The organism is Streptomyces sp. CB00455 (assembly GCF_001905445.1).
GTDB lineage: Bacteria > Actinomycetota > Actinomycetes > Streptomycetales > Streptomycetaceae > Streptomyces.
Window position 1 is genome coordinate 448014 of the sequence record NZ_LIVQ01000001.1, and the last position, 111535, is coordinate 559548.

A 111535-nucleotide genomic window follows, 5' to 3' on the forward strand; every position below is an offset into this window, starting at 1 on the left:
CGGCACGCGGACGGCACGCGGACGGCACGCGGACGGCACGCGGCGAGGGCCGGCACCCCGTGGGTGCCGGCCCTCGCGCGTCGGACGGCGTATCAGGCGGGACGGCCGCCGAAGGGCGCGCCCGTGCCGTAGTACGTACCGACCTCGGCGTGGTAATCGGCATTGCCGAGGTGCTTGTCCCGGTCGAATTCGGGAGCGTCCTTGATCTGGTCCTTGGTGCGGTTGACGTAGATCTTCTTTTCCTCGGCGTCCACCTTCGTGACGGCGCCGGCGGGCAGGAGGACTTCCTTGCCGAAGATCCATACGCCGGTGTCGACGACCAGATAGGCGGAGCCCGCCTCGTCGGAGTGCTTGTCGACCTTGCCGATGGAGCCGTCGATCGCCTCGACCTTGTACCCGGTCAGGTCCGCACCCGCCAGGTGGCCCGCGGTGTCCTGGTAGCCCCACACATTGTCAGTCACGGAAGAACAGCTCCTTCACATAGCGATCAGTCGGCGGAATTCAGCGCCTTCTCATTGAAGCGAGACGTCATTGCCGTCAGGGGCCGTGTGCCCCGGCCCGACTTCTTCATGCATGCGTTCCGAACACGGCCGGTACCTGTCGCATCAGCGCCCGATACCGCCCCTCGGGCGGGCTACGGGGCGGGTCCGCCGCCGGACCGGCCTCCCCGTTCTGCACGTACGGATTATCCGATCGGGAATTTCCGGCGCCTACTGAAGAATTTCTGTTTACCGGGCGGCAGACGGGCCAGAAGGAGTTTCGTAAGGCGTTCCGTTCCAACAGCGCAGGGAGTGATCAGCTGTGTCGGGTGAGCAGAAGACCGAAGCCAAGACCGAGCAGGCCAAGGGCAAGCTCAAGGAAGCCGCGGGCAGCGTCGTCGGCAATGAGCGGCTGACCGCCGAGGGCCGCGCCGAGCAGGCCAAGGGCGACGCCCGCGAGGCCAAGGAAAAGGTCAAGGACACCTTCAAGCACTGACCTGCCAGGGCTCCGGGGGCGGCACCAGCCAACAGGGGTGCCGCCCCCGCCTGTGTCCACCCACAGCCCTCGCACACCACAGGACCACCAAGGACATCACCGGACGGGGTGAGCACGATGCAGCAGACCCAAACACCCGAACACCACGAAAGCCGGCCCGCGGAGGTCACGTACCGGCCGCAGCGGGTCGCGCAGGCGCGCCAGGCGGCCTCCCAGTTCCTGGCGCGCCTGCACCCCTCGCTGTCCGCATCCGCCGCTCAGGACGTGGTGTTGCTGGTTTCCGAGCTGGTGACCAATGCCATCCGCCACGCGGGCGGGGTCACGGCGATGGTCCTGCGGGCACGGCCGGACTCCATCGAGGTCGTCGTCGAGGACCCCAGCCCCGTGGCTCCGCAGGACCGCTCCCCCGACCTCACCGGCCGGACGGGCGGCTTCGGCTGGCCCATGGTGCGCCGGCTGGCCCGGGCGGTGGCCGTGCAGCGGGGGCCCGGGGGCGGCAAGGTCATCGTGGCCTGCGTGGCCCGGTGAACATCCCGGGCGGGGTAATGGCCGGGGACACAGTGGGCAGCCGCGTTCCGAGGGGCACTCAGGAACGCGCCCCCCGCGCCGGCGGTTCGGCGGCGCGGTCACAAGACGGCAAGAGGAAGAGGTTGGTTTCATGTCGCAGGTCGAAGAATCCGTAGAGGTCGACGTTCCCGTCCGCACCGCCTATGACCAGTGGACGCAGTTCGAGACCTTCCCGCACTTCATGGACGGGGTCGAGCGGATCACGCAGATCAACGACACCCTGACCCACTGGAAGACCAAGGTCTCCGGGGTCGAGCGGGAGTTCGACGCCGAGATCACCGAGCAGATCCCCGACGAGCGCGTCGCGTGGAGCACCGTCGGCGGCGAGGCCAAGCAGGCCGGGGTGGTCACCTTCCACCGTTTGGCGGACACCCGGACGAAGGTCATGCTGCAGATGGACTTCGACCCGGACGGCTTCGCGGAGAACCTCGGCGACAAGCTCGGTTTCGTGAAGCGCCAGGTCAGCGGCGACCTGAAGCGCTTCAAGGAGTACATCGAATCCCGCGGCAGCGAGACCGGCGCATGGCGCGGTCAGCTCTGACGCGCGGCATACGGGTCCCTCCGGCTGGCGCCGGAGCACCGCGGACGCCAAGATGACACCGTGGGACGGAGACCTCCCGGCGCTGCCGGGACCGGTCCCCTCCCTTCCGGGACCAGGGCCCGGCCGGATACCCCCCCCATCCGGCCGGGCCCTGCCCGTGCCCGCCCTGTAGCGAACGTGAGCGGCGGCCCTCCCGTGGTTCCTGCGGGAGGGCCGCCGCTGCCGCGCGTGGTGCCGGTTCAGCCGACGTGGCGCCAGTGACTGACGTCAACGGCTCCGTCCTCGGCTCCGATGTGGGCGTACATGGCGAGGTGCTCGGGTGAGAGGAAGACGTCCTTCTTCTCCTCGAAGAACGTCTCGTCGTACCAGGAGACGTTGAACAGGACGCTGCCGCCGCCCTGGCTGCTGCGCTCCACCCAGGTGCGCTGCCAGTCGTAGGGGCCGGAGGTCTCGGCGGCGAGGCGTTCGTCCGATGCGCGCAGCGCCGCGACGCAGCGCTCCAGTGCCTCGTCGGAGCTGAGCTTGATCTCGCAGTGGGATTCCGCGATCACCACGCGGTCCCCGCGCCGGCCGGGGGTGGAGTCCCCGAGGAGGACGAGCTCCCTGACTACGGGCTGTTCGGGCAGGACCGAGATGGCCATACCGTTCCTTCCGTGTCGAGACGTTCCGCACACACCATCAAGATCGAAAATGCGTTCGCGGATATTCCAAACGCTAGAGCCGGCCATCCCGCACGGCAATGCGCTCCGGGCTACTTGGCCGGAAGTCGGATTCCGTTGTCCGGGTCCTCTTCTTCGCAAGTCCCGGCAGGCCCCGCCTCGTCGACCGCTCTGCGGAACAGCATCGGGCCCGCGGCCAGGGACGCCAACAGAGTTCCCGCTCCCGCGAGTTGCAGGGCGCCGGCGCCGCCCAGCGCCACGGCCGCCGGACCTCCCAGTGCCGTTCCGGCCATGTTCGCCCCGTTGAGGACCGCGCCCGAAGAGGCGAAGGCCCGCCCGCGCACCCCGGCCGGGACCCTGGCATGGATCAGGTTCCGGATCGACAGGCTCTGCAGTGAGTTGGCCACACCGGCCAGGGCGAACGCCACGACGACCACCGGGAGGACCGGTACCGCCGCGGACAGGAGGAGCGACGCCCCCATCAACAGGCCCGCGCACACCAGGACTCTGGGCTGCCAGGCCAGGGGTACCCGGGGCGCGAGGAAGGCGGATGTCAGCAGCATCCCCACCGTGTGAGCGGTGACCAGTACGCCGTAGCCCGCGTCCGAGGCGCCGAGGTCGTCCCGGATGAAGAAGACCCGCGCGACCACCAGGATCGCGGTGAAGACGATCGCACAGGCCAGCGCGCCGATCGCGGTCCGCAGCAGCCGGTCGGCGCCGAGAACCCTTACGCCCTCGCGCACTTGGCCGAGCCAGCCGGGCCGCGTGGTCACCGCCACCGGCCTGCGCCGCACGCCGACCGCGGCGAGAGCCGTCCCCAGCAGGGCGAAGGAGGCGGCATTGACGGCCAGGGCGATCCGGGCGTCCCACACGGCCACCAGCAGTCCCGCGAGCGCCGGTCCCGCGATGTTGCCCACCGCCCGGAAGGTCTCCAGCCGGGCGTACCCGCGGGCGGTGGCCTCCTCCCCGGTGATCTGCGGCACCAGCAGTTGCAGGGCGGGGAGCGCCAGGGCCGCTCCGCAGCCCAGCAGCGCGAGCAGCAGGACGGCCACCACCGTGTCGGTGGTGAGCGCCAGTCCGAGGGCCACCACGGCCTGGAGCGCCGTGACCGTCATGATGAGCCGGCTGCTCTCGATGCGGTCGACCAGCGGCCCGGCCAGCGGGCCGACCACCACCAGCGGCAGCACGCTCGCCACGACCAGGAGCGAGAGCACGTACCCCGACCGTCCCTCGTCATGGAGACGGAGCGTCAGCGCCACGATCGCCATCTGATCGCCCATCGCGGACAGCCCGTACGCGGCCGCCACCACCGACAGCACCACACCACTGTTTCGAAGCATCCGCAGATCCTGCCAGCCGGGCGGGCAGCCGGGCCGCAAACCAGCCATCCGGTCCCGGGGCCGTGGCCGGGAGCGGCGGGCGGGTCCGGAAAGGGGCGGGCGGGGGATAGGGCGGACCCCGGGCCCTCGCGGAGGGCCGGGGCCCTTCGGCAAGTCCGGCCCGGGACGCACGTTCGCCCCCCGGGGCGTGAACCACTGGCCGGGAGGGCGCCTTTCGGACGCGCGGCCCCCAACGCGGCCGCCGGCCCCCGGTGTTCCGCTTACGGCGGTGTGCGCGTGCGCGTAGCGTGGTCGCATGACCACCACGCCGGAGGGGAAGGGTCCGCACATGCCGCCCTCGTACCCGCCGCACACCCCCGAGCCGCCGGGGGGACCCGTCGCAGCTCCGCGTCCGCAGCCGGCCGGGAGGTCCGCGCCGGGAGCGGCGCTCAGGCGGCCGCGCATGGAGATCCGCAACCGGCGGACCGCCGGACTCGTCTTCCGCGCCGATGCATGGGCCGCGAGGAAGGCCGCCGCCCAGACGGCCGTCCAGGTCCGCGCGTGGGGGTACGCGGCGGTCGGAGAGCGGGATCTGGAAGCCGCCGTGGGGCTCCTGGTCGAGACCGCCGTGGCAGACGGCGGCAAGCGCGTCAGCCTGCACCTCGCGGACCAGGACGACCGGATCCTCGTCGTCGCGCTGAGCCACCGGCCGGCCCCCGCGGCCGCGCCCGGGACGGTGGACCGGGTGGACGGGCTGCTGGCCGCGCTCGCCGCGCTGGGCACCGTCGTCGGCTGCGGCACCGATCGCGCGGAAGACGGCCGGCGCCTGTGGGCGCTCCTCGACGCCACGCCGCCGCGGCCGCGCGCCGGGTGACGCCGGCCGGGCGGCCCGCGCGGCCGGGGGCCCTGTTCGGGCGAGTTCGCTGCGCCGCACGGCGTAGTGGCGCGCACGGCGCCGCCACGGCGGGGCAGGTGGGGCACATGAGCAGCGAGAACGAGGCGATGGACGGGGCGCACCAGCCGCCGGAGGGTGTCGGCGAGCCGACGGTTCGGGCCCTGGGGGCGCTTTCGAAAGCCCTGGAGACGACGGAGCGGGCGCGGGGTCACCTGTACGGCTTCCACCAGCTCACCGGTACGGCCGACTTCGAGCTGGACGACGCGGTCCGCCTGTTGCGCGAGGCCGGCCACGGGGAGTACGCCGACAGGGTGGAGCGGGAGATCCTGGGCCGCAACGTGATCCCGGGCCACTGGACCTTCCAGATCATCGAGTCGTACAACGACTCCTACTACCGTCCGTTCGTCGCTCTGGAGGACGGGATCCGACGGGACCTGGGCGCCGGACGCGACCACCTCTTCGAGGCGCGGCTGAAGGAGCGCAGGCGCACGCACCACCACCCCGACCACACCGCGACGCCGCCCGGCCCGGAGTAGGGACGGACGGCGTCGGGGACGGGACGGCGCGACGACGGGGCGTCAGCCGATGCTCCAGGAGAAGGTGTTGTCCGCGGTGACCAGCAGGCCGAGGACGGCGAGGTCGGCCACGCCGAGGGCGAGGCCGAGCCACGCCCGGCCCGGACGGGTCGTGCGCCGGTAGAGGGCCAGAGCGCCGAGGACGACGGCGATCGGGCCCAGGAAGAGGTTCATGACGAGCAGTCCCACGAGCCCGAGTACGAACGCGCAGACGGCCATGGCGTCCGCGTTGCGGGTGCTCGTCGGCTTGGGGGCCGGGGCGGGCGGCGCGGGCACGGTGCGCCTCGCGGACGCGGGCCCGGCGGAGGCAGCGGGCCCGGCCGTTGCCGCAGGCTTGGCGGAAGCGGCGGAAGCGGCGGCCGTCCCGGTCGCCTCCGGCCTCGTCTGGGAAGCGGTCCTGGTACTCATCGCAGACCTCCGTGGCTTCGGTCGGACCGGCCCAGGCGGCCGGCCAGCCGCTCGCGGACGGCGAAGAGGGCGAGCCAGAGGCCGATCGCGATTCCCCCGACCGCGCTGACCGCCACCGGTACGTGGGTCACGGCGCCGAGGACGACGCCCAGCACGAGCAGTGCACCTACGAGGAAGAGCATGGAACTTCCTCCCACTAATCAGTAACAGTTGTTCACTGACTACCCAGTCTAATCCGTCTTATGCTGGTTCGGGGCGCCCGCTCGGGGTTAACTGCCCGTCATGAGCCAGATCACCGGGTCCCGCGAGGCCCAACGCCGCAGGACGCGCCGCGCCCTGCTGGACGCGGCGCTGTCGCTGCTGGAGGAGCGGAGCCTGAGCGGCCTCGGCCTGCGGGAGGTGGCCCGGGCGGCCGGCGTCGCCCCCACTGCCTTCTACCGGCACTTTGGCGACATGGAGGAGCTGGGCACGGAACTCGTGCACGAAGCCCTGGCCAGCCTGCACGAGACCGTGCGCCTGGTCCTCGCCTCGACCGGCGACGCCGCGGAGCGCGGTGACGCGGCGGTACGCCTGGTGGCCGACCTGGTGCGCAACCGCCCCGCCCACGTCCGCTTCCTGGTCCGGGAGCGGCACGGCGGCGTACGGCCGGTCCGCGAGGCAATCGCCGCACAACTGGACGCCTTCGGTCGCGAGGTCGCCGAGGTGCTTGCGGCGGACCCGGTCAGCGCGGGCTGGAGCGCCGAGGACGTGCTGGTACTGGCCCGGCTCCTGGTCGACCACATGTTCATGACCGCGTCCGCCTACCTCGCCGTCATTCTGGACGGCGACGACTGGGCCGCCGTCACCAGCACCGCCCGCCGCCAGCTCCGCCTCATCCACCTGGGTCGCATGCACTGGACGCACTGAGCAGACGCGCGGCGGGGGCCGGACGGGGTGGACCCGCCGACCCCCGCCGGCCCCGCCGGTCTGCGGCCGGTGTACGGCCGCTGTCAGACTCAGTCCTCCCGGCTGGGCAGGATCTCCTTCACCTTGGCGATGGCGAAGCCCCATCCCTGCCCCACGGTCGGCTTCCCGGGTACGGCCACCTCCTCCGGGTTGGTGAGCACGTCGAGCAGGACCGGCCCCGGGGTCTCGAAAGCCCGGCGCACACTGTCGTGCAGCTCGGCCGGATCGGTCACGCGGATACCCGTCAGCCCGAGAGCGGTGGCCACCGCGGCGAAGTCCGGGTTGTCGAGTTCCGTGCCGAACTCCGGAAGTCCGGCCTGCTCCTGTTCCAGCTTCACCATGCCCAGGCGGCGGTTGTCGAAGACCACGAGCTTGACCGGCAGCTGGTACGTCTTGATGGTCATGAGGTCGCCCAGGAGCATGCTCAGCCCGCCGTCCCCGCAGAAGGCGACGATCTGCCGGTCGGGCGCCCAGAGCTGGGCCCCGAGGGCCTGCGGCATGGCACTCGCCATGGAACCGAGATTGTAGGAGCCGATCAGGCGCCTGTCGCCGCGCATGGTGACGAAGCGGGAGAGCCAGACGGTGGCCATGCCGGTGTCGGAGGTGAAGACGGCGTCGTCGTCGGCATACCGGTCCACGGCGGCGGCCAGCGCCTCGGGGCGGATCTGGTGGTCGCGGTTGTCCAGCACGGCCCGCAGCTTCCCGGTCCACCGGTGTTCGTGCCGGGGGTCGGCGAGCCGCTGCTGACCCTCCTGCCACTGGGCGAACCGCTCCCGCGCGTCCTCCAGGTGCGCACGGTCCGAGTTCGCCTCCAGCAACGGGAGCAGGGCCCGCAGCGTCGCCCCCACGTCACCGGTCAGTCCCACGTCCACCGGCACCCGGCGGCCCAGGTGCTCCTCCCGGGCGTCGATCTGGACGACCTTGCAGTCCTCGGGGTACCAGTCCCGGTAGGGGAAGTCGGTGCCCAGCATGAGGAGCGCGTCGCCCTTGTCGAGGGCGTGGGCGGCGGCGGGATTGCCGATGAGGCCGGTCTGGCCCACCTGGAAGACGTTGTCGGCGTCCTCGAAGCCCTCCTTCGCCTTGAGGGTCAGCACCATGGGCGCGGCGAGCAGCTCGGCGAGGCGCAGCACCTCGGCGCGGGCGGCGCGGGCCCCTTGTCCGACGAGCAGCGTGACGCGGGAGGCGGCGTTCAGCAGCTCGGCGGCCTCGGCGAGGGCCGGGTCGTCCGGGCGGGTGACGGCACGGCGGTCGAGGGCGAAGCGGGCCGGCCGGTCATCGGGCAGCTCCTGGTCGCCGAGGTCACCGGGGACGGTCAGTACGGCCACTCCGCCCTGGCTGATCGCCGCCCGTACGGCCGATTCCAGCATGCGCGGCATCTGCTCGGGCGAGGTGATGGTGGCGCGGTAGACGGCCACGTCGCGGAAGAGGAGGTCGTTGTCGACTTCCTGGAAGTAGTCGCTGCCGACCTCGGCGAGCGGCACCTGGCCGCAGATGGCCAGGATCGGGGTGTGGCTCTTGGCGGCGTCGTAGAGCCCGTTGAGCAGGTGCACCGAACCGGGTCCGACCGTGCCCATGCACACGCCGAGGTCCCCCGAGAGCTGGGACTGCGCCCCCGCGGCGAAGGCGGCCACCTCCTCGTGCCGGCAGCCGATCCAGTCCAGCCCGTCGGTGGTGCGGATGGCCTCGGTCAGCGGGTTCAGTGCGTCTCCGACGACTCCGAAGACCTGCTGGACGCCCAGGTCCTTGAGTGCCTCGACGATCACTTGGGCGACGGTTCGTGCCACGGGTGTGTCCTCCGGTCCGGTTCGGCTGGTCGGTTCCGGCGTCGGCGCCTGCGCCTGTGCCGGCTCAGCGGGAGAAGCGGTCGGGGTCGGCCGCCTCCCAGTCGAATGCCCAGTCCTCGGGGACCGATGCGAGCAGTTGTCCGGGTGTGAGCCATTCGTGCAGTTCGGCGTAGGAGCGGACCGTGTGCGGGTCCACCCGCTGGAGCAGCATGTGCGGCCGCAGCGCGCTCGGGTCGTCGACACCCATGGAGGCCATGATCTGCAGGGCGCTCTTCACGGTGGCTTCCTGGAACCGCTCGACGCGCTGTGATTTGTCGGCGACGTCCACGGCCCGGGCCCGCCGGTCGTCCTGGGTGGCGACCCCGACCGGGCAGGTGTTGGTGTGGCAGCGCTGAGCCTGGATGCAGCCGACCGCGAACATCATGGCGCGGGCGGCGTTGGTGTAGTCGGCGCCCTGGAGGAGCCGCTTGACGAGATCGCTGCCGGTGGCGACCTTGCCGCTCGCCCCGACGCGGATCCGGTCGCGCAGCCCCACGCCCACCAGGGCGTTGTGCACGGTCATCAGCCCGTCACTCAGGGGCAGTCCGACGTTGTCCGCGAATTCCAGGGGAGCCGCGCCGGTGCCGCCCTCCGCGCCGTCGACGATGATGAAGTCGGGGGTGGTGCCCTCCTCCAGCATCGCCTTGCAGACGGCGAGGAACTCGCGGCGAGAGCCGACGCACAGCTTGAAGCCCACGGGCTTGCCGTCGGCCAGCTCGCGCATGCGGGCGAGGAAGCGGACGAGCTCGCGGGGCGTGGAGTAGACGCGGTGGTAGGGGGGTGAGATGACGCTCTTGCCTTGGGGGACACCGCGTACCTGCGCGATCTCCGCGTTGACCTTGGCCCCGGGCAGGACGCCGCCGATGCCGGGCTTGGCTCCCTGGCTGATCTTCAGCGACACGCATTTGACCTGCTCGTAGGTGGCCTTCTCGGCGAACTGGCGCTCGTCGAAGCCGCCGTCCTGGGTACGGCACCCGAAGTATCCGGTGCCTATCTCCCAGACGAGGTCCCCGCCGGGGCGCAGGTGGTACTCCGAGAGGCCGCCCTCGCCGGTGTCGTGCGCGAAGCCGCCGCGCCGGGCGCCCGTGTTGAGGGCGAGGACGGCGTTGCCGGACAGCGAGCCGAAGCTCATCGCCGAGACGTTGAGCAGGGCCATGTCGTAGGGCCGCGTGCAGTCGGGGCCGCCGATCCGGACCCGGGGCGGGTCGGTGCGCACCGGCCGGGGGGCCATGGAGGGGGTGAGGTATTCGCTGCCGGGTCGGTAGAGATCGAGTTCGCTGCCGAAGGGCTCCTCGGCGTCGGTCCCCTTGGCGCGCTCGTAGACGAGGCTGCGGGTGTCGCGGTCGAAGGGGCGCCCGTCGTAGTTCCGCTCGATGAAGTACTGCTGCAGCTCGGGCCGCAGCGCCTCCATCGCGAACCGCAGGTGGCCCAGCAGGGGGTAGTTCCGCAGGATGGAATGGCGGCGCTGCACGAGGTCGTACGAGGCCACGAGGACGAGCAGGATCAGCGGGCCGGCCGCGAGCCACCACCAGGGCGACGTCAGGACGGCGGCGGCCGCGGCGCCGGCCGCCAGCGCTGCGAGCAGGGCAACCAGAAGTATCTTCAGCACACAGCCCTTGTGTCCCGATGGCCTGTCCCTAATCCGGGCTCACGGAGCGTTGTGGCCGGTCACGGGCGTGGCAGCGGGTTCGGCCCGGCTCCGGGGCCGACCGGCCCGTCACCCGGCTGCGGCCGGTCCGCCGGCCCTCAGGGGCGGGGAGGCAGGGGCACGGTACGGGCCTCGGCCAGGGTGCCGGCGACCGTGAAGACACGGTCCGTGCAGGTCACCTCCAGCACGTGCGCGAGCCTGTCCGGCAGGGGCCCGGCCAGGACCAGCGGCAGCGCCCGGTGCGCACCCAGAAGCAGGTTGAGAACGCTGGAGTCGGCGAAGGTGACCCGGGTGACATCGACGACCACGCGCTCCGCTCCGGCGTTCTCCCCGGCGTCGAGGGCGGCCTGGAGGGAGCCCAGGGTGTCGAGGTCGAATTCGCCGGCCATCACCACGGTCCGCACTCCCCCGTCCTCATGGACATCCACCCGGTAGCGCTTCACCGCGTCTCCCTCGTCGAGGCCCGTCCGTCCTGTCCGTCCCGTCCGTCCTTTCCTCCTCCCTCCACCCTGCACCGGTCCGGGCGGAACGCGCCAGGCGCGGCCCACCGGCCCCGTCCGGCCGCCGGTCAGCCGGACGTCCAGCCGCCGCGGCTGTGCGGCTGAACGGGACCGGCGGTCGCGGCCGCGGCGGCACCCGGTCTGGGGGAAAGCAGCGGCCCGGGATCCCTCGACCGGAAGCCGCCGGACCGATCACGTGGGCGTTATGTCCCATTATCTGGTGATTAGTCAACCCCTCAGCACTCAAGGGCAACTGAAATCGCGAAATACTTTTCGTGTATTCCTTGACGTGTGTCGTTTGAGCGGCCATGCTCATCCTGCGTCGCCACCCCGGTGACGCACCGGCCGCCCAGGTCGACAGACACGAGTGCCGGTCATCCGGTCAGGAACCTGCCAAGGAGCGAATAGTGGACGTCCTCGCCGCACAGGCTTCCCCCGAGACGGCCACGGGCCTGCGCCCGGCCGCGAACATCACCCCCGCCGCCACCCCGGCGGACCTGCCGCGCATCGACAATGCGCGCGAGGTGGCCCCGGCCGACGCCCGCGGACTCTCGAAGGCGTTCTTCGAGCGGCTGGCGACGCTGGAGGAGGGGACGCGTGAGCGGCAGTACGTACGCAACACCCTGATCGAGATGAACCTCTCCCTCGTCCAGTTCGCGGCGCGGCGCTTCCGTAACCGCACGGACGGCACGGAGATGGAGGACCTCATCCAGGTCGGAACGGTCGGCCTCATCAAGGCGATCGACCGCTTCGACCCCTCGATGGGGAACGAGTTCGCGACCTTGGCCCTCCCCTACATCACCGGTGAGATCAAGCGTCACTTCCGTGACACCAGCTGGGCGGTCCGTGTCCCGCGCCGCCTGCAGGAGCTGCGCATCGAGCTGGCGCGCGGCAAGGAGGAGCTCAGCTCGGTCCTCGACCGCGCCCCGACGGTCAAGGAACTGGCAGCCCACCTGGAGCTGGACGAGGAAGCGGTCATCGAGGGTCTGGTCGCCGCCAACGGGCACTCCAGCCAGCCCCTGGAGACCGAGCAGAACGAATCCTCCGACACCCCGAGCCGAGCCCTGGCGGACACCCTCGGCGAGGACGACCCGGCCATGGAGCTCTTCGAGGACCTGCACACCCTGGCTCCTCTGCTCGAACAGCTCGACGGGCGCGACAAGCTGATCCTCCAGATGCGCTTCGGCCAGGAGATGACCCAGGCACAGATCGGGGAGCGTCTCGGCATCTCCCAGATGCAGGTCTCGCGTCTCCTGACCCGCACCCTGAACCGCCTGCGCGAGGGCATGCTCGCCTCCTGACGAACGCCCCGGCCGTGATGTGACCGGCCGGTCCCTCCGGGGAGAAGAGGAGCCCGGCCCGCCGATCTTCGGCGGGCCGGACGTGCGGGGCCACCGGTCGACACCTCGGGCCGGGAGCGGGAGGATGGACGTGACGGACACGGCCGCCTCCAGGCCGCCCGGCCCGCGGGCGTGCGACGTGCGGCCCGGCCCGGGCCCCCGCAGTTCCCTCGCTCCCGCACGGGAGGAATCATGAATCGGCGCATACGCCTTTCCCTGCTCGCCCCGCTCGCGGCCGCCGCGCTCCTCACCGCGCCGGCCGCTTTCGCATGGGCGCCCTCGGCCGCCGCCGCCCCCACCGCCACCTGCTCCATATCGGGAGTCATGCCCGATGGGACGGTACGGCTCTCCGGCGGTGGCTTCGCACCCGGAACCGCGTTCCTGTCCTCACCGACGGCCGCGGGCGGGTCGTTCACCATCGGTTCCGACGGCGGATTCCAGATGGCGAGCGTGGAGAACGCCCGGTACACCGTGTCCCAGGGCAACGACCGCACCGAGTGCAGCGGCTTCAGCGGGACGGACCAGAACACCACGGATCAGAACACCCAGAACCAGAACTCGCAGCACCAGAACAACAACCAGAACCACCACAACAACCGCAACAACCGGAACAACTAGGGGTCAGCCCCTGGACCACGCGCTCGCCCCGCACCCGGACCGGCCGCCCCGCGACCCACGGGCCGGAGCGGGCGGAGGGACCCTATGAAGGGCGGGAAGGGCATGAAGGGCAGAACGAGAGGCGGCGCGGCCAGGGCATCGGTCGCCGCACTGGCCGCCGGTGGGCTCCTGATCGGCGGCCTGCTGGCCGGGGCCGGATCCGCGGCAGCAGCTGACGTGGCGGCCTCACCTCGGGCACCGTCCGCCCCGTGCACGGGTGCCCAGATCGTCGCCGTCGGCGCCCAGCGGTCGAGCACCGGCCAGGTACGGATCACCGTGACCAACAAGAGCTCCAAGCAGTGCGTGCTGCAAGGCTTCCCGACCGTGGCCATCGCCGGCCAGGGCTCGCCGGGCAAGAACAAGCCACTGAACGTCTCCCGCCAGGGTACGGCCCGAGCCGTGCAGCTCCCGGCCGGCGGCAAGGCCTCGGCCCAGCTCACCTTCACGCCCGTCCTCGGCGAGGCCGAGGGCTCCTGCGCCTCCGGCGCCGACCCCACGGTCGCGCCGTCCCTCGTCATCGGCGTCGCGGGAGCCAGGTTCCAACTGGCTCCGGACGACGGCGGCGACTTCGCGCTGTGCGGCGCCGGGGTCCGGGCGACGGCGTTCCGCTGACGGTGCGCGTACGGCCCCGGGGGCGCTGGGCGGCCGCCGGGGCCGTGCGGTGGAACGGAGTGCTTCAGGAGCGTCCGGGGACGGACGGCGTCAGGATTCGGCGTCGATGCCCGTGACGGCAGGGGGACCCAGAGGTGCCTCCTTGTCCGGGAAGCCGGACTCCTCCAGCGCGTCGGCCGTGAGGCGGACCGCCTGGGCCTCGGCGCCCGCCCGGTCCTCGGCGTCGACTTCGAGGCGTACGGAGAACGTGCCGTCGTCATTGAGCGTCAGGAGGTCCAGATCCTCGGTCTCGCTCAGCGCGGTGTGGTGGGAGGCCAGCCTCCTCACCAGCCCCGAGCGCGCCGTCTCGTCGACGTCCCTCAGGAACGTGCCGGGCACGGTGATGACGTAGGTGGTCACTGCTGCCTCCTCTGGTCGGCTGGCGAGCGCTGTATGCCTCGTCCTGGGATGCCCCGGTATCAGCGTTCGAACCCCTCCAGGTGCGCCACATCAGCCCGCCGGGTGTCCTCCCGCCGACCCGCGACGGCATGGTCGGGCATCGGTGCGGCGCCGTCCCGGGGCGTTCGCGGGGGCCGCTGTATCTGGGTCCACTCCGCGAACCACCAGGCGCCGGTGACGACGGCGGCCCACAGCAGTCCGCGCAGGACGGCCGACCCCCACGGCGCCTGCTCACCCCATTTCTCCACACCCGTCAGCACCCCCCAGCTGATCACAAGGACAACGGCCGTACGCACTCGTCGATGGCTGAACATGCGACCCGCCTACCCCATCGGCGCGACCTGAACAGGAACACGGCCACGTCTTCGCGGCAAAGATCGGGCAACTGGTCGTCCGGTACCTGCATAGAGCGGCCGGTACCGGCCAGGCGGGTGGGAGAAGGTTCGGACGAGCTGAATGGAGGCATGACGATGAACTGGCGTCACGAGGCCGCCTGTCGCCGGGAGGACCCCGACCTGTTCTTCCCGGTGGGCACCAGCGGACCGGCCCTGCTCCAGATCGAAGAGGCGAAAGCGGTGTGCCGCCGTTGCCCGGTGACGGAGAACTGCCTGGAGTGGGCCCTCGAAGCGGGCCAGGACATGGGGGTGTGCGGCGGCCTGAGCGAGGAGGAGCGGCGCGCCGTCAAGCGCCGCGCCGCGCGGGCCCGCGCCCGCTCGGCGGGCTGACCGGCCCCCCACCGCGCCGGCCCGACACGGCCGAACCGCCCCCGCCGGCCCGCTGCACCGGCGCTCCCGCGCCGCCCCGGTGACCCGCGCCAGTGCCCCACCGCGCCGGGGCGCGAGGGAGCCGCGGCCGCACCGCCGCCCCTCGCGGTCAGGCGAGTGCCGCCGCCAGCAGCGCGGCGGCCGCGGCCACCAGCGGGTTGTCCGCGGCGGCGTCGGGCTGGTGCCTGGTCGTCAGAACGGCCATGACGATCGGCGCCCGGTGCGGAGGCCAGGTGATGCCGGCGTCGTTGTTCGTCCCGTACTGGCCACCGCCGGTCTTGTCCGCCAGGGTCCAGTCCGCCGGCAGGCCCTTGCGGAAGCGCTCCGTGCTGGTGGTGTTGGCGAGCAGCCAGCCCGTCAGCCGCTCCCGGTCCCGTGGGGACAGCGCGTCGCCGAGGGCGAGCCGCCCGTAGGCCCGGCCGATCGCCCTCGGGCTGGTGGTGTCCGTCAGCCGGTCGGGCTCGGCCGAGTTCAGCTCGGGCTCCCACCGGTCCAGGCGGGTGACCCCGTCGCCCAGCGACCGGCACAGACGCGTGACCGCGCCCGGCCCGCCGAGCTCACGGAGCAGGAGGTTCCCGGCGGCGTTGTCGCTCTGGCAGATGGTGGCGGCGCACAGCTGCTCGATGGTCATCCCCGCGGCCAGGTTCTCGGGCCGTCCGGTGACGGGTGCGTGTCCGGACTTCACCACATCCTGCTCGGTGTAGTGGATGCGCCGGGCGAGGACCTCGCCGTCCCGGTCCAGGTCGCGCAGGACGGCGGCGACCGCGAGGGGCTTGAAGAGCGAGCACATCGGGAAGAGCTCGTCCGCCCGGTACAGCACGGTTTCCCCGGTTGCCGTGTTCCGTGCGTAGACGCCCAGGCGGGCGGAGTGGTCCCGTTCCAGCGTGGCGAGCTCCCGGACGATCCGCCCGCGGCGCGGTGGCGCCGCGAAGGCCGTCCCGCCCAGCCCGACGCCGGCCCATGCCGCCCCGGCGCCGACGGCCAGCACGGAACGGCGGGTGGGGCGGGCTCCTGCGGCTTCCATGATCTGATCTCCTCTTCTGCTGCGATCCTTCTTGTGCTGCGGTCCGTTCGCACGGCAGGACGCAACAACGATGCCTCCGGTTCACCCACGCGCCCCGCCCGGCGCTCGCACCGGCTTTCTTAGCGGGACGTTAGATCTGCGCGGCGGAGCTTGTCCGGGCACGGAGGCGGACGGATGCTCAAAGGCGCTTCCCGGCCGCCGGGACGGCGCGGGGGCCGTTTCGCCGCCCCCGTCAGGGACTTCCTTCTGGAGCCGCCATGTCTTTCGACACCCGCACACCCGCCTCGCCGACCGGGGCCGAGCGGCGGGGCCGCCGCCTCGCCCTGATCGGCGGATCCCTGGGCAACCTCGTCGAGTGGTACGACTGGTTCGTCTACGCCAGCTTCGCCATCTACTTCGCGGACTCGTTCTTCCCCGGCGACAACCCGACCACGCAGCTGATGAACACCGCCGGGATCTTCGCCGTCGGCTTCCTGATGCGTCCTGTGGGCGGCTGGGTCCTGGGCCGCGCCGCCGACCGGCACGGACGCAAGAGCGCGCTCACGCTCACCGTCTCCATGATGTCGGTCGCCGCCCTGCTGATCGCCGTCGCCCCGACCTACGGCCAGGCCGGCTACTTCGGCGCCCTGGTGCTGCTGCTCGCCCGGCTGCTCCAGGGGATGAGCATCGGCGGGGAGTACGCGGCGAGCGCCACCTACCTGACGGAGGCGTCGGCGCGCGACCGGCGCGGCCTGGGCTCCTCCTTCCAGTACGTGTCGATGACCTGCGGGCAGCTGCTGGGCCTCGGCATCCTGATCGCCCTGCAGCACACGCTCACCACGGAGCAGTTGGAGAGCTGGGGCTGGCGCATCCCCTTCGTCGTCGGGGCGCTGTTCGCGGTGGTCGTCTTCTGGCTCCGGCGGCGGCTCCAGGAGACCGACGCGTTCAAGGAGCAGGCCGCGGGCGAGGGTGCCCACGAAGACAGCGCGCGCGGCACGTTGAAGGTCCTGTGGCAGCACCGGCGGCAGGCCGGCCTGGTCATGGCCCTCACCCTCGGCGGGACCGTGGCGTACTACACGTACACCACCTACCTCACCAAGTACCTCGTCGGCAGCGCCGGCATGGCGAAGACCACCGCCACGCTCGTCAGCTTCACCGCGCTGACCCTCTTCGCCGTGCTGCAGCCCTTCGCCGGGATGCTGTCGGACCGGATCGGCCGCCGTCCCCTGCTCATCACCTTCGCGGTGGGCTGCACCGTGGGTACGTACCCGATCATGACGGCCCTCGGGTCGGCTTCCTCGTACTGGTCCGCTCTGGGGCTGTCCCTGCTGGCGCTGGTGATCGTCACCGGCTACACGTCGATCAACGCGGCGGTCAAGGCCGAGCTTTTCCCGACCCGGGTGCGCGCGCTCGGCGTGGCACTGCCGTACGCCGTCGCCAACGCGCTCTTCGGCGGCACGGCGGAGTACGTGGCGCTGTGGTTCAAGAGCAGCGGCCACGAGACGATGTTCTTCTGGTACGTCTCCGGGTGCGCCCTGGTCTCCCTGGTGACCTACGTCCTGATGCCGGACACCCGCAACGCCGCGCTCAGCCAGGCCGAGGCCGATGCGGACGCCGGCTCCGGCTCCGGCTCCGGCTCCGGCTCCGGCTCCGGCTCCGATTCAGGTTCAGGTTCAGGTTCAGGACAGGGCGGTGGCCGGGAGCGGTCGGCGGCCGCAGGCGCCGATTCCGGGCGCTGACCGGCGCCTCCGGCCGGGGCGGCGGTTCCCGTAAGCTGCTGCCCCGGGTCACGGTCCTATGAGGAAACTGCCTATGCACGCGCTTCTCGTCGAGGACGACGACCGCATGGCCCAGGCCCTCGGCACCGCCCTCGCCCGGCGCGGGCACACCGTGCGCAGGGTCGGCCGCGCCCTGGACGCCCTGCGGCACGTCCACGAAGCCGAGTTCGTCCTGCTCGATCTGGGCCTGCCGGACCTGGACGGGCTGGAGCTGCTGCGCCGCCTGCGGACCCTGTGCGCCGCGCCGCTGATCGTGGTGACAGCACGCTGCGAGGAGCGGGACGTCGTGCAGGGGCTGCGGGCCGGCGCCGACGACTACGTCGTCAAGCCGTTCCGGATGGCCGAGCTGATGGCCCGCATCGACACCGTACGCCGCCGGACGGGCGCGCCGGCCGCACATCCGGGCGGCGGTCCGGCCGTTCCCGGGGGCGGGCCCGTGCGCGCCGGGGACGTCGAGATCGACCCGGCGGGCCGGACGGTCACGGTGGCGGGCCGCGAGGTCCGGCTGACCCGGCGCGAATTCGACGTCCTCGCCTTCCTGGCCGCCCGGCCGGACGAGGTGCACTCCCGCGAGGCGATCCTGGACCGGCTCTGGGGGGACGTCTTCCTCGCCGCCTCCCGCTCGCTGGACGTCCACGTGGCGGGTATCCGCGCCAAGACCGGCCGTTCCGGGCTGGTGCGCACCGTGCGCGGCTTCGGATACCAGCTCGGATCCCCGGCGGCGGCTGCGGACGAACGGCACGAGCCGGGCCGGTACGGTCCGCCGGACGGCGCGGGGTGAGGCGCCGGCTCCTCGCCGTGCTGATGGTCCTCATGGGGGCCGCCGCTCTGCTCCTCTGCGTGCCCTTGGCCGACGCCTACGCGCGGGGCCGGACCGAGCACCTGCTCCTGCAGCGCCGCTCGGAGGCCGTACGGTTCGCCGATCTCGCCGACCGGATGCGCACGGACGCCGACCGGGCCGAGCTGTCGGCCGAGATCGGCCGGTACGCGCAGCTCTACGGGGCCGGGGTGGTCGTGGTGGACACGGCGGGGACGACCGTCGCGCGGGCCGGGCCGGAGCCTTCCGGGCTGGCCGAGGCGGCCGGCGGCGCCCGGCGCCGTGCCCTGACCGGGAGTTCGACCGACCGGCTGCCCGTCGTGCGCCCTTGGGGCCCGCGGACGGTGGTGCTCGCCGAGCCGGTGGGCCGCGACGAGCGGGTGAGCGGGGCGGTCCTGATGGCCGTCCCCACGGCCGCCGCCCGGTCCGACGTGGCGCTCCGGTGGTCACTCATCGCCGCCGGGGCGGTCGCGGCCTTCGCGGCGGCGGCTCTGGTGGCGGCCGGGATCACGCGCTGGCTGATGCGGCCGGTCCTGGATCTGGACCGCGCGGTGGAGGGGCTGACCGCCGGCAGTCTCCAGACGCGGGCCGGCTCCGGCAGCGGGCCACCGGAACTGCGCCGGCTGCGGCAGCACTTCAACACCATGGCGCAGGCCATGGCCGACTCCATGGCCCGCCAGCGCGACTTCGTCGCCGACGCCTCCCACCAGCTGCGCAATCCGCTGGCCACCCTGGTGCTCCAGCTGGAGAACGTCGAACCGCACATCGCCCCCGGTCCCGGCCGGACCGATCACTCCCGTGCCCTGGACGAGGCGGAGCGCCTGGAGGAGCTGCTCGACGGCCTGCTGGCCCTGGCGCGGGTGGAGTCCGGCACGCCGGAGCCGAGGGAGCAGGACGCGTCACGGGCGGTCCGGGAGCGGATGGCGGCCTGGGCGCCGGTCTTCGGCCACGCGGGGCTGGAGCTGGCGGACGCCGGTGTCACCGACGGCTTGCGGGTCCGCGCCCTGCCCGATGCGGTGGGCCGGATCCTGGACTCGCTCCTCGACAACGCGGTGAAGTTCGTGCCGCCCGGTGGCCGGGTCGAGGTGAGCGCCGCACCCGGCACGGCCGGCGGCGCGGTCCTGCGGGTGTGCGACGACGGGCCGGGCGTACCGGCCGATCAACTGCCGCAGTTGGTACGGCGTTTCGCCCGTTCCCCCGGGCACCAGAACGTGCGGGGCAGCGGACTGGGGCTGGCCATCGCCGACGAGATCGCCCGGGTCAGCGGCGGCCGTCTCGGTGTCCGCGGCAACGTCCCGCACGGCCTGGTCGTCGAGCTGTGGCTGCCGTCCCCGTGACCGGTCAGCCGTACACCGACCGGTAGTAGGCGGCCGCCCCGGGGTGGAGCGGCACCCGGCCGGTCGAGATGGCGAACCGGGGTTCCAGTCGCGCGCCGGCCGTCACTTCGCGCAGCAGGTCGAGCCGCCGGTCGAAGAGCACCTGGAGCAGCTCGCGTGCGGCGCCGGCCGGCAGGTCCGCCCGCGCCAGGAGGTAGTTGCCGACTCCGATGCTGCCCACGGGCCCCGTGAGTCCGTACACCCCGGCGGGAAGCGTCACCGCCGAGTAGACCGGGCCGTGCAGTTCGCGCAGTGCGCCGGCGTACCCGTCGAGCGGGAGGAACCGCAGCGGCAGTTCGCGTGCCAGGGACGCGAGCGCGGGGGTGGGCACGCCGCCGGACCAGAACAGCGCCTCGACCGTACCCTCGCGCAGTGCCCGCGCCGACTCTTCGAGTCCCAGTGCCAGCTCCCGCGCCGGCGTGGGGCCGCCGCTCAGGCCGGCCGCGCGCAGGATCCGCCCCGCCGCCACCTGCACGCCCGAACCTGCCGCGCCCGACGCGACCGGACGTCCGGCGAGGTCGCCGACCGACCGCACCGGGCCGTCGGCGGGGACGAGGAGGTGGGTGTAGTTCACGTAGACGCGGGCCAGCGCCGTCACCGCGACCGGCCGGGAGAACGCTTCACGGCCCAGCACCGCGTCCTCGGCGACGTCCGCCATGGCCAGCGCCAGTTCGGCGGAGCCGTCGCCGAGCTTGCGCAGGTTGTCCACGCTGGCCGCCGTGCCCACAGGCGCGATCTGCGTCCGGCGGCCGCTCACGGCGACGGCCCCGGCCAGGGCCTTCCCGAAGGCGTTGTACGGACCTCCTTCGGGACCCGTCGCGAGCCGCAACCGGCGCGGGGGACCCGATGGCGGCGCACATCCGGCCAGGGTCCCCGCGAGCGTGCCGATACCGGCGCCCATCGCGCGGCGGCGGCTCCATCCCGGACTGGTCACCTGACCAGCCTAGGGGCTGTCGTCGACGTCCCGCCCGGCGCGGGTCCCCTCGGGGCGGACAACGGCGGCGCCTGCGCACGCAGTTGGTCAACCTTCCCCGAGACGTGCCCGGGTCGGTGGCCGATCGTCGCAAGTTGGTCCAGACCTGTTGACGACAGGCGAGCCGCAGGATTAGGTTCCCGGTCACGAAGGGTCTAGACAACTGGCCCCGACCCGTCGGCGCCCGTCCCCCACGCCCCCACGGCCCCACCTCCCGTCCGGCGCCGCTCCCTTCCCCCCACGGAGGCACTCCTTGCGTACCCGTACCCGTACCCACGCCCGTACCCGTACGCGCCTGGCCTGCGGCCTCGGCGCCACGGTGCTCGGCGCGGCCGCCGTGCTGAGCTCCCCGGGCGCCGCCTTCGGCGCCAACCTCCTGACGAACGGCGACTTCGAGGCCGGGACTCCGGCCGGCTGGTCCTGTAGCAGGGGCCTGGGCTCCGTCGTGAGTTCCCCCGTGCACGGCGGCGGCAAGGCACTGGCCGGGGCGGCCGGCGCGGCCGACAACGCCAAGTGCACGCAGACCGTCGCCGTCCAGCCCAACACCACCTACACGCTCTCCGCGTGGGTGCGCGGCAGCTACGTGTACCTGGGCGTCACCGGAGGCGCGTCCACGTGGACCCCCTCCGCCACCGCCTACACCAAGCTGACGGTCTCCTTCACCACGGGCGCCTCCCAGACCAGCGCCCAGGTCTACCTGAGCGGCTGGTACGGCCAGGGGACGTACTACGCCGACGACGTCACTCTGGAAGGTCCCGCCGGCGGCGCCGACACCGTCGCACCGACCACCCCGGGCGCTCTCGCCTCCACCGGCAAGACCTCCTCCAGCGTCTCGCTCGGCTGGACGGCCTCCAGCGACAACGTCGGCGTGAGCGGCTACGACGTCTACCAGGGCGCCACCAAGGTGGCCACCTCCACGACCACCGGTGCGACCGTCGGCGGCCTCAGCCCCACCACGGCCTACACCTTCACCGTCCGCGCCCGCGACGCGGCGGGCAACACCTCGCCCGCCTCCAACGCCGTCACCGTCACGACCGACACCGGGACCACACCGACGGGCTCGGGGCAGGCCGCGCCGTACCTCTACCTCGGCTGGGGCAACCCGCCGAGCGCCACCACGGTCATGAACGCCACCGGCGCCAAGTGGTTCACGATGGCCTTCATCCTCTCCTCCGGCGGCTGCAACGCGGCCTGGGACGGCCAGCGCCCGCTGACCGGCGGAGTGGACCAGAGCACCATCAGCTCGATCCGGGCGGCCGGCGGCGACGTCGTCCCGTCCATCGGGGGGTGGCAGGGCAACAAGCTCGGCCCCAACTGCGCCACTCCCGAAGCCCTGGCCGGGGCCTACCAGCAGGTCATCAACGCCTACGGCCTCAAGGCCATCGACGTCGACATCGAGAACACCGACGAGTTCGAGAACGCCGTCGTCCAGGACCGCATCCTGGGCGCCCTGAAGATCGTCAAGCAGAACAACCCCGGCCTGCGGACCATCCTGACCTTCGGCACGAGCACCAGCGGACCCACGTCGTGGGGCAACCGCCTGATCGAACAGTCGAAGGCCCTCAACGCGGGCATCGACGTCTTCACGAACATGCCCTTCGACTTCGGCAACGCGTCGACCGACATGTACGCCAGCACCGTCAGCGCGACCGAGGGCCTCAAGACCAAGCTGAAGTCCACCTTCGGCTGGGACGACGCCACCGCCTACGCCCACATCGGCATCTCCGGCATGAACGGCGTCAGCGACACCCAGGAGACCACCACCGTCCAGAACTGGACCGACATCCGCAACTGGGCCAACTCCCACCACATCGCCCGGCTCGCCTTCTGGTCCGTCAACCGCGACCGCGGCTGCGCGGGCGGCGGGCTCCAGGAGACCTGCTCGGGCATCGCCCAGAACGACTGGCAGTTCACCTCCATCACCACCGGCTTCACGGGCTGATCGGGCCCGGCACGGAGAACCCGCTTCGGCGGCACCCGGAGGGGTGCCGCCGAAGCGGGTTCGGGCGAACGGCCGGCGGAGCGGGGACCGAACCGCCGGCCTAAGCCGCCTCCGTACGTCCTTCGTGGTCCAGGGCCACGACGAGGAAGGCGTCCCGGTCCAGATCCATGACCACGGTCGCGGGCTGGCCCTGCGCACGGCGCTGGGCGGCGCACTCCTCCGCCGGCCAACTGCCGTGGGGACCACCTGCGGGAAAGAACTCGAGAACCTTCGTACCTGACACGGCCGACACCTCCAGCGCCCGAACCACTGATGCGTGGTCCGCGTATGCCCCGGCCCGCGCCCGGCACACCTGCCGCCGGACGCGGGAGGCCGGAGGAGGCGCCGCGCACGCGGAGGGCTCAAATGGCGGGCCGCCGACGGGCTCAGACGAAGTCGGTGGCGAAGAGCTCCAGGTGACCGCACCGGTGACAGCGGTAGGCGTCGATCTGGCGGCGGGGGCGGCCCATGCGCTTGGCTCCCCCCAGGAACCCCCGCTCCAGCGGGCCGGCTATCCAGCGTGCGTACCCCCGGGCACCCTCGCCCGCGTCCTCGACGAATCCCGGTTCGAGACCCTCGGCGCCGCAGCGCGTACACGTGATGTCCTTCATCCGGCGAGTGTACGAACCTTCACCGACAACCGGCACTGCCAAGGGGCCCTGACACGGGGCACCGACAAGGGGCACCGACAAGGGACACTTACAACCGGCGCTCTCGACCGGCACCCTCAGCCGGCGCTCCCCGGCCCCGCGTCCATCGGCAGCCGGACCACCATGCGCGCCCCGCGGGACGCCCCCTCGGCGGTGAGGGTGCCGCCGTGGTGGGCGGTCAGGTCACGGGCTATGGCCAGCCCCAGCCCGGCTCCGCCGTGGTCGCGGCTGCGGGCGTCGTCGAGGCGGGTGAACCGCTCGAAGATCCGCTCCCGGTCGGCGGGCGGTACGCCCGGCCCGTCATCGGTGATCTCCAGCACGGCGTTGCGCGCCCCCGGACCGCCCTCGGTCCGCAGGACGAGGTCCACCCGCCGGTCGGCGAAGCGCTGGGCGTTGTCCAGCAGGTTGGTGACCACCCGCGCGAGCCACAGCTCGCTGCCGGTGACCCGTACGCCGCGGGCCAGGTCGGTGTGGACGGGCAGCCGGTCCCCCACACGGGAGTTCACGGCCTCGCGCACCACGGCGGTCAGGTCGAAGGGGACGGCCGGCGCCGGCTGGGCCGCGTCGATGCGGGCGAGGAGCAGGAGATCGGCGGCGAGCTGCTGCAGCCGCTCGATGTCCTGGAGCGCCCCGCCGATCAGCTCGGGCCACAGTTCCGGGTCCCGGACGGCGAGGGCCACCTCCAGCTGGGTGCGCACGACGGTGATGGGGCTGCGCAGTTCGTGGGAGGCGTCCGCGATGAACTGGCGCTGGCGGGCGCCCGAGGACTCCAGCCGGTCCAGGGTGGCGTTCATGGTCTGGGCCAGCCGGGCCACCTCGTCGCGGGTAGACGGTACCGGGACACGGCGGTGCAGGTCGCGGTCGGTGATCTCGGCGACCTCGGCCCGGATGGCTTCGACCGGCCGCAGCGCCCGGCCCGTGACCCGCCAGGTGACGAGGGCGACGGTGGCGAGGAGCAGCGGCACGCCCGCCCCGAGGGCGGCGGTGGCGGTGGCGTCGGCGGCGTCGACGTCGCGCAGGGACGTGCCCGCGTAGACGACGACCAGGCCGTAGGGGCTGTCCGTGGTGACCTGCACGACCCGTTGGCGGTGTTCGCCTCCGAGCGGGCGGACCTTCCAGGTGTGGAACGCCCGGCCGCGGCGCAGCGGCCCGGCGGGCCGGATCGCCCCCGCCCCGGCCAGGTTGGGGCTGGCGAAGACCACCTGTCCGTCGGAGGTGACGACCTGGACGAAGTCGACGCCGCGGGTGGGCGGCCGCACGCGGTCGAGGCTGCCGTCGGCCGCGAGCCGGGCGAACGTCACGGCTTGTTCCTGCGCGTCGTCCTCGGCGTTGCGCAGCAGGTTCGCTTCGAGGATTCCCAGCAGGGCGAAGGAGGCGAGCGCCAGCGCCACGGCGACCACGACCGTGGCGCCCACGGTGGCGCGGGCCCGGACCGTGGTGGGCCAGATCCGGCGCACGCGCCGCATCACCCCCGGCGGCGCCCACGGGCGCGGGCGTTGGAGGCTCGGCTGGTGTCCGGCGGCTGCGCCCCCGAGGCGGGGCGGGCGGCCCGGGCGGTGGGCTTCACCCACCGTCGGCCGCCAATCGGTAGCCGGCGCCGCGCACGGTCTCCAGGGCGTTGCGGCCGAACGGGGCGTCGATCTTGCGGCGCACCGCGCTGATGTGCACCTCGACCACGTTCGGGTCGCCGTCGAAGGCGCTGTCCCAGACCTGCTGGAGTATCTCGCGCTTGGGTACGACCTCGCCGGCGTGCCGGGCGAGGTACTCCAGGACGGCGAACTCACGGGCCGTGAGCCGGATCTCGGTGCCGCCGCGGGAGCAGGCGTGCCGCGCGTGGTCTATCAGGAGGTCGCCGAAGCGGACGGCCTGCGGGCGCCGCCGGCCGGTGCGCCGGCCCAGCGCGCGCAGCCGGGCGACGAGTACGAGGTAGGAGAACGGCTTGGACAGGAAGTCGTCGGCGCCCGTGTCGAGGGCCTCCGCCTCGTCGTACTCGCCGTCCTTGGCCGTGAGCATCAGGATGCCCGCTTCATTACCGGCCGCTCGCAGCCGTGCGCAGACCCGGTAACCGTTCAGGCCGGGCAGCATGATGTCGAGGACGATCAGGTCGTAGTCGTGTTCGGTGGCCATCCACAGCCCCTGCGGCCCGTCGTGGGCCACGTCGACCGAGAAGCCTTCCGCTTGGAGCCCCCTCTGCAGGGCCACGGCCAGCCGCCGTTCGTCCTCCACCACCAGTACGCGCATGCCGCTCAGGGTCTCAGACGGGGTCGGCGACCGGCTGAAGAGGTCTTCAGGTGACTTCAGGTGGGCTTCAGCTTCGCCCCCGCATGCTGCGGAACGATCCGATCCGGGCACGGTGCCCGGTCCTCACGAGGAGCGCCTGTCATGTCTGAGTCATTCCCTCCGCCCGAGCGGCCCGCCGGCGCACCGGACGAGGCGGTCCATACGCGCAAGGACCGGCTGGCCCGGCTGGTGCCCCACCGCCGGGGTGCCCGCCTGGCGGCGCTGGGTGCGGCCGTGGTGATCGTGGGCGGAGCGGCGGCCGCCGTCGCGGTGGCCGGACACCACGGGCGGGGGGACGGCCCGGCCCGCTTCTCCCACGCCGGCCCCGGTCACGAGGGTGGCCGTGAGCGGGGTCCGGCGGCGGGCCGGGGTGGTCCCGGGAAGCTGGACGGGCGGGCCGATGGTCCGCGGGGCGGTATGAAGGGGCGGGGCGGCCCGGCGGGCGAAGACGCTGCGGGTCGCGGCGGCGGGGCGAAGGCGGCTCCGGCGCCGCTCCCTTCCCTGCCCGTCGGGGAAGCCGCCGACAAGGCCGCCGCGGCGGTGCCGGGCGGCAAGGTCGAGGGGCTGCGCGTGGTCGCCCAGCAGGGCGGCGGGTCAGCGTGGCGGGCGATCGTCATCGGCCCCGACGGCGTACGGCACGCGGTTACGGTGTCCGGTACGGACGGCGCGATCACGGGCAACACCACCCGCCGGTAGGCGGCTGCGCGGTCGCGCGGGTGCCACCCGCCGGTGGGCGGCGACGCGGGTGCCACTGCCGGCAGGCGCCGCGGCGGGTGCCTTAGAAGCCGGCTATCCGCGCGGCGAAGAACGCCGCGAAGAGGAGCGAGCCGAGGACGACGAGCGCCAGCAGCGCGCGGGGGTGTTCCCAGACACCGCCGTCCGGCCGCTCCTGATGGGCTTCGGCGGTGGAGCCTTCGGCGGGCGGGGTCTCCCCCGGCGGAACGAGGTGCGTCGTCATGTCTCCTCCTCGGCATGCGGGCCAGGTCCTGCCCTCCACCGTGCGCCGGGCGCCGGCGGCCCGCACCACGCACCGTTCGTGCGTCGCTCGCCCGGCGGTGTCCGTCCGGTCGCGAATCCCCCGGGGGGGTCCCCGGGTTTCCCGTGTCCCGTCGCCGTGGGAGACGGGCCGGTCCCCGACAAGACCCGGGGCCCGGTCCGTGCTGCGAAGGAATGGGGAAACATGCGCATGCTCGCGAAGGCGGGGCGGTGGTCGCGGACGGCTCAGGCGGGCCGGGCGCCGAGGGCGGCGACGGCACCGACCATCCGGTCCCAGAAGGCCGGCACGTTGAGGGTCACGGCGACGCGCGCGTTCACCGGGCGGCCGAGGTAGCGGTGGAGGTCCACCACCGTGGCCCCCCGGGTGTGGCGCCCGTGCAGTTCCACGGTGACGTTGGCGTCGGCGCAGCCCACGATCGCCGGGTCGATGACCCGGGCCACCGCGACGGGGTCGTGCAGCGGCGGGTCGGGCATGTCCCACAAGCGGCTGTACATCGAGGCGGAGAACGCCAGCAGCTGGGCACAGACGCCGCCCAGCTCGGTGCCGAGGCCTTCGAAGCGGGCGATGACCTCGGGCGTGGCCAGGGCCTGGTGCGTGACGTTGAGCCCGCACATGGTCACGGGTACGCCGCTGCGGAAGACGATGTCCGCCGCCTCCGGGTCGCTGCAGATGTTGAACTCGGCCGCGGGGGTACGGTTGCCCCGCTCGGTCGAGCCGCCCATCAGCACGATCTCCTTGATGCGCGAGACGCTCTCGGGGTAGCGGGTCAGCAACAGGGCGATGTTGGTCAGCGGCGCGGTGGGCACCAGGGTGACCGGCTCCGGGTGTTCCCCGAGGATGCGGTGGATGAGTTCCACGGCGTGTTCGGGGACCACCTCGACCGTGGGCTCGGGGAACCTCGGTCCGTCCAGACCGGATTCGCCGTGCACGTCGGCGGCGACGCCCAGCGGCTGTACCAGCGGGCGGTCGCAGCCAGCGGCGATGGGCACGTCGGTGATCCCGGCGATGGTGCACACCCGGCGGGCGTTGAGCGTGGTCTTCTCCAGCGTCTGGTTGCCCGCGACGGTGGTGATGGCCAGCAGGTCGACGGCGGGGTCGGCTGCCGCCAGCATGATCGCGAGAGCGTCGTCGTGCCCGGGGTCGCAGTCGATGATGATCGGGACGGGCACGGGCAATCCTCCTCGTCGGGGCGGCTGACCTGCCCAGTCTGCCGCCGATGGGCGGCGCCGTCCGCCCCTTCCGAGCCAAACAGGGGCATCCTGTTGGCGCATACACGCACCGTTCGGGCGGGCGAGCCGGCCGGGCGGGCGGGCGCGTGGTCTGGGCGGGCCCGCCACGACGACGGGGCACGCCGGGCCGTCAGGACCCCGCCGCGGGCCCCCGCTTCTCCCCCTCCCCTTCCCCCTCCCCCTCCCCCGGCCCGCTCCCGGCCGCGGGTGTTTCGACGGCCGCCGGGTCCAGGATGCGGTTGAGGAAGTCCCTGGTCCGCTCGTGCCGGGGCCGGCCCACCACCTGCGCCGCGGGCCCCTGCTCGACGATCACTCCTCCGTCCATGAAGACCACCCGGTCCGCGACCTCCCGGGCGAAGCTCATCTCGTGCGTGACGACCATCATCGTCATGCCCTCGCCCGCCAGCACCCGCATGACCGACAGCACTTCGCCGACGAGCTCCGGGTCGAGTGCGGAGGTCGGCTCGTCGAACAGCATCACCTCGGGCCCCATCGACAGGGCCCGGGCGATCGCCACCCGCTGCTGCTGGCCGCCGGACAGCTGCGCCGGGAAGGCGTCCGCCTTGTCGGCGAGACCGACGCGCTCCAGGTTCTCCCGGGCGACGGCGGCTGCCCGTGCCTTGTCCGCCCCGAGCACCCGCCGCTGCGGAAGCGTGAGGTTGTCGGTGACGCTGATGTGGGGGAAGAGGTTGAACTGCTGGAAGACCATGCCGATGCGGCGGCGTACGGCGTCGATGTCGACATCGGGGTCGGTGACCTCCGTGCCGCCGACGAAGACCTGGCCCCCGTTCGGCTCCTCCAGCAGGTTCACGCAGCGCAACAGCGTCGACTTGCCCGAGCCGGACGGCCCGATGACACAGACCACCTCGCCACGGGCGACGTCCAGGTCGATGCCGCGCAGCACGTGGTTCTCGCCGAAGGACTTGTGCAGATCGCGGATCTCGATCTCCGGGCGGCCGGCGGCCGCCGGACCGCCCGCTCGCGTCTTCTGTCGCATCGCGTCCTCACGTGGCCTTGTCGGCGCGGGCTTCCAGGCGCCGCACCACGAAGCTCAGGGGCACGGTCACCAGGAGGTAGCACAGGCCCGCGACCAGGATCGGGGTGGAGTTGGCGGTCTCGCTGGCGAGGTCGCGGCCGTACTTCGTCAGTTCCCGCTCTTCCAGCGTGACCCCCAGGAACAGCACCAGCGAGGAGTCCTTGAAGAGCAGCACCAGTTCGTTGGTGAGCGGGGGGATGACGATGCGGAACGCCTGCGGGATGATCACCGACACCATGGCGCGGGCGTGGGAGAAGCCCAGCGAGCGGGCGGCCTCCATCTGCCCCTTGGGCACGGCCTGGATGCCGGCGCGGATCGTCTCCGCCATGTAGGCGGCCGCGACCAGACCGAGGCCGAGCGCGACCTTACCGTACGTGCCGCCGGGGATCTCGGTGCCGGGGAAGGCGAGGGGCACGGCCACACCGACGAAGATGAAGATGAGCAGGGCGGGCAGTCCCCGGAACAGTTCGATGTACACGCCGGCGACCCACCGGTAGGGGGCCACCGACGAGAGTCTCATCATCGCGACGACGAGGCCGAGTACCAGTCCGAAGACGAAGCCGGACGTCGTGTACACCACCGTGTTGCGCAGGGCGATGGTGATGATGTCCGGGAAGAGCCGCAGGACCAGGTCCTTCTGCGCGAACTGGTTCTGCAGCCGTTCCCAGTCGGCCAGCACTCCCACCACGACCAGCACGGCCAGGAAGACCGCGTACTGCACGCCCTGCCAGACGCGACGCCGCTGGCGCCGGGTCAGCCGAGAGGTCACGGCGCGGTCTGGGGCAGCGGGCCGATCCACTGCTCGTAAATCTTCTTGTAGGTGCCGTCGGCCTTGGCCGTGGTGATCGCCTTGTCGATCGCGGCGAGCAGGGCGGTGTTGCCCTTCTTCACGGAGAAGCCGTACTTCTCGCCGGTCTCGATGTTCTGTCCGAGGACGAACTCCGAGGCGTTCGCCTTGTCCTTGAGCCAGCCCTGCACGACCGGGTAGTCGATGACGACGGCGTCGACCTGCCCGGTGCGCAGGCCGTTCAGCACCGCGTCCGAACTCTCGAAGGCGACCGGGTTGAAACCCTGGGCCTTGGCGTAGCTCTCGCCGGTGGTCTCGGCCTGCGCGCCCAGCTTCTTCCCCTTGGCCTTGACGTCGGCGAGGGAGGTGACGCCGCTCTTCTTGGTGGCGAGCAGTGCCTGGGTGGCGTCGAAGTACGGCACGGAGAAGTCGACGTTCTTCTTGCGCTCGTCGGTGATCGTCATACCGGCGGCGGCGAGGTCGCACTGGCCCGAGTTCAGGAAGGCGCCGGTCTTGAAGTTCTCGAACGGGGTGTCGAGGACCTTCTGCTCGACCTTGAGCTCCTTCGCCACGAGGTCGATCAGCGCGACGTCGAAACCGACGACCTTGCCGTTCTGCTCGAACTGGAAGGGAGGGTAGGGCAGGTGGGTGCAGGTGGTCAGTTTGCCCTTCTCGGCGACCGGTACGCCCCCGGCCGCCTCCCCGGGACCGTCGTCCCCGGAGGAGCAGCCCGCGGCGAGGAACATGCCCGTCGCGGCGGCCACGCAGGCCGCGGAACGGATGCGGCGGCTGTGGCCGGTGCGGTCGCTGCTGCGGTGAGTGCGGTGTCCTTGGGCCGTCCGGAACACGGTTGACCTCCACGGGTGCAGGGCGGGCGGCGGTCGCGGGACGAGACCGTCCGTCGTGATCGTAAGCCCCCGGCGGGGCCCCGCGCCGGACCATCGGTGATGCGGCGCCGGGTCAGGGCAGGGCCTGGCGGGAGCGCAGGAGGAGCAGGGCGATGTCGTCGTGGCGGGGGGACGCGCGGCGGGCGTGCCGGATGAGCTCGTCCGCCAGGGGTTCGAGCGGCCGGTCGTGGGTCACGGCCAGGTGGGCGGCGGTGGCGTCGATGGTGTCGTCGATGTCGCGGCCCGGGGACTCGACGAGGCCGTCGGTGTACAGGGCCAGGAGGGTGCCGGGAGTGAAGGGGATCTCGGTGGCCGTGTAGGTGGCGCCCGGATCGATGCCGAGGAGGAGGCCGGGCCGCAGGCGCAGTACGTCGACGGGGCCGTCCGGGTGACGCAGCAGCGGTGGCGGGTGCCCGGCCGTGGCCAGGCAGGCGCTGTGGCGGGCGAGGTCGATGTGGACGTAGAGGCAGCTGGTGAAGAGCCCCGGGTCCAGGTCGGTGAGGAGCCGGTTGGTGCGGGCGAGGACCTCGCCGGGCGGGGCTCCGGCGACGGCGTGGACGGCGGTACGGACCTGCCCCATGAGGGCGGCGGCGTTCACGTTGTGGCCCTGGACGTCGCCGATGGTGGCGGCGACGGTGGTGTCGTCGATGCGGATGAGGTCGTAGAAGTCGCCGCCGACGTCCAGGCCGTGTGCGGCGGGCAGGTAGCGGGCGGCGACCTCCAGGCCCGGGACGTCGGGCAGGACGTGGGGCAGGAGGCTGGTCTGCAGGCTGTGGGCGAGCTGGTGGGTGGTGTCGTAGAGGCGGGCCCGGTCGAGCGCCTGGGCGATCAGTCCGGCGATCGAGGTCAGGATGGCGCGTTCGCCGGGGGCGAAGGGGTGGGGGCGGGAGTAGCCGAGGATGAGGGTCCCGACGGGGCGGCCGGAGGCGATCAGGGGCAGGACGGCCCAGGCGGCCATGCCCTGTTCGATGTCGGCGTCCGGATAGGCGGCCCGGACCTCTTCCCGGTCGGCGAAGAACATCGGCCGCCCGGTGCGCAGCACGCCCGTGCCGGCGCCCTCGTCGGTCAGGGGCCGGCCGTCGAAGCGGGCCGCGAGTTCGTCCGGGTAGCCGCGGTGGCCGACGATGTGCAGGCGGCCTTCCTCGACGACGAACAGGGCCATCGCCTGGGCTCCGAGGGCCGGGACGAGCTGGTCGGCGGCCTGCTCGACCACGTCGTGGGCGTGGGCGGCCTCGGTGAGGCCGGCGGCCAGGTGCATCAGCTGGTAGAGGGCGGTGGCCCGGCTCGGCACGGGGGCGGGCGGCGGGCTGCCCCCCGCCGCCCGGTCGGCGTCCGCCTCGGTGAGGTCGTCGCCGGGGCCCATGCGGACGCTGATGCCGGAATCGTCCGGGTAGAGCTCGAAGCGCACCGGGTGGTCGGGGGGACGCAGGGCGGTGAAGGACCGGGGCAGCCGGCTGATCACCGCGCCCCGGTAGTGGTCCTCGACCGCGGGGGTGTCCATCCAGGGCAGGGCCTCCCACGGCAGCGCCCCGATCAGCCGGGAGAGCGGCGCGCCGAGCAGCCCGGCGGCTTCGGGGGTGGCGAAGGTGATCCGTCCGTTGAGGTCGAGGGCGCAGCTCGCGCCGGGGAGCCGGCGGACGAAGGCCAGCACCGCCGCGGCCTCGACCGGGCCCGGCGTCGGGGGCGGCGGGGGCCGCAGCACGGCGGGGGCGGGCAGGGGCTGGACCGCGTGCCCTTCGTCGGCGGCCTGCCGCAGCACCTGCGCCAGGCTCCGGCAGCCGGCTCCGATCGCGTCCTTCTCCCGCTGGTCGAGGTACGGGGGGTGGGAGCCCGACCAGAGGAGGACCAGCCCGCCCGCCGCCGCCGTCGCCGCCGCGCCGGTGTCCGTGGGGGCAGGGGAGGCGGTGTCGGTCGTGCCGGTGCCCGCGGTTGCGGTGCCCGTCGGGGCGGCTTTGGCGGGGCTGCCCGGCAGGGCGCTCCCGGGCACGGGTGCGGCCGCGAGGGTGAAGTCGTACGGCAGGACGAGGCCGACCCTCGGATAGAGGCGGGCCATCTCCTCCTGGCTGCCCAGCCACACGAGCCGTCCTTCGCGCACCGCGACGGCGACCGGAACGGGGTCGTCCGGCCCCACCCGGGACCAGGGCGCGGCGAACTCGCGGGACACGCCACCGACCAGGACGAGGTGCAGGACGCGCTCCCCCGGCCCGGTCAGGTAGAGCATGCCGACGGAGGCGCCGGTGGCACGGACCGTCCCGTCCAGTGCCGCCTCCAGCCGGCGGCGGTGGACGGTGTCGCCTCCGGCACCCGTTGCGTCCCGCACCTGCTCATGGTCTCCCACTCGGGGCCACGGGCAACCGGAACGGCGGGGCGGCAGCCCGGTCGCGAAGCCCTGTGGCAGTCCCCCACCCCGGCGGAACGGGCCGGCCGGGGGCGTCGGGGGTGTCGGCTGCCTGCCCGGCGGGGCCTGTAGCGGCGGCGCGGGATGTGCGGGGCGGCGGGGGTCGCCCGGACGGCCCTCGCGACGGTGGGCGCCGCGAGGGCCGTCCGGGATCCTCAAGTACGCACGCGGCTGTTGGTACCGTCGTGATCGTCGGCCTGCTCGTCGTCGAACCAGTAGTCGCCGGCGGCCAGGTAGCGGAAGGAGTGCTCGCTCTTGCCGGGCAGCGCCACCGTGACGGCGCGCATGCCGTCGGCGCGGGCCTGAAGCACGTGTGTACCGGGCTGCCAGTCGTTGAAGTCGCCCACCACGCTGACGGGTCCGGCCGGCGTATCGGCCGGCAGGACGAAGGTGACCTGGGCGCGGCCCTTGAGCTGTTTGCGTTCGAGCACGGATGACTCCTGACGGCAGGGACGTTTCGGCTCATGATGGCGCCGTCGCCGCCGACACGCCCCCGTACACGGCCGCGCCGGTCCCTCCTGTCACCCGACCGGCACCATGGGTGACCACGTCCCCACGCATTGTCACTCTGCGTACGATCCGGCCGGCCGGCACCCCGTTTAGCGGCCATGAAGGAGGAAAGCCGCCTATCAGAGACGGACAGGCTGCGAGAGCCAGCCCGAGGCAAGGAGCGCCCGATGATGAGCGGATCCGCGATGGCGGACGATGCGTACCAGCCCACCGGTGACAGCGGGGAACAGGCGGACGGAACGCCGCTCGACCTCCAGGACGCCATCGACGAGCGCACGTACGACGACATGCTGGACGAGGGCTACTCGCCTCCCGAGAAGCCGCTGGGCGTGACCAAGCACGGCACGACGGCGGCCGAGCAGCAGGCGGGCGAGAGCCTGGAGGACCGGCTGGCCCAGGAGGTCCCCGACGTCGCGGAGGCCGAGGGGGACGGGATCGGGGACCTGGCGGGCGGTGAGGGCGAGCCCCTGGACTCGGAAGTGGGCGGCGACCGGGCCGGGCGCCTGGTGGCACCCGATGAGGGCGCGCACGGCGACACGACCAAGGAACTCACCGCGCAGGACCGGGGCATCGACGGAGGTGCGGCGAGCGCGGAGGAGGCCGCCGTCCACGTCATCGGGGACGAACAGGACTACCTCAGCGAGGACGACGGGCTGAACGAGTACGACGTGGCCACCGGTGAGGGCGGGCCCGTGTCTGCCTGAGCTCCCGGCTGGATCTCCCGGCCTGGACCACGTCCTGAGCCCCGGCCGCCCGAGCGCGGCCGGGGCTCAGGGCATTCGCAGGCCGGCCGGCGGACGACATGCCGATGGCGCCCGCAGCAGCTGCGGGCGCCATCCGTTCAGATCTGGGATCCGACGAGGGATCCGGGGGTCAGCCGCGGACGATGTTCTCCGCCTGCGGGCCCTTCTGACCCTGCGTGACGTCGAACGACACCGTCTCCCCCTCCGTCAGCTCGCGGTAGCCGTTGCCGGAGATGTTGGAGTAGTGGGCGAAGACATCCGGTCCGCCTCCATCCTGAGCGATGAAGCCGAAACCCTTTTCGGAGTTGAACCACTTCACGGTGCCGCTGGCCATGCGCATTCCTCTGCTCAATTCACGAAGCGGCCCAGGCTCGGACCGCTTCAGCGGCCATCCTCGGCCGCCAAGGCCACTTCTCCCCGGGTGAAGCCGTCCCTACACCTCCCCGCTCGACTTTGTCGTTTCGTACGACGGCTACCCGTGTGGCGGGCACGCATCATCGGGCCGCGACGGGCAACAAGGGCTGCATGACGACGGACCGCGGCGTGGCCGCAAGACGCTCCTGGCCCGTGCTGCTCGTGCCGGCCCAGACCATCGTGATGGTGCTGCTGGGCCTGCTCGTGACCAGCGCGCCGGCCTCCCACTGGCCGCTGCCGGTGGAGGACCGGATCAACCGCGGCCTCGCCGCACACCGCGTTTCCTGGGCCGACACCGCTACCGAGTGGCTCTCGCTGATGGCGAGCACCGAGGCCGTCATCAGTACGACGCTGATCTGCATCGCCACCCTGCTGCTCCTGCCGCGCGCGCCCCGGTGGGCGGATGCGGCGTTCCTGGGAGTGTCGGTCGCCGTCCAGTCGGCCGTCTTCCTCCTCGTCACGATGTGCGTCGAGCGGCCCCGCCCGGACGTGTCCCGGCTGGACGGCGCACCGCCGACCTCCAGCTTCCCCTCCGGTCACGTCGGGGCTTCCGTCGCCCTGTACGGGGGCCTGGCCGCGCTGGCGATGGCGCGCATGCGCGGCCCCTGGCGGTACGCCGTGTCGGGAGCGCTGGCGCTCGTCCCCCCGCTGGTGGCGCTCTCGCGGCTGTACCGGGGCATGCACCACCCCACCGACGTGGTGGGCGGCATGATCAACGGCACGGCCACGCTGCTGATCATTGGTTCCGTCTTCCTGGTCGAGCGGTACCCGGCGGCCGCGGGCGCGCCCGGCGGTCTCACCCCGGCGACGGTTCCCGCGCCCTCCTCCGGCGCGCGGGCCGGCCGCAGGGCCGTCGTCGTCCGCCATCCGTACGGCTGCGGGGAGGAGTTGGCCGCCCGGGTGCGGGCCGTCCTGCTCCGTCACGGTTACACCGACCAGCGCTGGACGCCCACCACCGCCGAGCAGCCCAGCGGCGCTCTCGCCGACGAGGACGCCACGGCCGGCGCGGACCTGGTCGTGGCCTGCGGGGGCGACGGCACCGTCCGTGCCTGCGCCGACGTGCTGGCCGCCACCGGCGTCCCGTTGGCCGTCGTCCCCTGCGGCACCGGCAACCTCCTCGCGCGGAACCTCGGTCTTCCCCTGGACCCGGAGACCGCCCTGGAGGAGGCCCTGTCCGGCGACACCTTCCGGATCGATGTGGCGTCGGTGCAGGGCGACGGGCTGGAGCCGGTGCGGTTCACCGTCATGGCCGGGGCGGGCTTCGACGCCGCCATGGTCCGCGACGCTTCGGAGCGGCTCAAGGCGCGACTGGGCTGGGCCGCCTACGTCTGGGCGGCGGCGCGCCACCTCGCTGATCCCCGGATGCGGCTGTCGGTACGGCTGGACGGGGGGCGCAGGCTCCGGCGCCGGGCCCGCATGGTCGTCATCGGCAACGTCGGATCGCTCCAGGGCGGCCTGGACCTCCTGCCCCGTGCACGGCCGGACAGCGGGCGGCTGGAGGTCATGCTCTTCGATCCGCACGGTGTCACCGGATGGTTCGCGGCCGTCGGTCATCTGACGGCACGTGGAGTGCGCGCCCGCACCGGGCGGCCCGAGGGGGTGGCGGGCCCGGACGGGAGCAGGTCGGAGGCGGGCGGCGCCCTGGAGTACCACACGGCCACCTCGATCGACATCCGCTTCGCCCTGCCGCAGCCGCGCGAGATCGACGGCGATACGGTGGCCGACGGCCGCCGGCTGATGGTCCGGGTGGAACCCGGGGCCCTGCTGGTGCGCCTCCCCCGGCGCCCCGACGGCGCCCCGGGAGTACGGGACACGAGCGCCGCAGACCCGCACACGGACACGCGTACGGACACGGACGTGAACGCGGACACGGACGTGAACGCGGACACGGACGTGAACGCGGGCACGGACGTGAACGCGGGCACGAGCGCCGTCGTGGGCGCCGAAACGGGTCCGGGCACGAACACCGGCGGCGGTACGGGCCGGCCGACGGTCCTCACCACCACACAGCGCTGAACTCCCCTCCCCGCAGGGCGGAGGGCACACGGTCAGGAACAGGGAGACGATGGGCACCGCCACTCGGGTACCGCAGAGACGCGACGTACAGGGGGAGGAACTGTCCGGCGACGAGGCATGGGCCGCCCTGCGCCGCTACGGGGGCTGGAGCCTGGCCCGCGACGCCTTCATCCGCTTCCGCTACGCGGACGGATTCAGCCATTCCCGCGCACTGGCCCTGCAGACGGTCCTGTCCATCGTCCCCCTGGCGATCGCCGCGATAGGCCTGTCCAGCGTCCTGCACACCGAGGACGTCGGCCGCGTCGCCGAGCTCACCATCGGCCGCATCACCAGCGGCCCGAGCCAGGAGATGGTGGACGAAGCGCTGCGCCAGAGCCGCCGCAACGCCGGCGACGGCGGCGCGGCCGCACTCTGGCTGGGCCTGCTGTTCTCCCTGGTCAACGTCACCACAAGCCTGTGCCAGGTGGAGCGCGGGGCCAACCGCATCTACGGCAACGAGCGAGACCGCCCCTTCCTGCACAAGTACTCCCGGGGACTGGCGATGGCCGCGCTCGCGGGCTTCCCCCTGGGGCTGAGCTTCATCGTCACCGTCCTCGGAGCCGACCTGACCCACGCGGTCGCCGAGGTCTACCACCTGGGCCCGGTCACCACCCGGGCGTGGGACATCCTGCGCTGGCCGGTCGGCGTCCTGCTGGCCGTGCTGGCCACCAGTGCGATATTCAGGCTCTCGCCGCGCCGCGACCAGCCCGGTTACACCTGGCTCGCCTTCGGCGCGGTCGTCTACCTCGTACTGTGGATCGTCACGACCTGGGGCTTGAGCCTGTACGTCGGGGCCAGCAGCTCCTTCACCAGCGTGTACGGTCCGCTCAGCGCCGTCATGTCGCTGCTGCTGTGGTCCTACCTCACCTCGCTGGCCCTCTTCCTCGGCCTGGCGTTCGCCGCCCAGCTGGAGGCGGTACGGGCGGGCGTGAAATCGCCGATCGCACACGACCCCGGGGTCTGATCCGGGCTCCGCCCCGGCCCTCGGGACGACGAAGGACCGCACACGAAAGGACGCGGAGGCACCATGGCAGAGCGCACCCCCCGGGACCGGGCCCGGAACCGGGATGTAACCGAAGGCCCGACAGCAGGCACGGCAGGAGGCCCGGGCGCCCCCACGGGGACGGGGGGCCGGCTCCGGCGGCGCGTGCGGGCCGCGCTGCCGTGGAGCTTCGGACCGGACACGGCCTTCGGCACGAGGCTCGCGCTGACCGCCGCCGCCACCGCCGCCGTGACCGTCCCCTTCGCGGTCGCGCTGGTGCTCGTCGAAAGCCGGTGGGCGCCGCTGTACCGGCTCGACCGGACGACCGCCGAGCGCCTGCACCGCACGGCCCTCGAACATCCGGGGTGGGTCCGCGTCCTGGACGTCCTCACCGGCATCGTGTGGGATCCGGTCACCATGCGGTTGCTGGTGGCCGCCCTTGTCGGGTGGCTCCTGACGCGCCGCGCCTGGCGCCTGGCGGCCTGGGCTGCCGTCACCGCCGGGGTGAGCGCACTCACCGGTCTGCTGGCCAAGAACGCCGTCGAGCGGGCCCGCCCCCACCTGCCGGACCCGGTCGCCCACGCTCCCGGCTTCTCCTTCCCCTCCGGGCACGCCATGACGGCCACCACCTCGTGCGCCATCCTCCTCCTGGTGCTGCTGCCCCTGGTGCCCCGCGCGTGGCGGCCGCTCCCCTGGGCCCTCTCGGTGGTCTCGGTGGTGGGCGTCGGCTACACGCGCGTCGCCCTCGGGGTGCACTGGGTGAGCGACGTGGTCGGGGGATGGCTGCTCGGTCTGGCCGTGGTCACCGCGACGACGCTCGTCTTCGAGGCGTGGCGGACCGACGTCGGACGTCGCCGGACAACGGTCACCGAGGGCCTGGAACCGGAGCTCTCGGCGAACGGCCCGGAAGACCCCGAGCCGCCCCTGGGCGCCGCACCCGGCGCCGCCCCTTCCCCCGCCGGGCCGCCGGCTCGCTGAACGCGGACGGGCGCCGGGCGGGATAGCCGGGCACCGACGGGGCATCCGGACGGTATGGAGACTTCCGCTCAATCCCCTTCGGCGGCAGGGAAGTCGGGAAGACCCGTCTCCCGCGGGCTGGTGTCGGCCGCCGCCGTCCTCGTGGCCCTGGCCGCGCTCCTCGTCATCGCCGGCCGCTTCAGCCTGCTCCCCGGCTTCGGGGGCCTGTTCGGCGACGAGACACACGACCGCACCGGCCCGGCCGTCCTCAAGTCGATTCAGAACATGAACCGTTACGAGGGTGCCGTCGGCAACTTCCAGGTGGTGGTGGACCTGGAGAAGGACGCCAAACTGCTGCCCGACGCCATCCGCGGCACCCGCACGCTGTACGTCGGCGCGGGTACGGTCGGCGCCTACGTCGACTTCGCACGGCTCGCCGACGAGAACGTCACCGTCAACGCGGACCGCACCGAGGCCGTGCTGCGGCTGCCGCACGCGACCCTCGGCGACCCGGCCCTCGATCCCGCGCGCTCCTACGCCGTGTCGAAGGAGCGCGGCCTGCTGGACCGGCTGGGCGACCTCTTCTCCGACAACCCGGCCGGCGAGCAGGCCGTCCAGAAGGTCGCCGTCCAGCACATCGCGGACGCGGCGCGCGACAGCGGTCTCGCCCAGCGCGCGGAGAAGAACACCACCGCCATGCTGGAGGGCCTGCTGCGCTCCCTCGGCTTCCGGCAGGTCTCCGTCACCTACGCGTGAGCGGTCACCCGCGGCCACCCGCAGGGCCGCGGCGCGTCCCCGCCGGCGGGGACGGGCTCGGACGGGTGCGGACACGCAAGAGCCCCGGCCGGTCTGGGGGGTGACCGGCCGGGGCGGCAGGGGGTGTGGCGGCGGAGGGCGGTCGCCTCTCGGCGGGGGGCTCCACAGGGCTTCAGCCGAACGATCTTCCCTGTGGGCCAGGGGTGAGGCCCGGGGACACTGTCCCCTCCGCAGCCACATATAGATGAACGGTCAATCAATCCCCCGTGTTCCGGCACCCGGCTGTGACCTGGGACACCCCCGGCTGCCCGCGACCGCCGGCTCCCGTCGCGCGACCGTCAGGACGCCGGACCCTCCATGCCTTCCAGGCTGTCCATGAAGGAGCTGACGGAGAACACCGCACGGCCCGGACCGGCGGGGCCGTACCCGGGCGGGGAGCTCAGGCCGTACTCCTCCAGGGTCGCCCGGTAGGTTTCCAGCAGGCGGATGTGGTATTCCAGCGGCGCGCCCAGCGGATTGGCCTTGCCCAGGGGCGTCGTCGGCTCGGGGCACCAGGTGGTGAAGCGCGGAACCACCCCCTTGGACATGAAGAACCGCAGGCCCTCGGCCGTCGATTCGATCGCCTCGCTCACCTTCGTGAAGCCGAAGGGCTCGGCCATCTCGATGCCCGCCACGAAGTTGGGGATCACGTTGCGCGGCCCGAAGACCTCGGCCGAGTCCAGGATCCTGCGGTGCCATTCGTCACGGCCGACGTACCGCTCCTTGCCCGGGCAGTGCAGCTGGAACAGCCTGCGGTCCCACACCTCGAAGTTGGGGTGGTAGATACGGATGCCGTAGTCGTGGAAGCGCTGCACGTCCTCGCGCGGCAGGGCCTGGGCGACGACCTTGCCGATCCAGCGGCCCGGGAAGCGCTCCTCGATGGCCTTCGCGTAGTGGCCGTAGAAATCGGCCTCGTCGCGGCCGGCCACCTGCGAGGTGATCGATCCGCCGGTCAGGGTGTAGGCCCGGGAGGTCCCCGCGGTGTCGTAGCGGTCGATGATCTCCAGCGCCTCCAAGACCTCCTCGACCGGCTTCACCCCGGTGTACGGGCGGCCCGCCGCCTTGTGCTGGCGCCAGTTGTGGTTGATGTCGCAGAACTGGCACTCTTCCTTGGCGCCGAAGTACTGGCACACCCGGAAGACCGTCAGGTAGACGAGGTAGCCCCACTGGATGGTCGGCGCGACCTCCATGACCGACTTGCCGTTCGAGAGCGTGTGGCGGTAGTACTCCGGCATCGGGGGCAGGCCGACGTCCGCGATCCGCACCCCGTCCAGGTAGAGGCCGAGCGCGCCGTCCTCGCCGCCCCGCACGACGTAGGGGGACTGCGGATTGACGCGTACGGACACGACGGTCCGGCGCAGTCCGTAGGGGCCGCCGGTGAGCACGATCTCCTCGGGCGGCCGGTTGAGCGCGGCCGCGCCGAGTTCGGGGAGCGTGCGGTGGTCGAAGGAGAAGATGAAGTACGACTTCGGCTTGACGTCACCGCGGGCACCGTCCGCGGTGCCGCTGAGCGCCGACTCGTCGAACGCCATCCCGCCGCGCAGCAGGTCTTCCTTGATCACGGCCTCCCGGGGCACGTGCGGGAAGCGCCCCATCAGGTCCTCCACCAGCGCGGTACGGCTCGGGCTCTCCATCTGTTGCTCCCTCGGGTCGGGCGGACGACGGTACGGCGGGGCCGCCACCGCACTGACCCGTCCGGGCGCGCACGTGTGACGGGATCCTGCACGGCATACCGATCGTTTCAGACGGCCGCCCCGGCCGGCTCACCGAGGAGCCCCGGCGGCAGGGAACTGCCCCGGCAGTGGGCCGCAGCGTGCTCTCAGCGGTCCGCGCCCTCGCTCACGCCGGTCCGGGCCCTGCGGTATTCGGCGTTCAGGCGCTGGGCTTCCTCCAGCTGGTCTTCCAGGATGACGATCCGGCAGGCGGCCTCGATGGGGGCGCCCTGGTCGACGAGCTCACGGGCGCGGGCCGCGATCCGCAGCTGGTAGCGGGAGTACCGGCGGTGGCCGCCCTCGGAGCGCAGCGGGGTGATCAGGCGGGCCTCTCCGATGGCGCGGAGGAAGTTGGGGGTGGTGCCGAGCATCTCGGCGGCCCGGCCCATGGTGTAGGCGGGGTAGTCGTCGTCGTCCAGGTGACCGCCGAGCGGGCCTGTCGGTGTTACTGCTGTCATCTGCACCTCAATCACGGAAACGCGTCGAGGGGCCCCGCTGCCGTACGGCACCAAGGCCCCGAAGGAAAATTCAACACCACCGGGCGGCGCTCCCGCCACGCCGGCCTGCCGTTCCCGGCGCACCGGGCTGTCGGGGGCGGGCCGCTCGGCCGTGCTTGTGAGACAGACCATAACGACACCGTTGGTTCATGTCTACTGTGCTGAGTGTAGATTTTCCCGTCGTCAGAACAGAGGTATTCTATGGCCGTATCCCCGGCCAGGAGGCCGCGGCAAGCGCGCCGACCAGGCCAGGACGAGGAGCAGACGTGAGCGAGACGGCGCGGGTTCAGGCGCTGCCCGACCAGGACGGCACACGCGTCATCGTGTGCGTCGGCGAGTTCGACATCACCTCCACCGGCCCCCTGCGGGAGGCGCTCGAAGCCGCCGCACGCGACGGGGTCTCGCGGACCGTGCTCGACCTGGTCGGATTGTCCTTCGCGGATTCCACCCTGCTCAACACCCTGATCCAGGCCCACAACAGGCAGCACCTCGTGCTCGCCGGGCCGCTCTCCCCCCAGCTGGCCAGGCTCTTCGAGGTGACCGGCACCGACGCCGTCTTCCACCTGACGCCGGACCTGGCCAGCGCCTGCGCCCCCTGACGCGAGCCCGCTCGCTCCCGGTCAGACTGTCCGCGGCGCAGGCGGTGGCGGGCGGGCCCGGCACGGGCTCGACGCCGCCGCGAGGGCGAGTCCGTCCAGTCCGGGGGCGGCTCAGCCCTGTCCGCCGTCGAGGACGAGGTCCGCCCGGTCGCGTCCTGCCGCGATCAGGCGGGCGTTGGCCTCGTCCGGGCCGGCCACCCACGCGCGCGCACGGTCGGGATCCCTGCCGTGGCGCACGTGCCGTTCGACCAGCCGCCGCACCCGTAGGGCGTCGTCGGGGGCCAGGTACCACACCTGGTCCAGCAGCGGCCGCACCCGCGCCCACTCCCCCGCGTCGTGCAGCAGGTAGTTCCCCTCGGTGATCACCAGCGGTACGCCGGGAGCGACCGGGACGCTCCCGGCGACGGGCTCCTCCAGGGTGCGGTCGAAGGCCGGGGCGTAGACGGTGGTGTCGCCCGGTGCGCGCAGCCGGTCCAGCAGGGCGGTGTACCCGGCCACGTCGAAGGTGTCGGGGGCGCCCTTGCGGTCGGCGCGGCCCAGCCGCACCAGTTCGGCCTGCGCGAGGTGGAAGCCGTCCATCGGCACCACGACCGCCAGTTCCGGCCCCAGCGCCTCGGCCAGACGTGCGGCCAGGGTCGACTTGCCGGCTCCCGGCGGGCCTGCGATGCCGAGGATCCGCCGGCCGTCGCCGTCACCGCCCGCCAGCGCGCGGGCCCTCGCTGCGAGTTCCGTCATCTGCACACGCGTATCCTGCCCGACCGGCGGACGTACGCCCCGGCCTGCCGGTGATCAGGCGGGACCGGCGCCGCGGAACGAGCGCCGGTAGCTGTCGGGCGGGACTCCGACGACCCGCTTGAACTGACGCCGCAGCGTGGTGGCCGTACCCATGCCGCTGGCGCGGGCGACGGCTTCGATGCTCTGGTCGGTGCCCTCCAGCAACTCCTGGGCGCGCCGGACGCGTTCGGTCAGCAGCCACTGGATGGGCGTCTGCCCGATCACGGACCGGAACTGCCGCCCGAGGTGGCGCGGGCTCGTGTTCGCCTTCCGCGCCATGTCGGTCACCGTCAGCGGCTGGTCGAGCCGCTGACGGACCCACGCGAGCAGCTGGGCGAGGGTGTGGTCTCCCGTCACCTGCACCGGCGTGGACACGAACTGGGCCTGGCCGCCGGGCCGGTGGGGCGGCATGACGAGGCGGCGGGCGACGGAGTTGGCGGTGGTGGCGCCGTGGTCGAGGTGGATCAGGTGCAGGCACAGGTCCACGGCGGCGGCCTTGCCGGCGGCCGTGAGCACGCTCCCGTTGTCCGTGTACAGCACGTCCGGGTCGACGACGGCCAGCGGATGGCGTGCTCCCAGCTCCGCGGCATGAGCCCAGTGGGTGGTGGCGCGCCGACCGTCCAGCAGGCCCGCGGCTCCGAGCACGAACGCCCCGGTGCACAGCGAGGCGATCCGGGCGCCCGCCGCGTGGGCCGCCCGCACGGCGCCGACCAGTTCTGGCGGCGGCGGCTCGTCGATGTCCGCGCAGGCGGGCACGATCACCGTGTCGGCGCCGGTCAGGCGCTCCAGTCCGTGGTCGGGCTCGACCGCGAACGGGCCGACCCGTACGGGGCCGGGCCCGCAGAGCAGTACGTCCCGCCGCGGGGACCCGGGTGGCGGGGCGGGTCTCCCACGAACGCCGGGCGGGCCGCAGGGTGCGGTTCACCGACGGCGCGCTGCGGTACCACGACGATGCGGTCGAGCAGCGGGACTGGCTGTTCCCGGAGCCGCTGGGCCGGCGGGCGGTGGTCGGTGAGTTCAGCATGGCCGATGTCGTCACCGTGCCGAGCCACCTGGCCGTGCCCGAGGTGCGTACCCACATGGCCGTCGAAGTGGCGCGGGACCTGGCCGGTCGGGACACGCCGGGCCCGCGGGCGGTCGACGGGTCGGGGCGCTCCGACCAGAGGTTCGTCGTGGACGTCCTGGTCCGCTCGGGCGGCGTCGAGCGCCGCGCCACGGCCCGCGGCCAGGACATCTACGCGGTCACCGCGCCCCTGGCGGTGGAGGCCGTCGGGCGGGTCCTGTCGGGGCGGGTGCGCAGGACCGGCGTGGCCTCGGCGGGCGCCGTGTTCGACGCGGCGGACTTCCTGCGGGCGCTGGCCCCGCACGTGTCGGTCGACCTCCCGCGGGCGCCCGTCCCGCGGCGCTGAGGGCGATCACGCACGGCACACGCCGCGGCGAGACCGGGACGCGACGCCGGCGGCGCCGACGGGACGGGCGCAGCCGCCCCGGCCCCCTGACTCTCCCGCCACGCAGGTCAAGCAGCTCGGCGCCACTCCCACCCGCACGAGACGGAAACCGCGCACCCCTGCGGGACGCAGGCGGCGACGCCATCGCGCCGACGAGGCGAACCCTGCCCCGTAACTCCCCCGCACCACGCAGGTGGAGCGGCTTGGCGCACTCCCACCCGCACGGGACGGGCAACGCGCCCGGGACCGGTGCCCGACCCGCGCGGCGGAGCGGGCGCGCCTGCGCCCCCGGGCGCGGCCCGCCCCTCGGCGAGGGACGCGCGGACCCGGGGGCCGTGGGAGGGGGTGCCGGATCTCTACCTGCCGCTGCCTGACCCTTCCGGCGGGTCCTGGGGGTCCACTCCCGTGAAGGCGGAGGCGTCCTTGCCGCCGCTGGGGCGCTGGGCGCGTCCCCGGCGACCGGTGTCGTGCATGCCGGGCTCGGACGAGCCCTTGGCCTGGTCCTCGCCGCGGCGGCTGCTGCTCTTGGTGGGCTCGCCGTGGGGGTTTCCCGCCTCCTCCTTGGAAACGGTCCGCCCGGGGCCCTTCTCGGGGGCGTATTCCTCGGCGTGGAAGGAGCGGTGTGCGCTGGGGTTGTCCTGCTGCCGGGTCTCATCGACATCCGGCGACCAGCCGTGCTGGCTGCCCTTGTGCCGGCTGACCTGGTCATCGCCCGGGTTCTGGGACTTCTTCGGCTGCCTGGCCATGTTCCACCTGCCGTCTCTGCCGGGGCGGGCCCGTCGAAGGGCGTGCCGCCCGAATAGGTCCTCGCCCTGCGCCCGGCCGCCACTGGCGGACGCTGCCGGGCCTTTCAGGGGATCGGTATCCATCATGCGCCCCTTCGGCGCTGCGGGCCGCCGCAGCAGGTCAGGGCCGTTTAGGGGTGCGCCGTCCGGACACACGCGGATCATGAACGAGATCCGCAGCACCACGAACGCCAGGCCGTCGACCCCCGCTTCCGGGGAGAAGGACGCTCCGTCCGGCCCCGCGGCGGCGCCCGTCACACCGGGGGGCGCCGGGAGCGCGGCCTCACAGGGCGCCGGCCACCTCAGTGCCGTGGCCCAGCCGGTGTCCGGGCGCGCCAAGGCCGCTGCACGGACGGCCCGGGAGTCGCTCGGATCCGCGACCCGCCTGACCCGCGGCAAGGCCGTCGAGGCATGGACGGCGGTCAAGGTCCGCAAGGTGGTCGCCGTCGGTGTCCACCGCCGCCACCGTGGTCGTGTCGGCCGGGTCGTACGCGGCGGGCCGCCGGGCCGGTCTGCGCCGCCGCGGGCCGCTCTCGCGGCTGACCGGTGGCCGTCTCTGACCGGATCCGACGCGCCTGAGCCGCCGACGCACCCGGCCCGTCCGCGCAGCGGACTCCTCCGAAGTGCCCGGCACCCCGCACCACCCGGCCCCGCACCGGGCGGGACGCTCCCCGGGCCCGTCCCCACCGCCGAGTTCCGCCCCCGAGGCGGGGCCCGGCGGCGGGGGCGGGCCTCAGTCGTGTCCGGCGCTACGCGCTGCGGGGCCACGGCCGCGGGCCGTCGCTCCCCACGGCCGCGAAGCTTCGGCGCTCGCGTCCGGTCAGGCCGCCCCGGACCCCGTACAGCTCCCCGACCTCGAGGGCATGGCGCAGGCACTCCTCCTGGACCGGGCGCAAGGCGCAGACCTCCTTCGCCGCGCTGTCGCGCCGGCCGCGCTGCTCGCCACGTTCCCCCGCGGGGTGGACGAAGAGGCGCGACCCGAGGGCACGGCAGGCGGCCTCCTCCTGCCACAGCCAGTGATGCTCCGCCCGATCCGGCAGCCGTAGCCCGCCGGCCCGCCGGCGCCGGCGGCAGGCCCCCGGGTCGGGAGCGCCCTGCTTCCGGCGCCGCGACAGCGGCCCGTGGGACGCCGAACAGCGGCGGCGGACGGGCAAGTGGCCGACCGTGGGCGCCGCCGTCACCGGCGGCTCTCCTGCTCGTCCGGGAGGGCGGCCGGAGCCGTGGTGATGCGCGGCAGGGCGTACGGGTGCTTCTCCGCGAGCCAGCCCACCAGTTCCTCGCGGACGGCGCAGCGGACGGTCCACAGATCGTCCGGGTCCTTGGCGGTGACGATGGCGCGCACGGTGATGGTGCTGGGCGTGGTGTCGGTCACGGCGAGGTCCCAGGCGCGACCGTCCCAGGCCGGACAGGCGTGCAGCACCTCGCGCAGCTTCTCCCGCATCAGGTCCACCGGTACGAAGTGGCCGCAGTGGATGAAGACGGTGCCGGTCATCTGGATGCCGCCGCGGGACCAGTTCTCGAAGGGGCGCGCGGTGAAGTAGGAGACGGGCATGGTGATGCGGCGCTCGTCCCAGGTGCGCACGGCGAGGAAGGTGAGCGTGACCTCCTCCACGACGCCCCACTCGCCGTCGACGACGACGGTGTCGCCTATGCGGACCATGTCGCCGAAGGCGATCTGGAAGCCCGCGAAGAGGTTTCCGAGGGTGGACTGGGCGGCCACACCGGCGACGATGCCGATGAGGCCGGCCGAGGCCAGCATGGAGGTGCCAAGGGTGCGGAAGCCGGGGAAGGTGAGCAGCATCGCGGCCACGGCCACCACGGCGACCACCGCCGTCACGACCCGCATGATCAGTGTCACCTGGGTGCGCACCCGGCGGAGGCGGGCCGGGTCGCGGGTGCCGGTCGCGTAGCGGGCGTAGGTCGATTCGACCGCGGCGGAGGCGATGTGCACCACGAGCCAGGCGCCCGCGCCTATGAGCACCAGGGACAGGGTCCGGCCGACGGCCGCCTCGTGGTCGTTCAGGGGCCGCCAGTCGACCTGCTGGTAGGCGCCCCGCAGCAGCGCCGCGAACAGCACGATCCGCAGGGCGGTCCGGCAGCGGCGCAGCAGGCCCCACAGCGGCGTTTCCGGGTGCCGCGCGCCCATGCGGCGCAGCAGCCAGTCGGCCAGCCGGCCCACGACGAAGGTGAGCACGAGCGAGCCGCCCAGAACGGTCAGCAGGCGAAAAACGCTGTTCATATCCCCTCACGGTCCTATTGGCAGGCACGATCCCATCGCCCCTGCCCAGCGCCGTGGAGCTGACACAACGGCGTCCGCCGACCGCGTCCTGCCCGGTCCGGTCCTGCCCGCTCCGGTCCGGCTGCCGGGGAGGGTGCGCAGGTGACCAGGCCCCCGGCCGTCAGCTGCGGGGCTTCGCGCGGACGTGCATGCGTTCCCCCTGCCTCCCGAAGAGGCTGAGGATCTCGACGGGCCGGCCGTCCGCGCTGCCGAACCAATGGGGCAGCCGCGTGTCCCATTCGGCTGCCTCGCCGGTGCCCAGGACCAGGTCGTGCTCGGCCAGGACCAGCCGCAGCCTGCCTTCGAGCACGTACAGCCACTCGTAGCCCTCGTGCGTGCGCAGATCAGGCTCGACGCCCCGGTCGGGGATGATCATCTTGTATGCCTGGAGGGGGCCGGGGCCCCGGGTCAGGGCCACCGACGTACCGCCGTTGGGCAGGGCGCGGGGGGTCAGCCGCACCCGCGGGTCCCCCACTTCCGGGGCGCCGACCATGTCGTCCAGCGGCACGCCGTAGGCACTGGCGAGGGGCAGCAGCAGTTCCAGGCTGGGGCGGCGCTGTCCGGATTCCAGCCGCGAGAGGGTGCTCCTGGAGATGCCGGTCGTCTCGGAGAGTGCGGCGAGGGTCAGGCCGCGCTGGGCGCGCAGCCGCCGGAGGCGGGGGGCGACCTCGTCGAGGACGGCCTGGTGGGGCGGTGGACGGTCCATGCGGGCATTCCACCGCGCCGTCCCGGAAATGGCAACAGGAGTTGCCATGGTGGCGCGCCGGGCCCACGCTCCCCGGCATGAGCCCACACCACGACCACCCAGCCGGCGCAGCACCCGCCGGGCGCCGCCCCCAACGGCCCGGACACCCCGAACGGCCCGGACACCCTGAACGGCCCGGACACCCCCTGGCGCCCGCCCATGCCGAGGCTGCCGGACGCCCCGAGACGGCCGGCCATCCCGAGCAGCCCGCACCCTCCCGCGGTGGCGCCGACCGCGAGGCGACGGCCGCCACCGCGCCGGGGAGCGGGCGGGCGCCACGCGCGCCCTCGGCCCGTCGGGCACTCGCCGGACTCTCGCTGTCGATGCTGCTGGCCTCCCTCGGCACCAGCATCGCCAATGTCGCCCTGCCCACCCTGGCCGAGGTCTTCGGCGCCTCCTTCCAGGCAGTGCAGTGGGTCGTCCTCGCCTACCTCCTCGCGATCACCACCGTGATCGTCGGTGTCGGACGGCTCGGCGACGTCATCGGGCGGCGCCGGCTGCTGCAGGCCGGAATCGCGCTCTTCACGGCGGCCTCCGTCCTGTGCGGCAGCGCGCCCACCCTGTGGCTGCTGACCGCCGGCCGGGCGGCCCAGGGCCTGGGCGCGGCCGTCATGATGGCCCTCACCATGGCGTTCGTCGGCGATACGGTTCCGGAAGAGCGGACCGGCAGCGCCATGGGGCTGCTGGGAACGATGTCCGCGGTCGGCACCGCTCTCGGCCCGTCACTGGGCGGCGCGCTCATCGCGGGAGCCGGCTGGCGCGCGGTCTTCCTCATCGGCGTGCCACTGGGTGTCGTGACCCTGTTCCTCACGCACCGCCACCTGCCCGCCGACCGGCCCGGGAACGCCACTGGCCGGGCCCGTTTCGACCGCGTGGGCACGGTCCTGCTGGGCCTGACCCTCGCCGCCTACGCGCTCGCCATGACGACGGGGCGCGGCGGTTTCGGCGTGCGGGGTGCGGTCCTGCTGTCGGCGGCCGCCTGCGGAGCCGTCCTCTTCGTACGCGCCGAGGCGAGGGCGGACTCGCCGCTGGTCCCCCCGGCGGTCTTCCGCGACCGGACGCTGAGCGCGGGCCTCGCCATGAGCGCACTCGTCTCGACGGTGATGATGGCGACACTGGTGGTCGGGCCGTTCTACCTCACCCGGTCCCTCGGCCTCGGCCAGGCCCTCGTCGGGCTCGTGCTGTCGGCGGGTCCGGCCGTCGCCGCGCTGACGGGGGTGCCGGCCGGCCGTATCGCGGACCGCTTCGGCGCGCCCCGTACGACGGTCCTGGGGCTCCTCGCCATGGCGGCGGGGGCGGCCACCCTGTCCTTGACGTCCACGGCCTCCGGCACCGCCGGCTACCTCGCCCCGATCGTCGTCATCACCATCGGCTACGCGGCGTTCCAGACGGCCAACAACACCGCAGTCATGGCGGACGCCGACCCCGGCCGGCGGGGTGTCACCTCCGGCATGCTGGGCCTGTCGCGCAACCTCGGCCTGGTCACCGGCGCCTCCGTCATGGGCGCGGTGTTCGCCTTCGCGTCGGCGACGACGACGGCCGACATCACCACGGCCCGTCCCGAGGCGGTGGCGACCGGTATGCGCGTCACCTTCGCCGTCGCGGCGGCCCTGCTCTGTGCCGCGCTCGCCCTCGCCGCCTCCCGGACCCGGAAACGGCCCCGGACCCGGAAGCAGACGGCGGCGGAGCGGAGCGGCGGATGAGCCGCACCGCACGCCAGGTGCGTCGGCGGCTCGTACGCGCGACCAGTCGGCAGGGCCGCCGTACGCAGGGCTGGCAGGGCCGGCAGGGCCGCCGTACGAGGGCCGTTCGCCCGGCCGACTGATCATCAAAGGCCGCGAGCCGCGAAACCCGGTCGCGCGGTCCGTGTCAGCCCTGTCCGTGTCAGCCCTGTCCGTGTCAGATCTGTCCGGCCGCGGCCGGGGCGTCGTCGAGGAGCTCGGGGCCGTTGTTGCGGACGCTGTTGACCGCCGTGGAGACCGCCCGGACGTCGAGGCGGCCGCCGGCCGGTGCGGCCAGTAGTGCGCGCAGCTCGTCCGGGTCCTGGTGGGCCGGATCGAGCCAGGTCTCGTAGTCGGCCGGGGCGAGGGTCAGGGGCATCCGGGGGTGGATGCGGCCCGCCGCATCGGTGGCCTCGGTGGTGATGACGGTGCAGGTCGCCCACCACGCGGCCGGGTCGTCGTCGGCGGTGACGGCGGGGTCGCGCCAGAACTCGTACAGCCCCGCCATCGCCATCACACCGCCGTCCTCGGGGCGGATGAAGTACGGCTGCTTGTACGCCTTGGCGCCGGCCGTGGCGGGGACGGGCTGCCACTCGTAGAAGCCGTCGGCGGGTAGCAGGCAGCGGCGTTTGGCGAACGCCCGGCGGTAGGCGGGCTTTTCGTGCACCGTCTCCACGCGCGCGTTGATCATCTTGGCGCCGCCGGTGAGGCTCTTCGACCAGGAGGGGACGAGCCCCCACCTCAAGGGGCGCAGCTGCCGCTCCAGTACCCCGCTCTCGCGGTCGGCGCGCTCCAGGACCGCCCACACGTCGTCGGTCGGGGCGACGTTCCAGCTCGGCGGCGGCGCCTGGCCCGGTTCCGGGGGCGCGGCCTGGAACAGGTCGGACAGGTCCTGAGGACTTCGGGTGGAGACGTATCGGCCACACATACGCTCCAGCCTGCCACGCCCGGCCGCCGTCGGGTGGCGATCGCCACCCACCGGCCGTCGCCGCCCTTCGGCGGCCATCGCCGCCCTTCGGCCGGTCCGGACCGCACCGTGCCCCACCGGCGCTCCCCCTGGCGCCCGGTCACACGGGGGTGAGGGCCGCCGCGCCGAAGGAGACGCCGAAGCGGTCGCACCAGATGGTGACGCTGGTGTAATCGGCGAGGTTCACCTCGGGCGGGACCGCGTAGTTCTGGTCGCCCTTGTTGCCCTTCAGCTTCCCGAGGCTGAGGTGACGGCCGTCGTCGAAGACGCGCCAGCCCCCGGCGCCCGCACGGACGGGGGCGTCCGTGAGCCACACCCTCAGGTCGGGGCCGTTGCTGGTGTCCAGGTTCTCCAGGCGCAGCGTGCGCGAGCCGTCGGGCAGCCGGACGAGCCGGACCGTACCGGTCGTGGGGTGCTCGTGGCTGATCAGCGCTCCCTGCGCCAGGGTGCGGGGATCCGGCGCGCCGTCCGGCCCGGCCGGTGCGCCGGGACCGGACGCCGCGGGGGCCGGCGGGCCGGTCGGCAGGGCCTCGTGGACGGCGGCGTCCTGCCACAGCTTCCACGGCTGGAACCAGTAGGACCCCGCGCCCAGCGCCACCGCTCCGGCGACCAGTACCCCGCCGAGCGCTCCGCCGCGCCTCTTCTTCTCCGCCACCGCCCCTGCCCCTCCGTAGGTCCGTCGTGCCCATTCAACGGGCCCCGCCACACCGTCACCAGGTCAGGGACCATGACGAAAGCCTTACGTCGGCTCGCCCGGCGGGCGGTGGCTCCGGCTCCGGGGCCCGCGGTCCGACGGTGTGTGAAAAAACTTGTCCCCGGGGCCGTTTACGACGGGTGGAACGGGAAACCCGCGCACCAGCGGGCCTTCCTGACGGCCACCGAAGGTACGGCCCGCCCGGTGGAGCGCCGTACGCATGCCCCCTCCCCCCGGGCAGGCGTACGGCCCACCGTGAGCCGCCCCAGCGTCGCGTGCTGCCCCCCTTCCCGCCCGGATCCCACGGGCCGCGGCAGCACGCGCTGGGGAACGGCAGGTCCTGCGCGCGCTCCCCTGCCCCTACTCGGCGCCCGGATGCGGAACCTCGCCGGGGAGGGCTTCGTTGAGCTACTCGACCCCTACGCCCGGATCATCGGAAGGACCCCCGTGAGCACTGGCATCACCGTGGAGGACAGCTGTGTCAGCGCGTTCCAGGAGCTGAGGAGCAAGCGGAACGTCAACACGGTGATCTACAAGCTCGGCGAGGGCCCGGACAGGGTCGTGCTGGACTACAAGGGCAATCTGACCCACGAGGAGCTGCTGCGGTCCCTGCCGGCCGCCGAGCCGCGGTTCGTCGTGTACGACCTGGCCTTCGCGACGCCCGACGGAGCCCGCTGGAACAAGACCATGATGATCTCCTGGCTGCCCGAGGGCGCCGACGCACGACAGCAGGCCGCGCACGAGGAGGCCGAAGGCATCCTGCGGGACCTGCTGGACGGCATCCACCTCTGGGTGCGGGCCACCCGCCCCACCGACCTGGGGTACGACGCGCTGGTCGCCGGGACGTCCTGAACCGGTCCGCTCGCACCCGCGGTCGATGGGGCGGGCCCCGGACCGGTCCCGGGCCCGCCGCCCGGTGGCGGGCCCGGGGTTTCCTCAGCCCGCCACCCGCAGGGCCGCCGTGTGGGCCCTGACCTGGTCGGGGGTCAGGTAGGCGTCGGTGTACTCGAATTCCCTCAGCGTCGGCGGCTTCGAGGAGCGGTATCCGGTCCGGACGAAATCGTCTCCGGCCAGCGCGTTGAGCATCCAGTTGGTCAGTACGCGCGTCTTGGCGACATTGGTCCGCAGCGCCGACCAGTGGTAGCCGCGGGCCACCACCTGGGCCGGGAGCCCGCGCAGCGGAACACCCAGCGGCTTGGACACGGCATCGGTGCCGCCCAGGTCGACGACGAGCCCGAGGTCCTTGTGCACGTACGGGCTCAGCGGCTCGTGGCGCAGCGTCGCGATCAGGTTGTCCGCGAGCGTGCGCCCCTGGCGCTGGGCGTGCTGCGCGGTGGGCGGGCAGATCGCGCCCTCCTCCTGCGAGGCGAGGTCGGGGACGGCCGCCGCGTCTCCCAGCGCGAAGACCCCGGAGGCGCCGGGCACGGTCAGCTCCGGGGTCACCACCAGCCGGCCTCGGGCGGTCTCGGCACCGAGCGTGCCGATCAGCGGGCTGGCGGCCACCCCGGCCGTCCAGATCAGGGTCCGGGTGGGGAGCACCCGGCCGTCGGTGAGCGTGACCTCCGTGGCGCCCGCCTTGGCGACGCTGACGCCGAGGGAGACCTCGATGCCGCGGCGGCGCAGGATCTCCAGGGCCGCCTTGCCCAGGGCGTCGCCGAGCTCCGGCATGAGTTTGGGGGCGAGGTCCACGAGGTGCCAGCGAATCTGGCGGGGGTCCAGCCGCGGGTAGCGCTTCACGGCGTGGTGGGTCAGCCGCTGGAGGCAGGCGGCGGTCTCGGTGCCGGCGTAGCCGCCGCCGACCACGACGAAGCAGAGCCGGGCGGCCCGTTCGGCCTCGTCCTCGCTGGCGTCGGCCAGGTCGAGCTGGGCGATGACGTGGTCGCGCAGGTACATGGCCTCGGCGAGGGTCTTCATCCCCCGGGCGTGCTCGGTGAGGCCAGGGATGTCATAGGTACGGGTGATGCTGCCGGGAGCCAGCACCAGGTGGTCGTATGCCTGCTCCGTCACCTCACCGGTGATCTTGCGGATGATGCAGATCTTCGCGCGGGTGTCCACGCCGATGGCGCCGCCGGGGATGATCCGGGTGCGGTAGCGGCGGCTGCGGCGCAGGGAGATGGCGACGGACTGGGGCGTCAGCACGCCTGAGGCCACCTGCGGGAGCAGTGGTAGGTACAGCTGGTAGGAGTTCGGTGTGACCATGGCGATCTCCGCCTCGGCCGGTGACAGCCTGCGTTCCAGCCGCCGTACGCACTCGACTCCGGCGAAGCCGGCGCCCACCACGAGGATCCTCGGTCGTGCCACGGTGTCCGTCCTTTCTCGGGCCTGCCAGATCATCCGCGTCTGCCCCGCCCGGCCGGGCTCTGCACACGGAAGGGGCGAGACGGCCTGAAAATCCCGTCCGATCGGACGTGCACCGGGCGCGTTATCCACCCCGGGGGGGTTTCGTCGGGGGCCGGGCGGTAACACGCGGGAAGGTAACGGTCCGCGAGGAGAGGGATCTCTCATGGGAACGATGGTTCTGCTGATCGCGCCGATGCTGCTGGCCCTCGTGCTGGTCAACCGCCGGGGCGGACACCGTCCCCGGCACCGGGCCCGCCGCACCTGAGAGGTGGACGGGCTGATCGAAAGGGAGGTGGGACCGTGGCGGTTCGTGCGGTGGGATGGGCCAAGTCCTTCCCGGTCCATCGCGGGGTGCGTGAGGCCCGCGGGTGGTGCCAGGAGCATCTGGACACCTTGTCGTGGACGCAGGACGCCCCCGACACGGTGTACTCCGTCCTGCTGACGGTGTCCGAGCTGGTCACCAACGCGCACGTGCACGCGCACAGCAGCGCCCAGCTCGTCCTGACCTGGGACGGCCAGTGCCTGCACGTCAGTGTGGCCGATACCGATCCCGCGCTCCCCGCCCCGAGGCAGGCCTCGGACGCGGCGACCTCCGGCCGGGGCCTCGCCCTGATCGACGCCCTCGCGGACCGGTGGGACGCACACGCGTTCCACGGCGGCAAGACCGTCACCGCCTGCTTCCACCCGCCGGGGCAGCCCTCCCCGCATGCCCGGGCGGAGGGTGACACAGGACACCACCGCGACGGATAATCCCCGGTCGCAGCCCCTTTGCCCTGCCTCCCGGACCACGGACGGAGCAACGCAGGGTAGCGTTCCGCCTGGCCGTCGTGAGACGGCCGGGCTGGACGTGACAGGGCAGCTGCGGAAAAAGAGGCGGGGTTGGCATGACCGAGACGGTTACCCAGGGCGCTCGCGCGGGAGAGGGTTCCGGAAGGGGAGCCGGGGGCGGGGTCGGCGAGGCGGAGCTGCGCCAGCTGCTGACCGGCCTCACGGCCGTACGCGACGGCGACTTCGGGACCCGGCTGCCGTACGAGGCCGATGACGTCCTCGGCGAGATCGCGACGGTCTTCAACGGCATGGTGGACCAGCTGTCCCAGTTCACCTCCGAGGTGACCCGCGTGGCGCGCGAGGTGGGCACGGAAGGCACCCTCGGCGGCCAGGCGGTGGTGCCCGGGGTGTCCGGGACCTGGGCGGACCTCACGGACTCCGTCAACGCCATGGCCGGCAACCTGACCACCCAGGTACGTGACATCGCGCAGGTCGCGACCGCGGTGGCCCGCGGCGACCTCTCGCAGAAGATCGACGTGGACGCGCGCGGCGAGATCCTGGAGCTGAAGAACACCATCAACACGATGGTCGACCAGCTGTCCTCCTTCGCCGACGAGGTCACCCGCATGGCCCGCGAGGTCGGCACGGAAGGCCGCCTCGGCGGCCAGGCCGACGTCAAGGGCGTCTCCGGCACCTGGCGCGACCTGACCGACTCGGTGAATTTCATGGCCGGGAACCTGACGGCCCAGGTGCGCTCCATCGCGCAGGTGGCCACGGCGGTCGCGGAAGGCGACCTCTCGCAGAAGATCGGCGTGGACGCGCGCGGCGAGATCCTGGAGCTGAAGAACACCATCAACACGATGGTCGACCAGCTGTCCTCCTTCGCCGGCGAGGTCACCCGCGTCGCCCGCGAGGTCGGCACGGAAGGCCGCCTCGGCGGCCAGGCCGACGTCAAGGGCGTCTCCGGCACGTGGAAGGACCTCACGGAGTCGGTCAACGTCATGGCCGACAACCTCACGGCGCAGGTGCGTTCCATCGCCGAGGTGACCACCGCGGTGGCGCAGGGCGACCTGTCGCAGAAGATCAGGGTCGACGCGCGCGGCGAGATCCTGGAGCTGAAGGAGACCATCAACACGATGGTCGACCAGCTCTCGGCCTTCGCGGACGAGGTCACCCGCGTCTCGCGCGAGGTGGGCACGGAGGGCAATCTGGGCGGCCAGGCGACCCTGCGGGGGGTCTCCGGCATCTGGAAGGACCTGACCGACAACGTCAACGTGATGGCGTCGAACCTGACGGGACAGGTGCGCTCCATCGCGCAGGTGGCCACGGCGGTGGCCCGCGGCGACCTGTCGCAGAAGATCGTGGTCGACGCGCGCGGCGAGGTCGCGGCGCTGGCCGGGGTCATCAACACCATGGTCGACACCCTGTCTGCGTTCGCCGACGAGGTGACGCGCGTGGCGCGCGAGGTCGGCACCGAGGGCATCCTGGGGGGTCAGGCCCGCGTCCCCAACGTGGCGGGGACGTGGAAGGACCTCACGGACAACGTCAACTCCATGGCGAACAACCTGACCGGCCAGGTCCGCAACATCGCGCTGGTCACCACCGCCGTGGCCAACGGTGACCTGTCCAAGAAGATCGACGTCGACGCGCGCGGCGAGATCCTGGAGCTGAAGACGACCATCAACACGATGGTCGACCAGCTCTCCTCCTTCGCGGCCGAGGTGACCCGCGTGGCCCGCGAGGTGGGCAGTGAGGGACGCCTCGGCGGTCAGGCCGAGGTCGAGGGCGTCTCCGGCACCTGGAAGCGGCTGACGGAGAACGTGAACGAACTCGCCGGGAACCTGACGCGGCAGGTGCGTGCGATCGCCGAGGTCGCCAGCGCCGTCGCCGAGGGCGACCTGACGCGCTCGATCACGGTCGACGCCTCCGGTGAGGTCGCGGAACTCAAGGACAACATCAACTCGATGGTCGGCTCGCTGCGCGAGACGACGCGGGCCAACCAGGAGCAGGACTGGCTCAAGTCCAACCTGGCCCGGATCTCCGGCCTGATGCAGGGCCACCGGGACCTGTCGGTGGTCGCGGAACTCGTCATGGACGAGCTGACGCCGCTGGTCGCCGCCCAGTACAGCGCCTTCTACCTCGCCGAGGAGACCCCGCAGGGCGTCGTGCTGACGCTGGTCGGCTCCTACGGCATCCCGGCGGGCGAGTCCGGCCGGCGCAGCTTCGGGCTCGGGGAGTCGCTCGTCGGGCAGGCGGCGCGCAGCCGCCGCTCCATCTCCAGCGACGAGGTGCCGCCCGGCTACGTCATCTCCTCCGGCCTGGGCGAGACGGCCCCCGGCAGCCTGGTCGTGCTGCCCATCGTCGTCGAGGGCCAGGTCCTCGGCGTCATCGAGCTGGCCTCCTTCACCCCGTTCACGGCGGTCCACCGCGACTTCCTGGACCAGCTGATGGAGACCGTCGGCGTCAACGTCAACACGATCGTCGCCAACGCCCGTACGGACGAGCTCCTCGGCGAATCGCAGCGGCTGACGGCGGAGCTCCAGGCCCGCTCGGCCGAGCTCCAGTCCCAGCAGGAGGAGCTGCAGCACTCCAACACCGAGCTGGAGGAGAAGGCCGCCCTGCTGGCCGCGCAGAACCGGGACATCGAGACGAAGAACCTGGAGATCGAGCAGGCCCGTCAGGAACTGGAGGACCGGGCGCGGCAGTTGTCGCTCGCCTCGCGCTACAAGTCCGAATTCCTCGCGAACATGAGCCACGAGCTGCGCACGCCGCTCAACAGCCTGCTCATCCTCGCGCAGCTGCTGTCCCAGAACCCCACCCGCAACCTCACCCCCAAGCAGGTCGAGTACGCGGGCATCATCCACTCGGCGGGCTCCGACCTGCTCCAGCTCATCAACGACATCCTCGACCTGTCGAAGGTCGAGGCCGGGAAGATGGACGTCAACCCGGAGCACGTCCCGATGCGGCAGCTGCTCGACTACGTCGAGGCGACCTTCCGCCCGATGACCATGCAGAAGAACCTGGCCTTCACGATCACCACCGCTCCGGGCGTTCCCACGACGCTGCTCACGGACGACACCCGGCTGCGGCAGGTGCTGCGCAACCTGCTGTCCAACGCGGTCAAGTTCACCGAGCAGGGCCAGGTGGAACTGCGCATCGGTCTCATCGACCCCGCCGAGCGCCCGGCCGGGCTCAGGAGCAACGGCCCCGTGGTCGGCTTCCGCGTCGCGGACACCGGCATCGGCATCGCCGAACAGCAGCTGGAGGCCATCTTCGGCGCCTTCCAGCAGGCGGACGGCACCACGAGCCGCAAGTACGGCGGCACCGGACTCGGACTGTCGATCAGCCGGGAGATCGCCCAGCTGCTCGGCGGGGCGATCACGGCGCAGAGCACTCCCGGTGTCGGCTCGACCTTCACGCTCTACCTGCCCACCGCCGGGCCGCAGGCCGAGGAGGCGGCCGTCCTGGCCTCCGGGCAGCCGGCGGCGATCTCCTCCCTGCCCGCCCAGGTGTCCGAGGCCCCGGAGAGCGGGGTCGTAGAGTCGGCGGCTCCCGTCACGACCCTGGTTCCCGTCGCCGCACCGGCCGCCTCCGGCGGCGCGGCGGGTGCGTCGCAGCAGCGCCGCCTCCTGGTCATCGAGGAGCGGGCGAAGGGGCTGCTCTCGCTGGTGGCGGAGAGCGCCGCCGCCGATCTCGCGGCCAGCCACGGCATCGCCGGGCAGCGCTACGGCGTCGACATCGTGACGGTGATCGGCGCCCAGGACGCGGCAGCCGCGCTCGCCTCGCAGCCCTTCCACTGCGTCGTGCTCGACCTGGGCATGCCCCAGGAGGAGGCGATGCGCTTCCTGGCCGCCCTCGACGGGGACGCGGCCCTGACGACCCTGCCGGTGCTGGCCCACAACAACCGCCGGCTGGGAGCCGCCGCCGAGCGGGCGCTCCAGCAGCGCACCCAGACGCAGCCACTGGAGCTGCTGACCAGCCTGGACGAGCTGCGCGAACGGGTCGCCCTGCACCTGTCGGCGGAGCAGCCCGGGGACGCGCTGGCGCTGGTACGCGCCGAGGAGACCCGGCCGCAGACGACCCAGCACATCGACGACCAGCTGGTCGGCAGGACCGTCCTCGTGGTGGACGACGACGCCCGCAACCTCTTTGCCATCAGCGGGATCCTGGAGCTGCACGGCATCGACGTGCTGCACGCGGAGAACGGCCGGCGCGGTATCGACACCCTGGTCCGGCACCCGCACATCGACCTGATCCTGATGGACGTGATGATGCCGGAGATGGACGGCTACACGGCCACCGCGGAGATCCGGCGGATGCCCGCCTACAAGGATCTGCCGATCATCGCCGTGACCGCCAAGGCGATGCCCGGTGACCGGGAGAAGAGCCTCGCCTCGGGCGCCAGCGACTACGTCACCAAGCCGGTGGACGCCGTCGACCTCATCGCCCGGGTACGCCGCTGGGTGGCTCCCTAGCCGTACGGGGCCGACCCTCGTGGCCGGCCTCCTCGCGCAGTGGACCGCCGTCAACACCAGCGAAGCAAGGAATGGGGACATCGTGAGCACGCCGGACAGTCAGTCCTCCACGGCAGACGGGGCCCTGCGCCCGCCGTCGCGGGCGCTCGTGCCCGCGCAGTCGCCCGGCCTGGCCGCAGCACACCCGCACGACGCGCCGGACGCGCCCTCGTCCTCGTCCTCGTCGACCGTCGGCCGTCTGGTGGCGACGGTGGAACGGCTGCGCCAGGAGGTACGGGAGGCGGACGCCGCCGCCGACGGCCGGGCCCTGGTCGAGCTGGCCAAGGGGATCCTCGTCGAGCGGCTGGGCTGCGGACCGGCCCAGGCGGCCGAACAGCTCGACACCCTGGCCGAACAGTCGGGAACCTCCCGCCTCGAACTGGCGGCGGACATCGTCAACCAGGCCTCCCGGGACCGCGTCAGCGAGCTCGCGGCCGCCTTCGCCGAACTGACGCAGGCCCCGCCGGAGGGGGACGCGGACGGCACGCGGCGCGCCGGCCACGCGGCGGCCTCGCTGTCGGTGCGGCTGCGGACGGCCGAGAGCGGCGTACTGGCCGCCGGCGACACCCAGGCGGTGGCGCGCTCCCTGCTGGAGAACGCACTGGACCCGCTCGGCGCGGCGGCCGTCGCCGTGTGGTCGGCGGGCACGGACGGCTCCCTGCTCCTGGCCGGGCACGCGGGCTTCACCGACGGGGAAGCGGCCCGCTGGCGGTACGTACCGCCCGAGGTGACGACCTTCGCCCGGCTGGCCCTGACCGAGCGCCGTCCGGTGGTCTCGGCGCGGCCTTCCGAGCCGTCCGTCCCCTCCCTGGGGCGCCACCACTGGCCCGAAGGGGGCCGGATCGCGCTGCCTTCCGGCGCGGGCGGCCGGATCCACGGCGTGCTGGAGATCTGCTGGCCGACGCCGCTGGGCCCGCAGCCCCCGCAGATCATGCGCCAGCTGGAGGCCCTCGCCGAGCTGTGCGCCCACACCCTGCACGACCTGCCCCTGCCCGAGCAGTCCCCGGCGCTCCCCGAGGTCCCGGCGGACCTCCGCGAGCTCGCCGACCTGGCCGACAACCTGCACGATCCGGCGCTGGTCCTGACCCCCGCCCTGGACGGGCAGGGCAACCTCGCCGACTTCCGGATCCAGCACGTCAACGAACATTTCGCCGACCCCGTGGGGCGCCCCAGCGGCGCGATCAGCGGCTCACTGCTGCTGGAGGCATACCCCACGGCCGCCGACGACAACGGCCTGTACGAGAGGATCGAGCGGGTCTACGCGACCGGTGAGCCACTGCGCTCCCAGCGCATGACCCTGACCTCGCTGGTGGGTCAGGTTCCGCTGCCGGCCGTCGCCGACGTCAGCATCAGCCGGCACGGCGGCGCCGTCCTGCTGCTGTGGCGGACCGAGGACGAGACGGCGCGGCTGGCCAGTCTGCTCCAGCACGCCCAGCGCCTGGGCCGCGTCGGCGGGTTCGAAGAGAACCTGGTGACGGGTGAGATCACCTGGAACAGCCAGCTCTTCGACATCCACGGCCAGCCGGCGTCGGCGTCGCCGGTCCCGATGGAGGAGCTGGCGGAGCACGCGCACCCCGACGACGGAGTGGGCATCCGGCGCTTCCTGCGCACCGTCCTGCACCACCGGCGGGACGCGTCGGTCGACTTCCGCCTCCAGCGGCCGGACGGGATTACCCGGCACATCCGGGTGGTGGCCGAACCGGTGCTCGACGCGCAGGGGATGCCCATCGCCGTCCGGGGTGCCTACCAGGACATCTCCGCCCAGCACTGGACGGAGGTCGCCCTGGCCGCCACCCGCGACCAACTCGCCTACACCGAAGCGGAGTCGGCCGACCGCGTACGGCTGACCCTCCAGCTCCAGCAGGCCATCATGCCGCCGGCCCCGGCGCCCCTCCAGGTCCCGGGCATGCACATCGCCGTGCGGTACCGGCCCGCGGAGTCCGAGGCGCTCGTCGGCGGCGACTGGTACGACACCGTCGTGCTGCCCTCCAAGGAGATCCTGCTGTGCGTGGGAGACGTCGCGGGCCACGGGATCGGCGCGGCCACCGGGATGGTCGTCCTACGCAACGCCCTGCGCGGGCTGGCGGTGACCGGGGCCGGGCCGGGCCAGCTGCTGTCCTGGCTCAACAAGGTGGCCCACCGCCTCACCGACCAGGTGACGGCCACGGCCGTCTGCGGGCTCTACAACCCCGAGTCGGGCATTCTGCGCTGGGCGCGGGCCGGGCATCTGCCGCCCGTGCTCGTCCGCGGGGGGAATGCCGAGTCCCTGCCGCTCTCCGAGGGCCTGCTGCTCGGTGTGCTCGACGACGTCGCGTACACCGAACAGGAGATCCGGCTCGAACGGGACGACACACTGCTGATGTTCACCGACGGGCTCGTCGAACGCAGGGACCTGTCGGTCAACGAGTCGGTCAGGGAACTGCTGTTGCGTACCCTGGACGCCCCGCGCGACCTCGACCGCTGCCTCGACCGGCTGTTGACGCACAGCAAGTCCGACACGGACGACGACACCTGCCTCATCGGAATCAGGCTGGTCTGACGGGTGCGATCGTGATACGCGGGGAATGGACCTGTCAGCGGCGGCGGAGTCGGGGGGCGGCGTAGGCCATGGATGTGGAAAGACGGCAGAGCCCCGGGCTCAGGCTCGGGCAGCCGGCCACGGCCTCCGAGGCGCGCGCGTTCGTCCGGGCGGTGTTCGAGCAGGCCGTGGAACTGGGGTGGGCGAGCACGGGCGACGGCGTCCGCGACGCGCTCGCGGACATCCTCCTGGTGACCTCCGAGCTCGCGACCAACGCGGTCCGGCACGGCGGGGGCCTCACGGGCTTCAGCGCCCGGCTGGAGCCCGACGCGATGGTCCTCACCGTCGTCGACGCCAGCCCGCGGCTGCCGGTCGCGCTCGTGAAGGAGCAGGGACCGGCCACGCCCGGGGGTTTCGGCTGGCCGCTGATCTGCCGGCTGGCGAAGCACGTCTCGGTGACGCCGCTGGCGGGCGCGGGCAAGAGCATCGAGGTCATCCTGCCGCTGCAGTGAACCGGGCGCTGCGGGGCGCAGGGCCGGTGCGGGGCGCCCGGAGGCGTCCGGGCATGGTTGGGTGGGCTCGTGGGTAGTTCATGGCCCGCCGGAAGAGTAGACAGGGGTAATGACCGTGAACGCCGACCGCTGCCACGTCGAGGTGCAGGACCAGCATGAGGGCATACGCGTCGTGGTGATGGCGGGCGAGTTCGACCTCGACAACGCCGGTCCGCTGCGGGCTGCCATGGATCCGCAGGCGCCGGGGGTCCACCGCTACGTGGTCGACGTCTCGGAGGTCACCTTCGCCGACTCGATCACGCTCACCATCCTGCTCCAGGCCACTTTGGCCCGGGAGGTCGTCCTGGCCGGGCCGCAGCCCCCGCACCTCGCGCAGCTGCTCCGGCTCACCGGGGCCGACCGGGTCTTCGCCCACGCCCCGTCGGTGGCCGAAGGCCGCACGATGGTCGTACCGCCCCGCTGACCCACGGCGCCCCGGTCGCCGCCCGGCGGGGGAACGGGGGCGGGGGCAGGGCGGGCAGGCCCGCCGCAGGCCGGGAGCGCAGGCCGGGGCCGAACTGCTGAACCCCGGCGGGGCCCGGCATCGTCCCGGCGCCGGGCGGGCACCCAGCACTGGTGACTCCCATCGCGCTGCGCCCCGCGCCACCGGCCGCCGCCCCCGCGCGGCGCGCGCTCCTGGCGGGCGCCGCCGGAAACTTCGTCGAGTGGTACGAGTTCGGCGTGTACGGCTGCTTCGCCACCGTCATCGCCGCCCACTTCTTCACCCCGGAACCGGGCGGGGGCGCTGCCGGTGCCGGGCCGCTGGTCGCCACGTACGCCTCCTTCGCGCTGGCCTTCTTCTTCCGTCCCGCCGGGGCGCTGCTCTTCGGCCGGCTCGGGGACCGCATCGGCCGCCGGCCCACCCTTGTGCTGGTCATCGGGCTCATGACGCTCGCCACCACGCTGATCGGCCTGCTCCCCACCCGGGCGACGGCGGGCGCCACCGCGCCCTGGCTGCTGACGCTGCTGCGCGCCCTGCAAGGCCTCTGCGCGGGAGGGGAGTTCGGCGGCGCCGTGGCCCTGATGACGGAGTACGCACCCCCCGGCCGGCGCGGCCGCTACGGCGCGTGGCAGTCCTTCACCGTCGCGCTCGGCCTGCTCGGGGGCGCCGGGGCCGCCGCGCTGGCGGCTTCACTGCTGCCGCCGGCGGCGCTGAACGACTGGGGCTGGCGGCTGCCGTTCCTGGCGGCCCTGCCGCTCGGGGCGGCCGTGCTGTGGGTGCGTGCCGGGCTGCAGGAGCCGCCCGGTCCCCCGCCGGCCGGGGGCGCCGTACCCGCCGGGCCGCCCGAATCCGCCGCCCCACCGGGGCCGCCGGGCGGGGTCGCCCCACCGGGCCCGTCCCGACCGCTCCCCGCGCCCGCCCCGCCCGGCACCGCCGGGGCCGTCGTGCTCGGCATCGGGCGGATCATGGGCTGGTCGGCGGCCGGGTACACCTTCCTCGTCGTCCTGCCCTCCTATCTCCAGTCCACGCTCGGGGCGTCCTTCCGGGACTCCCTCATCGCCACCGCACTGGCCAATCTGGGGTTCGCGGCCGCGATCGTGCCCGCGGGCATGCTCAGCGACCGCGTCGGACGGCGTCCCGTCATGCTGTGCGGGGCGATCACCGTGACCGTGTCCGCCCTTCCGCTGCTGCACCTGCTGCGGGATCCCGACGGATCGGCGGCGCTCCGGGCCGCGGCCGTCCTCGGCGCCGGCGCGGCGGTCGGCCTGCTGGCCGGTCCGGGGCCGGCCATGCTCGCCGAGATGTTCCCCGCCCGGGTGCGCTGCACCGGCCTCGGCATGGCCTACGCCCTCACCAACGCCGTGTTCTCCGGGTGCGCGGGCCTGGTGATCACCGCACTGACCGCGGCCACCGGCGACCACGACGTCCCCGCCTACTACGCGGCCGGCGCCTGCGCCCTGAGCGCGGTGGCGCTGGCGACCCTGCGCGGCGACGACCACCTCCGGCCGCTGCGGTGAAGGTCATCGGGCTGATGTCGGGGACCTCGTACGACGCCGTGGACGCCGCGGCCGCGGAAGTGACGGTGCAGGACGGGGGCGGGACCCTGCGGCTGGTCCCGCTCGGCATGATCAGCACGCCGTACGAGGCCGATCTGCGCCGGGCACTGGCCGTCGCCCTGCCGCCCGGATCCACCACCCTGGCCGAGGTGTGCCGGCTGGACACCCGGATCGGCCGGGCCTTCGCGCGGCTCGCCGTCCGCGCCGACGCCGAACTGTGCGGCGGCCGGGCCGGGCTGGTCGCCTCGCACGGGCAGACCGTCTACCACTGGGTCGAGGGCGGCCGGGTGTACGGCACCCTCCAGCTCGGGCAACCCGCCTGGATCGCCGAGGCGACCGGCTGCCCGGTCGTCTCCGACTTCCGCCCGCGGGACGTCGCGGCCGGGGGCCAGGGCGCCCCCCTGGTGAGCCTGGTCGACCGGATGCTGCTGCGCGGGCGCCCGGGCGTACCGGCCGCCCTGAACATCGGGGGGATCGCCAACCTCACCTGCCTGCCCGCAAACGGGCCCGCCGTGGCCTTCGACACCGGCCCGGGCAACGCACTGCTCGACGCGGCGGTGCGCGACGTGACCTCGGGAAGGCTCGGCTACGACGAGGACGGCGCCCTCGCGGCCGCCGGCCGGGTCCGCGAGCCGCTGCTGCGGCGGCTGCTCGACGAGCCGTACTACCGGCTCCCCGCCCCCAAGACGACGGGCAAGGAGCTGTTCCACCCCGGCTACCTGCGCCGGGTCCTGGACGGCTTCGGCTCCCCCGCGCCGCAGGACCTCCTGGCCACCCTGACCCGCCTCACCGCCCGTACCGTCGCCGACGCGCTGCGCCCGCTGGGCGCCACCGAGGTCATCGCCTCCGGCGGCGGCACCCGCAATCCGGTGCTCATGTCGATGCTCCGCGAGGAGTTGCCCGGCGGCGCCGTGCTGCGGACCTCCGACGCCCTGGGCCTGCCCGCCGCCGCGAAGGAGGCGTACGCGTTCGCGGTCCTCGGCTTCCTGACGCTCCACGGGCTGCCCGGCAACGCCCCCGAGTGCACCGGGGCCGCCGGGCCGCGGGTCCTCGGTTCCCTCACCCCGGGCGGGCGTCCCCTACGGCTGCCGTCTGCCCCCGCCCGTGCGCCGCGCTCCCTGGTCATCGGCCGTCCCTGACCACGGTTGCCGACGGGGGCGGCGGGTAGGCGCAGGTCGTTCAGGGGGTGATCTGCGTTCCGCCGGGGGCGCGGCCCCTTCCGCAGGAGGGAAAGGCGTACGGATGACCGACCGGGCCGAGGTGAGGCACCAGGAGAGGCTGCTGGACGGCCTGAGCGTGGACACCAGCCGACCCGAGCAGCCCGTACTGCTCGACGGAGCGGGCGACCCGATCCAGACCTGGCGGGACAACTATCCCTACGACGTGAAGATCGGGCGCCGCGCGTATGAGCGCGAGAAGCGGATCCTGCAGATAGAGATGCTCAAGCTCCAGCGCTGGGTCAAGGCCAGTGGCGCCCGGGTGGTGGTGGTCTGCGAGGGACGGGACGCGGCGGGCAAGGGCGGCACCATAAAGCGTTTCACCGAACGCCTCAATCCCCGCGGAGCGCGGGTCGTCGCCCTGGACAAGCCCTCCGAGCGCGAGGCGGGCCAGTGGTACTTCCAGCGTTACGTCTCGAACCTCCCGACCGCCGGGGAGATCGTCTTCTTCGACCGTTCCTGGTACAACCGCGCCGGGGTCGAGAAGGTCATGGGATTCTGCACGGACGAGGAGTACGAGCTGTTCCTGCGCCAGTGCCCCGTCTTCGAGAGCATGCTCGTCGAGGACGGCATCCACCTGGTCAAGTTCTGGTTCTCCGTCTCCCGCGCGGAGCAGCGGACCCGCTTCGCCATCCGCCACGTCGATCCGGTGCGACAGTGGAAGCTGTCCCCCACCGACCTCGACTCCCTCGACCGGTGGGACGACTACACCTCCACCAAGATCGCCATGTTCCGTGCCACGGACACCGTCCGGGCGCCGTGGACGGTGGTCAAGAGCAACGACAAGCGCCGCGCCCGTCTGGAGGCCCTGCGCCACCTGCTGTACCACCTCGACTACGACAACAAGGACCCGCGGGCGGTCGGCGAACCGGACAAGCTCGTCATCGGAGCCGCGGACACCCTCCTGGAGCCGGGCGAGGACACGACCGCCCTCTCCCCCACTCCCCTGACCTCGGCGAGCGCCGGACGGGGGGCCCACCCCGAGTAACCGCCCCGGGCCGTCCGCCCACCGCACCCGCGCGGCCACCCGGTTCCGGCCCGGGAGGCCGCGCTCGCGCGTACGGGGCGCCGCATGGTCACCACGGCGCGGGGAAGGCGGTGGGCATCCGATTGGACCTGGAGCGATGGGCGGCGACATGCGAAGCGTAGGCGTGGAAGAAGAGCTGCTGCTGGTGGACGCCGCCAGCGGCGAGCCACTGGCCCTGTCGGGGGCCGTACTGGCCGCGGCCGACCGCTGGACGTGGGGCCCGGAGGGGACCGGCGAGGAACAGGACCACACCTTCGAGAAGGAACTGCACAAGGAACAGCTGGAGTTCGCCACCAAGCCGGTGACGGAGATGGGCGAACTCCAAGGCGAGATCGTCCGGTGGCGGGGGGAGGCCGCCCGCCACGCGGGGACGGTCGGTGCGGTGATCGCGGCGCTCGCGACCTCGCCGCTGCCCGTGCGACCGTCGATCAGTCCGGGCAAGCGCTACCAGTGGCTGGGCGAGCAGTTCGGGCTGACCGCGCAGGAGCAGCTGACCTGCGGCTGCCACATCCACGTCTCGGTGGAGTCCGACGAGGAGGGCGTCGCGGTCCTGGACCGCATCCGCCCCTGGCTCGCCGTCCTGACCGCCCTGAGCGCGAACTCGCCCTTCTGGCAGGGCGAGGACAGCCTGTACGGGAGCTACCGCAGCCGGGTCTGGAACCGGTGGCCCTCGGCCGGCCCGGTGGACCTCTTCGGCTCGGCCGACCGGTACCACGAGCAGGTGCGCGCCATGATCGGCACCGGGGTGCTGCGCGACGAGGGGATGGTCTACTTCGACGCCCGCCTGTCCGCCTCCTACCCCACGGTGGAGGTCAGGGTGGCGGACGTCTGCCTCGATCCGTCGACCCCCGTCCTGCTGGCCGCGCTGGTCCGGGGCCTCGTGGAGACCGCCGCACGGGAGTGGCGCGACGGCGCGCCGCCGGCCCGGATCGCCACGAGCCTGCTGCGGCTCGCCTCGTGGCGGGCGGGCCGCTCGGGCCTGGACGGTCCTCTCATCCATCCCGCGACCATGGCCGAGGTCCCGGCCGAGGAGGCCGTCGACGCGCTGTACCGGCACGTACGGCAGGCGTTGGCCGATCACGGGGACGAGGAGCTGGTCCGTGAGGGCATCGCCCGTCTCCTCGCCCGGGGCAACGGCGCCCGCGTGCAGCGCGAGCTGCTGCGGACCGGGGGCAGCCTCCCCGCCGTGGTGGCCGAGTGCGCGCGGATCACCTCCGGCGGCACCGTCTGACGGGCCGGCTCACCGGCCCGATGCGGTTGGCGGAGGCCGGACTTCGCGGGCCGGGGCGGTGGATGAGGGGTCGTCACCTGGGTATGCGCGGCGCATCGACACATGCGGGCCGATGCGGCCGAGACCGAAGAAGGGACACACCGATGACCGAGGACCACTCCGGCCGGAACGACTCCGCGCCGCTGCCCGGTGAACTGCGCGAGGACATCGAGGCCACGCGGATACAGCTGGGGCAGGCCGTGGATACGGCCGCCGACGAGGCCGGCAAGGCGGACGTGAAGACCCGCGCCCAGGACAAGGCGGCGGAGGTCGGCGCGCAGGTCCAGGACAAGGCGGCCGAGGTCGGCGCGCAGGTCCAGGACAAGACGGCCGAGATCCTGGCTCGGGTCCAGGGCCGGGCCACGGAGGTCAAGGACCAGGTCCAGGGCCGGGCCACGGACGTGAAGGACCAGGTCCAGGGCACGGCGACCGAGGTGAGGGGGCAGGTGGAGGAGGCGGCCGGACAGGCGGCCGAAGCCGCGCGCCGAGGCCGCGTCCCGCTGCTGGCGTGGGCCGGCGGCGTGGCCGTCCTCACCTACGTCCTGCTGCGCCGCTCCCGGCGGAGCAGCCGATGAGGGTCTCCAAGGTCACCTACAAGCCGGTCGGACTGCTGGCCGGCATGGCCGGCGGCATGCTGGCCGGGGCTGCCTTCAAACAGGCTTGGAAGGTGCTGGGCAACGACGACGACGCTCCGGACGCCACCGACGAGGCCCGGAGCTGGCGGGAGATCCTGACGGCGGCGGCCATCCAGGGCGCCATCTTCGCCGTGGTGAAGGCCGCCGTCGACCGGGGCGGGGCCACGGCGGTACGCAGGTTCACCGGCGCGTGGCCCGGCTGAGCGCACGTGAGGACGGCGCCGGCGGATCACCGCCGGCGCCGTCCTCGTACGTACGGGGTCACAGCCAGCCGTTGCGGCGGAAGGCGCGGTAGAGGGCGCCCGACGCGACCGCCATGATTGCGACGGCCATCGGGTATCCGTAACTCCATCCGAGTTCCGGCATGTGCTCGAAGTTCATTCCGTAGACGCCCGCGACCATCGTGGGGATGGCGAAGATCGCCGCCCAGGCGGAGATGCGCCGCATGTCGTCGTTCTGCCAGGTGCCCACCCGTGCCTGCTGGGCGTCCAGGACGGAGTTCAGCAGCTCGTCGAGGGTGCGCACTTCGGTGTCGGCGCCGTGCAGGTGGTCCGCCACGTCGCGGAAGTACGGCAGGGCCTTGCCCGCAGGCTCCTCCTCAGGGGCGTCCAGCATGCCCTGGAGGACCGGGGTGAGCGGCTGGACGGCGTCGCGGAACTCGCGCACCTCGCGCTTGAGCGAGTAGATGCCCTCGGTGACGTCGATGCGGGAGGTGGAGAAGACACAGTCTTCGAGGCGGGTGAGTGCGGCGCGCACCTTCTCGGCGGCGTCGCTGTAGTCGTCGACGACCACGTCCAGGACGGCGTGCAGGACGGCCAGGGGGCCGAACCGCAGCATCGCCGGATCGGCTTCCAGACGCCGGGCGGCCTCGGCGGTGGGGTCGGCGTCCCCGTGCCGCACGGTCAGCACGTAGCGGGGCCCGACGAAGAGCATCATCTCCCCGGTCTCCACCGCCGCCTCGCCCTCGACGTACCAGAGGGTCTTGAGGGCGACCGCCAGCACGTCGCCGAACCGTTCGTGCTTGGGACGCTGGTGGGCCTGCACCGCATCCTCGACGGCCAGCGGGTGCAAACCCAGCTCCTCGGCCAGCTGGACGAGCTCGGCCTCGGCCGGGTCCACCAGGCGCACCCAGCCGAACTCGCCGTCGCCCAGCTCCCGCAGCCGCTTGAGCGCCACTTGGCAGGCCTCGTCCGCCAGACCGCACTCCACCGTCTTCGTCGCGCCCGAGTGTTCTTCGTACGTCACGCATTCCATTTCCCGCGCATGCTTCAGCCCACCGGTTTCATGCGTCCGACACCGCCGGGAGGGGGCCCCGGCACGCTCTGCCAGGCGGGTTTGCGTCCCCGGCGGCCGGGCAAACGACCCGGCATGGCCGAATTCGCGGAGCGTGAGGATACGCTCACCACCAAGGTTCCCGCCCGTCTGGACCGGCTTCCGTGGTCCCGGTGGCACTGGATGATCGTGATCGGGCTGGGGACCGTGTGGATCCTCGACGGCCTGGAAGTGACGATCGTCGGCAACATCGCCAGTCGCCTCTCCGAGGACGGCAGCGGTCTGTCCATCACCGACGCCCAGGTCACCGGTGTCGCCGCCGCGCTCTACGTGGCGGGCGCCTGCTCCGGCGCGCTGGTGTTCGGGCGGCTGACCGACCTGTTCGGCCGCAAGAAGCTCTTCCTGATCACGCTCGGGCTGTACCTGGCGGCCACGGCGATGACCGCACTGTCCTTCTCCGCCTGGTGGTTCTTCCTCTTCCGCTTCCTGACCGGCTTCGGCATCGGCGGTGAGTACGCGGCCATCAACTCGGCGATCGACGAACTGATCCCGAGCAAGTACCGCGGCCGCGTGGATCTGATCATCAACGGCAGTTTCTGGCTGGGCGCGGTCGCGGGCGCCTTGTTGTCCGTGGTCGCCCTGAACACCGACCTCTTCCCGCCGTCGGTGGGCTGGCGGCTCACCTTCGCGCTGGGCGTGGTCCTCGGTCTGGTGATCCTGATCGTACGGCGCCACGTGCCCGAGAGTCCGCGCTGGATGCTGATCCACGGGAAGGCGCAGGAGGCGGAGGAACTCGTCGACGACGTGGAGCGGCGCGTCGAGGAGGAGAAGGGCTCCCGGCTGCCCCCGGCGGAGCGGACGATGACGGTCACACAGGGCCGGAGCATCGGCTTCGGGCTCATCGCGAAGACCGTCTTCCGCTCCTATCCGCGCCGGGCCGTCCTCGGCCTGTCCCTCTTCGTCGGCCAGGCCTTCCTCTACAACGCGATCACCTTCGGCTTCGGCAGCATCCTCGTCGGGTTCTTCGACGTCTCCAGCAGCGTGACGGGCTACTACTTCGCCGTCATCGCCTTCGGGAACTTCCTGGGGCCCCTGCTGTTGGGGCGGCTGTTCGACACCCTCGGCCGGCGGCCGATGATCGCGGGCACCTACGTGCTGTCGGGTCTGCTGCTGTTCGGCACGGCATGGCTCTTCGGCGCCGGCCGGCTCACCGCCGTGACGATGACCGCGTGCTGGTGCGTGGTGCTCTTCTTCGCCTCGGCCGGTGCGAGTTCGGCCTACCTGACCGTCAGCGAGATCTTCCCGATGGAGACGCGGGCGATGGCGATCGCCTTCTTCTACGCCGTCGGTACGGCCGCCGGCGGCATCTCGGGCCCCCTGATCTTCGCGAGCCTCACCACGAGCGGCGTGGTATCGGACGCGGTCATCGCCTTCTGCATCGGCGCCTCCCTGATGGTGGCGGCCGGCGTGGTGGCCGTCTTCCTCGCGGTCGCCGCCGAGGGCAAGTCCCTGGAGGACATCGCCGCCCCGCTCTCGTCGCGGCCCGAGGAGACGGCGCCGGCGTCCGCGCAGGCCGCTTCGTAGGACGCACGGCGCAGCCCCCTGCGACCCCGCCCCGAAACCCGCCCAAACCCCCCTCACCCGAACGGGCAAGGGGGGTTTCGCCGTCCGCCGGGGCGGGGACCGGTGTGTCCGCAGACGCCGAGTGTCACGGAGGGTGCGGAAGATGGCGCAGGAGAACGCGGCACCGAACAGCGGCAGGGCCCTGGACGACCTCAGGCGATCCGTGTCGCGGGGCGCGCCGGAGTACCGGGAGTGCCCCCATCCCGTCTACGCCGCGCTGCGCGAGCAGGACCCGGTCTGCCTGCTGAAGCCCCCGCACGGCGTGGACACGTACCTGATCACCCGGTACGAGGACGCCCGCGACGCCCTGTCGGACCCCCGGTTCAGCAAGGACATGCGGGGCGCGATGGACACCTACCACGCCGTGTACGGCAGCTTCTTCGACGCGCTCGACGACAACGTCCTCTTCTGCGACCCGCCCCGGCACACGCGGCTGCGCCGCTGCCTGCGGACCGCCTTCACCCCGCGGCGCGTGGAGGAGATGCGGGCGAGGATCACCGAGATCGCCGAGGACCTCCTCGCCGGGTGCCGCACGAGCGATCCGGTCGACCTGATGTCGTCGTTCGCGTTCCCGCTGCCCATCGCGGTGCTGTGCGAACTGATGGGCATCCCGGAGCCAGACCGCCCGGAGATCCTCGGGCAGTTCTCGGTCGTGACGCGCGCCCGGTTCGACCCCGGGATGAAGGCGGAGCTGAGGGCGGCCGAGGAGTGGCTCCAGGCCCGCTTGGGGCAGCTGACCGCCCACACCCGCGAACACCCCTCGGACAGTTTCCTCAGCGACCTGATCCAGGCGGACGAGGCCCTGGACGACGCGGAGCTGGTCTCCTCGCTGTGGGTCATCTTCTTCGCCGGCCACAAGACCACCGCCTACCAGATCGGCAATTCGGTCCTGAACCTGCTGCTGCGGCCCGACCAGCTGGAAGTGCTGCGCAAGAACCCGCGGCTGATCCCGGGGGCGGTCGAGGAGATCGTCCGCTTCGAAGGGTCGGTGGAGACCTCCACCTTCCGCTACGCCGCCGAGGACGCCGAGATCCGGGGCACGCTCATCCCCAAGGGGTCCCTCGTACAGATCGCCCTCACCTCGGCGAACCGCGACCCCGACAAGTTCGACTCCCCCGACGTCCTGGACGTGACCCGCGAGGGTATCCAGGGAACGCACCTGGGCTTCGGCCACGGGACGCACTACTGCCTGGGGGCGCCGCTGGCGCGGCTGGAACTGGAGGTCGCGCTCTCCTGTCTCCTGCGGGAGTTCCCCGACATGGCGCTGGTGGACCCCGCGGAGAGCGCGCGGGCCTGGCTCAAGGGGCCGGTCGCGGCTTTCCGCGGCCTCCAGCACCTGCGGATCACCCTGGAGCCTTCGCGGCCGGCCGGAGACCTCGCCCCCGCCTCCGCGACCTCCGCGACCTGACCCGAACCGAACGGCGGTGGATTGGCATGCCCGAATCCGTGAGCACTTCCGGACCGCACTTCCCGGGAACCTCGACGCAGGAGCGGCAGGTCTCCCCGGCGGGCGCCGGCGGGCCCGTCCGTACGGCGGTGGACGGCTCCCCCCGTGGGCCGGACGGGGCCCACGCGGTCCAGTCGAAGATCGACATGCACCATCACTACTGCGCACCGCAGTGGCGCGAGTGGGCCGGACGCCACGGGCTCGTGAAGCCGGAGCGGTTGCCGCCGTGGACGGGGCTCGACATCACGGCGGCGATCGGCTTCATGGACCGGGCGGGCATCGCGACGGCCGTCCTCAAGCCCATGCTGCCGGCCCGCTACCGTTCGTCGGCCCAGCTGCGCGAGGCGATCAACATCACGCTGCAGTCGATGATCGAGGTGGCGACGGCGCACCCGGGACGGTTCGCGTACTACGTGCCCCTGTTCCTGGACGACGCGGACGCGTCGTCCTGGGCGGTGCGCCGCGGGCTCGGTCAGCTCGGGGCCGTCGGAGTGAACGTGACCGCGAACTACGGGGGCGTCTACCTGGGAGACCCCGTCTACGACCGGGTGTTCGCGGAGCTGAACGACCACGGGGCGGTGGTGGACACCCATCCGCACAACCTGCCGGACGGTCCGCCCGGGGCGGCGACGGTTCCCGGCATCCCCAACTTCTTGTGCGACTTCCTGCTGGACACCACGCGGGCCGCCGTGAACATGATCAGCAACAGGACCCTGGACCGCTTCCCGGACATCTCGGTCATCCTGCCGCACGCGGGCGGCTTCCTGCCGTACATCGCGACGCGCCTGCAGGCCCTGGGGCGGTTCTGCGAGCCGCCCATCGATCCGGGCGCCGTCCGCGAGTACCTGGGACGCTTCTACTACGACACGGCCGGCCCCATGGCGGCCGCGGGAACGCTCCTCGCGCACGCGTCGGCCGACCACGTCCTTTTCGGCACCGACTATCCCGCCGCGCCCGGCGACACGGTCCTGGACCTGGCTTTCCCGGCGCTCGACGCGGACCCGGCCTTCACCGCCGGCCAACGACGGGGGATCTACCGCGACAACGCGCTGCGCCTGATGCCGATGCTGGCCAGCGTCTGACGGGACGCACGACGCGCGGGTTCCGGCAGGGCCCCCAAGCCCTGCCGGGACCCGCTCACGCGTGCGTGGAGCCGGGCCGGCGGCTCAGGCGGGGGTGATGTTCTCCGCCTGCGGGCCCTTCTGGCCCTGGGCGATGTCGAACGTCACGGCCTGGCCCTCCTGGAGCTCGCGGTAGCCGGTGGCGTTGATCGCCGAGTAGTGGGCGAACACGTCCGGGCCGCCGCCGTCCTGGGCGATGAAGCCGAAGCCCTTTTCGGCGTTGAACCACTTCACAGTTCCGGTAGCCATGATCATGCCTTCCAGTCGATGAACGCCTCCCGCACTTTGCGGGAAACGGAGGTGATCGCCCTGGTCCAACGGCAAGCACAGCAGGACTGCCCACACCGGAGATGCGGGCAGAAGGCACTTCGAACCACGACAGCTACCGGAGAAGGTACACGCCGACACGCACGGTCACCAGGGAAAACGATCACCAAATCTGAACGAAATCCAGTGACTCCCGCGACGGAGGGCGCCGGACGTCAGCGCCCGGGGCCCGGCCGCCCCCAGCGCGCCAGTTCCCGCTCCAGGACGTCCGAGGGGAGGTACTCGGCCGGCCCGGTCCAGCGGTCCCCGGTGTCGTGGTCGACGTGCTGCCCCAGCTCCACGCCCAGTCGCGCCGCGACGTCCTGGCGCAGCCTGGGGAGCAGGGCGTAGAGGCGGTCGCCGGGGCACGAGGTCTGGTTGAAGTCCCGGTGTCCGTGGATCTCCGATGCCGGCAGGCCGTACTGGTGGCAGATCTGCGCGCACAGGGCGACGAGGGCCTCGTACTGCCGGGCCGGCGGCTCCACGCTGGTGTAGGTGCCCTCGTTCTCGATGCCCACGGCCACGTTGTTCTGGCCGACGCAGTGGGCCGCACGGACCTGGCGGGCCCCGCCGGTCAGTTCGGCGAGACTGCGGTGCCGGCCCTCGGTGACGTAGGCGCCCCGGCTGACGGTGAAGTGCTGGCCGGTGTCGATCCAGCCCTGGGTGTCCATGTGGTAGTTCTGGATCGCCCGGGCCAGGGCGAAGGCCCGCTGCTTCGAGTAGTCCTCCACGTTCGCGGTCGCCGTGTGGTGCACGATGATGCGCTCCGGCGCAGTGGACAGGACCACCACGGACTCGGAGGGCGGCCGTGCCCCCCATTCCTCGCAGCTGAGGACCTCCACGGTGGCCCGGCCCGAGGCGGGCAGGGCCAGCGCCCCGGTCGCCGGCCAGAGGGCCGCCCCCACCCCCAGGGCCCCGGCGAGCAGCGTGCGACGGGCGAGGCCGCCCGGCGCACCGGCGGTCTGCGGAGCCAGGGGACGAGCGCACATGGGGGAACTTCCTCTCACCGGCGGGTGGGTGGCGCGGCCGCTGCCGCACACACCGGCCAACGAGCAGGTGACCACGAAGACGCCCGCCGACGGCGCCGACGGCGCCGACGCGGACACGATCGGCACCGGTCGGAGTAAGGCCGCGGCGTCCGACCGGCGCCACGGACGAGGCCCCGGCCGCCTGCCGTGGCAGGGGCCGGGGCCTCGCGGGGGCGCCGGTCGGACGGCCGGGGGGCGCAGGGCGCCCGGTCAGACGGTCGGGGGCCCGGGCGCGCCGGTCAGACGGTCGGGAGGCCGAACGGCATGCCCGTGCCGTAGTAGGTGCCCAAATTCCGGTGGTAGTCCGCGTCGCCCAGGTGCTGGTCCCGGTGGAACTCCGGCGCGGCCTTGATCTGGTCCTTGGTGCGGTCCACGAAGACCTTCTTCTCCTCGTGGTCCACGCGGGTCACCGTGCCGGCCGGCAGCAGCACTTCCTTGCCGAGGATCCACACACCGGTGTCCACGACCAGGTAGGCGTCGGTCACCTCGTCGGAATGCTTGTCGACCTTCCCGATGGAGCCGTCGACCGCCTCCACCTTGTAGCCCGTCAGGTCGGCGGCGAGGTACTCGACTCCGGCGCGGTAGGTCCACACGTTCTCGGTCACGCGAAACAACTCCTTCGATCCGGACTGTGGTTCCGCCGTCCCGTCATGGAACCGGGGAGGCGAAGCCGCGGTCGTCGGCGCGCCTGCCCCGCTCTCACGCGTTCAATCCGTCCGTGTTCCGGGCGGCCTCCACGAAGGGCCGGGAGGTGACGGTGACGGCCACGGAGAGGGCGGCGACGACGGTGATGGCGGTGGCGGGGGCCACGTACTGGGCGATGCCTCCGGCGGCCGCCGCGCCGATGCCCTGCCAGGCCATCCGGCCGGCGGACTCGACGCCCTGCACCTGGCCCCGGACCGGTCCGGGGGTCAGCCGCAGCAACTGCTCCTGCAGGGGCAGGGTGGCGGCGAAGCCGGCGCCGGCGACGAACACCGCGGCGGCCGCGAGCAGGAGGGGCGGGTGCAGCGCGAAGAGCAGGTAGGGGGCGGCCAGCAGCAGCCGCAGGGCGAAGGCGCAGCGCTGTCGCCGCTCGGCGGTGAGCAGGCGGCCGACGGTCAGGTCGCCGAGGAGCATGCCGGCCGATCCCGCGGCCAGCAGGGTGCCCGCGCGGGCCGGTTCATAGGTGAGGAACAGTGCCTCGCAGCCGACGACCAGACCGTTGGGGACCCACAGGTTCACCAGCAGGGCCCGCCGGCCGGGGTGGGAGAACAACTCCGCGTTGGTGGTCCAGGTCTGCCGCAGTCCGGGGCGGCGGGTGAGACGGATGGAGTGCTCCCGCAGGGTGCTCGCGACGACGGCCAGGCCCCCGGCGGTCAGGGCCGCCGCGACGGCGAAGACGCCCTGGGGAGTCAGGTGTCGCAGCAGTACGGCGCCGATCGCGTAGCCGAGGACGGCCGTGCCGCCGGAGGTGAGGTTCATCAGGGAACGGGCCGGCACGTGGGCGCAGTCCGGGACGATTTCGGCGAGCAGCCCCAACCGGGTGCCGGTGCCCAGGGACTGGAAGAAGCCGAGCACCAGCAGCAGGGCGAACCGGGCCGCGAGCGGCAGACCCGGGACCGCCTGCGCGGCGATGCCCAGCAGCGAGAGCAGCTGGAGCGCGACGATGGTGCGGCGCGGGCGCTTGCCGTCGGCGACCGACATGAGCGTCAGCGCGCCGAGGACGGTCGCGAACGTGGCGCCGTACATGCTCACGGCGGTCAGGAAAGGGGAGTTCGTCCGGTGGCTGACCATCGTGCCGAGCGCGAGGCCCGAGAGGGTGGTCGCGGCGACCGTGCAGGTGAAGCCGGCGTACAGGCCCGCGAACTCGCGGTTGCGGAGCAGGTCGCGGAAACCGCCGGGGCCGGAGTCAGGGCCCAAGTCCGTACCTTGGCACGGCCCGGGGCCGGCGGTGCGGGTGGGAGCGGTGCGGACGGGGGCTGCGTGGGCGGGGACGGGGGGTGCGGGGCACGCCGGGGTGTCTGAAGGCATGAAAAAAGCCTCCGGTGGGTGCACGGGGCACCGCCGAAGGCCAACGCCCACATTCTAGCAGCCCGTCCGGGCCGCTCGCCGTCCACCGGGGTTGGCGTAGCGTTCGGTCATGACCATGCCGCCGCCCCCGCCCTCGCCCGGCCCGTACGGGCCGCCTCCACAGCCCCCGCACCCGTACGGCGGACAGCAGTACGGACAGCAGTACGGACAGCCGTACGGGCAGCACCCGCCCTACCCGGGGCCGCCGCCTCCGCAACAGCCCTACGGGGCGCCGCCGTACCCGGTCCCAGGCGCCTGGGGGCAGCCGCCGGTGGGACCGCCGGCGCGCCGCGGCCGCACCGGCGTGGGCGTCGCGATCGTCGCGGCCTCGCTGGTGGGGCTCACCCTGATCGGGCTCGGGGTGAACCGGCTGACGACCGGGGGCGGGAGCGGATCCGGCTTCCCCAGGGCCGAGTACCGCCTCACGGTGCCGCCGACCCTGCTCGACGGCCGGTTCCGGCTCGATCAGGACCTCTCGCAGACCCGGGGCAAGGAAGCGCTGAAGGGCAGCTACGACCCCAAGATCCGCGATCCGAAGCCCGCCGTCGGCCAGTACACGGCCGGCGCTCCGCAGGGGGCGGGCGTGCTCGTCTTCTCGGGGATGTACGGCCGGTTCAAGGACCCGGCGGGTGCTCGCAGGAAGATGCTGGCGGGCGCGGCCAAGGCCGACGGCGCGCGTCTGGCGGTCCCCGCGCGCGACATCACGCCCGCCGATTCCGGCATCACCGTCTCCTGCGAGGTGCTGGTCACGACGCAGGACGGGACCACGGCTTCCCTGCCCGTGTGCGCGTGGGCGGACGAGAACACCGGCGCATCGGTCGCCGTGGTCACTCCCGAGGGCGCGCAGCAGTCCCCGCAGTCCGTCGACCTGGACAAGGCGGCCGAGTCCACCGTGAAGGTGCGCTCGGAGGCGCGGCAGCCGATCGGCTGACAGGGGGGCCGGCACGGGCGGGGCGTCCCTGTGGCTCCGGGCCGGACAGGGCCGGTACGGCAAAGACGGCGTGCTCCCGGGCGGTCGGGGCCCCCTGCCGCCCGGAGCCTCGCAGGCGCGGGCGGCCGGGGACGGGCGGCAGGGGGACGGACCGGCCGCGGACGGACCGGCCGGGCTCAGGAGCAGGAAGTGAAGGTCGGGCTGGTGTTGGCGATGTAGACGGTCGCACCGCCGGCCGGGGAGTCCTTGACCGGGACGGTGATGGTGTCGTCGGCCTTCCAGGGGAAGCCGCGCGCGTCGAAGGTCCAGTTGCCGGTGACCTTCTTCGCCAGGACGGACAGCGTCACCCAGCCGTACTGCGCGGCGGGGACGGGGACCTGGATGCCGTCACCGACGCTCGTGGAGCCCTCCCACACGTTGGTGAACGACAGGGTGGAGCTGACCCTGGTCTGCAGGGCGGGGGCGGCGCCCGCGGAGATGTCCGCGGAGAGCTGGGTGCCGATGCTGCTCTGCCAGCCGGTGGTCCTGTTCACCGTGAAGGACTGGGAGGCCGGCGAGCTGGAGTTGTTGTACCAGACCGCGGAGGCGCAGACCCTGGGGAGGGGGGCGGCGGGGGCTTCGCTCTTCACCGTCCACGAGCAGGCACCGGGATCCTTCTGGCACGCCTTGGCGCCGTGGTCCACGGCGAGGTTCCAGGCGGCCGGCGAGTTCGTGGTCCAGCGCTGGTTGACCCCGGCGTGGCAGCGGGACTGGCCGGTCCAGGCGTCGTCGTACTGGGCGTTGGACAGCAGGTCCAGGCAGGAGTTGTCGCTCTCGTTGCGGATCATGAACGCCGCACCGGAGCCACCGGAGCCCGCGACGGGCTGTAAGTACCACTTCTGGCTCTTCTGGCCCCGGCAGGTCTGCTGGCGCAGGGCGGGCCAGCTCAGGTCGATGCACTTGCCGGTGGTGGTGTTGACGATCGTGAAGGCGGCCTCCGCCGGATCGACGTTGAGGTTCCAGGACTGGTGATGGCCGGGGGCCGCGTTGGTGACGATGTACGCCCCGTCGTCGCGGGATCCGTTCTGGACGTCGATCAGGCGGCCGTTGCCGGCGGAGGTGAAGGTCACGCACGCGAGCGGGGAGCCGCAGGTCTCGGCCGCGCGGGCCGGGGAGGCGGCGAGCGGGGAGGCCATGAGGCCGAGGGCGACGCAGCACGTGGCCAGGGCCGCGGCGAACAGGCGCAGGCGGGAGGGGGCGCGTTCCGGCGCGGGGGCCGGGGCTGATGTCATGGGATGGCCTTTCTCCGAAGGGGAAGGGGTGGAGGGTGGGTCGGGGCGCGGTGGCGCCGGTGACGCGCGGTCAGGCCGCGCCGGCGGCGAAGGCCGCCTCCAGGCGCGGGACGTAGTCGACGAGGTCCTGGCTCCAGCAGCCGCTGTCGTGGCCGCCGCGGCAGTGCGCCCCCCAGCCGGAGCCGTTGCCGTAGTTCACGTAGTGGTAGGGGAATCCGAGGGCGTCGAGCCGTTCCCTGGCATGCCGCGTCGCCGATTCGACCCAGAACTCGAACCCGGCCGGGTCGCCCTTCCCGTTGCCGGTGTAGAGGGCGATGCCCATGCCCGCCAGGGCGGACATGTGCGCGACGGGATCCGCCGCGTTCCAGCGCCAGTCGGCGTCGAACAGCGGGTAGGGCGTGCCGAAGACGGCGTCGCTGGAGACCGTCGGCCCGAACCACAGGGAGCAGGAGGGCGTGGTGGCGGGATCGCAGAAGGGGGCGCCCGCGTTGGTCAGGGTGCCGACGACGGCGGCGCGGGTGACGGCGTGGTCCCGGGAGAGTTCGTCGGCGCCGGAGAACGTGGCGACCTGGCCGAACAGTCCGGGGTGGCGCTGGGCGTAGTGCAGGGCGCCGAATCCGCCCATGGAGATGCCCGCGACGGCGCGTGACTGTCTGCCGGTGACGGTGCGCAGGTTGGCGTCGATGAAGGGGAGCACCTGGTTGATGTGGAAGTTCTCCCAGTTCTGCGCCCCCGCGGCCGTCTTCTGGTCGAGCCAGTTGGTGTACCAGCCGCGCAGGCCCCCGTCCGGGATGACCGTGATCATGGACCGGGCGGCGGTGAGCGCGGGGTAGGCCAGGTCCGGGTTGCCCGGATCGTCGGACGCGCCGTGCAGGAAGTAGAGGACGGGGTAGCGCCTGGCCGGGTCGTCGAAGTAGCCGGCGGGCAGCAGGATCCGGATGCGGTGCTCCCCGGCGACTTCGGGTGTGGTGACCGTGACCACGAAGTTTCTTCCGCTGCCGGTCGCGCCGGTGGTCTGGGTCAGGCCGAACCCGTCGGTCAGGGCGGGTGGAGCGGGCGGGGCCGGGGGGTTTGCCCGGGCGGCCGGCGTGCCCGGCAGGAGCACGGCGGCGGCCAGGACGAGCAGCGCGGCCGGCGCCGCCCTCATGCGCAGGAGTCGTGCGTGGAGCGACGGTCTCGTCGCCCGTGTGCGGAGCGGATGGTGGCCCATGGGCCGAGTGTGGCCCACCCGCTCCTCCCCTTTGGAGTCCAGTTCTAGAAAATTCTCTGCTTTTACTGGCCGGAATCCGCCCGGCGCTGCGACCCCGGAGCCGTCGGCCTCTCCGGCCCCGGGGTCTGCGCGCGCCTACTGCTTGTTCTTCGCCAGGTCTTCCCGGAACAGCTTCTCGCACGCGGGGCTGGAGTCCGTCGCGATGAAAGAGACCATCAGCAGGGTGCCCGCCGTGCCGTGGTGGCTCGCCTTCAGGCTCCAGCCGCTCTTGTCCAGCGTCTTGATGACGGAGACCTGCTGGTCGGCGCTCCGCAGCTCCTTCCACCCGCCCTTGGCCAGGGCGGCGACCGTCGCGTCATAGGACTTCTTCGAGTCGGTGGCCTTCTTGCCGTCCGCGAACCAGGAGACCATGCAGGACTTGAGCCCCGCCGGGACCTCGTCACCCGCGCCCTCGGTGAAGCCGGCCGCCGTGGCGGCGCCCTCGATCTCCTTCTTCACGGCCGCGGCGTCCAGCGAGCCGGAGGCACCCGCCTTCGCCGGGGCGGAGGCGGCCCCGGACGGAACCGTTCCGCCGGCCTTCGCCTTGTCCGCGTCCGAGCCGCCCCCGCTGCCACAACCCGCGACCAGCAGCACCACACCGGCAGCCGCGGCCGCCCACCTCGCCTTGCGCACAACGTCCCAATCTCCTGTGTACACGGGCCCGGTGCCCATGTGATCAAGGAAGCAGTCTGCCATCACCGCCCGCCCGGGCCGCTGCTGCCGCCGCTGCCGCTGACAGGGAACCGCCCGCGGGACCACAATGGAGGGATGGCAGCAGTGTCCGCGCCGCGTCCGAGCGGGCTGCGCGAGCAGGCGGGCCGCCGGCTCTTCACCCTCGTGGCGGGGCCGGCCGGCGCGGCGAACCGCGCCCGCATCCACGGCACGCCCGGCCCCCGGTGGTTCGCCGCGGACCGTCCCGTCCGCACCGTCCACGGCGACGCGTCCATGTTCATCGGCGGCCTGCGGGCGCTGCTGCTCCAGTCCCTGCACCCGCGGGCCATGGCCGCGGTGGCGGCCCACTCCGGCTACCGCGGGGACCCCTGGGGCCGGCTCCAGCGCACCAGCACCTTCCTCGCCGTGACCACGTACGGGACGGCGGAGCACGCTCAGGAAGCCGTCGACCGGGTGCGTGCCGTGCACGACCGGGTCCGCGGCACCACCGCGGCCGGCGAGGAGTACCACGCCGGTGACCCGCACCTGCTGGCCTGGGTCCACATCGCCGAGGTCGACAGCTTCCTGCGGGCCCACCAGCGGTACGGGGCCCACCCGCTCGACGCCGCCGGGTGCGACGCGTACGTGGCCGACACCGCCCGGATCGCCGAGGCGCTCGGCGTGCCCGATCCGCCCCGCGACCGGGCCGCGCTCGCCGAACGGCTCGCGGCTTACCGGCCGGAGCTGCACGGGACCCCGCAGGCACGGGAGGCCGCACGGTTCATCCTGTTCCACCCGCCCCTGCCTCTCGCCGCCCGCGCGCCGTACGCCCTCCTCACCGCCAACGCCGTGAGCATGCTCCCCCGCTGGGCGCGCGAGGGCCTCGGGCTGCCCTCGCTGCCGGTCCTGGAAAAGGTCTGCGTGCGGCCGGCCGGCCTGGCCGTGACGGGCGCCATCCGCTGGGCCATGGGGGCCCCGCCGCCGCCCACGGGGGACGGTTCCTGATCATCCACGGGGACGGCGCGCATTCCCCCGGCGGAACGGGGCAGAAGCCGATTGCCAGATTGGAGAGAACACCATGATCGCTCTCGGACTCATCCTGCTCATCATCGGCTGGCTCCTCGGCATCTCGATCCTGTGGACCATCGGGATCATCCTGCTGGTGATCGGCGCCGTCCTGTGGATCCTGGGATCCGTCGGACACGCAGTGGGAGGCAGGCGCCACTACTGGTAATGGGCGGGGCCGCACCGCGGTTCCATGCCTGGCACCCGGCCGGGCCGGTGACTCGTTCACCGGCCCGGCCGGGTCGCGTTCCGAGCCCCGCGGGCCCGGGTCCCGCGGGCCGGACCCCGGACGGCGGCTCCCGACGGCCGGACCCGCACGGCCCGTTCGGCTTCAGTGTGTGGCGGCGAAGGCGACGGCGAGAGCCGCGACGGCCAGGGTGAACACGATCAGCACGGCCCGCCGCGCACCGGCTGCGCGCAGCCGGGCCCGGCCGGCCGCAGCCCGGCACGGCGGACGGACGGGGCCGGCGTGAAGGCCCCGCAGGACCGCGGCCCGGACGCCGGGAGGGGGCTCGGCCGGGACGTCCCCGGGCTCCAGCGAGCGGGCCGCCCGCACGGCGCGGCGCAGGCCGAGCAGCTCCTGCGCACACCGCCCGCACGCGGCGGCGTGGTCACGGGCCGCCAGCGCAACCGCTTGCGCCGCGGGACCGCCGAGGGCCAGGTCCGCCAACTCGGCCCCGTCGAGGTGTCCGTTCATGGCTATCGGCCCCTGGCTTCGCGTCGTGCGGCGTCCGGCGCACCCCGTGCACCGCGTCTGCGCCCTCTTCCGCGCGGGGCGCCGCGACGGATGCGCGCGGGCACCCGTCCCGGGCGCGACGCCCGGCCGACCGCCATTTTGATGCAGAAGCGATGCAAGTTGTGGGGGCGGGGGCCGAAGACGAGGGTGGACGCACCTGGGCACCACGTCCCGAGCAGCCGCCCGGGACCTTGTCCCCGCCGTGAGGGAGCCGACACCATGTTCCTTGTCGCGACTGCGACAGCGCGTCCACGAACAGGCCGCCGGAGCCCGGCCGACGGGCAGGAGGCGCCGTCCCCGCGGCCCGGGTCCGGCGACGACCTCGCCTCCCGGTTCGTCCGGGGCGACGAGGAGGCACTGGAGAGCCTCTACGAGCGCTGCTCGCCCCTGGTCTACTCGCTGGCCCGCCGCGCCACCGCCGACGGCTACGAGGCCGAGGACATCACCCAGCAGGTGTTCCTCGCCGCCTGGCACGGCAGGCACCGCTTCCGCCCCGACCACGGTGACGTGGCGGGGTGGATCGTGGGCATCACCCGCCACAAGATCGCCGACTCCCTGGCGCGCCGCGGCAGGCAGCCCGTGCTCGCGGGATCCGGCATCGCGCCGGACGCCGGCCCCGGGGCCGGCGCGGGCCCGGACGCCGCGCACGACGGCGGACGGGGCACGGCGCGCGAGCCCGCGCCCGAGGCCGTCCTCGACCGGATCGTCGTGGCCGATGCGCTGACGAGGCTGTCGGACAACCAGCGGCACGTGCTGTGCCTCGCCTTCTACGCCGACCTCACCCAAACCCAGATCGCCGCCCGCACCGGCATGCCGCTGGGCACGGTCAAGGCCCACATGCGGCGCGGGATGCACCTGCTGCGCCAGAGCCTCCAGCCCGTAAGGTACCCGTGACGGAGCGCCCCTCAGCGGGCCAGCAGCCGTTCGATGAGTTCGACTCCCGACCGCAGTCCGGTCAGACGCCTGGAGCCGGCCTCCGGGACGGCGTTCCACCCGGGCCCCGCCACCAGGAGCGTGGACCGGGACCGGGCGCCGCGCAGGCCCCACTCGACACCCTCGACCGCGCTCACGACGTCGGCGGCCGCCGCCGGCCGGCCTTGCGCCCAGACCACCACGATCGACGGGCCGACCCGCCGCACGGCGGCCGCCAAGGCGTCCGCCGGGACCGCCGGGCCGAACATCCGCGCCCCCAGCCCCCGCTCCCCCAGCGCGGCCCAGAGCGCTTCGAGGGGGAGGCTGTGCAGTTCTCCGGGGGCGCAGGCCAGGAGTACGGGCGGTGTGCCCGCCCGCTCGGCCGTCCGCGGCAGGCCGCGCAGCGCCGTGGAGACCAGCCAGGACAGGAGGTGTTCCACCTCCACGTAGCGCTCCTGCTCCGAGGCCCACTTGCGGCCCACCGCGTGGAGGGTCGGGGCGATGATCTCCTCCCAGGCCGGGACGCAGCCGTGCTCCTCCAGGGCTGCGCGCAGGAGGTCCTCCACGGCCGGGGCGTCCAGCCGTACGGCAGCCCGGGCGAGCCCCCGGCACTCGGCGCGCACACGCCCCAGCGGCAGGGCGTCGCGGCCACCCGGCGGCCGTCCGGGAGCGGCCGCCGAGCCGGCTGCGGGCCGCGGGGAGACCGCGCCCGGGGTCCGGGCCGCCCGCGCCGCCTCGGCCGGCGGCACGCCCAGCGAGGTGAGGCGGCACATCTCCTCCAGGCGACCGATGTCCTCCGGCAGCCAGCGGCGGTGCTTCCCGTCGACGCGCACGGCCGGACCGATGGCGTAGCGGCGTTCCCACGAGCGCAGGGTGGTGGGGGCCACGCCGAGGCGCTGGGCCACGGCTCCGGTGCTCAGCCCCACGTCGGCCGTGCCCGCCGGCCGGCCCCGCGCGGGGGCCCCCGGCCCGCCGGGCGTCCCGCCCGCTCCCCGCGCGGTGGGGCCGGCGACGCCGGCGCGCTCGGGAGACATCAGCGGTCCAGGTCGGCGAGCACCTCGCGGGCAGCCCGGGCCCCGGAGGCCAGCGCGCCCTGCACGGAGCCCGTGGCGCGGTGGTCGCCGCAGACGTAGCGGCCCGGCCCCCGGCGCGAGGGGCGGGAGAGCGGCCACGGCGCCGTCATGGCCGGCAGCGCCTCCTCGACGGTGCGTACGGCAAGCTCCTCCCAGCCCGAGGTGTCCGTCCCGTACACCTCGGCCAACGCCTCGCGCAGCGCCTTCCCCGTGCCGGGCGAGCCGGGTCCCAGGACGGAGGTGGCGATCAGGGAGGTACCGGCGGGCGCGTAGGCGGGTGACACCTCGCTGAGGACGCAGGTGTTCAGGAAGCGGCGGGCGCGGTCGGTCACCAGGTCCGGTCCGCGCCCCCGCAGCCGGGCCGTCACGTGGTAGTACGTCGTCACGGTCCGGTACGGGGGTGTCGACAGGCCCGGCAGCAGGCGGCGGGCCGGCCCCGGCCCGGTGGCCACGACCACCGCGGCGGCGGGCACTTCGCCGTCCCCGGCGCTCAGCACGCCCTCGTCGGTCAGCTCGGTGACGGCCGTCCCGAGCCGTACGGTACCGGGCGGCAGGCCGTCCGCCAGCCGGCGCGGGACCGCCCCGATCCCCTCGGCGGGCAGGCAGAGCGTCCCGCGCAGCATGCTGCGCCAGACGAGGTGGAAGACGCGGGCGGCGGTTTCCAGTTCGTCCTCCAGGAACACCCCGGACAGGAACGGCCGGAAGAAGTCCTCGACGAAGCCGTCGGAGAAGCCGGCCCGGCGCAGCGCCGCACGCGTCGTCCGGCCGGGGCCGGGCCGGCGCAGCAGCGCCGCGGGGGCGAGCATGTCGCGGGCGCAGAGCGCCCCGAGCGCGGCCAGGTCCCGGGGCGCGATGCCGCTGCCGAGCAGTCGCGCCGCCTCCCGGGGGCGGCGGCCCGGGTCGACGAGTCGTTGCAGCCGTCCCCCGCCGGTGTGCGTCACCACGCCCGGGGTGAACGGGGACAGCCGCAGGGCCCGCAGTTCCATCCGGGCTCTGACCTGAGGGTAGGAGGTGTTGAAGACCTGGAAGCCGCGGTCGATGACGCAGCCGCGCACCCGGTCGCTGCGGACCCGGCCGCCGACCTCGTCGCCCGCCTCCAGCACCCGTACGGGCAGGCCGGCCGCCGCGAGGTCGTGGGCGCAGGCCAGCCCGGCCAGCCCGGCGCCCACGACCAGTACGTTTCGCTTCGCGTGTTGCGTGCGCACGGAGTACTCCCACTCGTCTCGCCGAGCGCCGTCCGCCCGGCTTCGGCCCCGTGCTGCGTACGGGGTCGCGTCAGATATTCCGCAGGGGGAGGCCCGGAGGATGCACGACGCGCGGGGATTGTGCCCCGTGCGGTCGCGCGATTGTTCGGGCTGAACGGGGAAGGGGCAGGAAATGACGCAAGCACTTGCCCCACTACGTCAGCTCGTTCGCCGGCACCGGGAGCCCGCCGTCGTACAGGCGTTCCGGTCCACCGCCGCGGCCGTCGTCTCGTACGTCGTCGCGCTCCGCCTCAGCAGCGAGCCGGCTCCGCTGACCGCTCCGCTCACCGCGCTCCTCGTCGTCCAGGTGACCCTCTACACCACGCTCACCACGGGGATCCGGAGAGTCAACTCGGTGGTGGCCGGGGTCCTGCTCGCGATCGGTTTCAGCGCGCTGGTCGGCCTGACCTGGTGGAGCCTCGGGCTCATCATCCTGGCCTCGCTCGTGGTCGGCCGGATCGTACGGGCGGGCGAGTTCGTGCCCGAGGTGGCGATCAGCGCGATGCTGGTCCTCGGCGTGACGAGGGTGGCGGACACGGCCTGGGACCGGGTGCTGGAGACGCTGATCGGCGCGGCCGTCGGCCTGGCCTTCAACGTCCTGTTCGTCCCGCCCGTCTGGGTCGGGCCCGCCAGTGACGCGATCACCGACCTCTCCTCGCGCATGCGCACCCTGCTGCTGCACATCGGCGACGGGGCGGGCGACCCGACGACGGTCGAGAAGGCGGCGGCCCGGCTGCACGAAGCGCGCCGCTTGGACAACGACGTCGTCCTGGTCGATGCCGCCCTGCGGCAGGCCGAGGACAGTCTGCGGCTGAACCCCAGGGTGCGCGAGGGCACCATGTTCCGGCTCGTGCTGCGGACGGGGCTCGACACGCTGGAGATCTGCGCGGTGGTCCTGCGGGTGTCCTGCCGCACGCTCACCGATCTGGCCAAGGTGCGCGGTGAGGAGCCGCTGCTGCGGCCGCAGGCCGCCCACGCGCTGCAGGAGTTGTACCGGCACCTGGCCGTCGCCGTCGAGGCCTTCGCCCAGCTCATCACGGCCCAGGTCAGCGCCAACGCGGAGGTCGCGGAGAGCCGGCTCGCCGACGAGCTGGGGATCGCGCGCCGCAGCCGCGACACCCTGGCGGTCCTGCTGTCACAGGAGGCCGAGGCGCATCCGCGCGAGTGGCAGCTGTACGGGGCGCTGCTGACCGAGGCCGACCGGGTCCTGGACGAGCTGGGGGTCGACAAGCGCTCCGAGCGGTTGATGGAGGAACTGGACCGGCACGCCCGCGCACGGCGCGAGCGTCATCCCCGCCTGCACCGCATGGCCGAACGGGTCGGGGTGAGCCGCATCTGACCAGCCGCCGGGCTGGCCCGCCCCCGGGGCCGCAGGGGCGGGACGCCCGGGAAGGGCGCGGGACCGCAGGGCCGGGACGGGTCACGGGGTCGTGGGGGGGGCGCAGGGCCGGGGGCCAGGCCGGGGTGTGGGGGGCGCCGGGTTACCCGGCGGGTGGGCGGTGGCAGGGCGCGGGGCCGGGCCGCGGGAGGGCCCGTAGCGCACGGGCCACAGGGGGCGGGTGCACCGGCTACGCCGGGTGGCCGGCCTCCATGTGCCGGACGTCGCCGTACCGCAGGAGGGCGGGCGGCGGCCCCTCGACGGGCGGGCCTTCCCGGTCCGGCGCCAGCAGGAATCCGACGTGGTCCCCGCCTTCGATCTGACCCTCCACACGGCCGGTGAACCAGATTTCGGCCTCCGCGAGGACCGGGCTGCCCTCCGCGCCCGGACGCCAGGCCGCCCTCGCGAACTTGTCCACTCGGTCGCCGGTCTCGCCGCCGAACAGCTCGGCCAGTTCCGTCTGGTCACGGCGCAGCAGGTGGACGGTCAGGTACGGGGCCTCGCGCGCGACCCGGTAGGTGTGGTTGGCGGTGGACAGCCAGACGACGAAGCGCGGGGGATGGATCGAGCACTGCGAGGCGAAGCCCACCAGGCAGCCCGCGCGCTCCTGTCCGGCCGCCGCCGTGACGACGTACACCGGGCCGTCGAGTGCGTCGGTGAAGTGGTGCAGCTCCGTCACGGGCGCTCCTGGTGTCCGGGGTGGTCCGGTCTCGGTCCGGCGGCCCGCCGGGGCCATCCGCCGTGGTCGTTCCGGCCGTGCCCCCCGAGCGCCGCGTAGGGCGAGTGCCCCGCGATCCGGCGGGGAAACGCCGGTCGGGGCAGGCGCGCCTCAGCGACGGCGCGCCCGCGCGCCCGCGCGCCCGCGGAGTTCCGCCAGGTCCCGGCGCGTGGCGGCGATGACGACCCGGTCCTCGGGTTTCAGGACGTAGTCGGGAGGCAGCTCCCCCACCGGCGCGAGGCCGGACGCCGCTCCCTCGCGCGGTCCCGAGGCCAGGTCGGGGCGCCGGTCCCCGGGCGGGGCGGTGTCGCGAGGGCGATCACCCGCCGGGCGCCGCGGTCTGGCGGTACCGGCGACCGTCCGGCCTTCCCCTAGCGGGTGGACCGCCACGGCGACGACGGCGAAGAGCAGGACGCGGCGCTCCACCGCCACGGCGCCCAGGGTCTGGCGGCCCGTCAACGCCCTGGCGAAGGCGTGGGCAGCCTGTCAGGGACGGGGGGCTTTCTCGCCGTGCACGGCTGTGTATTCGGCCGCGAGCCAAGGCCCGAGGTCGTTGATGAGCATCCCGAGCACCGCCGGATCGGGTGAGGGCGCACGGCCAATGGACGCGGCGACACGCATCTGCTCGACGCGCTCGGGGTAGTAGCGCCCGAAGAGCTCAGCGGACTGGTCGAGGTCGCTGGTCCAGCCGCCCCATCGGGGCATGATCAGGGTGAATCCTGTGCGGACGATGCGACGGCCGACGAGACGGCTGAGAGTCCGGCGATCGGCGTCCGTCGTGGCTTCGGCTCCTTTGGCACGCCAGTGTCGAAGCACGCGGACGAGGTCGCCGTTGGTCTCCCGCGCGAGCAGGGCTGTGGGGTGGTATCGGGGCAGTTGTTCTGCGAGGTCAGGGCCCAGCAACGGGGTGCAGAGGCAGGCGATGAAGAATCCGCCATCGTGACGTTCGAGGTCGCTCAGCAGAACCCGCGTGCTGGTCAGCAGGATCCCGACGCCATCGATCTGCGGGAAAGCACGGTCGAGTACGGCCTCGATCGCTTTGGCGTCAGCGTGGTCGGCTTCGGTGGGCTCGTCGTGGAGGGCGAGCTGGAGGTCGAGGTCGGAGACTCCGGGGGTGGCGGTGCCGCGGGGGATGCTGCCGTAGAGGTAGGCGCTGTGCAGGCGGGTGCTGCCGAACGTCTCGGTGATGTGAGCGCGGGCGGCATCGACGACGGGGACGAACCCTGCTGGCACTCGGTCCAGCGCGCCTTCGCGTGCGATTGTCCCGTCGCGGTCCAGCCCTCGTTCATCCATGGGGTCACTGTGCCTTGTGCTGCTGCGGTCGCCGAGCGGATTTCCGAGGCGTGCGGCGTCCGCGAACAGCACCGCCCACGCATCCGCCAGCGGGCGGTGCAGCACCGACCCCCCGAGATCGACGGACGCGCCCTCGCCGTCCTCGCTCGTTCCAATTTCTCCCGGGCCCGTAACCACTCTCCTGGCGGATCGTTTCTCTCCATGTCGCACATACACACACGCGTCCCCCGCGGTGTACGCGAACCGGGGGCCCGGAGAGACCACCTCTCCCCGGGCCCCCGGTCCTGCCCCGGCCGCGGCGCGCTCAGCCGAACGGCAGGCGCAGCCGGCCGACGAGTTCGCGCTGGTAGGCCCGGTCCTGGCTGGACAGACCGAAGACCCGGTGGGCCCCGGCATCCAGCAGCTCGCGGTGGTGGTCGTGGAAGTCGCACGCCTCCGCGGTGCAGCCCCGCGTCCCGGGGATCTCCTCCCAGCCCTGCGGCAGGTCGGTCTCCGGCCTGCCGCTGAGGGGGTACAGGTAGAGCACCGTCCGCCCCTCGCCGAGCGCGGCGAGGCGGACGCTGCCGCCCTCGGACCTCGGCAACTCGATGCGGGGCGTGGCGAGTCCCGGCAGGTGGTGGGCCGCTCCGTCGTCGGCGGGGACGGGCTGGCCCGCGGGAAGTTCGGCCAGTGGGTCCACGGGTGTTCCTCCTGCGGGGCCCGGCGGGCGACGCCGTTGCGGCGGGCGGGGGCCGCCCGAGTCGGGACGCGGTGCCCGGTGACCGGGAGACCGGGAGACCTGTCGTCAGGCGCCGGCCGGGCGTTCGCGGAAAATGCCGTGCTCCGGGGCGACTTCCCTCCCTACACTCGCCACACGCGCTGCCGGCAGGGCCGCGCACGCCTCATGCCGAGTGAAGAGAAAGGGGAGCCGGGCCATGTGCACGTACCGCACTGCCGCGTTCGCTCCCCCGTCCCGGTACGACGTGATCCCGGTGTCCCGGAGCGCGCGGTGCCGGCTGCGCGGCCGTCATCGTGTGCCCGTGACGCACGTCTAGTCCTCTCCGCTCCTCCCCCGTCCCCCCTGAACCCGCCCTCGGCCGGGCGCGGCTGCCCGGTGCTCCCGTCCACGGAAGGCGCCGGAGCCGACCCCGGCCGACCGGCGGGCGGGAGTGGACGGGGCGGGACGGAACGGCACAGGCCAGGACCGCCGTCCGGGAATCGCGCCGCCCTTCTCCTCGTCATCCGAAAGGCCTCGGGCCATGCGCACCACCAGGCGACCGCCTGCCCCCCCGTCCCCCACCGCCGTCCGCAACCTGGGCATCCTCGCCCACGTGGACGCCGGCAAGACCACCCTCACCGAACGCATCCTGTTCGCGACCGGTGCCATCCACCGGAGGGGCGAGGTCCACGACGGTACGACCGTCACCGACTTCGACGCCCAGGAACGCGACCGCGGCATCACCATCTTCGCCGCGGCCGTGAGCTGCTCCTGGAGCGGACACCGCGTCAATCTGATCGACACCCCGGGCCACGTCGACTTCTCCGACGAGGTCGAGCGGTCCCTGCGCGTGCTGGACGGCGCGGTCGCGGTGTTCGACGCCGTCGCCGGGGTCGAACCGCAGAGCGAGTCGGTGTGGCGCCAGGCGGACCGTCACGGCGTGCCGCGCATCGCCTTCGTCAACAAGCTGGACCGGGCGGGCGCCGACCTCGACACGGCCGTCGCCTCGATCCGGCAGCGGCTGGGCACGGTCCCGCTGGTGGTCCAGTTGCCCGTCGGCAACGAGGACGCCTTCACCGGCGTCGTCGACCTGTTGAGGATGCGCGCGCTGCTCTGGCACGCCGGCTCCGACACGTACGAGACGGGGCAGGTCCCCGACCCGCTGCGCGAGGAGGCCGTCCGGCGACGCCGGCTCCTGGAGGAGGCGGTGGCCGAACTCGACGCGGCGGCCCTGGAGGAGTTCTGCGCGACATCGGCGCTGACCGAACGGACCCTGGTCCGCGCCTTGCGGGAGCTCACCCTGCGCGGGGACGGTGTCGTGGTGCTGTGCGGCTCGGCCTACCGCAACCGCGGGATCGAGCCGCTGCTGGACGCCGTCCTGGCGTACCTGCCGTCGCCGTCCGACATGCCGCCGGTACGGGGGACGGCCGACGGTACGGACCAGGAGCGGGCCCCCGACCCGGCGGAGCCGTTCACGGCCCTCGCCTTCAAGGTCACGGCGACGGCGACGGGGCGCCTCACCTATCTGCGCGTCTACGCGGGAACAGTGCGCAAGGGCGATTGCGTACGGGACGGAGCCACCGGCCGCACGGAGCGGGTGGGCCGGATCCTGCGGGTACAGGCCGACCGGCACGAGGAGCGGGAGGAGGCGGTGGCGGGTGACATCGTCGCCGTGGTCGGTCTGAAGACCGCGCGGGCGGGCACGACGCTGTGCGCGCCCGGCCACCCGCTGGTCCTCGAACCGCCGTCAGTGGCCGAGCCGGTGGTGTCGGTGGCGGTCGAGGCGCGCCGCAGCCTGGACACCGGCAGGCTCTCGGCGGCGCTGGCGCGGCTGGCCGAGGAGGATCCGTCGCTGGTGGTGCGGTCCGACCCGGAGACCGGGCAGACCGTGCTGTCGGGGATGGGCGAACTCCATCTGGAGGTCGCGGTGGAGAAGATCCGCGGCGGGCACGGGGTGGAGGTCGTCGTCGGCCGGCCGCAGGTCTCCTACCGCGAGACCGTCGTGCGCGGGGTGAGCGGCCTGATCCACCGGCACGTCAAACAGGACGGGGGCGCGGGCCAGTTCGCCCATGTCGTCATCGACGTGGAGCCTTGGGAGGGGGCTGGTTTCGAGTTCCGCTCGACGGTCGTCGGCGGACGCGTGCCCCAGGAGTACGCGCGGGCCGTGGAGGCCGGCTGCCGGGACGCCCTCGCGGAGGGCCCCCTCGGCGGGTTCCCGGTGACGGGGCTGCGGGTGACCCTGACCGACGGGGCGACCCACTCCAAGGACTCATCGGAGATGGCGTTCCGGGCCGCGGGCCGGTTCGCGCTGCGCGAAGCGCTGCGCAGGAGCGCGGTGGAGCTCCTGGAGCCGGTCGCCGAGGTCACGGTGACCGTTCCGCAGGACGGCGTGGGCGGCGTCCTGGGCGATCTCGCGGCCCGCCGCGGCCGGGTCTCGGCCTCGACGGCCGGATCCGGGACCGCGGTGATCACCGCGACCGTGCCGCTGGCCGAGCTGTTCGGCTACGCGTCGCGGCTGCGCGGCCGCACGCAGGGCCGGGGCACCTTCACCACCCGCCCGGCCGGCCTCGCGCCGGTGCCGGCTCAGGTCGCGGAGGTCCTGCTGACCCGGTGACGGCGGGGCTGCCGGGTGACCGCGGGTCCGCCGGGTGACCGGGGGGCTGCCGGGTGACCGCGGGTCCGCCGGGTGACCGGGGGGCTGCCGGGTGACCGGGGGGCTGCCGGGTGACCGGGGGGCTGCACCGGGCGCTGCCCCACCGGCCCCGGACCCGCCTCGCCCCGTACTCCGGCGCGGGCGGGACGGGCGGGGCCGCGGGCGGCAGGCGGTGGGCGGTGGGCGGTGGGCGGCTGGGGATGTGCGCCTCCGTCACCGCCCGCACCCGCGCCTGGCCGACCGGCCGACCGGCCGACCGGCCGCAGCACGCCACCCGGCGTCGCGCTACGCTGCGCTCCCCGGCCCACCCGGGCTTCCGGGGGCGTACGCCGGCAGGCGGGACCGACAAAAGGTGAACATGTTCGAGGCGCCGCAGGACAATCCGTACCCCGACACGCACGTCCTCGGCGAGGGCCCCGATCCGCATCCCCTGCTGCGTCCCGTACTGCCGCTGCTGGGCCGCTGGCACGGCCGGGGCCGGGGCGAATACCCGACCCTGGAACAGGACTTCCGCTACGAGCAGGAGATCGTCTTCAGCCACGACGGCCGCCCCTTCCTGCGCTACGAGGCGCGCGCGTGGCTCATCGACGGCTCCGGGGCCCCGGTGCGTCCGGCGGGGCGCGAGGCCGGCTGGTGGCGCGTCACGCCCGACGCGACCCTGGAAGTCGTCCTGGCCCATCCCACCGGCATCGTCGAGACGTACGTCGGACGGGTGGCCGGCACGGACATCGCGACGGAGATCGACATCGAAATCGAGACCACAGACGTGGCGCTGACCCCGCTGGCGAAGGAAGTCACCGGCAACCGGCGCCACTACGCCCTGCGCGGCGAGGACATGACGGTCACCCACGACATGGCGGCCGTGGGCCTGCCGATGCAGCACCACCTCACCACCCACCTGCGCCGTCGCCCCGCCTGATCGCCGGCGCCGAGCCCGTCCCGCCCGGCACCGAGCCCGGTGCGGTCCGGTCCGGTCCGGTCCGGTCCGGTCAGGCGGCGACGGGCGGCCCCGGAGGCCGGATCACCCGGGTGCCCGGCACGGCCTGCGGGACGCTGCCCTCCCGGCCGCGCATAGTCGTGGCGAGCCACGGCCGGGGACCGACCCGCCCCGGCCGCTGACCCGCCGCGCGTCCCGGCCCGCGGAGGGTGATGCCGCGCCCCGGCCGCGGGGCCAGGACCGACCACCGCGTAGGGTCCGTCCGGGTGAAAGGGGGCGGCGCACATGCGCGTACTGCTGCTGGACGCGGCACCGGGAGAGCTGCTGGGGGGCGAGCTGGAGCGTCTGCTCGGCCATGGGCTGGCCGTGACGCTGAACCTGCGGCGGGTGACCGACCCGGCGGACGCGCGGGCGGTCTGGGGGCACCGGGTCGCCTTCACCGATTTCGACGCCTTCGACGAGGAGGCGCTGATCGCCGAGACCGTCCGGGACGGAGCCGGCTACCACGCCGTGAAATCCCGCGGGAGCGTGCCGATGCGCGCCGCTTTCCTCGCGGCGGCGACCGGTCCCGCGCTCGCCCACCGGCTCCGGGTGATCGGCCGGGCCGGAGCGGGTACGGACCACGTCGACCTGGCCGCGGCCGCCCGCCACGGTGTCACCGTCACCCACACGCCGGGTTCCAACGCGAACGCCGTCGCAGAGTTCGCCCTGGCGCAGCTGCTCTCCCTGACCCGTGGTCTGCCGGCCCTCAACGAGGCGGCCCATCAGGGCCGATGGGCCCCTCCGGCCGGGCCCGCGGCAGAGCTGTCGGAGCTGACCCTGGGCGTCGTGGGACTGGGGCGGACCGGTCTGGCGCTGGCCTCGCGCGCACGCGCCCTGGGCATGGCGGTCCAGGGCTTCTCCCGTCGGCCGGCGCCGGGGCCGGGGCCGGTTCGCCGGACCGGGACGCTCGGCGAGCTCCTGGCCAGCAGCGACGTGGTGTCCCTGCACCTGCCGCTGACGGCGCGGACGCGCGGGCTGATCGGGCGGGAGGAACTGGCACTGATGCGGCCGGGGTCGGTCCTGTTGAACACCTCGCGGGGCGGGATCGTGGACGAGCGGGCGCTCGCCGACGCGCTGGCCGACCCGGCGCGGCCGCCGGCGGCCGCGGCTGTGGACACCTTCGCCCATGAACACGCCGTCTTCGCGTCGCCGCTCTTCGGGATGCCGGGCGCCCTGCTCAGCCCACACGTCGCCGGGATGACCCGCGGCGCCATGGCCGGGGCGGCCCTGCACTGTGCCGATCACCTCGCGGCGTTGCTGGCCGGTCGGCCGGACGGCATTCCCGTGGTGCGCGCCTGACGGTCGCGGGGCGCGCCGGGTGGCGAACAGGGCCCGGGGGGCGACCAGGGGCCGGCGGGCGACCAGGGGCCGCCGATATCGGGATGCGGGCCGGTCAGGACACCGCGTAGGGTCGGCGCCCGTGGAACCACTCACCGAGAAACAGATCCGCTCCTCCTTCGTGAACTGCACCAAGGGCGAGGCGGCGCGCCTGCGGCTGCCCCTCGACTTCACCGATCTGCCCTGGGAGGAACTCGACTTCCTCGGATGGGTCGATCCGGGCGCGCCGTTGCGGGCCCATCTCGTCGTACCGCGGGCGGAGGGCCCCCTGGGGATCTCACTGCGGGTGCCGTCCGTCGGCCGCACCAGCGCGGTGAAGTCAAGCCTGTGCCAGATATGCCTGACGGGGCACGCGTCCTCTGGCGTCACCCTGCTCGCGGCGCCGCTGGCGGGTGCGCGGGGCCGCGAGGGCAACACGGTCGGCATCTACGTCTGCGCGGACCTCGCCTGCCCGCTCTACGTGCGGGGCAAGCGGCAGCCCAAGCTGCGCGCCGGGCGGTACGAGGAGTCCCTGACGCTGGACGAGCGGCTCACGCGCATGTCGGACAACCTCGATGCCTTCGTGAACAGGGTCGCCGCGGCCTGACGCCAGGCGGCCCCGACCCCTGCGGTGGGGCGGCTCCCTGCGGCGGCCCCGAACCCCCGCGGCCGCGGGGGCCATATGCCGCCCGCTACCGCTGGGTTCGCCGCCGCCGCGGTGAAGGACGCCGCCGGCGGGCTGCCGGGCCGGCGGGTCACCCACGGCTACTCCTGCGCCCCCTCCCCCCCCGCCTGCGCCCGCGCCTTGGTCGTGGCCCGTCGGGTCACGACCGCGGCCGCCGCGAGCGCGCTGCCCGCGAAGGCGAGCGCCAGCATCCACGGCTGGTCGAAGCGGTGGCGGGTGGCGTGGTCGACGGAGTACCGGCCCGCCCCGGCCAGACCGATGCAGGCCGCCGTGAAACCGAGGAAGGCGGGGTACTCGAAGCCGCCGCCCTGGGCGAAGAACCCGGCCGGCGCGTGCACGGCCACCGCTCCCGCCATGGCCCCCGCCGCCGCGGCGCCGGCCGCCGGCGTGGCCAGGCCCAGCACCAGCAGCGCGCCGCCCCCGGCTTCGCCCAGGCCGGCGGCCATCGCGCTCTGCCTCCCGGGCTCGAAACCCATGTGCTCCATGGCGGCCGCCGTCCCCTCCAGACCGTGGCCGCCGAACCAGCCGAAGAGCTTCTGCGTCCCGTGCGCCATCAGCACCGCGCCCGTCCCGGCGCGCAGTGCCAGCAGAGCAAGGTCTCGTCGGTTGATGCAGCCCATGGGTTCTCCTCGCAGGCGGACGGCTGAGCACGAAGTGGTACCCACCATCCGTATCCGCTCGGGCGGCGCCGCCCACGCATCCGCCGTCAGATCCTCCGTACGGGCGCCCGGCACTGCTCCTCCCCGGGCCGGCCGCGGGGCCGCCGCGCTGACGGGGCGCCGGCGGGGCGCCGACGGGGCGCCGGCGGGGCGCCGGCGGGGCGCCGGAGCGGGCGGCCGATCGCGCGCGGGCCGCCGACTGCCGGCGCCTACCATGTGCGCATGAGCGCAAGCACGCACATGGCAGGTGCACGCGATGCGCAGGAACGCAGCGAGCGGCTCGCCGTCGCGGTATCCGTCCTCGCGCTGCTCGCCGACGCGACCCGCCTGGCGCTGCTGGACGAGCTCGGGCGGGGCGAGGCCGACGTCGGCACCCTCACGGAAGCCTGCGGGGCCGCCCGTCCCTCCGTCAGCCAGCACCTCGCCAAGCTCCGCCTCGCCGGGCTGGTCACCAGTCGCAAGGACGGGCGCCGTGTCGTCTACGCCTTGGGCCACGGGCACCTGCGCCGCCTGGTGGACGAGGCACTGAGCGTGGCCGACCACCAGCTCCGCTCCCTGCCTCCGCACGACTGAGCCGCCCCGCCTGCCTGCCGCGCCTGCCCCGCCGCGCCTGCCCGCCCTGCCCTTCGCGCCGCGTCGAGCCGTACCCGTACCCGCACCTCGTCCCCATGTGTCCCGTCCCCGTGTGCCCCCGTCCCCCCGGGCCGCGTGCCCGCGATAACACGTGCATAGGTGCGCACCCGTTGGCTATGGTGGTGAGGTCTGCCCTCGTTGCCGACCGGGACGGGACCGATGCTCTCCGTACTCCGCAACCGCACCTACCGGCGCCTGTTCACCGCCCAGGCCGTCGCCCTGGCCGGTACGGGACTCGCGACCGTCGCGCTGGGCCTGCTCGCCTACGACATCGCCGGGCCCGACGCGTCGGCCGTGCTCGGCACCGCCCTGGCGATCAAGATGGTGACCTACGTCTTCGTGGGCCCCCTGATCGGCGCCCTCGCCGACCGGGTGCCGCGGCGCACCCTGATGGTGGGGGCCGACCTCGCCCGGGCGGCCGTCGCGCCCGCCCTGCCGTTCGTCAGCGAGGTCTGGCAGGTCTACGTCCTGGTCTTCCTGCTCCAGACGGCATCGGCCGCCTTCACGCCGGTCTTCCAGGCGACGATCCCCGAGGTCCTGCCCGCCGAGGCCGACTACACCCGGGCGCTGTCGATGTCCCGGCTCGCCTACGACCTGGAGAGCCTGTTCAGCCCGGCGCTGGCCACGGCCCTGCTGACCCTGGTCTCCTACGACTGGTTGTTCGCCGGGACCGCGGCCGGCTTCGCCGCGTCCGCCGCCCTCGTCGCCTCCACCGTGCGGGCCCGGCCCGTACCCGCCCCCGGCGAGCCGGCCGGGCGCCCCCGCGGCCGGTCCGCCCGCGCCAAGGCCGCCCTCGGTGCCCACCTGTTCCGGGCCACGCCCCGTCTGCGGGCCCTGCTCGCCCTGGACCTCGCGGTCGCGGCCGCCGGAGCCATCGTCTTCGTGGACACCGTCACCCTGGTCCGCGACCACTTCGGCCGCCCGGCCGACGCCGTCTCCCTGGCCCTGGCCGCCTACGGCGCCGGATCGATGCTGACCGCGTCGGCGCTGCCGCGCCTGCTGCGCCGCTTCGCGGACCGGGCCCTCATGCTCCCGGCGGCCTTCGCCCTCCCGGTGGTGCTCACGGGCGTCGCCGTGGTGACCGCGGCGTCCCCGGCCGGCTGGTCCTGGGCCGCCCTCCTGGCGGGGTGGGCCGCGCTCGGCGCCGCCTGCTCCGCCGTACTGACGCCGGCCGGCCGGGTGATCCGGCGCTCCACCGCCGATGCGGACCTGCCCACCGCATTCGCCGCGCAGTTCTCCCTCTCCCACGGCTGCTGGCTGCTCACCTACCCGCTCGCCGGCCTGCTCGCCTCCACCGCCGGTCTGCCGGTGACCGCCCTCGTCCTCGGCGCCGTCTCCCTCGCCGGCGCCGTGGCCGCCGCCCGCGCCTGGCCCGCCCGCGACCCGTCCCGGCTGGAGCACGTCCACCCCGACCTGCCGCCCGGCCACCCCCATCTCGCCGGCGCCCGCCCCGCGGCCGACGGCTGGCGGCACGGCCACCACTACGTCATCGACCGGCACCACCGCCGGTGGCCCGCCGACGATCTCACAGCGGTTTCGCACGGGCGATGACCAGGGCGACGTCGTCGTGGTCGTCCGACCGGCGCAGGGTGTCCAGGAGGCGGTCGCAGGTTTCCTCCAGGGGGCGGCTCGTGTCGGCGAGCAGGTCCAGGAGGAGTCCGAGGCGCTCGTCGATGGGCTGGTCGCGGGTCTCGACCAGCCCGTCGGTGTACAGCACCAGCTGGTCGCCGGGCTCCATCCGCACGGCGGTGGTCTCGAAGGGGACGCCGCCCACACCCAGCGGGGTGCCGGTGGGCAGGTCCAGCAACCGCGGGGCCCGGCCCGACCTGATCAGGACCGGCGGCAGGTGGCCCGCGACGGCGATGCGGCACTCGGCGCGGTGCGGGTCGTACACGGCGTAGACGCAGGTGGCGATGGTCTCCTCCAGCGCGCTGGTGGTGCGGTCGAGCTGCTGGAGCACGCGGGTCGGCTCCAGCGCCAGCTCCGCGAGCGTGCGGGTGGCGGTGCGCAGCTGCCCCATCCCGGCGGCGGCGTTGATCCCGCTGCCCATGACGTCGCCGACGACGAGGACGGTGGTGTCGTCCGGCTGGGCGATGGCGTCGAACCAGTCGCCGCCGATCTCGCTGGTGGCCGCCGCCGGCCGGTAGCGGTAGGCGACTTCCAGGCCGGGGGTGGGCGGCGGGTGGTGCGGGAGGAGGTGGTGCTGGAGGGCCAGGGCGGTGTGGTGGGCGTTGCGGTACCAGCGGGCGTTGTCGATGCAGACGGCGGCGCGGGCGGCCAGTTCGCCGGCCAGGATGATGTCGTCGTCGTTGAAGGGCAGCGGGTTGCGGGTGCGCTTGAGGTCGAGGGCGCCCAGCACCTCGCCGCGGGCGATGAGCGGCACGGCCAGGTAGGAGCGCAGGCCGGCGCGGGCCAGCAGGGCCGCGGCGTCGTCGTCGCGGGCGATGCGGGAGATGTCCCGGGCCTGTACGTGGGCCACGAGGACGGGGTGGCCGCTCGTCACGGACTGGGTGACCAGCCGGTCCGCCTCGTAGCGGGCGATGTCACCCGGGGGGTCGGCGGCGCGCACCGCCTCGCTGGGGTAGGCGGAGGCGAGGGCCAGGGCGCGGAAGACGGCCGGTTCGTGGGCGGACGACTTCAGGCTGGGGCGGCCTTCGAGGACGGAGTCGAGGATGTCGACCGCGGCGATGTCGGCTAGTTCGGGCACGACGACGTCGGCGAGCTCGCGGGCGGTCTGGTCCAGGTCGAGGGTGGTGCCGATGCGCACGGTGGCGTCCGCGATCAGGGCGAGGCGGCGGCGGCTGCGGGCTATCTCCTTGGCCGCCTTGTGGCTCTGGGTGACGTCCACCACGGAGGTGGCCAGGCCCAGGACCCGCCCGGCGGAGTCCTCCAGCCGGTAGTAGGACACCGACCAGGCGTGTTCATGGTGCTGGTCGCCCTGGGTGTGACCGGCGGTGAACTGCTCGACCAGTGGCGTTCCCGTGGCCAGGACCTGGCGCATCGCCGACTCGACGGCTCCGGCGTCGTCGAGGAAGGACAGTGCCTCGCGGACGCTGCGGCCGATGTGGCCGGCGGCCGGCAGCCCGTTGATGCGTTCCAGTGAGGGGTTGACCAGGACGTAGCGCAGGTCCGTGTCCAGGACCGCCAGCCCGATCGGGGACTGCGCCACCAGGCGGGCGGAGAGGGCCAGGTCCCGCTCCAGCTGGCGCAGCCGGGTGCGGTCCGTGGCGATGCCGAGGGCGTAGAGGTCCCCCCGCTCGTCCAGGAGCCGCATGTTGCGGAATTCGACCAGGCGCGTGCCGCCGTCCCTGTGCCGCACGGGGAAGGCCCCCGCCCAGTCGCCGGCGCCGCCCATGACCCGTGCGAACAGCTCCAGGACGAGGTCCACGTGCTGCTCGGCCGCCAGCAGGCGGGCGGCGGGCCGGCCGAGGGCCTCCTTCGCCGTCCAGCCGAAGAGCTGCTCGGCCTGCGGGCTCCACAGGGCGACGCGTCCCTGGGCGTCGAGGACGACCGCGGCGACGTTCAGGACGTCGAGCAGCCCGCTGGGCGGGGAGACCCCGGCCTCGGCCCGCCGTCCGCCCGCCCGGAACGCATCGGCCGCGTCCGCCGCATCCATCGCATCCATCAGGGGCGCTCCCTTCCGGCGCCGCCGCCCCGGCGCCGGAAGCGGCGCGCGGCCGGCCGGGACCCGCGGCTACCTTCATGGTCCCCCCAAACCCGCGCGCCAGCGCCCCGGCGGACCCGGCTTCGGGCCGCGGCGCCGGGGCGGGCCCGGGGACGGGGACGGGGCGCGGGCCGGGATCAGTCCAGGGCCGTCAGCACCCGGTCCGGGGTGAGGGGCAGCTCGCGCAGGCGGGCGCCGACGGCCCGGCACACGGCGTTGCCGATGGCGGCCGCCGTGCCGGTGATGCCGATCTCGCCGATCCCCTTGCTGCCCATCGGGTTCAGGTGCTCGTCGTGCTCGTCGATCCAGTGCACCTCGATGTCGGGCACGTCCGCGTGGACGGGCACGTGGTAGGCCGCCAGGTCCCGCTCGACGAAGCCGCCGTGGGCGGGGTCGACCGTGCTCCCTTCCGTCAGCGCCATCCCGATGCCCATCACCATGGCGCCGGTGAACTGGGAGCGCGCCGTGAGGGGGTTCAGGATGCGCCCGGCGGCGTAGACGCCCAGCAGGCGACGGACCCGTACCTCGCCGGTGACCGTGTCGACCTGGACCTCGGCGAACTGGGCGCCGAAGGCGTGGCGGGCGTACGGGGACTCCTCCTCGACCGCCTGCCGCGTGTCGGCCGAGGCCGACAGCCCCTCGGGGGGCAGCTCGCCCCGGTGGGCGGCCACGCGTGCGGCCAGGGAGGTGCACGCGTCGTGCACGGCCCAGCCCCAGGAGGCCGTTCCCGATGATCCGCCGGCGACGGGGCCCCGGGGCAGGTGGGTGTCTCCGATGGCGACCGTCACGGCATCGAGCGGGACTCCGAGGGCATCGGCCGCGATCTGGGCAAGGACGGTACGGGCGCCGGTCCCGATGTCCGTGGCGTTGACCTCGACGAGGTGGCTGCCGTCGGGCCGGGCGTGCGCCCGGGCGGCCGCGGGCACGATGAGCACGGGGTAGGTGGCGGCGGCGACTCCGGCACCCACCAGGTACGGCCCGTCCCGGCGCGGTGTGCGCGCCGCGGCCCAGCCGAAGCGGTCGGCGCCTTCCCGCAGGCACTCCACGAGGTGCCGGCTGCTGAAGGGGCGGCCGCTGTCGGGTTCGAGCGCGGGCTCGTTGCGGATGCGCAGTTCCACGGGGTCGAGGCCCAGGGCGTCGGCGAGTTCGTCCATGGCCGATTCCAGGACGTACATGCCCGGCGCCTCGCCGGGGGCGCGCATCCAGGAGGGGGTGGGCACGTCCAGGGCGACGACCCGGTGCAGGGTCCGGCTGTCGGGTACGGCGTACATGACGCGGGTGGGGACGGCCGCCTGCTCGACGAACTCCCTGACGCGGGAGGTGTGGGTGGTGACGTCGTGGGTGAGGGCGGTGAGGGTGCCGTCCGGCCGGGCGCCCAGGCTGATCCGGTGGAGGGTCGGCGCACGGTGTCCGACGACGGCGGGCAGGTGGCGCCGGGGCAGGGAGGCTTCCACGGGCCGGCCGACGTGACGGGCCGCCATGGCGGCCAGGACCACGTGGGGGCGCGGGGTGCCCTTCGAGCCGAAGCCGCCGCCGACGTGTTCGCTGACGACCCTGACGCGGTCCTCGGACACCTCGAACAGCGAGGCCAGTTCCGAGCGGACCGCTCCCGCGCCCTGGCTGGAGTCGTGGACGGTCAGCCGTGCGCCGTCCCCTTCGCCGTCCCACCGCGCGGTGGCGGCGTGCGGCTCCATGGGGTGGTTGTGCAGGGGCGACACCGCGTAGGAGCAGTCGACGCGCACGGGCGCGGCGGCCAGGGCGGTGTCGGCGTCGCCGTGCTCCCGGAGGGCCGGATGGCCGCCGTTAGCCTTTTCGGGCGTGTAGGCGCGGGGGTGGTCGGTGCGCAGGACGACGTCGTGGTCGCGGGTTTCGTAGGTGACCCGCACGGCGTCGGCGGCGGCCCGCGCCCCTTCGAGGCTGTCGGCGATCGCCAGGGCCACGTACCAGCCGCGGTGCGGGACGTCGGTGTCCTGGAGCACCTGGAGGGTGGGGTCGTCGCAGGGGCCGAGGCGCGGGGCGTTGTAGGGGGTGAGGACGTCCAGTACGCCGGGGAGCGCGAGGGAGGGGCCGGTGTCCACGGCGGTGACACGACCGCACGGCACGGTGGCGGGGACGGGCCAGGCGTAGGCGCGGCCGGGCGGGTTGCGGTCGGTGGCGTAGTGCGCGGCGCCCGTCAGTTTCCGGGGGCCCTCCGACCGGGTGGCGGGGGCGCCGAGCGCCGGGGCGGGCCGGGTGGCGTGACCGCTCTGGTCGCGGCGGTCGCGGCGGTCGGTTTGGGTGGTTCGGTCGGTGTGGTGGGTGCGCATGGCTGCTCCTACGGGGTGCCGGGCGTTGCGTCCTGCGCCCGTCGGGCGAGCGTGGCGAGTGCGTCGGCCGCGAGGTTGCGGGCGAGGGCGATCTTGTGGGCGTTGTCGCGCAGGGGCCTGGCCCCGGCCAGCTCCGCCTCGACGGCCTCGCGCACGTTCCCGGGGGTCGGCTCGGCGTCGGTCAGCCGCTCCTCGGCCGTGCCGGCCCGCCAGGGCCGGTGGGCGAGGCCGCCGAAGGCGAGCGCGACCCGTCGCACGCGCCCGCTGTCGCGGTCGAGTTCGAGTACGGCCGCGACGGAGGCCAGCGCGAAGGCGTAGGAGGCCCGGTCGCGGGCCTTGCGGTAGAGGGAGACCGTTCCCGGGGCGGCCGCGGGCACCAGGACGCCGGTGACGATCTCGCCGTGTCCGATGACCGTGTCCTGCTCGGGCCGGTCGCCGGGCAGCCGGTGGAAGGCGTCGGCGGGGACCGTGCGGGTCCCTTCGGGGCCGTGGAGTTCGATCCCGGCGTCCAGCGCGGCGAGGGCCACGGCCATGTCGGAGGGGTGGGTGGCGATGCAGTGTTCGGAGTGCCCGAGGACGGCGTGGTCGCGGTGGACCCCCTCGCGGGCGGCGCATCCGGAGCCCGGGTCGCGCTTGTTGCAGGGCGTGGACACGTCCTGGAAGTAGGGGCAGCGGGTGCGCTGCAAGAGGTTGCCGCCAGTGGTGGCGACGTTGCGCAGCTGCGCCGAAGCCCCGGAGAGCAGTGCCTGGGCGAGGACGGGGTGGCGGGAGCGTACGAGGGGGTGGGCGGCGACGTCGGTGTTGCGCGCGGTGGCGCCGATGCGCAGGGCCCCGCCGGGCAGCGTTTCGACGCCGTCCAGGGGCAGCCGTGAGATGTCGACGAGGGTGCCGGGGCGCTCGACGCCCAGTTTCATGAGGTCCACGAGGTTGGTGCCGCCGGCGAGGTAGCGCGAGCCGGGCCGCCCGCCGTGGGCGGCCGCCGCGTCCTGGAGGCTGGTCGCCCGTACGTAGGCGAAGGGCTTCACGCGATCACGTCCGTCACGGCTTCGACGATGCGGGGGTAGGCGCCGCAGCGGCAGAGGTTGCCGCTGAGGCGTTCTCTGATCTCCGGGGCGGTCAAGTGGACGGGGCCGGGGTCGGCGAGCGCTTCGGGGGAGGTGACGTGCGAGGGGTGCCCGGCCGCGGCCTCGTCGATCGCGGCCACGGCGGAGCAAAGCTGGCCCGGTGTGCAGAAGCCGCACTGGAAGGCGTCGCGTTCCAGGAAGGCCCGCTGGAGCGGATGCAGGGCGGCGCCGGAACCGTTGCCGGCGGAGTCCTCGGCTTCCCCTCCGGCGGCGGGGGCGAGGCCCTCGACGGTGGTGACGTCGGCGCCGTCCTGGGCGACCGCGAGCAGCAGGCAGCTGTTGACCCGGCGGCCGTCGACGAGCACGGTGCAGGCGCCGCACTGCCCGTGGTCGCATCCCTTCTTGGCCCCGGTGAGGTTCAGGTGCTCGCGCAGGGCGTCGAGCAGGGTGACGCGGTGGTCGAGCGGCAGGAGGTGGTCCTCGCCGTTGACGCGCAGGGCGACGCGGGAGCGGGTACCGGAGCCGGAGCCGTCGTCGGCGGCGGGACCGGAGCTGGCGGCGGCGGGGGCGGAGCCGGGACCGGAGCTGGCGGCGGCGGGGGCGGAGCCGGGACCGGAGCTGGCGGCGGGACCGGAGGCGTCGGCGGCGGCGGCCGGAGGGTCCCTGTCCGCGGGGCCCTCAGCCGTGCGGTCCGTGCGCGGGGCGCCGGGTGCTGCGGTCATGTCGTCCTGCACGGGGTCAGGGTCACTGCCAGTCGCCATCACGGCCTCCGTCCACCGGCTCGGCATCCGTCTCGTGCACAGCCTGGGCCATGACCCGCACTCCGGCATCCGCGGGGAGCCGGTGGGGGCAGGCGCGCAAGCAGCCACAAGGCCCGCGCCGGGGGCCGGACGTCACCCGGCGGCGGGTACAAGGACTCCAGCGTGGTCCGGATGTGTATGGACGCCCGGTCAGGGGGCAGGCGCAGGCTCGCAGTCAGAAGCAGAAGGATGAAAGGAAGGCCCGTGCCTGGTTCTCCCCTGGCCACCACCGCCGGCAACCCCGCCACCGGCTCCTTCGCGCCGACCGGTACGGGGGCCGTCGGGGCGGGAACCGGTTCGCCCGCCGCCGCGGCGGGCCTGCCCGTGATCACCCGGGCCCACCAGGTCACGCCCGCCGACGCGCGGGAGCTCTCGACGCTGTTCTTCGCCCGCCTGCGGACCCTCCCGGAGGGCAGTGCCCCGTACCAGTACGCCCGCAACACCCTGATAGAGATGAACATGGCGCTCGTCCAGTTCGCCGCGCGGCGCTTCCGCAGCCGTACGGGCAGCGGGGCGGGAGCGGGCGCGGAGATGGAGGACGTCGTCCAGGCCGGGACGATCGGGCTGATCAAGGCGATCGACCGGTTCGACCCTGACCGCGGTGTCGAGTTCTCCACCCTCGCCCTCCCGTACATCACGGGCGAGATCAAGCGGCACTTCCGGGACACGACCTGGGCCGTCCGGGTCCCCCGCAGGCTCCAGGAGCTCCGCCTCGACCTCGCGAAGGCCCGTGACGAGCTCTCCGCCACGCTCGGCCGCGCGCCCACCGTCAAGGAGATGGCCACCCGTCTGGACCTCGACGAGGAGTCGGTCGTCGAAGGGCTGGTGGCGGCCAACGGTTACTCCACCGAGACCCTGGACGCGCCGTTGCACGCCGAGGACGCGCCCGCGCCGGGCCGCCACCACGCCCGCCCGCTCGGCGACAGCGCAGGCGAGACGGACCGCGCCATCGAGCTGTTCGAGGACCTGCACGCGCTCGGCCCGCTGCTGAAGGAACTCCCCGAACGGGACCGCACGATCCTGTACCTCCGGTTCGGGCGGGAGATGACCCAGGCCGACATAGGCGCCGAACTCGGCCTCAGCCAGATGCAGGTCTCCCGCATCCTGACCCGCGTGCTGACCGCACTGCGCACCGGCATGCTCGCTGCGTAGGCCCGCACGGCGCCACGGCCGCGGCCCCGGGCTCGCATGGGATCGGCGGCGTCATCCGTCCTCACCGGCTCGGAGCGCCCTCCGTACGGTACGGCTGTCCTGCGACGGGCTCGGCGTGCAGGACGCGCTGAACCAGAGCACGGCCGCGCACGCCCGAGGACCAGGACCACGAGGTCGACACCTGCCAGCTGGCCACCCCGCTGGACCGAACGCTCCGGGGGAGGGCTTCCGGCACGCGGAACCGTTTTTTCAGTGGCATCCCGGGTAAGGGATGGTTCGTCCTGCATTTTTGCTTGATCAACCGATTGGAGACGCTGTGTCCGTCGTCAAGAACGCCCTCCCGGAGGCCGACCTGAAGGTCGTCGGCGAAGCGCTGCAGGGTGCTCTGGTGGATCTGGTGGACCTCTCGCTCGTCGCCAAGCAGGTCCACTGGAACGTGGTCGGGCCCCGCTTCCGGTCGGTCCACCTCCAGCTCGACGAGGTGGTCACCTCTGCCCGCACCCACTCCGACGTCGTCGCCGAGCGTGCCTCTGCCCTCGGTGTGACCCCGGACGGTCGCGCGTCCACCGTGGCATCCACCACCGCGATCACCGGCGTACCGGAGGGGTGGATCAAGGACGCGGACGCCGTACGCATCCTCGTGGACGCCCTCGGCGTAGTGATCAACCGCATGCGCGAGCGCATCCAGGCCACGGACGAGCCGGACCCGATCACCCAGGACCTGCTGATCGGGCTGACCGGGGACCTGGAGAAGCACCACTGGATGTTCCAGGCCGAAAGCGCCTGAGCGGGGCGGCAGCGCCCGGGGAGAGCCCGGGCCGCAAACCGGGGTACGGGCGCCGAATGGGTCGGGCCGGGCGATGGGTCGACCGGCCCGGCCCGGCCTTCGGGGGTTCCGGGCCCCGCCCGGTCTTCGTTATACCTCGTCCAGCCGTCGCGGTCGTCGCGGTGCCAGCGCCGCGCCCCGGTGGATCCGCTGGGCGTCAGTGCCCCGCGGGCCCCCTCCACCGGGGGCGGTTCTCGTGGGGCTCGGCCGGATCCGGGGGCTGGTCGAGGCGGCTGGCCTCGTCCGTGTCCTGTGCGCGGGTGCCTTCGGGCTTCCGGTGCGCCTCGCGCCGCTGCGGGTGCGGCCTGCGGCGCGGCGCCTCCTCGTCGTCGCCGTGGAGCGGGGCGCCGCCGGCGCCGCCTTGGTCGTCCATGGCCAGTCCGTCCTTCCTGTGGGCCCTTTGACCGGGACGGGCCGTGCGGCCCGCCTCCCGCCCAGCGCGTGCCCGGGGCCACATTCCGGCAAACACCCGCGGCGCACATGGCCGGGGCCCGACCGGGTAGGCGGCGCTCACGGGGCGTGACCTGGCCATAAGGGCCGCGACGGGGTCACGCCCCGGCGGCTTCCCCGCCTCCCGTTCCCCGTTCCGTTCGGGGGCTAACGCAGCGCCGCCAGCAGCTCGCGCTCGCGTCCGGCGCTCAGTCCGGCCCGCCGGGGCCGGTCCAGGCCCTCGTGCCGTTCCCAGTCCAGGACGTCCTGAAGGAGCTGCGCCCGAGGCCGGTGGGTCAGGCCCGCCGCGATCGCCGCCGCGCCGCTGCGGGCGCTGAAGCCGGCCCACGCCGGGTCGGCCATCCACATGGCCAGCGACTCCGGCCCCATGAACTGGCCCACCTCCTGACCGAGCAGCCAGTCGCAGCCGACTTCGACGACCGGGCCTGTGTGCCCGCCGATCCGCCGGGACAGGGCGACCCACTCTCCGAAGGGCACGACCGGTCCGACGGCGTCGTACGTGCCCGTCGTCGCCTTCTGCGCGCAGTCCAGGAGCCATGCGGCAAGGTCACGCACGTCGATCGCCTGGGTCGGGACGGACGGGGAATCCGGCACCAGGAGGGGCGCTTGCGGTTCGCGCGCCGCGCGGGCGACCCAGTATCCGGTGCGGCCGCTGGTGTCCCCGGGGCCGCCGATCAGTCCGGCCCGCGCGATGAGGAGCCGCTCGCTCACGGCTGCGGTCAGGGCCTGCTCACAGGCTGCCTTGGACTCCCCGTACTCCTCGCGGCCGGTTTCCGCGCGCTCCGTCGCGGGGAGGAGGGCGGCCGATTCGTCGGCGTCCACCTGTGCGTGGGAGGCGTACGCGCTGACGGACGACACGTACGACCAGTGGCGTACCCGCTCCCGCAGCGCGGCCGCCGCCGCCCGGACGAAGCCCGGCTGCCACGACACCTCGATGACGGCGTCCCAGTCCCGGCCCGCCAGGGCGTCGTAGGCCGCCGGGTCGCGCCGGTCCGCGACGACGAGCTCCGCCCCCTCGGCTACCCCGCCGCTCTCTCCACGCGCCAGGCAGGTCACCCCGTGCCCGCGCTCCAGCGCCTGCCGCGAGAGCTCGCGTCCCAACCATGCCGTGCCGCCCAGAACCAAGATCTCCATGGGGCCACTCCAACATCATCGGGCCGGTCCCCGCGCTGTGATTCGCCGAGAGCGCAGAGACCCGGCGCACGCGGTGACGCCCATGCACCCGTGCACCCGCGGACCCGTGGACCCGTGGACCCCTGCACCCGCGGACCCGTGGACCCGTGACAGGGTGGGCCGCATGACGACGAAGCGTGCGTACCCGTCCGGCCTGCGCCCCGCGAGCTCGGCGCCGTGGCCCGACACCGCGCGGGTCCACGCCGACCTGCTCGCCGCGAAGGCGCTCGTCTACGACCCCTGCCGGTTCGCCTGCTCACTGCCGGTCGCCGAAGCCGAGAGCGCCGAGTACGCCGCCCACGCGTTCACCCTGGACGGCCTCGCCGTCCGGTTCCGCGCCGCCAGGACGACCCCCACCAAAGCCGGCCAGTTCGTCACCGTCTGGAAGAGGTCCCCCGGCGGCCCCATCCAGCCCTACGACGCCGCGGACCCCGTCGACCTCTTCGTCATCGGCAGTCGGGACGAGCACGGCACCGGCCAGTTCGTGTTCCCCGTGGACACGCTGCGCCGGCGCGGGGTCGTGTCGGTGGACGGTTCCGGCGGGAAGCGGGCCTTCCGCGTCTACCCGCCCTGGGTGTCCACCACCAGCCGGCAGGCCGACAGCGCGCAGGCATGGCAGCTGGACCACTTCCTGAACCTGGAGGGGGACGGTCCCGTCGACCTGGCCCGCGCCCGGCAGCTCTACCACCCGTAGGGCCACCCACGCGCCCCACGCACCGGCGTCGCGCGGCCGTCCGGCGGGTCCGCCGGCCGCGAACGCCGTGGTGATCACCGTAGGCGGTCTCGCCCGCTCCGCGCGCACCGCCGGGTAGACGGATAGACGGGTAGACGGACCGTCGGGACGGCGGCCGGGCGGGGAACGGCCTCAGGTGCTCGGGTGCAGCCGGGACGGGAACGGCGGTGGCGCCTGCCCGTCGGCGTCGGTGTCGGCGGCCGCCGCCGCGGTGGCGAGGGCGCTGCCCGCGAGCCAGGTCCGCCAGTCCACGTTCCAGTCGCCGAACCCGTTGTCGAAGGGGGTCATCTTCTCGCCGCCGCTGTTGACCACCTCGACGACGTCCCCTTCGCGGACGGTGTCGAAGAACCAGGCGGCGTCCTGCGTGCTCATGCCCGTGCAGCCGTGGCTGACGTTCTCCTCGCCCTGCGACTCCACCGACCAGGGCGCGGCGTGGATGTACTCACCGCTCCACGTCACCCGTGTCGCCCACTGGACCGGCAGGTCGTAGAACTCGCTGGTGCCGCGCTTGATGCCGACGGTGTCCCCGCGCATCCGCACCGCGGGCTCCTTGCGCAGCACCACCTTGATGCCCGCGCGCGTGCGGAACCCCGCCTTGCCGGTGGTGACCGGGATGGTCCTGATGACCCGTCCGTTGCGGCGTACGGTCATCTCGTGGGCGGCGGAGTCGGTGACCGCCTCGATCCGGTCGCCGACGGTGAAGTCGACCCCCTCGGAGGGGCCGCCGAAGCCGTGGTCCCCGACCTCGACCCCGTCGAGCCCGCTGCGGACGCGGACGACGGTGTGCGCGGGCCAGTACGTACGGGGGCGGTAGTGCAGGGTCGAGTCGTTCACCCAGTGCCAGGCGCCCTCCACCCGGGGTTCCGAGGTGACCTGGAGGGCCCGTTCCACGCGGGCGCGGGCCACCGGATCGTCGGCGGGCACCGGCCGGCTGAGGTCGGCCGTGACGATCTGGCCCGCGCCGTACGTCCCGGGGCGGGGCCCGAACTCCGCCGTCAGCCGGCCCCCGTCGGCGGGCGGCGCGGTCCTGAAGGCCATGGTCACGCCGACGGGCGTCCCCGCCGCGTCCTGGGCGCCGACCTGCACGGCATACGTCTCCCCCGCCCGCAGCGGTTCGGTGTTCTGCCAGTGGCGGCCCTCCGGAGCGAGCCGGCCCGCGAGATGCCGGCCGTGGCCGTCGCTGACGGTCACGTCCGTCAGCCGTCCCGGTTCGGCGAGGCCGATCTCCAGCGGGGCGTCGGCGTCCGTCGGCAGGGCGTCGGCGCGCGCCGCGCGCGGGGCGTCGACGAGGACCGGCGTCCGCAGGACGGAGCCGCTGCCCCGGGAGGTGGCGACGACCCGCTGTTCCCGCCAGCCGCCGCAGAGGCCGGGCCGGAAGGTGTGGACCGCGCACCGTCCGGTGCCCCTCTCGCCGCCCTCCTCGACGGCCCTGCCGACCAGCAGGGTGAGCGCGGCCTCCCGCGCCCGGCCGCCGGCCGTGGGCTCGGAGGCGTCCGCGTCGTGTGCCCGGCCCGGCGCCGCGGCAACCACCAGCATGGCCCCCGTCACGGCAGCCACCACGCCCCACGCCTTGGTCTGCTGCCTTCGTTGCGTCGGTGACATGACCACACAGCCCTCCAGATCTCACACGGCCGGATGACGGCATCAAAACGATCGGGAGCCAAAATGATGATCATGAACTCGGTTCTGCGGCCGAACGGGCACCCCAAATGCACCCGTACGGAGCACCTCCCCCGGCTGGAGCACCTCCCCCGGCGACGGCGGGTTCCGCGTGGTAGGGGACCGGTGGGAGCGGGACCATGGGGAGCATGGAAGCCTTCCCGGGCGATGTGAGCCCGCCGGGCCGCACGGCGGCCACCGGTGAGGGGATCGGCATCGAGGAGCTGGCGCTGGCAGCCCGCAACCACGGGCTGCCCCTGGAGACGCTGCGCTACGAGGTCACCCCGCCCGGCCTGCACTACGTCCTGGTCCACTACGACATCCCGGCCGCGGACGCCGGAGGCTG

The 111535-nt window shown here is 73.5% G+C and carries 109 protein-coding genes and 2 pseudogenes (1 of these 111 running past the window's edge); 53 read left to right on the plus strand and 58 right to left on the minus strand.

Annotated elements, in window-relative coordinates; genetic code table 11:
• Positions 1-92 precede the first annotated feature (92 nt).
• The gene (locus AMK16_RS02095) at positions 93-461 is read right to left on the minus strand and encodes a PRC-barrel domain-containing protein (RefSeq protein ID WP_073907739.1); all 369 of its coding nucleotides are present in this window, start codon (positions 459-461) and stop codon (positions 93-95) included.
• A gap of 340 nt (positions 462-801) precedes the next feature.
• On the opposite strand from AMK16_RS02095, the gene AMK16_RS02100 reads away from it, so the two are divergent.
• The 3 genes from AMK16_RS02100 to AMK16_RS02110 all read left to right on the plus strand — a co-directional run bounded on the left by AMK16_RS02100 (position 802) and on the right by AMK16_RS02110 (position 2083).
• Positions 802-975: a CsbD family protein gene (locus AMK16_RS02100; protein WP_073907741.1), complete on the plus strand. Its 174-nt coding sequence runs from the start codon at positions 802-804 to the stop codon at positions 973-975.
• Positions 976-1092: 117 nt separating this feature from the next.
• The gene (locus AMK16_RS02105) at positions 1093-1503 is read left to right on the plus strand and encodes an ATP-binding protein (protein ID WP_073910221.1); all 411 of its coding nucleotides are present in this window, start codon (positions 1093-1095) and stop codon (positions 1501-1503) included.
• 130 nt (positions 1504-1633) lie between these two features.
• Positions 1634-2083: an SRPBCC family protein gene (locus tag AMK16_RS02110; protein ID WP_073907744.1), complete on the plus strand. Its 450-nt coding sequence runs from the start codon at positions 1634-1636 to the stop codon at positions 2081-2083.
• Between the two features lie 239 nt (positions 2084-2322).
• On the opposite strand, the gene AMK16_RS02115 is transcribed toward AMK16_RS02110, so the two are convergent.
• Positions 2323-2724 carry a hypothetical protein gene (locus tag AMK16_RS02115; RefSeq protein WP_073907746.1) on the minus strand — a complete coding sequence of 134 codons (402 nt, stop codon included), beginning with the start codon at positions 2722-2724 and terminating at the stop codon, positions 2323-2325.
• Between the two features lie 110 nt (positions 2725-2834).
• A complete protein-coding gene (locus AMK16_RS02120) occupies positions 2835-4082 on the minus strand; it encodes an MFS transporter (RefSeq protein WP_158071197.1) in 1248 nt (415 codons plus the stop codon).
• A 442-nt stretch (positions 4083-4524) separates the two neighbouring features.
• Between AMK16_RS02120 and AMK16_RS38015 the strand changes: the two genes are divergently transcribed.
• Both AMK16_RS38015 and AMK16_RS02130 read left to right on the plus strand, forming a co-directional pair.
• The gene (locus tag AMK16_RS38015; RefSeq protein WP_073907752.1) at positions 4525-4935 is read left to right on the plus strand and encodes a hypothetical protein; all 411 of its coding nucleotides are present in this window, start codon (positions 4525-4527) and stop codon (positions 4933-4935) included.
• A gap of 107 nt (positions 4936-5042) precedes the next feature.
• Positions 5043-5492: a hypothetical protein gene (locus AMK16_RS02130; RefSeq protein WP_073907755.1), complete on the plus strand. Its 450-nt coding sequence runs from the start codon at positions 5043-5045 to the stop codon at positions 5490-5492.
• 42 nt (positions 5493-5534) lie between these two features.
• Here the strand turns inward: AMK16_RS02130 and AMK16_RS36940 are convergent, their stop codons facing one another.
• Together AMK16_RS36940 and AMK16_RS02140 are read right to left on the minus strand one after the other, a co-directional pair.
• On the minus strand, positions 5535-5939 hold the full coding sequence (locus AMK16_RS36940) for a DUF4190 domain-containing protein (RefSeq protein WP_073907758.1): 405 nt from the start codon (positions 5937-5939) through the stop codon (positions 5535-5537).
• Positions 5936-6121, minus strand: a complete 186-nt coding sequence (locus AMK16_RS02140; RefSeq protein WP_073907761.1) for a hypothetical protein — start codon at positions 6119-6121, stop codon at positions 5936-5938. Before AMK16_RS02140 ends, AMK16_RS36940 begins: the two co-directional genes overlap by 4 nt.
• Positions 6122-6221: 100 nt before the next feature.
• On the opposite strand from AMK16_RS02140, the gene AMK16_RS02145 reads away from it, so the two are divergent.
• Entirely contained in the window at positions 6222-6845 is a 624-nt protein-coding gene (locus tag AMK16_RS02145; protein WP_073907764.1) for a TetR family transcriptional regulator, read from the plus strand.
• Between the two features lie 89 nt (positions 6846-6934).
• Here the strand turns inward: AMK16_RS02145 and AMK16_RS02150 are convergent, their stop codons facing one another.
• The 3 genes from AMK16_RS02150 to AMK16_RS02160 all read right to left on the minus strand — a co-directional run bounded on the left by AMK16_RS02150 (position 6935) and on the right by AMK16_RS02160 (position 10798).
• Complete coding sequence (locus AMK16_RS02150; protein WP_073907767.1) at positions 6935-8668, minus strand: thiamine pyrophosphate-dependent enzyme; 1734 nt, start codon at positions 8666-8668, stop codon at positions 6935-6937.
• 64 nt (positions 8669-8732) lie between these two features.
• A complete protein-coding gene (locus tag AMK16_RS02155) occupies positions 8733-10316 on the minus strand; it encodes an FMN-binding glutamate synthase family protein (RefSeq protein WP_073907770.1) in 1584 nt (527 codons plus the stop codon).
• A 137-nt stretch (positions 10317-10453) separates the two neighbouring features.
• Entirely contained in the window at positions 10454-10798 is a 345-nt protein-coding gene (locus AMK16_RS02160) for an STAS domain-containing protein (RefSeq protein ID WP_242438522.1), read from the minus strand.
• 464 nt (positions 10799-11262) lie between these two features.
• Between AMK16_RS02160 and AMK16_RS02165 the strand changes: the two genes are divergently transcribed.
• From AMK16_RS02165 to AMK16_RS02175, 3 genes are all read left to right on the plus strand, one after another.
• Positions 11263-12156 carry a SigB/SigF/SigG family RNA polymerase sigma factor gene (locus AMK16_RS02165; RefSeq protein ID WP_443333524.1) on the plus strand — a complete coding sequence of 298 codons (894 nt, stop codon included), beginning with the start codon at positions 11263-11265 and terminating at the stop codon, positions 12154-12156.
• A gap of 231 nt (positions 12157-12387) precedes the next feature.
• Positions 12388-12813: a hypothetical protein gene (locus tag AMK16_RS02170; protein ID WP_073907773.1), complete on the plus strand. Its 426-nt coding sequence runs from the start codon at positions 12388-12390 to the stop codon at positions 12811-12813.
• 102 nt (positions 12814-12915) lie between these two features.
• A complete protein-coding gene (locus AMK16_RS02175; RefSeq protein ID WP_158071198.1) occupies positions 12916-13464 on the plus strand; it encodes a DUF4232 domain-containing protein in 549 nt (182 codons plus the stop codon).
• Positions 13465-13554: 90 nt separating this feature from the next.
• On the opposite strand, the gene AMK16_RS02180 is transcribed toward AMK16_RS02175, so the two are convergent.
• On the minus strand, positions 13555-13863 hold the full coding sequence (locus AMK16_RS02180; RefSeq protein WP_073907776.1) for a hypothetical protein: 309 nt from the start codon (positions 13861-13863) through the stop codon (positions 13555-13557).
• A gap of 59 nt (positions 13864-13922) precedes the next feature.
• Positions 13923-14198 carry a hypothetical protein gene (locus tag AMK16_RS02185; protein WP_143196780.1) on the minus strand — a complete coding sequence of 92 codons (276 nt, stop codon included), beginning with the start codon at positions 14196-14198 and terminating at the stop codon, positions 13923-13925.
• 174 nt (positions 14199-14372) lie between these two features.
• Here AMK16_RS02185 and AMK16_RS02190 point away from each other — a divergent pair, with 174 nt between their 5' ends.
• Entirely contained in the window at positions 14373-14627 is a 255-nt protein-coding gene (locus tag AMK16_RS02190) for a WhiB family transcriptional regulator (protein ID WP_073910233.1), read from the plus strand.
• 148 nt (positions 14628-14775) lie between these two features.
• Here the strand turns inward: AMK16_RS02190 and bla are convergent, their stop codons facing one another.
• The gene (bla, locus tag AMK16_RS02195) at positions 14776-15690 is read right to left on the minus strand and encodes a class A beta-lactamase (RefSeq protein WP_073907782.1); all 915 of its coding nucleotides are present in this window, start codon (positions 15688-15690) and stop codon (positions 14776-14778) included.
• A 257-nt stretch (positions 15691-15947) separates the two neighbouring features.
• Between bla and AMK16_RS02200 the strand changes: the two genes are divergently transcribed.
• From AMK16_RS02200 to AMK16_RS02210, 3 genes are all read left to right on the plus strand, one after another.
• Entirely contained in the window at positions 15948-17408 is a 1461-nt protein-coding gene (locus AMK16_RS02200; RefSeq protein ID WP_242438523.1) for an MFS transporter, read from the plus strand.
• A gap of 73 nt (positions 17409-17481) precedes the next feature.
• Positions 17482-18228, plus strand: coding sequence for a response regulator transcription factor (locus AMK16_RS02205; RefSeq protein ID WP_073907785.1), 747 nt, complete (start codon positions 17482-17484; stop codon positions 18226-18228).
• Positions 18225-19601: a sensor histidine kinase gene (locus tag AMK16_RS02210; RefSeq protein ID WP_073907788.1), complete on the plus strand. Its 1377-nt coding sequence runs from the start codon at positions 18225-18227 to the stop codon at positions 19599-19601. The genes AMK16_RS02205 and AMK16_RS02210 overlap by 4 nt, the downstream gene beginning before the upstream one ends.
• Before the next feature lie 4 nt (positions 19602-19605).
• Here AMK16_RS02210 and AMK16_RS02215 read toward each other — a convergent pair whose 3' ends face one another.
• Entirely contained in the window at positions 19606-20574 is a 969-nt protein-coding gene (locus AMK16_RS02215; protein ID WP_242438524.1) for a TAXI family TRAP transporter solute-binding subunit, read from the minus strand.
• A gap of 292 nt (positions 20575-20866) precedes the next feature.
• On the opposite strand from AMK16_RS02215, the gene AMK16_RS02220 reads away from it, so the two are divergent.
• Complete coding sequence (locus tag AMK16_RS02220) at positions 20867-22555, plus strand: carbohydrate binding domain-containing protein (protein ID WP_073907794.1); 1689 nt, start codon at positions 20867-20869, stop codon at positions 22553-22555.
• A 100-nt stretch (positions 22556-22655) separates the two neighbouring features.
• Here the strand turns inward: AMK16_RS02220 and AMK16_RS02225 are convergent, their stop codons facing one another.
• The 4 genes from AMK16_RS02225 to AMK16_RS02240 form a co-directional block, all read right to left on the minus strand.
• Positions 22656-22838 carry a hypothetical protein gene (locus AMK16_RS02225; RefSeq protein ID WP_242438525.1) on the minus strand — a complete coding sequence of 61 codons (183 nt, stop codon included), beginning with the start codon at positions 22836-22838 and terminating at the stop codon, positions 22656-22658.
• Between the two features lie 142 nt (positions 22839-22980).
• On the minus strand, positions 22981-23205 hold the full coding sequence (locus AMK16_RS02230; RefSeq protein WP_073907797.1) for a hypothetical protein: 225 nt from the start codon (positions 23203-23205) through the stop codon (positions 22981-22983).
• Positions 23206-23321: 116 nt separating this feature from the next.
• Complete coding sequence (locus AMK16_RS02235; protein ID WP_443333525.1) at positions 23322-24701, minus strand: sensor histidine kinase; 1380 nt, start codon at positions 24699-24701, stop codon at positions 23322-23324.
• A gap of 106 nt (positions 24702-24807) precedes the next feature.
• Positions 24808-25485: a response regulator transcription factor gene (locus AMK16_RS02240; protein ID WP_073907802.1), complete on the minus strand. Its 678-nt coding sequence runs from the start codon at positions 25483-25485 to the stop codon at positions 24808-24810.
• Between the two features lie 141 nt (positions 25486-25626).
• Between AMK16_RS02240 and AMK16_RS02245 the strand changes: the two genes are divergently transcribed.
• Entirely contained in the window at positions 25627-26220 is a 594-nt protein-coding gene (locus tag AMK16_RS02245) for a hypothetical protein (RefSeq protein WP_073907805.1), read from the plus strand.
• Positions 26221-26302: 82 nt separating this feature from the next.
• Here the strand turns inward: AMK16_RS02245 and AMK16_RS02250 are convergent, their stop codons facing one another.
• The 7 genes from AMK16_RS02250 to AMK16_RS02280 all read right to left on the minus strand — a co-directional run bounded on the left by AMK16_RS02250 (position 26303) and on the right by AMK16_RS02280 (position 33289).
• On the minus strand, positions 26303-26482 hold the full coding sequence (locus AMK16_RS02250; RefSeq protein WP_073907808.1) for a DUF6480 family protein: 180 nt from the start codon (positions 26480-26482) through the stop codon (positions 26303-26305).
• A 263-nt stretch (positions 26483-26745) separates the two neighbouring features.
• Positions 26746-27690 carry a nucleoside hydrolase gene (locus AMK16_RS02255; protein ID WP_073907811.1) on the minus strand — a complete coding sequence of 315 codons (945 nt, stop codon included), beginning with the start codon at positions 27688-27690 and terminating at the stop codon, positions 26746-26748.
• Positions 27691-27880: 190 nt separating this feature from the next.
• Entirely contained in the window at positions 27881-28747 is an 867-nt protein-coding gene (locus AMK16_RS02260; RefSeq protein WP_073907814.1) for an amino acid ABC transporter ATP-binding protein, read from the minus strand.
• A 7-nt stretch (positions 28748-28754) separates the two neighbouring features.
• On the minus strand, positions 28755-29555 hold the full coding sequence (locus AMK16_RS02265; protein WP_073907817.1) for an amino acid ABC transporter permease: 801 nt from the start codon (positions 29553-29555) through the stop codon (positions 28755-28757).
• Positions 29552-30319, minus strand: a complete 768-nt coding sequence (locus AMK16_RS02270; RefSeq protein WP_073910238.1) for an ABC transporter substrate-binding protein — start codon at positions 30317-30319, stop codon at positions 29552-29554. Before AMK16_RS02270 ends, AMK16_RS02265 begins: the two co-directional genes overlap by 4 nt.
• A gap of 214 nt (positions 30320-30533) precedes the next feature.
• Positions 30534-32681, minus strand: coding sequence for a SpoIIE family protein phosphatase (locus AMK16_RS02275; protein WP_079191370.1), 2148 nt, complete (start codon positions 32679-32681; stop codon positions 30534-30536).
• A 332-nt stretch (positions 32682-33013) separates the two neighbouring features.
• A complete protein-coding gene (locus tag AMK16_RS02280) occupies positions 33014-33289 on the minus strand; it encodes an isoamylase early set domain-containing protein (RefSeq protein WP_073907823.1) in 276 nt (91 codons plus the stop codon).
• Positions 33290-33538: 249 nt separating this feature from the next.
• Here AMK16_RS02280 and AMK16_RS02285 point away from each other — a divergent pair, with 249 nt between their 5' ends.
• Positions 33539-34072 (plus strand): DUF5709 domain-containing protein, encoded by a 534-nt coding sequence (locus AMK16_RS02285; protein WP_073910241.1) that lies wholly within the window; start codon positions 33539-33541, stop codon positions 34070-34072.
• A 169-nt stretch (positions 34073-34241) separates the two neighbouring features.
• Here AMK16_RS02285 and AMK16_RS02290 read toward each other — a convergent pair whose 3' ends face one another.
• Positions 34242-34445, minus strand: a complete 204-nt coding sequence (locus AMK16_RS02290) for a cold-shock protein (protein ID WP_073907826.1) — start codon at positions 34443-34445, stop codon at positions 34242-34244.
• Between the two features lie 191 nt (positions 34446-34636).
• Between AMK16_RS02290 and AMK16_RS02295 the strand changes: the two genes are divergently transcribed.
• From AMK16_RS02295 to AMK16_RS02310, 4 genes are all read left to right on the plus strand, one after another.
• Positions 34637-36541 (plus strand): diacylglycerol kinase family protein, encoded by a 1905-nt coding sequence (locus AMK16_RS02295; RefSeq protein ID WP_079191265.1) that lies wholly within the window; start codon positions 34637-34639, stop codon positions 36539-36541.
• 49 nt (positions 36542-36590) lie between these two features.
• Positions 36591-37544, plus strand: coding sequence for a YihY/virulence factor BrkB family protein (locus AMK16_RS02300; protein WP_073907832.1), 954 nt, complete (start codon positions 36591-36593; stop codon positions 37542-37544).
• Positions 37545-37607: 63 nt separating this feature from the next.
• Positions 37608-38540, plus strand: a complete 933-nt coding sequence (locus AMK16_RS02305; protein WP_079191266.1) for a phosphatase PAP2 family protein — start codon at positions 37608-37610, stop codon at positions 38538-38540.
• A gap of 54 nt (positions 38541-38594) precedes the next feature.
• The gene (locus tag AMK16_RS02310; protein ID WP_073907835.1) at positions 38595-39275 is read left to right on the plus strand and encodes a DUF4230 domain-containing protein; all 681 of its coding nucleotides are present in this window, start codon (positions 38595-38597) and stop codon (positions 39273-39275) included.
• Between the two features lie 338 nt (positions 39276-39613).
• Here AMK16_RS02310 and AMK16_RS02315 read toward each other — a convergent pair whose 3' ends face one another.
• Both AMK16_RS02315 and AMK16_RS02320 read right to left on the minus strand, forming a co-directional pair.
• Positions 39614-40948 (minus strand): radical SAM protein, encoded by a 1335-nt coding sequence (locus tag AMK16_RS02315; RefSeq protein ID WP_073907838.1) that lies wholly within the window; start codon positions 40946-40948, stop codon positions 39614-39616.
• 185 nt (positions 40949-41133) lie between these two features.
• Entirely contained in the window at positions 41134-41484 is a 351-nt protein-coding gene (locus AMK16_RS02320; protein ID WP_073907841.1) for a MerR family transcriptional regulator, read from the minus strand.
• 305 nt (positions 41485-41789) lie between these two features.
• Here AMK16_RS02320 and AMK16_RS02325 point away from each other — a divergent pair, with 305 nt between their 5' ends.
• Positions 41790-42122: an STAS domain-containing protein gene (locus AMK16_RS02325; protein ID WP_073907844.1), complete on the plus strand. Its 333-nt coding sequence runs from the start codon at positions 41790-41792 to the stop codon at positions 42120-42122.
• A 111-nt stretch (positions 42123-42233) separates the two neighbouring features.
• Here the strand turns inward: AMK16_RS02325 and AMK16_RS02330 are convergent, their stop codons facing one another.
• Both AMK16_RS02330 and AMK16_RS02335 read right to left on the minus strand, forming a co-directional pair.
• A complete protein-coding gene (locus AMK16_RS02330) occupies positions 42234-42863 on the minus strand; it encodes a nucleoside/nucleotide kinase family protein (protein ID WP_073907847.1) in 630 nt (209 codons plus the stop codon).
• Positions 42864-42911: 48 nt separating this feature from the next.
• Positions 42912-43751 (minus strand): annotated as a pseudogene (locus tag AMK16_RS02335) (helix-turn-helix domain-containing protein); the annotation flags it as partial.
• Between AMK16_RS02335 and AMK16_RS02340 the strand changes: the two are divergent.
• A pseudogene (locus tag AMK16_RS02340) lies at positions 43751-44305 on the plus strand (saccharopine dehydrogenase); the annotation flags it as partial. The pseudogenes AMK16_RS02335 and AMK16_RS02340 sit on opposite strands and share 1 nt — an antisense overlap.
• Before the next feature lie 395 nt (positions 44306-44700).
• Here the strand turns inward: AMK16_RS02340 and AMK16_RS02345 are convergent.
• The 4 genes from AMK16_RS02345 to AMK16_RS02360 form a co-directional block, all read right to left on the minus strand.
• Entirely contained in the window at positions 44701-45090 is a 390-nt protein-coding gene (locus tag AMK16_RS02345) for a hypothetical protein (RefSeq protein ID WP_073907853.1), read from the minus strand.
• A 788-nt stretch (positions 45091-45878) separates the two neighbouring features.
• A complete protein-coding gene (locus tag AMK16_RS02350) occupies positions 45879-46310 on the minus strand; it encodes a WhiB family transcriptional regulator (protein WP_242438526.1) in 432 nt (143 codons plus the stop codon).
• On the minus strand, positions 46307-47368 hold the full coding sequence (locus AMK16_RS02355; protein ID WP_073907856.1) for a mechanosensitive ion channel family protein: 1062 nt from the start codon (positions 47366-47368) through the stop codon (positions 46307-46309). Before AMK16_RS02355 ends, AMK16_RS02350 begins: the two co-directional genes overlap by 4 nt.
• A gap of 160 nt (positions 47369-47528) precedes the next feature.
• On the minus strand, positions 47529-48113 hold the full coding sequence (locus AMK16_RS02360) for a helix-turn-helix domain-containing protein (RefSeq protein WP_073907860.1): 585 nt from the start codon (positions 48111-48113) through the stop codon (positions 47529-47531).
• Between the two features lie 77 nt (positions 48114-48190).
• Here AMK16_RS02360 and AMK16_RS02365 point away from each other — a divergent pair, with 77 nt between their 5' ends.
• Positions 48191-49855 (plus strand): MFS transporter, encoded by a 1665-nt coding sequence (locus AMK16_RS02365; protein ID WP_107417031.1) that lies wholly within the window; start codon positions 48191-48193, stop codon positions 49853-49855.
• A 196-nt stretch (positions 49856-50051) separates the two neighbouring features.
• Here the strand turns inward: AMK16_RS02365 and AMK16_RS02370 are convergent, their stop codons facing one another.
• Positions 50052-50801: an SOS response-associated peptidase gene (locus AMK16_RS02370; RefSeq protein WP_073907863.1), complete on the minus strand. Its 750-nt coding sequence runs from the start codon at positions 50799-50801 to the stop codon at positions 50052-50054.
• A 139-nt stretch (positions 50802-50940) separates the two neighbouring features.
• Positions 50941-51495, minus strand: coding sequence for a DM13 domain-containing protein (locus AMK16_RS02375; protein WP_073907866.1), 555 nt, complete (start codon positions 51493-51495; stop codon positions 50941-50943).
• A gap of 486 nt (positions 51496-51981) precedes the next feature.
• On the opposite strand from AMK16_RS02375, the gene AMK16_RS36110 reads away from it, so the two are divergent.
• A complete protein-coding gene (locus AMK16_RS36110; RefSeq protein ID WP_073907869.1) occupies positions 51982-52386 on the plus strand; it encodes a hypothetical protein in 405 nt (134 codons plus the stop codon).
• Between the two features lie 84 nt (positions 52387-52470).
• Here AMK16_RS36110 and AMK16_RS02385 read toward each other — a convergent pair whose 3' ends face one another.
• Positions 52471-53835, minus strand: a complete 1365-nt coding sequence (locus AMK16_RS02385; protein WP_073907872.1) for an NAD(P)/FAD-dependent oxidoreductase — start codon at positions 53833-53835, stop codon at positions 52471-52473.
• Between the two features lie 339 nt (positions 53836-54174).
• Here AMK16_RS02385 and AMK16_RS02390 point away from each other — a divergent pair, with 339 nt between their 5' ends.
• The 11 genes from AMK16_RS02390 (at position 54175) to AMK16_RS02440 (ending at position 68575) form a co-directional block, all read left to right on the plus strand.
• On the plus strand, positions 54175-54624 hold the full coding sequence (locus AMK16_RS02390; protein WP_073907875.1) for an ATP-binding protein: 450 nt from the start codon (positions 54175-54177) through the stop codon (positions 54622-54624).
• A gap of 134 nt (positions 54625-54758) precedes the next feature.
• Positions 54759-59117, plus strand: a complete 4359-nt coding sequence (locus tag AMK16_RS02395) for a HAMP domain-containing protein (protein ID WP_073907878.1) — start codon at positions 54759-54761, stop codon at positions 59115-59117.
• 82 nt (positions 59118-59199) lie between these two features.
• Positions 59200-61695: a SpoIIE family protein phosphatase gene (locus tag AMK16_RS02400; RefSeq protein ID WP_073907881.1), complete on the plus strand. Its 2496-nt coding sequence runs from the start codon at positions 59200-59202 to the stop codon at positions 61693-61695.
• Positions 61696-61763: 68 nt separating this feature from the next.
• Positions 61764-62186 (plus strand): ATP-binding protein, encoded by a 423-nt coding sequence (locus AMK16_RS02405; RefSeq protein WP_073907884.1) that lies wholly within the window; start codon positions 61764-61766, stop codon positions 62184-62186.
• Positions 62187-62295: 109 nt separating this feature from the next.
• Positions 62296-62649, plus strand: a complete 354-nt coding sequence (locus AMK16_RS02410) for an STAS domain-containing protein (RefSeq protein ID WP_073907885.1) — start codon at positions 62296-62298, stop codon at positions 62647-62649.
• A gap of 161 nt (positions 62650-62810) precedes the next feature.
• Positions 62811-64184, plus strand: coding sequence for an MFS transporter (locus AMK16_RS02415; RefSeq protein ID WP_199885364.1), 1374 nt, complete (start codon positions 62811-62813; stop codon positions 64182-64184).
• Positions 64181-65362: an anhydro-N-acetylmuramic acid kinase gene (locus AMK16_RS02420; protein WP_073907891.1), complete on the plus strand. Its 1182-nt coding sequence runs from the start codon at positions 64181-64183 to the stop codon at positions 65360-65362. The genes AMK16_RS02415 and AMK16_RS02420 overlap by 4 nt, the downstream gene beginning before the upstream one ends.
• Before the next feature lie 103 nt (positions 65363-65465).
• The gene (gene ppk2, locus AMK16_RS02425; protein ID WP_073907894.1) at positions 65466-66428 is read left to right on the plus strand and encodes a polyphosphate kinase 2; all 963 of its coding nucleotides are present in this window, start codon (positions 65466-65468) and stop codon (positions 66426-66428) included.
• 148 nt (positions 66429-66576) lie between these two features.
• Positions 66577-67698, plus strand: a complete 1122-nt coding sequence (locus tag AMK16_RS02430) for a glutamate--cysteine ligase 2 (RefSeq protein WP_073910251.1) — start codon at positions 66577-66579, stop codon at positions 67696-67698.
• A gap of 143 nt (positions 67699-67841) precedes the next feature.
• The gene (locus tag AMK16_RS02435; protein ID WP_073907897.1) at positions 67842-68312 is read left to right on the plus strand and encodes a DUF3618 domain-containing protein; all 471 of its coding nucleotides are present in this window, start codon (positions 67842-67844) and stop codon (positions 68310-68312) included.
• Positions 68309-68575 carry a DUF4235 domain-containing protein gene (locus AMK16_RS02440; RefSeq protein ID WP_073907900.1) on the plus strand — a complete coding sequence of 89 codons (267 nt, stop codon included), beginning with the start codon at positions 68309-68311 and terminating at the stop codon, positions 68573-68575. Before AMK16_RS02435 ends, AMK16_RS02440 begins: the two co-directional genes overlap by 4 nt.
• 58 nt (positions 68576-68633) lie before the next feature.
• On the opposite strand, the gene AMK16_RS02445 is transcribed toward AMK16_RS02440, so the two are convergent.
• Positions 68634-69626: a magnesium and cobalt transport protein CorA gene (locus tag AMK16_RS02445; protein ID WP_073907903.1), complete on the minus strand. Its 993-nt coding sequence runs from the start codon at positions 69624-69626 to the stop codon at positions 68634-68636.
• Positions 69627-69740: 114 nt separating this feature from the next.
• Between AMK16_RS02445 and AMK16_RS02450 the strand changes: the two genes are divergently transcribed.
• From AMK16_RS02450 to AMK16_RS02460, 3 genes are all read left to right on the plus strand, one after another.
• Positions 69741-71228 (plus strand): MFS transporter, encoded by a 1488-nt coding sequence (locus AMK16_RS02450; protein ID WP_073907906.1) that lies wholly within the window; start codon positions 69741-69743, stop codon positions 71226-71228.
• A 142-nt stretch (positions 71229-71370) separates the two neighbouring features.
• On the plus strand, positions 71371-72675 hold the full coding sequence (locus tag AMK16_RS02455; RefSeq protein WP_079191271.1) for a cytochrome P450 family protein: 1305 nt from the start codon (positions 71371-71373) through the stop codon (positions 72673-72675).
• A 38-nt stretch (positions 72676-72713) separates the two neighbouring features.
• Complete coding sequence (locus AMK16_RS02460) at positions 72714-73796, plus strand: amidohydrolase family protein (protein WP_242438528.1); 1083 nt, start codon at positions 72714-72716, stop codon at positions 73794-73796.
• Positions 73797-73880: 84 nt separating this feature from the next.
• Here AMK16_RS02460 and AMK16_RS02465 read toward each other — a convergent pair whose 3' ends face one another.
• The 4 genes from AMK16_RS02465 to AMK16_RS02480 all read right to left on the minus strand — a co-directional run bounded on the left by AMK16_RS02465 (position 73881) and on the right by AMK16_RS02480 (position 77068).
• Positions 73881-74084: a cold-shock protein gene (locus tag AMK16_RS02465; RefSeq protein WP_073910261.1), complete on the minus strand. Its 204-nt coding sequence runs from the start codon at positions 74082-74084 to the stop codon at positions 73881-73883.
• 233 nt (positions 74085-74317) lie between these two features.
• Positions 74318-75130, minus strand: a complete 813-nt coding sequence (locus AMK16_RS02470) for a peptidoglycan recognition protein family protein (protein WP_073907909.1) — start codon at positions 75128-75130, stop codon at positions 74318-74320.
• 278 nt (positions 75131-75408) lie between these two features.
• Positions 75409-75774: a PRC-barrel domain-containing protein gene (locus tag AMK16_RS02475; protein ID WP_073907912.1), complete on the minus strand. Its 366-nt coding sequence runs from the start codon at positions 75772-75774 to the stop codon at positions 75409-75411.
• A gap of 94 nt (positions 75775-75868) precedes the next feature.
• Positions 75869-77068, minus strand: coding sequence for an MFS transporter (locus tag AMK16_RS02480; protein ID WP_073907915.1), 1200 nt, complete (start codon positions 77066-77068; stop codon positions 75869-75871).
• 220 nt (positions 77069-77288) lie between these two features.
• Between AMK16_RS02480 and AMK16_RS02485 the strand changes: the two genes are divergently transcribed.
• Positions 77289-78149 (plus strand): hypothetical protein, encoded by an 861-nt coding sequence (locus AMK16_RS02485; protein WP_073907918.1) that lies wholly within the window; start codon positions 77289-77291, stop codon positions 78147-78149.
• Positions 78150-78325: 176 nt separating this feature from the next.
• Here AMK16_RS02485 and AMK16_RS02490 read toward each other — a convergent pair whose 3' ends face one another.
• From AMK16_RS02490 to AMK16_RS02500, 3 genes are all read right to left on the minus strand, one after another.
• The gene (locus AMK16_RS02490) at positions 78326-79420 is read right to left on the minus strand and encodes an RICIN domain-containing protein (protein ID WP_073907921.1); all 1095 of its coding nucleotides are present in this window, start codon (positions 79418-79420) and stop codon (positions 78326-78328) included.
• A gap of 70 nt (positions 79421-79490) precedes the next feature.
• On the minus strand, positions 79491-80567 hold the full coding sequence (locus AMK16_RS02495) for an alpha/beta hydrolase (RefSeq protein WP_073907924.1): 1077 nt from the start codon (positions 80565-80567) through the stop codon (positions 79491-79493).
• 198 nt (positions 80568-80765) lie between these two features.
• Positions 80766-81302, minus strand: a complete 537-nt coding sequence (locus tag AMK16_RS02500; RefSeq protein WP_073907927.1) for a hypothetical protein — start codon at positions 81300-81302, stop codon at positions 80766-80768.
• 135 nt (positions 81303-81437) lie between these two features.
• Here AMK16_RS02500 and AMK16_RS02505 point away from each other — a divergent pair, with 135 nt between their 5' ends.
• Positions 81438-82325 carry an oxygenase MpaB family protein gene (locus AMK16_RS02505; RefSeq protein ID WP_073907930.1) on the plus strand — a complete coding sequence of 296 codons (888 nt, stop codon included), beginning with the start codon at positions 81438-81440 and terminating at the stop codon, positions 82323-82325.
• Positions 82326-82398: 73 nt separating this feature from the next.
• A complete protein-coding gene (locus AMK16_RS36530; RefSeq protein WP_199885329.1) occupies positions 82399-82554 on the plus strand; it encodes a DUF6131 family protein in 156 nt (51 codons plus the stop codon).
• Positions 82555-82716: 162 nt separating this feature from the next.
• Here AMK16_RS36530 and AMK16_RS02510 read toward each other — a convergent pair whose 3' ends face one another.
• On the minus strand, positions 82717-83082 hold the full coding sequence (locus AMK16_RS02510) for a hypothetical protein (RefSeq protein ID WP_073907933.1): 366 nt from the start codon (positions 83080-83082) through the stop codon (positions 82717-82719).
• Between the two features lie 258 nt (positions 83083-83340).
• On the opposite strand from AMK16_RS02510, the gene AMK16_RS02515 reads away from it, so the two are divergent.
• A complete protein-coding gene (locus AMK16_RS02515) occupies positions 83341-84015 on the plus strand; it encodes an RNA polymerase sigma factor (protein WP_073907936.1) in 675 nt (224 codons plus the stop codon).
• Between the two features lie 11 nt (positions 84016-84026).
• On the opposite strand, the gene AMK16_RS02520 is transcribed toward AMK16_RS02515, so the two are convergent.
• Both AMK16_RS02520 and AMK16_RS02525 read right to left on the minus strand, forming a co-directional pair.
• Positions 84027-85067 carry a MerR family transcriptional regulator gene (locus AMK16_RS02520; protein ID WP_079191273.1) on the minus strand — a complete coding sequence of 347 codons (1041 nt, stop codon included), beginning with the start codon at positions 85065-85067 and terminating at the stop codon, positions 84027-84029.
• On the minus strand, positions 85067-86311 hold the full coding sequence (locus AMK16_RS02525; RefSeq protein WP_073907939.1) for an NAD(P)/FAD-dependent oxidoreductase: 1245 nt from the start codon (positions 86309-86311) through the stop codon (positions 85067-85069). The genes AMK16_RS02520 and AMK16_RS02525 overlap by 1 nt, the downstream gene beginning before the upstream one ends.
• Before the next feature lie 172 nt (positions 86312-86483).
• Between AMK16_RS02525 and AMK16_RS02530 the strand changes: the two genes are divergently transcribed.
• Positions 86484-87689 carry an FUSC family protein gene (locus AMK16_RS02530; protein WP_073907942.1) on the plus strand — a complete coding sequence of 402 codons (1206 nt, stop codon included), beginning with the start codon at positions 86484-86486 and terminating at the stop codon, positions 87687-87689.
• A gap of 229 nt (positions 87690-87918) precedes the next feature.
• Here AMK16_RS02530 and AMK16_RS02535 read toward each other — a convergent pair whose 3' ends face one another.
• From AMK16_RS02535 to AMK16_RS36115, 4 genes are all read right to left on the minus strand, one after another.
• Positions 87919-88407: a flavin reductase family protein gene (locus tag AMK16_RS02535; protein WP_073907946.1), complete on the minus strand. Its 489-nt coding sequence runs from the start codon at positions 88405-88407 to the stop codon at positions 87919-87921.
• Between the two features lie 150 nt (positions 88408-88557).
• Positions 88558-88905 carry a hypothetical protein gene (locus tag AMK16_RS02540; protein ID WP_073907949.1) on the minus strand — a complete coding sequence of 116 codons (348 nt, stop codon included), beginning with the start codon at positions 88903-88905 and terminating at the stop codon, positions 88558-88560.
• 27 nt (positions 88906-88932) lie between these two features.
• Positions 88933-89739, minus strand: a complete 807-nt coding sequence (locus AMK16_RS02545; protein WP_073910269.1) for a nucleotidyltransferase domain-containing protein — start codon at positions 89737-89739, stop codon at positions 88933-88935.
• A 304-nt stretch (positions 89740-90043) separates the two neighbouring features.
• Positions 90044-90418, minus strand: a complete 375-nt coding sequence (locus AMK16_RS36115) for a hypothetical protein (protein WP_158071199.1) — start codon at positions 90416-90418, stop codon at positions 90044-90046.
• Positions 90419-90977: 559 nt separating this feature from the next.
• Between AMK16_RS36115 and fusA the strand changes: the two genes are divergently transcribed.
• The 4 genes from fusA to AMK16_RS02570 all read left to right on the plus strand — a co-directional run bounded on the left by fusA (position 90978) and on the right by AMK16_RS02570 (position 95992).
• Complete coding sequence (gene fusA, locus AMK16_RS02555) at positions 90978-93050, plus strand: elongation factor G (RefSeq protein WP_073907952.1); 2073 nt, start codon at positions 90978-90980, stop codon at positions 93048-93050.
• Positions 93051-93447: 397 nt separating this feature from the next.
• Positions 93448-94008, plus strand: a complete 561-nt coding sequence (locus tag AMK16_RS02560; protein ID WP_073907955.1) for an FABP family protein — start codon at positions 93448-93450, stop codon at positions 94006-94008.
• 303 nt (positions 94009-94311) lie between these two features.
• A complete protein-coding gene (locus AMK16_RS02565) occupies positions 94312-95367 on the plus strand; it encodes an NAD(P)-dependent oxidoreductase (protein ID WP_073907958.1) in 1056 nt (351 codons plus the stop codon).
• A gap of 121 nt (positions 95368-95488) precedes the next feature.
• Positions 95489-95992, plus strand: coding sequence for an FBP domain-containing protein (locus AMK16_RS02570; protein WP_073907961.1), 504 nt, complete (start codon positions 95489-95491; stop codon positions 95990-95992).
• Between the two features lie 158 nt (positions 95993-96150).
• Here the strand turns inward: AMK16_RS02570 and AMK16_RS02575 are convergent, their stop codons facing one another.
• Positions 96151-96690 carry a DoxX family protein gene (locus tag AMK16_RS02575; RefSeq protein WP_073907964.1) on the minus strand — a complete coding sequence of 180 codons (540 nt, stop codon included), beginning with the start codon at positions 96688-96690 and terminating at the stop codon, positions 96151-96153.
• A gap of 261 nt (positions 96691-96951) precedes the next feature.
• On the opposite strand from AMK16_RS02575, the gene AMK16_RS02580 reads away from it, so the two are divergent.
• Together AMK16_RS02580 and AMK16_RS02585 are read left to right on the plus strand one after the other, a co-directional pair.
• Complete coding sequence (locus AMK16_RS02580; protein ID WP_073907967.1) at positions 96952-97302, plus strand: ArsR/SmtB family transcription factor; 351 nt, start codon at positions 96952-96954, stop codon at positions 97300-97302.
• Between the two features lie 219 nt (positions 97303-97521).
• Positions 97522-98913 (plus strand): MFS transporter, encoded by a 1392-nt coding sequence (locus AMK16_RS02585; protein ID WP_073907970.1) that lies wholly within the window; start codon positions 97522-97524, stop codon positions 98911-98913.
• Here AMK16_RS02585 and AMK16_RS02590 read toward each other — a convergent pair.
• The 4 genes from AMK16_RS02590 to AMK16_RS02605 form a co-directional block, all read right to left on the minus strand.
• Positions 98888-100978, minus strand: a complete 2091-nt coding sequence (locus AMK16_RS02590) for a SpoIIE family protein phosphatase (RefSeq protein WP_073910274.1) — start codon at positions 100976-100978, stop codon at positions 98888-98890. The two genes, AMK16_RS02585 and AMK16_RS02590, sit on opposite strands and share 26 nt — an antisense overlap.
• A gap of 185 nt (positions 100979-101163) precedes the next feature.
• Positions 101164-103332 (minus strand): xanthine dehydrogenase family protein molybdopterin-binding subunit, encoded by a 2169-nt coding sequence (locus AMK16_RS02595; RefSeq protein WP_079191275.1) that lies wholly within the window; start codon positions 103330-103332, stop codon positions 101164-101166.
• Positions 103333-103340: 8 nt separating this feature from the next.
• Complete coding sequence (locus AMK16_RS02600) at positions 103341-104357, minus strand: FAD binding domain-containing protein (protein WP_073907973.1); 1017 nt, start codon at positions 104355-104357, stop codon at positions 103341-103343.
• Positions 104354-104893, minus strand: coding sequence for a 2Fe-2S iron-sulfur cluster-binding protein (locus AMK16_RS02605; RefSeq protein ID WP_073910282.1), 540 nt, complete (start codon positions 104891-104893; stop codon positions 104354-104356). Before AMK16_RS02605 ends, AMK16_RS02600 begins: the two co-directional genes overlap by 4 nt.
• A 522-nt stretch (positions 104894-105415) precedes the next feature.
• Here AMK16_RS02605 and AMK16_RS02610 point away from each other — a divergent pair.
• Entirely contained in the window at positions 105416-106348 is a 933-nt protein-coding gene (locus AMK16_RS02610) for a SigB/SigF/SigG family RNA polymerase sigma factor (protein ID WP_443333535.1), read from the plus strand.
• A 316-nt stretch (positions 106349-106664) separates the two neighbouring features.
• On the plus strand, positions 106665-107135 hold the full coding sequence (locus tag AMK16_RS02615) for a Dps family protein (RefSeq protein ID WP_073907976.1): 471 nt from the start codon (positions 106665-106667) through the stop codon (positions 107133-107135).
• Positions 107136-107331: 196 nt separating this feature from the next.
• Here AMK16_RS02615 and AMK16_RS34770 read toward each other — a convergent pair whose 3' ends face one another.
• The gene (locus tag AMK16_RS34770) at positions 107332-107547 is read right to left on the minus strand and encodes a hypothetical protein (protein ID WP_073907979.1); all 216 of its coding nucleotides are present in this window, start codon (positions 107545-107547) and stop codon (positions 107332-107334) included.
• A gap of 224 nt (positions 107548-107771) precedes the next feature.
• On the minus strand, positions 107772-108758 hold the full coding sequence (locus AMK16_RS02625; RefSeq protein ID WP_073907982.1) for an NAD-dependent epimerase/dehydratase family protein: 987 nt from the start codon (positions 108756-108758) through the stop codon (positions 107772-107774).
• Between the two features lie 163 nt (positions 108759-108921).
• Between AMK16_RS02625 and AMK16_RS02630 the strand changes: the two genes are divergently transcribed.
• Positions 108922-109491, plus strand: a complete 570-nt coding sequence (locus AMK16_RS02630) for a MepB family protein (protein ID WP_073907985.1) — start codon at positions 108922-108924, stop codon at positions 109489-109491.
• Positions 109492-109662: 171 nt separating this feature from the next.
• Here the strand turns inward: AMK16_RS02630 and AMK16_RS02635 are convergent, their stop codons facing one another.
• A complete protein-coding gene (locus AMK16_RS02635) occupies positions 109663-111132 on the minus strand; it encodes a L,D-transpeptidase (RefSeq protein WP_242438530.1) in 1470 nt (489 codons plus the stop codon).
• Positions 111133-111338: 206 nt separating this feature from the next.
• On the opposite strand from AMK16_RS02635, the gene AMK16_RS02640 reads away from it, so the two are divergent.
• On the plus strand, positions 111339-111535 hold the 5' portion of the coding sequence (locus AMK16_RS02640; protein ID WP_073907991.1) for a sulfite oxidase. 922 nt of this gene lie beyond the right edge of the window; only the first 197 of its 1119 coding nucleotides appear in the window; its start codon is at positions 111339-111341; the stop codon falls past the right edge of the window.

What these genes read in the sequence shown, in the direction of transcription:
- AMK16_RS02515 (WP_073907936.1), top strand. Translation starts at nt 83,341, where the DNA reads ATGTTCCTTGTCGCGACTGCGACAGCGCGTCCACGAACAGGCCGCCGG.
- AMK16_RS02110 (WP_073907744.1), top strand. Translation starts at nt 1,634, where the DNA reads ATGTCGCAGGTCGAAGAATCCGTAGAGGTCGACGTTCCCGTCCGCACC.
- AMK16_RS02320 (WP_073907841.1), bottom strand. Translation starts at nt 41,484, where the DNA reads ATGACAGCAGTAACACCGACAGGCCCGCTCGGCGGTCACCTGGACGAC.
- fusA (WP_073907952.1), top strand. Translation starts at nt 90,978, where the DNA reads ATGCGCACCACCAGGCGACCGCCTGCCCCCCCGTCCCCCACCGCCGTC.
- AMK16_RS02310 (WP_073907835.1), top strand. Translation starts at nt 38,595, where the DNA reads ATGGAGACTTCCGCTCAATCCCCTTCGGCGGCAGGGAAGTCGGGAAGA.
- AMK16_RS02495 (WP_073907924.1), bottom strand. Translation starts at nt 80,567, where the DNA reads ATGAGGGCGGCGCCGGCCGCGCTGCTCGTCCTGGCCGCCGCCGTGCTC.
- AMK16_RS02365 (WP_107417031.1), top strand. Translation starts at nt 48,191, where the DNA reads ATGAGCCCACACCACGACCACCCAGCCGGCGCAGCACCCGCCGGGCGC.
- AMK16_RS02120 (WP_158071197.1), bottom strand. Translation starts at nt 4,082, where the DNA reads ATGCTTCGAAACAGTGGTGTGGTGCTGTCGGTGGTGGCGGCCGCGTAC.
- AMK16_RS02140 (WP_073907761.1), bottom strand. Translation starts at nt 6,121, where the DNA reads ATGCTCTTCCTCGTAGGTGCACTGCTCGTGCTGGGCGTCGTCCTCGGC.
- AMK16_RS02360 (WP_073907860.1), bottom strand. Translation starts at nt 48,113, where the DNA reads ATGGACCGTCCACCGCCCCACCAGGCCGTCCTCGACGAGGTCGCCCCC.
- AMK16_RS02240 (WP_073907802.1), bottom strand. Translation starts at nt 25,485, where the DNA reads ATGCGCGTACTGGTGGTGGAGGACGAACGGCGGCTGGCCGTGGCCCTG.
- AMK16_RS02445 (WP_073907903.1), bottom strand. Translation starts at nt 69,626, where the DNA reads ATGGAATGCGTGACGTACGAAGAACACTCGGGCGCGACGAAGACGGTG.
- AMK16_RS02295 (WP_079191265.1), top strand. Translation starts at nt 34,637, where the DNA reads ATGACGACGGACCGCGGCGTGGCCGCAAGACGCTCCTGGCCCGTGCTG.
- AMK16_RS02635 (WP_242438530.1), bottom strand. Translation starts at nt 111,132, where the DNA reads ATGTCACCGACGCAACGAAGGCAGCAGACCAAGGCGTGGGGCGTGGTG.
- AMK16_RS02560 (WP_073907955.1), top strand. Translation starts at nt 93,448, where the DNA reads ATGTTCGAGGCGCCGCAGGACAATCCGTACCCCGACACGCACGTCCTC.
- AMK16_RS02590 (WP_073910274.1), bottom strand. Translation starts at nt 100,978, where the DNA reads ATGGATGCGGCGGACGCGGCCGATGCGTTCCGGGCGGGCGGACGGCGG.
- AMK16_RS02470 (WP_073907909.1), bottom strand. Translation starts at nt 75,130, where the DNA reads ATGTGCGCTCGTCCCCTGGCTCCGCAGACCGCCGGTGCGCCGGGCGGC.
- AMK16_RS02510 (WP_073907933.1), bottom strand. Translation starts at nt 83,082, where the DNA reads ATGAACGGACACCTCGACGGGGCCGAGTTGGCGGACCTGGCCCTCGGC.
- AMK16_RS02130 (WP_073907755.1), top strand. Translation starts at nt 5,043, where the DNA reads ATGAGCAGCGAGAACGAGGCGATGGACGGGGCGCACCAGCCGCCGGAG.
- AMK16_RS02405 (WP_073907884.1), top strand. Translation starts at nt 61,764, where the DNA reads ATGGATGTGGAAAGACGGCAGAGCCCCGGGCTCAGGCTCGGGCAGCCG.
- AMK16_RS02355 (WP_073907856.1), bottom strand. Translation starts at nt 47,368, where the DNA reads ATGAACAGCGTTTTTCGCCTGCTGACCGTTCTGGGCGGCTCGCTCGTG.
- AMK16_RS02505 (WP_073907930.1), top strand. Translation starts at nt 81,438, where the DNA reads ATGGCAGCAGTGTCCGCGCCGCGTCCGAGCGGGCTGCGCGAGCAGGCG.
- AMK16_RS02575 (WP_073907964.1), bottom strand. Translation starts at nt 96,690, where the DNA reads ATGGGCTGCATCAACCGACGAGACCTTGCTCTGCTGGCACTGCGCGCC.
- AMK16_RS02370 (WP_073907863.1), bottom strand. Translation starts at nt 50,801, where the DNA reads ATGTGTGGCCGATACGTCTCCACCCGAAGTCCTCAGGACCTGTCCGAC.
- AMK16_RS02545 (WP_073910269.1), bottom strand. Translation starts at nt 89,739, where the DNA reads ATGGATGAACGAGGGCTGGACCGCGACGGGACAATCGCACGCGAAGGC.
- AMK16_RS34770 (WP_073907979.1), bottom strand. Translation starts at nt 107,547, where the DNA reads ATGGACGACCAAGGCGGCGCCGGCGGCGCCCCGCTCCACGGCGACGAC.
- AMK16_RS02205 (WP_073907785.1), top strand. Translation starts at nt 17,482, where the DNA reads ATGCACGCGCTTCTCGTCGAGGACGACGACCGCATGGCCCAGGCCCTC.
- AMK16_RS02435 (WP_073907897.1), top strand. Translation starts at nt 67,842, where the DNA reads ATGACCGAGGACCACTCCGGCCGGAACGACTCCGCGCCGCTGCCCGGT.
- AMK16_RS02345 (WP_073907853.1), bottom strand. Translation starts at nt 45,090, where the DNA reads ATGGCCAGGCAGCCGAAGAAGTCCCAGAACCCGGGCGATGACCAGGTC.
- AMK16_RS02305 (WP_079191266.1), top strand. Translation starts at nt 37,608, where the DNA reads ATGGCAGAGCGCACCCCCCGGGACCGGGCCCGGAACCGGGATGTAACC.
- AMK16_RS02410 (WP_073907885.1), top strand. Translation starts at nt 62,296, where the DNA reads ATGACCGTGAACGCCGACCGCTGCCACGTCGAGGTGCAGGACCAGCAT.
- AMK16_RS02190 (WP_073910233.1), top strand. Translation starts at nt 14,373, where the DNA reads ATGAACTGGCGTCACGAGGCCGCCTGTCGCCGGGAGGACCCCGACCTG.
- AMK16_RS02530 (WP_073907942.1), top strand. Translation starts at nt 86,484, where the DNA reads ATGACGCAAGCACTTGCCCCACTACGTCAGCTCGTTCGCCGGCACCGG.
- AMK16_RS02595 (WP_079191275.1), bottom strand. Translation starts at nt 103,332, where the DNA reads ATGCGCACCCACCACACCGACCGAACCACCCAAACCGACCGCCGCGAC.
- AMK16_RS02145 (WP_073907764.1), top strand. Translation starts at nt 6,222, where the DNA reads ATGAGCCAGATCACCGGGTCCCGCGAGGCCCAACGCCGCAGGACGCGC.
- AMK16_RS02300 (WP_073907832.1), top strand. Translation starts at nt 36,591, where the DNA reads ATGGGCACCGCCACTCGGGTACCGCAGAGACGCGACGTACAGGGGGAG.
- AMK16_RS36530 (WP_199885329.1), top strand. Translation starts at nt 82,399, where the DNA reads ATGATCGCTCTCGGACTCATCCTGCTCATCATCGGCTGGCTCCTCGGC.
- AMK16_RS02175 (WP_158071198.1), top strand. Translation starts at nt 12,916, where the DNA reads ATGAAGGGCAGAACGAGAGGCGGCGCGGCCAGGGCATCGGTCGCCGCA.
- ppk2 (WP_073907894.1), top strand. Translation starts at nt 65,466, where the DNA reads ATGACCGACCGGGCCGAGGTGAGGCACCAGGAGAGGCTGCTGGACGGC.
- AMK16_RS02245 (WP_073907805.1), top strand. Translation starts at nt 25,627, where the DNA reads ATGTCTGAGTCATTCCCTCCGCCCGAGCGGCCCGCCGGCGCACCGGAC.
- AMK16_RS02275 (WP_079191370.1), bottom strand. Translation starts at nt 32,681, where the DNA reads ATGCTCTACCTGACCGGGCCGGGGGAGCGCGTCCTGCACCTCGTCCTG.
- AMK16_RS02285 (WP_073910241.1), top strand. Translation starts at nt 33,539, where the DNA reads ATGAGCGGATCCGCGATGGCGGACGATGCGTACCAGCCCACCGGTGAC.
- AMK16_RS02490 (WP_073907921.1), bottom strand. Translation starts at nt 79,420, where the DNA reads ATGACATCAGCCCCGGCCCCCGCGCCGGAACGCGCCCCCTCCCGCCTG.
- AMK16_RS02625 (WP_073907982.1), bottom strand. Translation starts at nt 108,758, where the DNA reads ATGGAGATCTTGGTTCTGGGCGGCACGGCATGGTTGGGACGCGAGCTC.
- AMK16_RS02250 (WP_073907808.1), bottom strand. Translation starts at nt 26,482, where the DNA reads ATGACGACGCACCTCGTTCCGCCGGGGGAGACCCCGCCCGCCGAAGGC.
- AMK16_RS02105 (WP_073910221.1), top strand. Translation starts at nt 1,093, where the DNA reads ATGCAGCAGACCCAAACACCCGAACACCACGAAAGCCGGCCCGCGGAG.
- AMK16_RS02290 (WP_073907826.1), bottom strand. Translation starts at nt 34,445, where the DNA reads ATGGCCAGCGGCACCGTGAAGTGGTTCAACTCCGAAAAGGGTTTCGGC.
- AMK16_RS02270 (WP_073910238.1), bottom strand. Translation starts at nt 30,319, where the DNA reads ATGTTCCTCGCCGCGGGCTGCTCCTCCGGGGACGACGGTCCCGGGGAG.
- AMK16_RS02630 (WP_073907985.1), top strand. Translation starts at nt 108,922, where the DNA reads ATGACGACGAAGCGTGCGTACCCGTCCGGCCTGCGCCCCGCGAGCTCG.
- AMK16_RS02315 (WP_073907838.1), bottom strand. Translation starts at nt 40,948, where the DNA reads ATGGAGAGCCCGAGCCGTACCGCGCTGGTGGAGGACCTGATGGGGCGC.
- AMK16_RS02200 (WP_242438523.1), top strand. Translation starts at nt 15,948, where the DNA reads ATGTCTTTCGACACCCGCACACCCGCCTCGCCGACCGGGGCCGAGCGG.
- AMK16_RS02450 (WP_073907906.1), top strand. Translation starts at nt 69,741, where the DNA reads ATGGCCGAATTCGCGGAGCGTGAGGATACGCTCACCACCAAGGTTCCC.
- AMK16_RS02465 (WP_073910261.1), bottom strand. Translation starts at nt 74,084, where the DNA reads ATGGCTACCGGAACTGTGAAGTGGTTCAACGCCGAAAAGGGCTTCGGC.
- AMK16_RS02520 (WP_079191273.1), bottom strand. Translation starts at nt 85,067, where the DNA reads ATGTCTCCCGAGCGCGCCGGCGTCGCCGGCCCCACCGCGCGGGGAGCG.
- AMK16_RS02580 (WP_073907967.1), top strand. Translation starts at nt 96,952, where the DNA reads ATGAGCGCAAGCACGCACATGGCAGGTGCACGCGATGCGCAGGAACGC.
- AMK16_RS02565 (WP_073907958.1), top strand. Translation starts at nt 94,312, where the DNA reads ATGCGCGTACTGCTGCTGGACGCGGCACCGGGAGAGCTGCTGGGGGGC.
- AMK16_RS02395 (WP_073907878.1), top strand. Translation starts at nt 54,759, where the DNA reads ATGACCGAGACGGTTACCCAGGGCGCTCGCGCGGGAGAGGGTTCCGGA.
- AMK16_RS02585 (WP_073907970.1), top strand. Translation starts at nt 97,522, where the DNA reads ATGCTCTCCGTACTCCGCAACCGCACCTACCGGCGCCTGTTCACCGCC.
- bla (WP_073907782.1), bottom strand. Translation starts at nt 15,690, where the DNA reads ATGGAAGCCGCAGGAGCCCGCCCCACCCGCCGTTCCGTGCTGGCCGTC.
- AMK16_RS02485 (WP_073907918.1), top strand. Translation starts at nt 77,289, where the DNA reads ATGACCATGCCGCCGCCCCCGCCCTCGCCCGGCCCGTACGGGCCGCCT.
- AMK16_RS02115 (WP_073907746.1), bottom strand. Translation starts at nt 2,724, where the DNA reads ATGGCCATCTCGGTCCTGCCCGAACAGCCCGTAGTCAGGGAGCTCGTC.
- AMK16_RS02230 (WP_073907797.1), bottom strand. Translation starts at nt 23,205, where the DNA reads ATGAAGGACATCACGTGTACGCGCTGCGGCGCCGAGGGTCTCGAACCG.
- AMK16_RS02170 (WP_073907773.1), top strand. Translation starts at nt 12,388, where the DNA reads ATGAATCGGCGCATACGCCTTTCCCTGCTCGCCCCGCTCGCGGCCGCC.
- AMK16_RS36940 (WP_073907758.1), bottom strand. Translation starts at nt 5,939, where the DNA reads ATGAGTACCAGGACCGCTTCCCAGACGAGGCCGGAGGCGACCGGGACG.
- AMK16_RS02440 (WP_073907900.1), top strand. Translation starts at nt 68,309, where the DNA reads ATGAGGGTCTCCAAGGTCACCTACAAGCCGGTCGGACTGCTGGCCGGC.
- AMK16_RS38015 (WP_073907752.1), top strand. Translation starts at nt 4,525, where the DNA reads ATGGAGATCCGCAACCGGCGGACCGCCGGACTCGTCTTCCGCGCCGAT.
- AMK16_RS02260 (WP_073907814.1), bottom strand. Translation starts at nt 28,747, where the DNA reads ATGCGACAGAAGACGCGAGCGGGCGGTCCGGCGGCCGCCGGCCGCCCG.
- AMK16_RS02430 (WP_073910251.1), top strand. Translation starts at nt 66,577, where the DNA reads ATGCGAAGCGTAGGCGTGGAAGAAGAGCTGCTGCTGGTGGACGCCGCC.
- AMK16_RS02455 (WP_079191271.1), top strand. Translation starts at nt 71,371, where the DNA reads ATGGCGCAGGAGAACGCGGCACCGAACAGCGGCAGGGCCCTGGACGAC.